We start from the raw sequence: 115343 nt of genomic DNA, 5'->3' as shown, positions 1-115343 counted from the left end.
CTCGTGCTTGTGGATATCGCTAGAAACGGCATCGAGTCAGTGGAGAAAAAGATGGGACGTCGCAATTGATAAATTTTCTGCATACCATGCCCGCCAAAGTCATCATCACCGATTTCGTCACGGAACCCCTCGACGAGGAACGCCGCATCCTGGGGGAACTCGCGGAGGTCATTGCGCTGGATGCCCTCTGTGAGGATGAGCTCATTGGTCGCATCGAGGATGCGGATGCCATCATGATGTATCACCAGTTCAATGTGACCTCTCGCATCATCGAGCGCCTCACGAACTGCAAGCTGATCATCCGCTGCGGTGTGGGCGTGGACAACGTGGATCATGCCTTCGCCCGCACGCGCGGCATCCCGGTGGCCAACATCCCGGACTACGGCACGGAGGACGTGGCGGACACCGCGATTGCCATGATGATGACGCTCACACGTGGCGTGCATTTGATGAACTCCCGGCTGCAGCGCAACGTCGGCCCCTGGCACTACTCACCCATGGTGCCCCTGCACCGCCTGCGTGGTCGCGTGTTTGGCATTGTGGGGCTGGGTCGTATTGGTACGTCGGCGGCGTTGCGTGCGAAGGCACTGGGCATGGATGTGTGGTTCTATGATCCCTATGCACCGGATGGCAAAGACAAGTCCCTGGGTGTGCGCCGTGCCGAGTCGATTGAGGAACTCTTCGCCAAGTCGTACGTGCTGTCCCTGCACTGCCCACTGACGCCGGAGACGCGGTTGCTGGTAAATGCGGAGACGCTGAAGCTTCTGCCGCAGGGATCCTATGTCATCAATTCGGCGCGTGGTGCAGTATCCGACCCCATGGCCATCCTGCGCGCCATTGAAAACGGTCACCTCGCCGGTGCCGCACTGGATGTGTTGGAGAAGGAACCGCCGTCCGACAGCGACCCATTGCTTCAAGCCTGGCGCGATCCGCATCATCCCGCCCATGACCGTTTGATTCTCAATCCGCATTCCGCCTTCTACACGGAAGAAGGCCTGCGCGACATGCGCGTGAAGGGAAGTGAGAATGTGCGACGCGTGTTGCTCGGACAGGCGGCGAGGAATGTGGTGAATTGAGAAAGTCCGGAGGGCGGCGTCCGTAGTGCGGAAGTGTCCGCGGTATGGAGCACTTATTCATCGAATACCCATTGCCTGCTTGCGTCTATTTCGTCATCCTGCCCTTCGAAAAACTCAGTTCCGAAACGCTTTCTAAGTATGAACACCCGCCGCACTTTCCTCACCACCTTTGCCACTGCTGCTGCCGGAGCCGTTTTGGGACGTGACTATGGTCCGAATGCCCAGCCCTCGCGGTACCCGGATCCGGATGTGCTTGCGCTGGACCCCTCCTTCGGAAAATACATCCAGGGGAATGCGCCGATTCAGCGCCTGCACACGGGTTGCCTGTGGGCGGAGGGACCCGCGTGGAGCACGCATGGAAACTACCTGATGTGGAGTGACATTCCCAACAACGTGCAGATGCGCTGGCTGAATGAAGACGGGCATGTCAGCACCTTCCGCAATCCCTCCAACTACAGCAACGGCAACACCTTTGACTACGAAGGCCGCCAGATCTCCTGCGAGCACGGTACGCGTCGCGTGGCCCGCTACGATCGCGATGGCAAGATTACGGTGCTGGCGGACAAGTTTGACGGCAAGCCCCTGAATGCTCCCAACGACGCCGTGGTGCATCCCGACGGCGGCATCTGGTTCACCGATCCCGGCTACGGCAGCATGGGAAACTACGAGGGCTACAAGGGAGAGCTGGAACTGAAGGAAGCGGTGTATCGCATCGATCCCGCAGGAAAGATCGAGAAGGTCACCGATGAAGTCGTGAAGCCGAATGGCCTCTGCTTCTCACCCGACTACAAGAAGCTCTACCTCGTGGACACCGGCTCGCCGAAGAACATCCTTGTGTACGACGTCGTGGATGGAAAGAAGCTGGCGAACCGGAAGGTGTTTGCGGTGATGAATCTCGATGTCGACAAAGAAACGTCGACGCTTCGAGAGGCTGCCATAAAAGCAAAAGAGGTGTATCGCGAAGCTTCCACGCAACTGTTTCCGGCCACTGGGCCCGGTCGTCGCGCCGTACCCTCACGAGACACATGGCCGCGGGAGCTCCTCGACAAGGAGCAAGGCATGAAGACCGCGGAACAAGACTATGAAAGGCGCTATGGGATGCTCAGTCCTCTGTCGGACTTTGTGACCAAGGGCAAGGGAGGCTCTGACGGCGTGCGTTGCGATGTCGATGGTAACGTTTGGGCCAGCACTGGCTGGGTTGGCGACAAGTATGACGGTGTCGTGATATTCTCCCCCGAAGGAAAGCCTATCGGTCAAATTCGACTCCCCGAAACCGGCAGCAATCTTTGCTTCGGCGGCCCCCGCCGGAATCGACTCTTTATCACCGCGAGCCAGTCCGTGTATTCCGTCTACGTGAATACCCAGGGCGCTCACATCTGCTGAGGCCACCTCACGCCTCCATCAACTTCAGCATCAGCCGCCGTATCACGTGGCGTTGCGGCAGGTTGCTTTCGCGCTCAAAAGCCTCGTCCAGATTTCGCAGTACCCGGGCGATGATGGCTTCCACCGGGGCAGGGTCGCGGACCACGTCTTCCATCGAAGGATTGGCGGCGGGGTGATGCTTGGCCACGTCCTCGGACAGCATGAAGCGACCGCGATTGAAGCAATCGACCAGCCATACCTTGCTCTCGTGGCGCACACGCGCGAGGAAGTGACCGGGGAAGTTGCAGCCCTCGATGCGCATGCCAAGGCGGCGGCCCACCAAGATGTAGATGCAGCTCAGGGAAATAGGATTGCCCTGCCCGTTGGCCAGCACCCAGAGGAGGTTGCTGTTGTGGGCGGCATAGTAGTCCTTCGTATTTCCGCGCAGGCGGGCGTCGTCCCCGCGACCACCGAAAAGGAAGTCTGCGAGCCGGTGGGGATCATAGGTCCCGCCCTCGCGCATGGCCCGCTCCGCGACCGCATCAAGCTGGTGGGGCAGCTCCTCGGCCTTTGTTTGCCAGCCGCTCAGGAAGGCAGAAAGCTGGCCGAGAGCCTCTTCCAGTTGGGCTTCCGGGGAGGAGAGCCACTTCCAGGACATCCAGGCAGATTCCAGCTCTTCGCGGCACACGGGGGCGAGGATTTCGCTGATGAGACGCTGCTGCTCGTCATCCAGAGGCTCGCCCAGAGCGAGGAAATGCTCCGGGAGTTCGTGGCGCAGCGCAGCCAGCTTCTGACGTACCGCGTCGCGGACGACAGGCGTATCATCATCCAGCAGCCGGAGCAGCGACCGGAGTTCCACAGGGGCGGACGGCATTCTTCTTATCTAGCAAACAGTGGCGGCTGCGACAATCCGAAAAAAATGCCCATCCCTCTCCTTTTCAGCCACATCAGGCATGCGTTGCACATTGTCGTATCCCGCGCCAAGATGCCGGTCCAATTTTGATTCATGATGGACCTCGCGCTTTTCAGGCTTCCCGACGGACGGGCATGGGTGGGGGAGGGACCGTTTGCGGAAGCGGCGGCACCTCCGGGCGGCACTGCGTTCTATGTGAATGACTTCACACTGTCCGACGCCAGGCCCTGGAAGATACCTGCACGGCTAACCCCGGTGAAATCCAGGGAAGATCTGTGGGCTGCCCTAGCCCAAAATGAAGCACTGAACGATGCGGCTGCGCCCAAGGTGCGCTGGCAGAAGCCAGCCACGGAGTGGTTCAAGATGGCCTTCCGCCGTATCCGCAAGGATGTGCTCGCGCACAAGCTCCGCAAACTCGTGCCGGTGCTCACCGAAGAAGGCGAATTGCAATCCGGCGACCCGCGTGTGCTGCTGTGCCGTGTGCTGGAGGCGCCGGACGGATTGTGGGGGTATGCGCGTGTGCAGGGAAACCAGGGTTTCCTCGGCGCCACGCCGGAACTCCTCATGCAGATCGAGGGCAGCACGCTACGCACCATGGCTCTCGCTGGAACGGCGAAGCCCAACCGCGAGGAGAGCTTCGCGGCGGACGTGAAGGAGATTGAGGAGCACGAACTCGTGGCAGGTTTCATTGAGGAAGCGCTCAAGGAGTTTGGACAGGTGAGCCGTGGCGCCCGCGAAGTAAGCCACCCCGCCGGTCTCACGCATTTCCGCACGGACATTTCCGTGCAGCTTCAGAACTCCGCGGATATCAACGACCTCATCGCAAGGCTCCATCCCACTCCAGCGGTGGGTTGCCTGCCGCGTGATGAGTCTGGCCGTGAGAAACTGGCGGAGTATCGCCGGCAGCTGAAGACGCCTGCATTCTTTGGCGCACCGTTTGGATTGAAGGTGGATGATGCCTTCCACTGCGTGGTGAGCATCCGTGGCCTCGCATGGAATGAGGCGACCATGTTCCTGCCCAGCGGCTGTGGCATCGTGGGTGGCAGTGCCTTTGATCACGAGTGGCGCGAGCTCCGGCTCAAACGGGAATCTGTGGCAAAACTTTTTGGCGTCTAGTCATGGCAGACTCCAACGGTTCTCCTGAGCACACCGCAGTGCAGCGGAATGTGGAATTGATTTCTGCGTTGCTCAATGAACTGGATGTCATGGGCGTGCGGGAGTTCTGCGTGGCAGCGGGTGCGCGCAATGCGCAACTGCTGCATCTGCTGCTCGCACGTCGTTCCGTGGTGTATCATTTCGTGGAGGAGCGCAGTGCGGCCTTCTTTGCGCTGGGTCGTGTGATGCATTCGCGGCGTCCTGTGGCGGTGGTCACGACATCGGGCACCGCAGTGGCAGAGCTCTTTCCTGCCATCATGGAGGCGCACTATCAGGCGCTGCCGCTCATCGCCATCACCGCCGATCGTCCTTCGCGTTATCGCGGCAGCGGTGCTCCACAGGCGGTGGAGCAGATGGGCTTCTTCGGAAACTACGTCGTGCGGGACGTGGAAATGGAATACCGGGATGCGGAGTATCACGCCACGGTCGGACGAGCCACCGGAGGCAGCGGTCCCCAGCATTTCAACATCTGCCTGGAGGAGGGCTTCGCCTGCTTTGAAGCGGAGCATCGCGACCTGCCGGCTCGGAAACCGACCCCGCATCCGGCTCTCGAGTGGGACAAGGTGGGCATCAGCAAATTCTGGAGTGCCAAGGGGCCCATGCTCGCGCTCGTGGGTGGATTGCATCCTGCGGATGTTCCTGCGGCACGGCAGTTCCTGCTGAAAGTGGGAGTGCCCGTGATGGCGGAGGCCACATCCAATCTGCTTGGGGATGACCAATTGAAGTCCCAGCTGTTGACCGGCGGGGAGTCTGTGATGCGCGCGTTCGATGCGAAGCGCGTAGTGCGTCTGGGAAGCGTGCCATCGTGGAGATGGTGGCGTGATCTCGATGCGCGCGAGGACATTCCTGTGCTCAATATTTCGCGCGCTCCTTTTCGTGGGCTCTCCAGGACAGAGGGGGTGGTGACCTGCTCATGGGATGTGCTGCGGCATCCGGACTTTCATGTGCCTATGGTCGCCTCTGCGATGCCGGTGAACACGGACGCGGAGCGACTCGAGCGGGCGCTGGAAGCGAACCCGCTCTCTGAGCCTGCATGGATGGGGCACCTTTCACGAGTCATGGGTGAAGGCAGCATGGTCATGCTGGGGAACAGCCTGCCCATCCGCGAGTGGAATCTCGCGTCAGAGCCTCCTCCAACGGGTGCGGCATTCTTCGCGAACCGTGGCGCCAATGGCATTGATGGCCTTGTCTCCACCTGGCTCGGACTCTCCGCGCAGTCACAGGAATCATGGCTCATTGTGGGAGATCTCAGTGCGGTCTATGACCTCGGCGCACCTTGGATCCTGCCGCAGTTGAAAGCCGGCAAGCGGCGGCTGGTAGTGATCAACAACGGCGGCGGGAAAATCTTCTCACGCGTGGCATGGCTGAAGGATGCGGATGAAGGCACGCGACGCGTGATGGAAAACCCGCACGGCCTGAGCTTCGAGCCCTGGGCCCGCATGTGGAGCATGGACTACAGGCTCATCACGGTGCCTGACCAGTTGCATGATGATGCGGACGAAGGCGCCGCCATTTGGGAGGTACGACCAGATATGTTGCAGACAGAAGCCTTCTGGAAGGCGTGGCAGGGGAGTTGACCGAGGGTGGTCCGCCCACTCCGTGTGCGGTCAGAGGGTGAAACAATCGCCTTCACCCACAAAATTCCCAGCGCGCACGAACCACGTTCCAGGCTCAAATCTCATCCGGAGACATGCAACACTCTGACCGCACACGGAGTGGGCGGACCACCATGTAGGAGCACCATTACTTCACCGCGCCGTGCCCGTTCTTCCCATTCTGCGCGAGCAGGGCCTGCACCAGCCCTTTTTGCGTGATCACACCCACGGTTTCACCAGAGCCATCCAACACTGCGGCGACAGGCTCGCCTCGTTTCCTCAGTGCCTGCAAGCAGCGGAGTGCGGAATCCGTCTCACGAATTTGCAGCAGCGGGCGCATGAACTGACGCACGAGCCGATCCCGTGAAGGCGAGGCTGGGAGAGCCGTCATGTCCAGCCAGCCTTTCAGCGTGCCGTCACTCGTCATCACCGCTCGCCACAGGAGGGGCGCTTCCTTGGAGAGGGCAACGACACTTGTCAGGGGCAAATCCGGAGGCAGGGCACTCAACTTCTTGAGATGCGTCATGACATTGCGTGCCTGCATGGGGTGAAATTCTGCGAGGCCGTGAAGCAGCTTGCAGGTTTGCTCTGGCAGTACACCCAGCCCGGCGACCGTCTTCGCCAGTGAGGAGAGTCCCACGCTCTCCACATGCGTGGGTGAGGTGAGTTGCTTCGGCGTGATGAGTCGCGCAAGCCAGAGCGTAGGTGTCGAGGCGCGATGGATGTAGCACAGCATCGGTGCGAAGCTGCGCAAGAGGCGGAAGGGATAACGGCGGAAGAGCACCTTCGGCACGAGCTCGAGTCCGATCAGAAACACCGGCAAACCAAGCAAGAGTGCAGCTGCCCAGCCCCAAGGTCCCAGGAGATGCACCAGACCCACCGCGACCATCGCGAAAGCACCGAGGCCCATGGCGCGATTCAGCACGGTCACGGTGTGCAGGATTTCATTGCGCTTTTCCAGCAGGCCCGCGAGGCGCGCAGCGAGTTTGTCCCCTTCATCCGCGGCGTGGCGGGCGCGGACGCGACTCACGGTGAGCAGGGCGCTCTCCATGCCGGACAGGATGAATGCCAGAATAAGGCAGAGTGGCAGGAGGACCCAGATCATGGCGACTCGGCCTCCTCTTCACCGGTGGTTTCGAGCACGTGCAGTTCCAGTTGCTGGATGCGTGCGCGAGCAGTGCGCTTCACCTTGATGTGCACGCCTGCCACCGTGATGTGCTCACCGGGCTTGGGTGGATAGCCAAACGCATTGAGCACCAACCCACCGATGGTATCCACACCCTCTGCATTGAACTCGAGTTCCAGCTCGCGCTCCAACTCATCCAGGCGGGTGGTGCCCGAAACGAGATAGCGATCCGGGCCGATGGATTGCAGACCTGCGGATGACGTGGGTGCAGGCGCGACCTTCGCGAGGATTTGCTCCACCACATTTGCCCTCGTGAGCAGGCCTTCGAAGCCGCCATATTCATCCACCACCACCACGGCGGTAGCGTCATCTTTCAGATGCTCGCGCATGGCCTCGAGCAAGGGCAGCGATTCGGGCACAAACTCGGGTACCTGAGTCAGGGTGCTCCAGTGCGGGCGCCCTGAGAGCTTCCACTGCTGCACGGGCACGACGTACGCAATGGCATCGCGTTTCGCATCAAAGACCGCGACGAATTGATGCCTCGTGGTCTCCAGCATATTCGAGGCCTCATCATCCTCGGCATCGTGCGGCATCAGGGGAAGGTCCACCCGCGGGGTCATGGCGTCCTTGGCCGCGAGCTGGTGCAGGCCCACCATGGACTTCAGCAGCGTGGCCTCATCGCCGGTGATGGCATCCTGCTCATGACGCATGTCGATGAGCGTGACGATTTCTTCCGCGTCAAGATTCTGCCGTGGCTTCATTTTCTTCGGCGTGAAGAAGCGGACAGCGGCCTCAGTCCAGATGCGGAGCGGCGCGCAGAGTGGCACCAGGATCCAGCGGATGCCGCGGAACCAGGGAAGTGTCCGCAGCAGAACCTTCTCCGGAGAGCGGATGGCCAGTGCATTGGGCAGCAACTCGGCGGCAAGGAGACTTGCTCCCAGCAAAATGGGAGCGCTGATCCATGGATTCCATCCAAGCTGCTGCAGCGGCTCTACGGCGAACCAGAGGCAGATGGTGGCGAGGACGAGGTTTGCCAGGCAGCCAAGCAGCAGCGCCTCCGGAAGCAAGGCAGTGGGATCTCGCAGAATTTCACGCAGGTGCTCCTTCTCCTTCGGCATCGTGGTGGGCAGCGCCGCCACACCCCGCTCCCGCAGGGCGAAGAGCGACATCTCCAGCGCCGAAAGAACGGCCGCCAGCGCCAGCAGTGCGACGTACGCCACCAGCATGGGAATCACCAACGGCCAGTTGATGCTGGGCTGCACGGGGGAGTCGTGCAGCACCACAAGGGCAAAGCCGATGGCGGAGATGGATAACATCAGTGGAGGGCGCGGGCGCCTGTCGCACAGCGTGTGCCACCCTGCGCCGTGATCGCCACGCGGCGGTGCACGGAGGGCAGGGAGGGCGGACCGGCGGAGCTCATCTCAATTCACTCGTGCTGGCACGATCGCTCCATTAATCCAGGGTGTGGATGAAGAGGCCGGAGCGCAGCTTCGGCTCGAACCACGTGCTCTTTGGCGGCATGATCTCACCCGCGTCCGCGATGGCCATGAGCTGGTCCACCGTGGTGGGGTACATGCTGAAGGCGACCTTGTGCGAGCCGCTGTCCACCAGCTTCTCCAGTTCCGCAGTGCCGCGAATGCCGCCGATGAAGTCGATCTTCTCACTGGTGCGCGGATCGTCGATGCCAAGCACCGGGGCGAGGAGGCGGCTCTGCAGGATGCTCACGTCGAGCGCTTCCACGGGAGAGGCGTTTTCCAGGGGCTTCCAATCAAGGGTGTGCCACACGCCACCGTAGTACATGCAGGCCTGGCCGGGGTGGTCAGGGATTTTCTTCCCATTAGGGTCCACGGAGAAGATGGCACCCACCACGTGCAGGAAGCCTTCCAGAGTGTGGCCGTTGAGATCCTTCACCGCACGGTTGTAGGGGAGAATCTTCAGCTCGCTGGCGGGGAAGAGCACGCTGAGGAACCAGTTGTAGTCCTCCTGGCCGGTGTGATCGGGATTCTTCTCGCGGCGCTCCTTGCCCACACGGGCGGCACTGGCGCTGCGGTGGTGACCATCCGCCACATAGGAGAGGGGCACCTTCTTGTCGAAGAGCCTCGTCAGCTCCTCGCAGGTTTCGATGGGCAGGCGCCACAGCAGGTGACGGATGCCATCCGGAGCGGTGATGTCATAGATGGGCTTGTCTTCCTTCTCGTGCTCCTTGGTAATCGCGGAGATCTGCGCTTGGTCGCGGTACGTCAGGAAGATGGGGCCGGTGTTCGCACTGAGGGTATCCACCAGCTTGGTGCGGTCATCCTCCTTCACCTTGCGGGTCTTCTCGTGCTTGCGGATGATGTCGTTCTCGTAGTCCTCGATGTGGCAGACGGCGACGAGACCGGTCTGGGCATGCTCACCCATCACCTGGCGGTAGAGATACATGCAGGGGCCAGCTTCACGGACGAGAACGCCATCCGTCTGGAGCTTCTTGAAGTTCTCCAGCGCCTTCAGGTAGACCTGTGGGTCGTAGTCGCCCACGCTGTCCGGAAGGTCGATTTCCGCGCGGTCCACGTGCAGCAGGTTGACCGGGTTGTTGGCGGCCAGGGCCTTGGATTCGGCGCGGTTCACCACGTCATAGGGCACGGCGGCGACATCGGCGGCTTTTTCAGGGGTGGGGACGAGACCTTGGAACGAACGGAGCTGCATGAGGAAGGGGGAGGGAAAGGGGTACTGAAACCTCTGATTCTGGCGAGAATTGAAGGGGCCGCAAGCCTAGGAGGCTAAGTGAAAGTAGAAGGCTTCTCCAGAAGCCTTTTCACGTCCAAGAGTCCCCACGGTGTTGCCATCCGCGCAGCGTAAGTGATTCACACACAGTGAATTCCTGTGACGCGCCAGAGACAGCCCCCGGAAAGTGTCTCACGCCGCCGAGGCTTCTGGAAAAGCCTTCTACTTTTGCTTCGGTGCCGGAGGCTGCTGCTTGGGGTAGCCCTCCAGAGTGACCACGGAAGCCTTGTCCGCTGTGGGGAAGTCGGCCGGGACCTTGGCAGTCTGCACGACCTTGCCCGTGATGGCCCACTCGGTGCCGCGCTGCAGGATGGTGTAGAACCCCCGGTTCAGCATGGAGTAGTCCGCATGGCCCAGCGGCGTGTGGAAGACTCTCCCTTTGCCATAAGTCAGGGTCATGAGCATGGGCTCCGCATCATTGGTCTGCTCAGAGACAGCCGTGGCCAGCACCTCCAGGTTCTCGGCAGGACCGCGCAGGCTGTTGTAGAGCTCGTCCTGGGTTTGCATCCATTGGGTGGGCAGTCCCTTCGTGATGGGGTGCTCGGTGTTCACATGGGTGACCACGAAGCCATGCTGTGGTCCATGCGACCCACCTTTGCCGGCGGAGGTGTCGCGCATGAGTTTACCGTCTTTCACGAGCAGACGGGGACCGGACTTTTCATCACGACCGCCCCAGCCACCCACGCCGATCATCTTGTTGTACTCCGGCCACTCGGGGAAGGAGTTGTTCGCCGCGTGCACACAGACAAAGCCACCGCCGCTGGAGACATACGCCTCGAAGTCCTTGCGCACTGCCTCCGGCCACAGCTCGCCGTTGTAGTTGCTCACCACCGCCGCATAGTCGGAAAATTTCGGCTTCCAGGCATTCCACGCTTCCTTCGGTGAACCTTTGGGTGGCGAGGTGCTCACATCAACCGTGAAAACACCGCTACTCTCCAGCGCATCCTTCAGCACCGGCGTGGTGATGTCCCACTTGTGATTGTTCTGCCCATCCACAATGAGCACCTTGTGCTTCTCCGCGGAGAAGGCGGTGGAAGCAATCGACAAACAAAAACCGAGAAGAAGAAAGCGGCAGGTCAGTGTCATGAGGGAAGTGGTAGCGGAATCGGTATGGTGATGGCAAGTGGAAACCGACAATACGGTTCAGGCAGTGTCCATCTCGCTTCGGACATATGAGTCAGGATAAGAAACCGTGAATGATTTTAGCGGCGAGATGGCGCAATGTATACCTGCCCATATCTCCAGTTCGCTTTGCGTCTTGGAGTGCGGTGGCAAGCGCTAAGGCGCGACACCGCTTTGAACGGAGGGATCCAGCCCTGATGTCCTTGATAACGTTGCTGGAATCCAGCTTCCGAACTTCAACCCAGCCGCAGCTTGTCATGCACCACCTGAGTGGCTACGGTCCGGTTTTGTCTCATATCCTCAAGACCGCGGCGAATGCTTGCAAGCGTGGCTATCTCCTCCAAGGACTGTGACATCTCCTGTTCTTGCGATGCTTCTCTCTCACCATCGTCAGAGGAGTACTCAGTTGGATCAGTCATGGCGTGAAGTGGTGAACAATCCAACCATACGTGCCGTCATACAAAATTTCACCGTCACACATCTCGAATCAACGGTCATGGCTCAAATCCCGCACGAGGCTTCCTCATGTTGCGTGGCGTGAATTGCGCGATCACAGCGAGCGGGACATGCTCATTGAATTCTACATGACAACTGACCAGGCAGCATGCTTGGTGGACTGCATGAGTGCCCGCAGCCGCGCCCTGAAAGGGCGCAGGAGCCCAGCCCAGTGTTAGGGAGCCTTGGCGACCGACACCTTGGGTATGATACAAAATATCATTCGACCCTGAAGGGGTCGCGGAGTCGTTGCAACAAACGGCGATGCTTTGCATATCTTGGCAACCTCTCCGAGAGACCCCTCAGGGGCGAGCTCCGTTTGTCATCGCGCTGTAGTAGACCAGTCTCATCCCCGCCTCTTCACCGAAAACTCCTCCCCACCAATAAACACCCGCTTCACCCCCAGCTTCCGATCCAGCACCAGCACATCGGCGAGCTTGCCCTTCTCCAGGCTGCCGACCTTCTTCGCCACGCCAGCCCGTTCTGCAGGCGTGAGCGAGGCCATGCGGATCACATCATGCACCGGTGCCTTGGTATCGCGCGCCATCACACGCACCATGTGATCCATCCCCATGATGGAACTGGCCAGCGGACCACCGGGCATACGTCCCACAAAACCATCGCTGATGAACATCGTACCATCTTCCGGCCCAATGCGGTATTCTCCGGGCGGCATGTCGAGCGCACGATTGGAGTCCGTGACCAGGCAGAGACGGTCCGCACCTTTCATCACATACGCGAAACGCAAAAGCGCCGGCGCGAGATGATGCCCATCCGCGATGACTTCCGTGCTCATCTCACGATGCATCAGCACGAACTCCTCCATGCTCGCCTGCATGGGCGTACCCAAGCGGGCACGTAGTGAAGCCACCGAACTCATGGCGCACCAGAAGTGATCCACATGACGCATGCCGCAGCGGAAGGCTCGCTCCATTTCGGTCCAGCTGGAATTCGAATGACCGCAGGTGACGAGGCAGCCGCTCTTCTTCGCAGTCTTGTAGAATGCCTCTGCACCCGGCAGCTCCGCTGCACAGGTGGCGATCTTGATAATCCCCCGTTGGAAGTACTCCGTGTATTCCTCCACCACCGGATTGCGTCTTCCCTTCGCAGAGTGCGCCCCCACCTTGTCCTCGGCAAAGTACGGACCATAGAAATGCACACCCGGCAGCCGTGCGCCATCCGCGATGCTCCACTCCTTCCGCACTGCGATGCAGGCATTCAGCATCGCATCGAGCTGTGCCGGTGAACCCGTGGTCGTGGTGGGGAAAATGGAAGTCGTTCCATGCCGCGTGTGCGCGCGATTGGCCACACGCACGGCTTCGGCAGTTCCATCCATGTAGTCTGCCCCATCGCCACCATGCACATGCATCTCCACGAAGCCGGGCGAAATGTATCCGCCACGTGCATCGATGACATGCGCTCCGCGCGGCACCCGTGTCCTCTTCGCAGGTCCTACCGCCGCGATGCGACCCTTCTCACAGATGACCACCGCATCTGGCACCAGCCGATCCGGCAGGACTGCGGTTCCATTTTGGAAAATCAGAGCAGGAGCATTGGTTTTCATGACCATGGAGCGATGGTGGAAAAGTTCTCCGAAAGGATGGGCATCCGATCGCGGTTGAAGTCCAAAGGCTGATCATGGCAGCATTCTTTCACGGTAACGTGAGAACGCCCCATGCCCCGGCCCTCCTGACTGCAAGAAGGTTCACCGATCACTCCACGCTCCTATGCGTCGCCGTCACTTCCACCGAATCGCGGCCGGTCTGACCGGAGCCACGTTGATGGGCAATATTCATGCTCAGCAGCAGCCACCAGCAGTGAAGGCCCGCAAGAAGGTCATCGTGGCCGGCGGCGGCATCGCAGGTCTATGCTGCGCCTATGAACTGATGGAGCGAGGTCATGAAGTGACGGTGCTGGAGGCATCGAGACGCATCGGCGGGCATGTGAAGACCATCCGCGATCCGCTGCCTGACGGGCTTTATGCCGACGTGGGCGCGGAGCATTTCACGAAGCCCGGCTACACCCAGTACTGGAAGTATGTGGAGAAGTTCAACCTCGACTATCTGCCCTGGAACCGGAGGCAGAACATGTACCGGAAGATCGATGGGTTATGGTACACCGAGGCGCAGCTTCAAGAGCCTGTGGTGTTGCGCACCTTTGGCTTCGCTCCCCGTGAAGTGGACTACATCATCGAGCATGGTTGGACGGAGCTCAGCAAGCTGTTCCTCGAACCATATCTCGCGAAGTTCAAAGATGAATACCAGCCCTTCGGCGTCGGTCTTGACGAACTGGACTATTCGCTCATCGGTGAACTTTTTGCCGAGGCAGGTGCATCAGCGGCTGCGATGCGCTTTGCTGGCGGAGGACGAGTCGCCACTCCCGAGAAGCCTCCCCTAAGCAGCGACACCTCCGCGTTGTTTCGTCTCTGGCAGTCCGCGATCGTGAAGCTGCGTGGTCTCCCCGGCTTCAAGCGGGAGGTCTTCCATCTCAAGGGAGGAAATCAGGTGCTGCCCGATACCTTTGCCGCGAAGCTTGGCGATCGCATCCGGCGCCATTGTCCGATCACTGCCATTGAGCACACGGTCAGTTCCGTCACGGTGCATTTCACCGAAAGAGACAAGCCTCAGCAGCTTCAGGCGGATGCGCTGGTCCTCTGCATTCCGCCCATTCTGCTCGCAGGCGTCAAGGTCACGCCGGACTGGCCGGAAGCGAAGGCGTTTGCCTTGCAGAAGACGGTGATGGGGATGCAGTCGCGCGTGTTGTTGCAGACGAAGACGGCCTTCTGGAAGGGAGATGTGCCCAGCATCAACCTCGAAACAGGCGACTCGCGCATGTCCCTGGTCTATGAAACGGCGGACGATGTGCCGGGCGAATCCTGCGTACTCATGGGGAGTGGCATGCCTTCACAGACTCCGGAAGAAACCATCGCGGCGTTCCGCAAATTCTATCCGGGTAAGAACAAGGACACCATCGAGCGATGCATTGTCCATGAGTGGTGGAAGGAGGAGCCCACGTGCTTCGGCTGCGAACGGCAGGCCTTCCCCCTGGGGCAGTTGGCAAAGTTATGGCCGCATCTCATCGAGCCGGTGGGGCCGATTCATTTTGCCGGTGCGGCCTATGACAATCTGCCCTGGGGCATGGATGCTGCCACCCGCTCCGCGAATCGCGTGGCAGAGCAGATCCATGCCGCGTAGCGTGAAGCAGGGGCTACTCGTCGCGGTAGATGACCACGCTCACCAGCCGCGCCCCTTCGACAAAGGTGGCCTCATGCACGAGGTCGCCGATGCAAAAGTTGCCAGTGACTTCGTCTTCATCCTTGTCCATCAGGTCAAATTCTCCCAGGAGGTGGGTCAGAGTGTCCGGATCCATGTTTGGAGTAAGGAGTTCTCCCGCAGGATGGATGACGACTTCAGCGTTGGCACTCGATTCGCCCACCGGATTGAACTCGTGCTCAGAAATCGAGAGGGTGATGAACTCAAGTCCACATTGGGTGAACTCCATCAACAGACCCAGATGCGGATAGGCAAAGTAGGTCGTGCTGTTGCTGATGTAGCGGATGTCCGGACAGGGACCAAGCGGCTCCAGTGCAGACACGGGTGCACCCAGGGGAATGCCATTTAGTGAACCCGTGGAGGTATCCCAGACTAGTTTCACAGGCTTGGGAGGAACGGGGAACTCGGCCGTCGGGTCCGGTTTCTTGCCGAAGAGTTTGGTCAGAAAGCTCATGATAGGTCGCTTGTTTTGCTTGGGAGGTTTTGCAAGACAGCCGGTGTCGAAGCCGCCGTGTCTTGCAGGATGGATGTCAGGACCTTTGTGAGTGTGACGGACAGAGCAGGCGACACCCGTCCCGCCACTCCCTCCGCGATCAGCCGCGCACTCATTCTCCGTCTCCGAAGTTCCTCTGCGTCTCCGTGTCTCTGCGTTGAATCCCACGTACACTGCCTCGCCCCCGTACGGAACGGCCACACCAACCCGCTCCCCAGGACAACTTGGTTACCCTCCATGACCATCCAAAAAACTCAAAACCCTCTGAACCTTTTCCCTTGGCGCGGACACGGAGAAGTGAGCGTAATGGAATGCCCCGGCGCCTGACCGCTCACCCTGCTGCCGACCGTGGACACCACCGACCAACCGCCCCTTCTGGAGCGCCTCTTTGCCGAGAGCGCGGGAGACCTTGCCCGCTACTTCACCCGGCGGCATGGCGTGAGTGCGATCGTGCAGGACCTGGTGCAGGAAACCTTCCTCCAGATGGCCCGCGGCCTGAAGGAGGGGCGGCAGCTCAAGTGTGCCCGGGGCTACCTCTTTGGCATCGCGCGACACCTGAGCCAGGCGGCCTGGGAGCGGAAGTCGCGCGAAGTCGTGGTGCCCTTTGATACCGTGGCAGCTGTCGCCGACGCGCGCACGCCAGTGACGGTGAAAGATGACCGCGTGGACGCTGCGCGTGAGACCATCGCTGCCCTGGCACCGCTGCAGCGCGAGGTGCTGGAGCTGCGCTTTTCCCAGGGCCTTTCCTACGCGGAAATCGCGGAGGCCCTGGGCATCCCGGTGGGCACCGTCCGCTCCCGCCTGCACAACGCCGTGGCCGCCGTGCGCGAGCGGCTGGAAACCAACCCTTGAACCTTTCCTTCCCTTTTCTCTTCAGCTTATGAATGCACAATCCCTCCATGCCTTGATCATCGACCGGCACTTCGGAGAACTCAGCCCGGAGGCCACCGAACTGCTGGCCGTACACCTCGCGCAGAATCCCGAAGCACAGGCCGAAGCGAATCGCATCCTGGGCGCTCTCGCCATCACCGAGCAGACCGTGCTGGAACATCCGGAACTCGTGCAGATGGGAGGTGGTGAGAAGAAGAACGCCCCTGCCTCTCCCATCGTGAAGAAGGGATGGTTCACCCCTGCGGTGCTGGCGAAAGCAGCAGCCATCGTGGTGCTGCTGGGGGCGAGTGGCGCCACCGGCTTCTTTGCAGGGCGGACACAGCCACTTTCTCCTCCAACGCCAACCGTCGCCTCGGTGAATGTGGTGCCGCAGACCCCGCGGTCGGACAGCCCGTGGGCCAGCTACCGCCTCGCACCTGATCCAGACAGCGGTGAACTGCGCGCAGTTCGGGTGAGGAACTAACAACGTAACTTTTCCATTCCATGAAAAAACTTTTCACGGCACTCAGTGCCCTGGTGGTGCTGGCCCTCGCGGGATGCCTCCCCGAGGAGCGCTTCTGGTGGTCGCCAGATGGCAGCCACGCCCTGATGCAACTTGAAGACGGGCTCTACCTGGCCGGGGCAGATGGCGCTGCGCCGGTGAAGCTTGATATCAAGCTCGGGAACGAGGGGGAACTTGCCAGCCGTGCGAGCTGGCTTCCAGACGGCAGCGGCTTTGTGGTGAATCGCGTTCTCGCCTTCTCGAAATGGGAGGATGCGAAGGTCGTGATCCCCCCCGGGGAAGCGGCCGAGGTGGAGCGGCTCGCCAGGGGTATCCCCTTGCTCATCACTGCTTGGAATGCGGCGCATGACCAGAAGACTGAGAACACTGGTGATGTGGACGATTGGTTGCCTGTGAAAAACAGGGTGCTGCTGGGCGCTGCCTTCTACCTCGCCTACACCACGCAACGAGAGACGCTCGAAGCTGAACTGCGCAAGACTCCCAAGGGTGAAGCGACGATCGAGCACCTGCGTGAAGAAGAGATGGTATTCCCCGTGCAGGAAATCTGTCTGGTGAAGATGAAGGACGGAAAGCTGGATGGTGAACCCCGTCCACTCGCCCGTAGCCTCCGTGCGCTTGTCTTCCCCAAGATCTCACCCACAGCGAAGGCCGTGGCGTTCCTGCATGCGATGGAGGAGGAGGATGCGGCAAAGCTGGAGGTGGCCATGCTGGACGGAAGCGCGAGGTTGGAGGCTGCGCACCAGATCAGTGCTGCCTTCGACTGGACCACGGATGGGCATTCGCTGGTGTATTCAGCTCCGGTGATGGGCAAGGACAGCAATCTCCAGCGCATCCACCGGCTGGAGGTCCTGAAAGCGGACGGCACGCTGAGGAAACGGAGCGAGGGAGACGTGGCCCACCCCGATGACCTGAAAGGCCCGGTGACCCTCGCCCTGACGCTGATGCCCACCTCTCCGCGTGTGATTGCCCTGCCGGATGGCCGGGTGCTCTTCGCCAGCCAGCCGGTGACCTTTCCGGCAAAAGGCGAGGGACTGGAAGTGGCGCTGCAGCTCTTCACCGTCACTGCGGATGGCAAGACCCTCACACCGGTGCCTACGGCTCCGGGGGACCTGCCTGCGAATCTTGGCTGGTTCACTGCCTCACCGGACGGAAAGAAGCTGGCCGTGGTGGAGAGCGATACGGATGCCGTGGCCGTGGTGGAAATCGATAGTGGCAAGACGGAGATCATCTCCCCAGTGCACGCCAGCTGGCAGTGCCGCACCATGCCGGCGTGGAAGTCCTCCACCGAGCTCACCTTTGCCGCCTTGAAAGACGGTGCGCCGAAGTGGATGCTCTGGAAACAAGGTGAAGGCGTGCGCTGCATCAGCGACTCCTGGCCTTCATCAGCCACCGCCAGATGGCTGGAGGAGAAGAAGAAAGAACAGCCTGCGGAGAAGTCTCCATGAACGCTGTCCGAAATATCCATCGGACAATTACCCTTCCTCCAACGAGCTCACAGTTAACCTGACTATTTATTCAACAATTGTATGGGTATAAAATCTGGGTAAGCTCACCACATTCCGTCACCCTGCCTGGCGCCCAACCCTCCTGCGTCCTTTGCGTTCTTTTGCGGCCATTCCCCGAAGCTCTCATCATGAATCTCGCCGCCATTCCCCCTGAAAATCAATCAACTGCCGAAAACGATAGTTCGTTTGGCCAATTTCTGAATTTTTTCAGACTCCCATGAGCTCCGGAAACAACCTCACCTCCGCGCCTCGCAGGGTTGCTCGCCTGCTGCTCCCCCTCGTCTCGTTGGCTGGCATGGCCTCGCACACGCGCGCGGAGGATGCTGCTTCAGTCGCCTTCTTTGAATCGAAGATCCGTCCCGTGTTGGTGGAGCACTGCTACGAATGCCACTCCACAGAAACTGGCAAATCCAAGGGTGGGCTGCTGCTGGATACGAAACACGGCATTCGCAGCGGAGGTGAGACCGGCCCTGCAGTCGTGCCGGGAGATCCCACGAAGAGTCTGCTGCTCACCGCAGTGAAGCATGCGGATCCCGACCTGGAGATGCCACCCAAAAAGCCGAAACTCAGCGACCGGGTCATCGCGGATTTGGAAGCCTGGATCAAGAGTGGTGCGAATGATCCCCGTGAGACGGCGGCGAGAACAGCTGCCCTGCCTCCCGTCTCTGTGGAGGAGGGGAGAAAATTCTGGAGCTACCAAAAGCCCGTCGTGGCGCCCTCGCCAAAAACAAAGGACACGGATTGGGCGACTCGGGACCTGGATCACTTCGTCCTGGCCAGGCTGGAGGCGGAAGGCATGACGCCTTCGCCAGATGCCGAGCCCGTAGTGCTGCTGCGTCGATTGCATTTCGACCTTGTCGGTCTCCCTCCAACTCCGGCGGAAACAGAGTTCTTCGTACAGAGATGGAACAAAGGTGGTGAGGAGCGAGAGAAACTGTTGGGCGAAACGGTGGACCGCTTGCTGGGCAGTCCACACTTCGGCGAACGATGGGGAAAGCACTGGCTGGACGTCGCTCGCTTCGCGGAGTCGAATGGGCGTGAATCGAACATCACCTTTCCACATGCCTGGCGATATCGCGACTATGTCATCCGTGCGATGAACGAAGGAAAGCCGTTCGATCGGTTCGTCACCGAGCAGATCGCAGGTGATCTGCTGCCAGCAAAGGATGATGCTGCGCGGGCACAACTGCTGGTGGCCACCGGCTTTCTTGCCTTTGGTGCGAAGGGGTTGAATGAAATGAGCAAGGCGCAGTTCGCCGCGGATCTCGCGGACGAACAGCTCGACACCGTGACCCGCGCCATCATGGCCAGTTCCGTGGCCTGCGCACGCTGCCATGATCACAAAACGGAGCCCTTCAGCATGGAGGACTACTACGCGCTCGCGGGTGTCTTCAAGAGCACGAAGACGCACTACGGCACGTGGATCGATTCCGAGAACAACAATGGCGGCACGCTCCTTCGTCTCCCGGAATTGCCCGGGCAGCTCGTGCCAAACAAACCCGGCACACCTCAAGAGGTGGCCAGGCTGAAGGCCGACCTCGCCCAACTCGCCAAAGAGGGCAAGGACCAGGAGGCTTATGTGATGAAGGCCAACCTCGAGGGCAAGGACCTCAGTGGTGAGTTCAACAAACTGCTGGGCAATGCCATTCGCATCTACTGGCAGAGCGGTGGTCTGGAGGGACGGCTGGCCACCATGGATGAAAAGGGACGCGCTCTTCCGCTGTGCATGGGCGTGGAGGATGCGGAGAAGATCCAGGATGCGGCCCTGCTGGAGCGTGGAGAGATCGCGCACCCGGGCAAAACCATCAGGCGTGGCTTCCCCAAAGTGATGGAGATGCGCGGTGTATCAGTTCCTGATGGCAAATCGAGCGGGCGGCTGGAGTTTGCCAGATGGCTCACCAGTCCGGAACATCCACTCACTTCCCGGGTGATGGTGAATCGTGTGTGGCGACACCTGCTGGGAGCGGGACTCGTGAAGACCACGGACAATTTTGGCTTCAGCGGTGAGCGCCCCAGTCACCAGGAGCTGTTGGATTCGCTGGCAGTGAAATTCACGGACGGTGGTTGGTCGGTGAAGGCGCTCATTCGTGAGATTGCGCTCTCCCGTACCTACCGTCAGGCGTCGACGTATCGTGACGATTGTTTCCACAAGGATCCGGAGAACCGCCTGCTGTGGCGTGCCGGCAAGAGGCGTCTGGATGCAGAAGTGATCCGCGACTCCATGCTGTCCGTGTCAGGCCTCCTGGATCCTTCACCGCGTGCAGGGTCGCTGGTGGCGGAACTCGATAACCACTCGGTGTCGCTCATCGGCTTCAACAAAAAGGTGCCTGAGGACCTCGATGGTTCTCGCCGACGCTCCGTATATCTTCCGGTGCTGCGTGATGCGTTGCCGGATGCCATGGAGTTGTTCGATGCCGCTGAGCCCAGCCTGGTGATCGGAGACCGCAGTGTGACGAATGTGCCGCTACAGGCGTTGTACCTGCTCAACGGCGCCTTCGTTCAGGAACAGGCCGCGGCTCTTGCTGCACGGGTCGCGAAGGCACAGAAGGCAACCGAGGCACGCATTCGCGAGGCATTTCTCCTCTGCTTCAACCGCGCGCCCGACCCGAAGGAGATGGAAATCGCGAAGCACTATTTCGAGACGGCGGGAACGTCGTCCGATGCTCCGGCTGAAGACGCCCTGCTCGCCAGCTACTGCCAGGCTCTGCTGGCCACCGCAGAATTCCGCAACGCCGACTAGTCAGCAAGTTCACTCCACCAATCGTACTGCCATGCAAACGACTGCTTCCGCTTTTCCGCACCGCTTGTTTTCGCGTCGCGAGGCCTTGATGACCGTCTCCTCGGGCATCGGCTATCTGGCATTCGCCGCGCTGGCACAGACGGCGGCAGCGAAAGGTGGGGATGCTCTTGTCTCGAAGGCGCCGCATTTCCCTGCGCGGGCGAAGCGCATCATCTTCCTCACCATGCGCGGCGGTCCCTCGCATGTGGATCTGTTCGACTACAAGCCTGACCTCATCAAGGGCAGTGGCAAATCCGCTACACTCGGGCGCGATTCTGCAGGAGCAAAACTTCTCGGACCCGCGCATCCCTTCACCCAGCATGGGAAGTCCGGCCTGTGGATCACAGACAGATATCCACATCTCGCGAAGCATGCAGATGATTTGTGCATCATCAACTCCATGCACACGGACCTGCCGAATCACGCGCAGGCCTTCGCGCAGATGCACACGGGAAGTTTCCAGTTCGTGCGGCCTTCGTTGGGGGCATGGACCTTGTATGGCCTTGGCAGTGAGAATGACAACCTGCCGGGCTTCATCACCTTGAATCCACCGGCGGACAACGGCGGCGCCTTGAACTATGGCAGCGCCTTCCTGCCCGCCATCTGCCAGGGTACACGCATCGGTGGCAGCCAGCTGCCGGACTTGTACGCCGCTTTCCTGAAGCGCGACGACACTCCGGGACCGCCGATGAAGAACATCGCGAACAGCAAACTTTCATCCTCCACCCAGCGGGCGCAGATCGATCTCATCCGCAGTCTGAACCAGCACAAGCTGGAGCGCGAGCAGTGGCAGCCGGAAATCGAAGGGGCGATTGAATCCTTCGAACTTGCCTTCCGCATGCAGTCTGAAGTGCCCGGGGTGCTGGAGATTCGAGATGAGCCGGAGAGTGTGCGCAAGCTCTACGGCATCGGTGAAGGAAAGGATCAGTTCGCCCGCCAGTGCCTGCTGGCCCGCCGCCTTGCAGAAGCAGGAGTGAGGTTCATCGAGATCGCGGCCCCGGCGAACTGGGACCACCATGCCCTGCTGAAAGACAATCTCGCAAAAGCGTGCGAGGCCACGGACAAGCCCATCGCGGCCCTGCTCACCGATTTGAAACAGCGTGGCATGCTGAAGGACACCCTGGTGGTGTGGGCCGGTGAGTTCGGTCGCACACCCTACGCTCAGGCGAATGATGGGCGCGATCACAACAACAAAGGCTACTCCATCTGGATGGCCGGCGGTGGTGTGAAAGGCGGCATGAACTACGGCGCCACGGATGAGATTGGCTACAAGGCATCGGTCAATCCCATGCACATCCATGACTGGCACGCGACCATGCTGCACCTGCTGGGGCTGGATCACACAAAACTGACCTTCAACTACGCCGGGCGGAATTTCCGGCTGACAAATGTGAGCGGTGAAGTGGCTCAAGGCCTTCTGGCCTAAGTGATTAGCAGGCGCTCTCCAAGGTGGGGCGACTTGGATAAACAAGAATCCATTTGACGGTTTGTTCATGAATGTGAACGTACGTTCACATTCATGAACTTGGATTCTGATGCCGGAACAGCCACTCCCCGTAAGGCGAGGGAGCGTGAGCGCAAGGTGGAGGACATGCTGGCCGCAGCGAGCCGGGTCTTTGCCCAGAAGGGATTTCATGGCGCCTCCATGGATGAGATCGCGAAGGCCGCGGAGTACGCGACGGGCGCCCTGTACCGCTATTTCCCGGGGAAAGAAGCCCTGTACGTGGAACTGGTGGAGCGCCGGATCGCGAGCGTGCTGCGGTTCGTTCAGGAGCGCATCAAGGAGGTGAAGGATCCGGTGGAAGTGCTTCGCCGAGTCATCTCCGGTCAGTTGGAGTCCGTGCGGCGCGACATGTCGCTCCTGCAGATTTATTTCGGCGAGCGCCTGGAGACAAGTTTGAGCGCCGACTATTGGAAGCGTCTTGAAGTGCAGCAGGAACGTCTGCTAAGCTTGCTGGCAGACTGTGTGAAAGCTGGACAGAAAAAGGGCATGTTCCAGTCAGGAAATCCCCGCCACTTCGCTGTGGCTCTACAGGGGATGCTTCACGGATTTTATCGCGACTGGATTGCCACACGCAAAAGCGGACGCGCACTCGAAGAAGAAAGCGAGTTCATCACCAATCTCTGCCTGAGGGCTGTCCTCAAATCTCCCAAGTCATGAAAGCGATCGCCTGCACTCTCCTGGCCGTCACCGGCGCCGCAGCACTGTCATCGTGTGGCAAAAGTGGTCCACAAGGTCCCGCGGCACCGCCTCCACCAGCCGTGGTGGTGGCCACGGTCATCAAGAAGGACGTGCCCATCTACGTGGACAATGTGGCGCAGACCGAAGCGTTTCAGACGGTGGAGATCCGCGCCCGGGTGCAGGGCTTCTTGACTCAAGCGCCCTTCCGGGAAGGTGGACTTGTGAAACAGGGGGCGCTGTTGTTTGAGATCGATCCCAAGCCCTACCAGGCCATCGTGGAGGAAGCGAAGGCCAATGTGAGCAAGACAGAGGCAACGCTCTCCCGTGCCAATGCGGATGTGGAGCGCCTGCGTCCTCTCGTGAAGCAGAGCGCCATTTCGCAGCAGGATCTGGACAATGCCATCTCCACTGCAAAAGTTGCTGAGGCGGACATGCTGGGTGCGAAAGCCTCGCTGAAAAAGGCGGAGTTGGATCTGGGGTACACGCAGATGAAGGCCCCCTTTGATGGCATCATCGGGGAGCGCCAGGTGGACGTGGGAAACTACGTGGGCAGCACCGGCGGCTCCACCCTGCTGGCCACGGTGTCCACCGTGGATCCCATGAGAGCGGTATTCCACGTTTCCGAGTCCAGTTTCCTCCGCTTTCAAAAGCGCTTCCTGGGTGATGACGAGGCAAGGGAGCGGCACAGTGAATCGATGCAGTTCCAGTTGCTCCTCGGGGACGGTTCCACGTATCCACAGATCGGGAGGTTTGATTTTGCGGATCGTGCCCTGGATGCCCGCGCTGGAACCCTGAAAGTGGTGGTGACCTTCCCAAACAAAGAGGGGCTCCTCCGGCCCGGACAGTTTGCCCGTGTGCGCGCAAAGCCGGAGGATCGTCCCGGCGCCATTCTTATTCCGCAGCGGGCGGTCTCCACAACGCAGAGCATCAAGTTTGTGTTTGTGGTGGGAGAGGGGAACAAGGTGGAACAGCGACCGGTGCAAATCACCGACCGTGTTGAAGATCTCTTCGTGGTGTCTGAAGGAGTCAAGGAAGGTGAGCGTGTGATCATTGAAGGCATTCAAAAGGCCCGCCCGGGAATGGTGGTGACTCCGATGACGCAGCCCTCGACGCCTGCCGCTCCGCCGCCAGCCGCAGCAAGTCCTGCCTCATCGGCACCGCAGGATAAAAAGGAGGCGGACGCTATGCCCGCCAAGTCGGAAACGCCCGCCGCGAAATAACCCGCACCCGCTCACGTCATGGCCCATTTCTTCATCCAGCGTCGTGTCTTTGCGATGGTGCTCTCCATCCTCATCGTGTTGGTGGGGTATCTTGGATTGCGTTCCCTTCCCATCGCACGTTATCCGAATATGACGCCGCCGACCATCCAGGTCACGGCGACGTATCCCGGCGCCAGCTCGAAGGTGGTGGAGGAAACAGTGACCACACCACTGGAGCAGGAAATCAATGGAGCGGAGGACATGATCTACATGTCCAGCAGCAGCACGAGTGATGGGCAATGCAGCATCAAGGTCACCTTCAAGGTGGGCAAGAACATCGATGACGCTGCGGTGGATGTGCAGAACCGCGTGGCACGTGCGCAACCCAAGCTGCCGGCGGACGTGACGAAGAATGGCATCACCGTGACGAAGCAGTCGCCGGACATGCTGCTTGTGTTTGCCCTGAGCTCTCCGGATGGGACCTACGATGACCTCTTCCTGAACAACTATGCCTTCCTGAACCTGCAATCCGAACTGGCACGTGTGCAGGGGGTGGGCGCGGTGCAGATCTTCACGCAGAAGGACTACTCCATGCGTGTGTGGCTCCAGCCGGACAAGCTGGCCAAGCTGGGCCTCACTGCGAATGACGTGTCGCGCGCGCTGCAAGAACAAAACGTGCAGGCTGCCGCGGGTCAAATCGGATCGCCTCCAGCCGCGAAGGGCGCGGAGTTCCAGTTTTCGGTAAACGTGAAGGGACGGCTCGTCGACCCGGAGGAGTTTGGCGACATTGTGATCCTGACGTTGCAGGATGGCACCGTGGTGCGCATCCGCGATGTGGCACGCACGGAGCTTGGGGGGAAGGACTACACCAGCTTTGGTCGCATCAATGGTTCGCCGGCTGCGCTCATCGGGATCTTCCAGCTTCCCACAGCGAATGCACTGGATACGGCCAATGCGGCGAAGGCGCGCATGGATCTGCTTGCTGAGTCCTTGCCGCCAGGAATGAAGGTCGCGGTGAGTTTTGACACCACCAAGTTCGTGACTGCATCGATTGAGGAGGTGCTCCACACACTGCTGGAGGCATTCGTGCTGGTGGTGGTGGTGGTGTTCGTCTTCCTGGGGAACTGGCGTGCGACCTTGATTCCGATGCTGGCGGTGCCTGTGTCGCTGATCGGCACATTCGCCATCTTTGGACCGCTGGGCTTTTCCATCAATACACTTACCCTCTTTGCGCTGGTGCTGGCCATTGGCCTGGTGGTGGATGATGCCATCGTGGTGGTGGAGGCGGTGGAGCACCACATTGAGAAGGGCTTGAGCCCGCTGCAGGCCACCCAGCGGGCGATGACAGAAGTATCCGGTCCAGTGATCGCCATCGCGCTGGTGCTCTGCTCGGTGTTCGTCCCCGTGTCCTTCATGGGCGGTATCACAGGGAAGCTGTATCAGCAGTTTGCCATCACACTTTCCGTGTCAGTACTGATCTCTGCTCTGGTAGCGCTCACATTGACGCCGGCTCTGTGCGTGATGCTCCTGCGGCATCGCAATCCGTCCAAAGGACCGGTGGGCAGGGCGCTGGCGGCGTTCAATCGCTTCTTCGATCGAGTGACGGGCACTTATGTGAGCATTTGCCGCAGGCTGATTCGCTTCGGCATCATTTCGGTGGTCTTGCTGGCAGCGATCTATCTTGGAGCCGTGGGGCTGTTGAAACGTCTGCCAACCTCCTTCCTGCCGGACGAAGACATGGGCTATATCTTCGTGGTCACCACGCTGCCGGATGGAGCCTCTCAAGAGCGCACCGATCGCGTGCTGCGCAAGGTGGAGGATATCCTGAAGCAGACGCCGGGCGTAAGCGATGTCATCACCATCGGTGGTCTGAACTTGCTCAGCGGTGCGCGCAGTTCCAACTCGGGAGCTTGCATCGTGTCCCTGAAAGATTGGAGTGAGCGCACCAAGCCTGAAGAGCAGGTGGCGCACATTGTGCCGTCGGTCTATGCCAAGGTGAGCCAGATTCCTGAGGCGATGATTATTCCTACCTCGCCCCCGCCCATCCAGGGCCTGGGGAATGCAGGTGGGGTGCAATTTGAATTGCAGGATCGCAGCGGTCGCACGCCGGAGGAACTGCAGCAGGTGGCAGATCAGTTCCTTGGTGCAGTATCGCAGAAGCCGGGCATCGCCCGAGCCTTCACCTTCTACAGCACGCGGGTACCGCAGCTCTCCGTGGATCTGGACCGTGACAAGATCAAAACGCTGGGCATCCCGCTCGACAGTGTGTTTGGGGCGCTGCAGTCCTACCTCGGTGGGCTTTATGTGAACGACCTCACGCTCTTCGGACGCAGCTTTCAAGTGAAGGTGCAGGCGGAGCCGAGCTACCGGATGAATCCGGAGGACATCAACAACATCTATGTGCGCAGTGCGGATGGCAGCATGGTGCCATTCAGCACCTTCGCCAAGGTGGAGTCCGCGACCGGCGCGGATCTGCTGCCCCACTACAACGTGTACCGCAATGCGGAGATCACTGCGTCTGCGGCGCCGGGATTCAGCTCGGGGCAGGTGATTTCCACCATGGAGCAAGTGGCCAAGGAACAACTGCCGGATGGATACGGCTACGAGTGGACCGGCACCGCGCTTCAGGAGAAACAAGCCGGTGGCCAGCAGACGACCATTCTCGCGCTGGCACTGCTCTTTGTCTTCCTGGTGCTGGCGGCGCAGTATGAGAGCTGGGCGGTGCCATTCGCCGTGTTGTTTGGCCTGCCCATCGGTGTCTTTGGTGCCTTCCTCGGCGCGTGGCTGCGGGGACTGACCAATGATGTCTATGTACAGATTGGCCTCGTGATGCTCATCGGCCTCGCGGCGAAGAATGCGATTCTCATCGTGGAGTTTGCCAAGGTGCGGCGTGAGAATGGGATGGACATTGAAGAAGCTGCACTGGAAGGCGCCAAGCTCCGTCTGCGACCCATCGTGATGACGTCACTGGCCTTCATTCTCGGCGTGGTACCTCTCGTGCTCTCCAGTGGCGCGGGTGCCGCCAGCCGCCAGAGCCTGGGGACGGCGGTCTGCTTTGGTATGACCACTGCCACGGTGGTGGGTGTGTTCTTCATCCCGTGGCTGTATGTCGTGGTGCAGCGACTGGCGGAGAAGATCAGCGGTCCTCCCAAGAAGGAACCCACTGGCATGGAGATTGAGGCGGCGACAGCGGCGAACGCGTGACAAGCCTACCGGGTATTTTCCTCCGCCAGCTTCCCCGTGAGTTCATGGCGATTCGCCCGGGTCTCACGTGCTGCGATGCCACTCAGCGCCAGCAGAGCGATGATGTTGGGCAAGGCCATGAAGGCATTGGCGATGTCCGCAAAATCCCACACGAGCTGATCCTTGTGCACGGATCCGACCAGCACCGCAAGGACCCAGAGGATGCGATAGGGAAACACTGCCCGTGTGCCAAACAGGTATTCGGCAGCCTTCTCCCCGTAGTAGTTCCATCCCAGAATGGTGGAGAAGACAAAGGTGAGGAGGCCAAAGGTCAGGATGGAAGGTCCGTAGACATTCAGGTCCGCAAAGGCAGCACGTGTGAGCTGCGTCTTGTCCAGGCCTTCCTGCCAGTGACCACTGCTGACAATCACCAATCCTGTCGCCAGGCACACGACCACCGTATCCCAGAAGGTGCCAGTGGATGAAACCAGGGCCTGGCGCACTGGATTGCGGGTTTGCGCGGCGGCGGCCACAATGGGGGCGCTGCCGAGCCCGGATTCATTTGAGAAGAGCCCACGTGCTATCCCGGCCCGCATCGCTTCCTTTAATCCTGCACCTACAAAACCACCGAGAGCAGCCTGGCCGGTAAAGGCAGATTTGAAGATGAGAATGATGGAGTCATCCAGCACGGCCCAGTTTTTGATCAGGATGGCCACGCATCCCAACACGTATCCTGCCGCCATGATGGGCACCAGAAATTCGCAGAAGCGGGCGATGGATTTGATGCCCCCCAGCACGACAAAGGCGGTGAGTGCGCTCATGGCAATGCCGGAAACCCAAGCTACGGTCTGGGGATTGGAATCCGGAAGCGTCTGCTGAATCTGGGAGACGACGGAGTTCGCCTGGGTCATGCAGCCGATACCAAACGCAGCGATGCAGGTGAAGATGGCGAAGAGAATGCCGAGCCATTTCATGCCGAGCGCCCTTTCGAGGACATACATGGGGCCGCCTGCCCAGGTGCCATTCGCGAGTTTTACGCGATATTTCACGGCAAGAAGAGCCTCCGTGTATTTGGTGGCAATGCCGAAGACACCGGTGAGCCACATCCACAAGACGGCTCCGGGACCTCCCATGGCAACGGCACCGGCGACTCCGATGATATTACCAGTGCCAATGGTGGCAGCGAGAGCAGTCACGAGCGCTCCGAAATTGCTGACATCACCCTCCGCGCCTTCTTCCTTGGTCACGGAGAGCCTGATGGCTCGCCCGATAAACCTCTGTATGAATCCAAGGCGGAACGTGAGGAAGAGATGAGTGCCAAAGAGCAGGATGATCAGGGGCCAGCCCCACAACAGACCTGCGAAGGAGGACACGCCATCGGCAAACGCCTGGGAAACAGCAAAGATGGGCGGAGTATTCATGATGGGGCTACTGCGAGTACGCCCCCAGCCTTAGCTGCGCGCCAGTTGCTTCGCAAGCTGTCCCAGCACGGTTACGGCGCGCTCCACGGTGGGAGTCATGGGGTAGCCGCAATTGAGCCGCAGGCAGTTGCTGAATCCGCCGTCCGGTGAGAACAATGGACCTGGTGCGATGCTGATGCCTGCTCGCAAGGCCTGCTTGAAGAGCACCAGCGAATCCACCTGTGGAGGGAGCTCGCACCACAAGACAAAGTTCCCCTGCGGACGGGAGAGGCCGATACCTTCGGGGAAACTGTGCACTACGGCTTCGCGCATGCGCTCCACCTGCTGGCGGTAGGTCTGTCGCAAAGTGCGCAGGTAGCGATCATAGCCCCCATTTCTCAGATACTCAGAGATGACCAATGAGGGAAGAGTCGCATTCGCCAGTGAGTACGCGATCTTCAGGCGCATCACTTTGGCGTGCCAGCGACCCGCCGAGACATAACCCACTCGATAGCCGGGTGCGAGGTTCTTCGAGAAGGAGCTGCACAGCACCACGAGGCCGTCCCGGTCAAAGGCCTTCAGGCAGCGCGGCCGGTCGCCGGTGTGATTGAGCTCACCGTAGATGTCATCCTCGATGACGGGGATATCCCGCTTGCCGACGATCTCCAGGAGACGTCGCTTGCGGTCCTCGGGCATCACGTAGCCCACGGGATTGTGGAAGTTGGGAATCAAAGCGCACGCGGCCACCTTGTTCCGGCGCAGGCAGGTTTCGAGCGCATCGAGATCCAGGCCGTTCTGACTGTCGACCGGAATGGGCAGGGCTTTGAGCTGCAGTTCGCGGAGAATGCAGGTGAGACCAAAGTAGGTGGGTGACTCCACCACCACGGTGTCGCCTGGTGAACATACGGCTCGTAGGGCGAGGGAGAGCGCTTCCGTGCATCCGTTGGTGATGATGAATTCCTCAGGCTGTAGCGCACAGCCCCAATCAAGCGAGCGGCGCGCAAGTTCACGGCGCAGGCATTCGCTGCCCGGTGGCATGTCATAGTTGGTGCTGCGAGCTCCGAGACTGCGTGCAATGGAACTCATGCTGCGCGCGAGCTTCTCACCCGGCAGCAACTCAGGATCCGGCAGCGCCATGCCCAGGGGAACGAGGTTGGGATTGTCATGCGCTGCGATGATGGAATCCAGCGGATCGAGACTGGAGAAATCGGTGACCTTCGGAGAGCTGGTGATGATCTTCGGTGCGCGGACGAGGTCTGCCTTGCTCGCTCGCACAAAGAAGCCTGACTTCGGTCGTGCCTCCACGAGACCACGTGTCTCCAGTGTGGCATAGGCGTGCATGGCGGTGGGTACGCTTACACGCTGCTGTCGCGCAAACTGGCGGACAGACGGCATGCGGTCGCCGGGGCGAAGGGAATTCGAGCCGATCATTCCCTCCAGGCGATCGGCCAAGGTGCGGTAAAGCGGCCCTGCTTCATGAGATACCGTGGAGTGCATGCCTATAAAATATCACCGCTCTGTGTGCTGCACAGATACAGTTTGCGTGAGTTTTATGTTATACAGATGAATCGCTGCTGAGGATGAAGCAATTGCAAAAGTGTGTGTAAGTTCGCTCTGGTAGTACAGTGCGAGGTGTGTCGTGATCTGTATAATGGGAAAAGTTATTGTTGTGAATCTGTTCAACACAGACGGCGGGTGCGAAGATTCTGTCATGAACACTTCCAGCCTATCCCTGCGTGCCTCCCGCCCGAACTTTCGGACCACGGTTGGAGGCATGCTTCATCGCATTGGCGAGGCGTTGGAGAAGCTATGGACATTGTCCGGGCGTGTGAGCCTGCCTGGAGCCGTAAGCACGACGGAGGCCGCACACCTGCCGCGCGGCATGGTGTTCACTCTAGAAAAATCGGATGGCGTTTCCCGATTGGAGCTGACACAAGGCAGGGTGTGGATCACTGGAACACCGGCGCGTGGAGATACCATCCTTGGCCCGGGTGAGGCGTATGAGTTTGGGAATTGCTGGCCCTATGTGATCGAAGCTCTGGAAGAGGCGGAGTTCATCGCCAGCAGTACGCTTACCAGGGGGACCGTGGTCACTTCTTGAGCAATATGGGTGGAGGTGGCGGCGTTTGCATCGGGCCATGATGAAGCGCCACGCCTTTCTCGCCGCCTGCTTTGCCATCCTTTCTTGTTCTGTATCCGCTGCCACTGCTGCCGAAGGTTCGGCAGTGAATGCGCCTCCCAAGGGGCTGCGTGTGGCCACGGCGGGGCACAGCTTTCATGTGTGGATGCCGGCGCTGCTCAAAGAAATGGCTGCGGGAGCCGGCATCACTGGGCATGAAATCGCCACGGTGCAGGGCATCGGGGGCTCCCGGGTCATCCAGCACTGGGACCTGGCTGGAGACAAGAACAAGGTGAAGCCCGTCCTTGAAGCTGGAAAAGCGGATGTGCTGACGCTTTCGCCCATATATCTCCCGGATCCTGGCATCGAGAATTTTGTGACCTTCGGCTTGCAGCACAATCCTGCGCTGCGCGTCACTATTCAGGAGTTCTGGGTGCCCTTTGACGATCCCGCTCTGTGGGCAACACGCGGGAAAGGTGTGACGATCGACCGGGACACGAAGACGATGGAGCAACTTCGTGCTGCCCATGCAACCTACTTCGAAGACATGGACAAGCTGGTGCGTGAACTGAACACGAAGGCAGGGAAGAGCGCTGTTTTTGTCGTGCCCGTAGGACAGGCCGTGCTGGCCTTGCGTGAAAAGGTCATCAAGGGAGAAGCGCCGGGCATCAGCAAGCAAAGCGAACTATTCACTGATCCGCTCGGGCATTGCCGCGCACACATCATGGTGCTGGCTGCGTATTGCCATTTTGCGGTCATCTACCAGCGCAGCCCGATTGGCCTGCCGGTACCTGCTTCACTGGCCAAGCTTCCTGAGGCGGAGAAGCTCAACCGCCTGCTTCAGGAGCTTGCCTGGCAGGCCGCCACACAGCATCCGCTGAGCGGGGTGAAGTCTGCGCCAGGAGAGACGCCTTCGCGTTCCTGACGGCGCCAATGTGACGCGAACTTAACAAAGTGCTGCGTTGTTGGACCTGTAGGCGCTGCCACAAGGCGCTATGCTGGGGGCTGTACACATGCTCGTGGCCCGGTGAAGAATGAATCTACAACGATGACCCTGGTGTTGCTGCCGGGAATGGATGGAACGGGGATTCTCTTTGCGCCTCTGCTCCGAACGTTGCCAGCATGGATTCGCCCTGTCGTTATTGAATATCCAGATGGAGGCGCGAACAGCTACGAAGAGCTGATTGAGCATGTGGAGCGAGAGGTTGCTTCGTTGGGTGAGTTTGCCATTCTCGGATGGTCGTTTGGTGGTCCACTGGCCCTGATGATTGCAACGCGGCGTCCATCGCAGGTCTCAGCCGTGGTGTTATGTGCCACCTTTGTGACGCCTCCGATTCCCCGGCTGGCCCGCATTCGTTCCGTGATAACACCTGCGCTGTACGGCCTGGTTCGTGCGATTCGGCGAATTCGGTATGTGATTCCGGGATTCGCGAGCAGTGAACTTCGGAGTGCCAAGGTGGTGTTGTGGAGGAAGGTCAGCCCCAAGGTGCTTGCCGCGCGTGCCCAGGCGGCCTTGAGTGTGGATGTCCGTGACTTGCTAAAGGCATGTCACGCACCTCTGATGTATCTGGCGTCGAGTCACGATGCCACCGTGCCTCGGCCCAACCGTGATGAGGTGGCAGCCATCGCGCCGCAGACACAAGTGTTCGAGGTGCAGGGGGCGCATCATTCGCTGTTTACAAAGCCAGTGGAGTCGGTGGCATGCCTGGTCGAATTCTTCAGCCAGTTGCCATGCCAGCCGCAGGCAGTGGAAGCTCACGTGCGGATACCTGCGTCATAGGGGCAGGGTCAGTGCGTGAAGTGGGAAGTTTCATCAACGGCTGTCCCATCTGTATGCGGGTTCCGCTCTCAATGCCTGGAGCAAGGGTGAAGCCGGACGGGGCGAAGACGATGATGGTGGAGCCGTGCTCGAACCAGCCCAGTTCTTCGCCCTTTTTCACGGCTTGATTGCATGCAAATTCATTCGGGCCGGGCCAGCGCAGATGTAGCAGCACATCCAGGAAATGGAGCCGGATGCTCGCTACCAGAATGGCAGCGACGGGTACCAGCGCGAACGGGGTTCCATCCGCAAGAGACATGCGGATGACTGCTCGTTCATTGCGGCAAAACAGGCGCTCGACGCGTTTGAGTGCGATGGGATTCACGTTCCAAGTATCGCCGCTGAGGTAGCTCACGTGGTCGATGCGACCATCCGAAGGAGCATGGAAGCGGTGATACATGGTCGAGGTCAGTCGCAGGGTCACATACGTACCGCCTTCGAACGGCATGGCGCGCTCGGCCTGACCGAAGAGGTCTTCAAGACGGTAGGGGAAGCCCTTGGCCTGGAAGACTTCGCCAGACTGCACCATGCCGGTGGCGCCGACAATGGCATCGCAAGGGCTGGTAATGACTTGCGGGTCGGAATCGACGACCCGGGAGCCGGGCTTCAAATCGCGAGTGAAGCACTCATGCAGGCTCTGAAAGGAGTTGGAGCGCGCTTCGCTGAGATCAAGATCGGTGAACATGCGCCACGTGGCGATGGACATCCGGCAGACGAGGGGATTTCTGATCTTGCTGAACCATCCCATGAGCCGGGTGATCTCGCGGCGTGGCAAGCGATTGGTGAGGAGGAAATTGAGGTCTTCCTGGAGTAGAAGGCTGTCCCGTAACTTTCGAATCTGTAACATGAAGTTCATTGCTGAGTGGGTGGGCCGCAATACGTGGATTGTTTCAACGAACCAAAGTGACCCCCATCGAACCGATTGCCCTTACCGTAACTACTGCGGCCGTGGTGGCCGCAGCCTGGCGACCAGTCTGCCAGAGGATTGAACTGTCGCTGGCCAAACACCGCTCGCTCACCGGACATTCGCGCATGGCGAAGCGTTTTGCGTCGCAGGTGCCTGGTTACTCGTATGACGGGGATCGGTTCTTTTCGTGCGATGGAGCGCCCGCGGATATTCAGTCTGCCAGACGCACAGGCTTTGCCGAACTGGCCGCAACCCTGAATGCGCGACACCAGAAATCCATCGCGCTGACGAAGCAGGCGAGGGAGAGAATCTCCGACCTGCAGTTCACGGGCGCTTATCGAGTGCCCTTTCAATTCAGCAGGTATGTGAGGGAGCACTTCTCCATCGGAGCGTTCCTGGATTCCGCGGAAGGCGTGAGTGTCACTGACCTCGATGGAGAGCGTCTCATCGACCTCACGGGTTCTTATGGAGTCAATGTCTTCGGCCATGACTTCTACAAGTCGTGCATGGCCGAAGGCAGCGCACGTGCCGCTGGCATGGGCATGGTCCTCGGCAGCTGCCATCCTTCGGTGGCATGGAACGCAGAAGAGCTGTGCCGCATCTCCGGTATGGATGAAGTTTCCTTCCACATGTCCGGGACGGAGGCGGTGATGCAGGCAGTGCGCCTGGCCCGGTATCACACACGTCGGAAAAAGATTGTGCGCTTCTGTGGCGCCTATCACGGCTGGTGGGATGATGTGCAGCCAGGTCCCGGCAATCCCATGCCGCCCGGAAGAGTCTACACCCTCCAGGAGATGTCTGGGGCCGCCCTGCAGGTGCTTCGCAAGAGGCGCGATGTCGCCTGCGTGCTGGTGAATCCTCTGCAGGGGCTGCACCCGAACAAGGCTGCACCTGGAGACGGCACGCTGGTGGACAGCAGCCGCAGCGCGCACTTTGACCGCGAAGCCTATACCAGATGGCTCCAGCAACTGCGGGAGGCCTGCACCGCGAACGGCATTGTGCTGATCTTTGACGAGGTCTTCCTCGGCTTCCGGCTCGCACTGGGCGGTGCGCAGGAGTATTTCGGAGTGAAGGCGGACATGGTGACGTACGGCAAGACGCTCGGTGGAGGATTCCCCGTGGGCGTGGTCTGTGGCAAACGTCATCTCATGAAGCGCTACCGCGATGACCGTCCGGGGGACATTTGCTTTGCTCGCGGCACCTTCAATTCGCATCCGCATGTCATGGCGGCGATGCAGGTGTTCCTCGAGCGTGTGCAAACGCCCTCTGTGCAAGCTTTGTATGCGGGTCTGGACGGGGTCTGGAACAGCCGCGCAGAACAGCTCAACCAGCGACTCCTTGAAGCAGGGCTTCCTGTCACTGTGTCGAATCTCTCGACAATCTGGACGGTGTCGTTCACCCGGGCTTCCCGCTACAACTGGATGTACCAGTTTTACTTGCGCGCGCATGGGCTGGCCTTGTCCTGGGTGGGAACCGGTCGACTTGTCTTCAGCCTCAACTTCACTGATGAAGAATTCGCGGAGGTGAGTGAACGCATCATCGCCGCAGCAAAAGCGATGCAAGCCGCCGGCTGGTGGTGGCAGGACGCCTCGCTTACCAACAAGTCGATCAAGCGAGGCGTGCTGCGGGAAATGCTGAGGCACCGGTTCCAATAGCTGACTTGGTGAGGCGCGAAAGCGGCCGGAGTTACTCTCCGGTGCGAACTCTCACCAATGCCGGGCACGGGTCCTCGGAGCGGGCATGATCCATCGGGTCAATGAGCTGACCGCGCATCAGATAGAGCGGGGCGCTGGCATAGATTCTGGCGTCGTGAAAGGGATCGGTCATGATTTTGACAGCCCAAGTCAAACCGGTCTGCACGTTGTAGATGAAAAACAGATGCACCGTGCGGAACAGGATGCCGCCCAAGCCGAGTGCCAGCCAGGCGATCCCGACATCATGAAGATAGCCGTTCAGATCTGTGGCCGGCATGATCAGGCCGCCAAGGGATGGGGCCAGCCAGAGGGCCAGCGGAATCAGTGCCCACAAGGACATCAGTACGATTTTGCGCTGGAGATTGTAGCCGATCTTGATCTCCTCCTTGTGTTCATGCGTGGCATGATTGACGTGGTCGTAGCCTTTTGGCTCAAAGAAGAAATGACCGGACTGTCGTGTGGTCATCGAAATGCCCCAGGCTAGCAAGCCTGCCAGCGCGGGCTCGATAAACAACATCACGTAGGACGTGATGAATACCAGTGCACTGATGAAATGCAGGGATTGGTTGATGCGGCTGTGGTGGTAGAAGCGATGGTCGTCCCAACGCTGGACTTCAAGGGCTTTAAAGAATTCTTTCACGATGAGTTCTTTTTTCGTCTTTGGCAGACCAAGTTTGTAGTTCAGGAGATCCTGGAAACACGCATGGGTGTCAGGAAGTCAGTCAACGCAAAATCCCGCGAGACATCGTCCACCTGTGTCGGCTTCCCGATGGTCCAAGAGTACCTGGATATGTCCGGTATTTACGACGGTAAATGATGTTAAGGGGATGCAGGCGATGCCCATGATAACATTCACAGGCTTGCTTGAACGTGACATTGTCGCCACTCAATCTGCGTCACGATTATGTTGAACTTCCACGCGTGACTCTTGAGCAAGAGTGCTTTTCTAAAGTGCAATGTCCTGGACCTTCTTCCGCGAATTCATCAAGAATTGTCAGCACACGGGCGCTGTCGCCCCGTCGTCGCCACAACTCGCCCGTCTCATGATGAAGGCTGCCGGTGTTTCGCAAGCCCGGAATGTGCTTGAACTTGGGCCCGGTACTGGTGCGTTCACCGAGGAAATCCAAAAGGCGCTTCCTGTGGGATCCCGCTACCTCGGACTTGAGATGAATGCAGCCTTTGTCGACACGCTGAAGAGCCGGTTTCCTGGAATGAACTTTGAGCAGGCGGCAGCGCAAGAATTCGACTACAGTCCGTATCTCGTTGACGGAGGTTTCGACACCATCGTTTCGGGTCTGCCTTGGGCAGCGCTGAGCGAGCGGGTGCAGGCTGAGCTTCTTGAGAGCATTTACCGCGTTCTGAAACCAGACGGTGTGTTCGCCACTTTCGTCTATACCGGAATCCACTGGGGCCCACGCGGGCAAAAATTTCGCCGCCTGCTGACGTCTCGCAGCAGAAAGGTGGAAACGACGCCGACCGTCTGGACCAATCTACCGCCTGCATTTATCTATGTGGCGCAGCCGGGTGAGGCAGGAACGCGTCTTGGGTGAGGTGGTGGTGTGCGTGAGGCAGGGGGGACGCGTTTCCAAGTGCACATATGAGATTGCGAAGTATCGCGCCAGCGGGGTGATGAATTTTGCTTCAACTAGACTCATTAGCAGCGTGCCTAATATAGAGTGTAGGGATTGCTTATTCTCCATGCATGAGTTGATCGATTAAGAATGCGGCTGCTGAGAGCGGCGCTTCTTTCTCATGAAATCCCTACCTAATCCCGGATGGTGCCTCCCATCCCGTCTTGGAGCCATCTTGTTGACGACCATGACATGGTTGCAGCTGGATCAATTGGCTGACGGGCAGAACATCACGGACAGCTTTAACTACACGGTCAATACGCCAATCGGTAACTATTCCGGCTGGACCGTTCCGGTGGGTGAGGCTGTTGTCACCACCCAGTACGTCAAGTCGGCTACGCGAGCGTTGCGGATGGTTGGAGGTCAGGGAACGGAAGTCCGGCGTGACCTTGGCGGGGCAGGCAGTGCAAATGTGCTTTATGTAGATTTCTGGATCCGTCCTGTGGTGTACGAAAACTGGTTTGAGACGGCGATCGTACTGGACGGGTCGGTCATTGGCTTCATCAAGGACGGGCCTGAGGGGAAGATCTACGTAAGCGACGGAGCCGGGAGCGGAGGTGGGGAAAACTGGGTGGATACTGGGCATCGCTTCTGGATGAATCGCGATGGTGTGACCGCCAGCGAATGGATGCGCATCAGCATCCGGCAGGATGCGGTGAACAACACCTGGGACATCTATGTGAATGGCAAGATGTTCGTGGCGAACCTTGCCTTCAAGGATCGGGGTGTGCTGCCCGGAGCCCTGGTGCTGTTTGGAGGAAACCTCCCTGCGGATGTGTATGTGGATGACCTGAAGATCTGGACATCAAATCCCGTGTTCACGGATGCTGATCTAGACGGGATGGAGGATGCCTTTGAAACCGCCAATTCGATGGACACGGGATTGGACGATCGGGCTTTGGCGAGCAGCGCTGACCCCAACATCTCCCGTATCCAGTATTACCTCAACGAAACGCACAATTGGTTCACCGGGCAATGGGCTCAGGAGACGACCGACACGGACGGAGATGGCATGCCGGATTCATGGGAACTGCTCTTTGGCCTGGACCCGAACAATGATGCTGATGGATCGGCAGACCGGGATGGTGACCGTGTTTCCAATCTGCGTGAGTATCAGCAAGGCACCTCTCCGGCAGGCAGTTACGCGCTCAAAGACCTGGGAGGCATCATGGCTGCGGAGGGAGCGTTTGGACACTATTTTCAACCTGTAGATATCAACAATCTGGGCGAGGTTATTGGGTCCTATCCCACGGCGAGCAACATTTATAGATATGTGAAATGGAGTCCCTCCAACGGCGTCTCCGAGGTGTTTACAAACACTGAAACCGTGCAACCGCGTGGACTCCTGGCCATTAACGACCATTCGCACGTTCTGGGCTACTACAAGCCCTTGACCCCGGGCAGTGCTCCGATGTTCTGGTGGGATGGAAGCACGCTGAACGCTGTGGATTTGCCGCAAACGTTCAGTCAAACCACAACGATTGCTTCGCTCGGCACAGTGAACATTCTGGCAAACGATTGGGTCAACAGCTGGGTATGGTATGATGACTCCCCACCTCCGGTCTTTGATGGGGTGCACAACGAGTATGTGCATTCATTTAGCCTGTTCAACAATTCGTACCAGGCCAGCATGGACGAAACCTTCGTGGTGGACCTGAAGCGCACCGACTGGCTGGCCTACACCTCTGCGGTGATAGGATTCACAAATGGAGGTGTCTTATGGGGCACCTATACTTCAGACGGAGGATATATTGAAGCTCCCGAGCCCTTTGTGGATTTTGACACGCTGTTTGATGCAGCGCGGTCATCATCCAGCGGTTTGTTCTCGTATCAGACCCCCTTGCACGGAACGACGGAGGCATACACACAATTTGCTGAGAATGACTGGAGCGGGCTTGATATACTTCAGCCAGTGCATGTCAACCGACGGGGCATGGCGCTCGGATACGTTCGAAGCTTTATGGATGGCAACGAAACCTCCAGTGGAGTCTATATAGATACCGAGGGCCCTGGCCATATTGTTGTCTCTCAGCCGTTTGAGAGTGGTTATGTGCCGCTAAAACTCAATAATTTTGGACATGCGTTTCTACAAGATACCAGCACTGGTGAGCGAGGGATCTACCGGGACGGACAATGGTTCCCTTTGCAAAACACATTCCCACCAGGAGTAAATTTTACGGCAATTGCTCTGGACGATTGGGATAAAGTAGTTGGAAATGCATCCTCAAACTTCGGTCCCGCGTTGTGGACGGAAGAAGGCATCGTGCGATTGGCCGATGCGGCCCCTAGTGGAGGAGGCTGGAATCTCCCGCAAGGAAGCATTACGGCGATGAATGACCGGGGTGTCATGGTGGGAGTAGCTACATTCACCGGTCAACCCGTGAAGCGCTGTTTCATCCTGTGGCGCAATGACGACCAGGATGGCGATGGCATTCCGGATGACTGGGAGCGCCAGATATTTGAAGATGATGCCAATGATGCACTCGTCACGATCTCCGACGTGCGTGGGGATGATGACGCCGACGGAGACGGGTTGAGCAATCTGGAGGAGTTCTGGAACAACAGCGACCCGGTGACGAACGCGGATACGTTGGCCTCGGAGGTGGGACTGACGGTATTCAACCGGTTGGAGTAGAAAACGGTTATCTTTATTCGGTGGATTGTTATGCGTGCAACGGCATCACAGATTTTTTGCGTCCGCTCCTGGCGGGAAGGCTTGGTAAAGCATGGTCGAACCAGCCGGTTTCGCTCCGGTTTTGGGGTGGTGGCGCTATTCCTCGGCACAGCCCCGGTGCAGGCGGCGGAACCGCTGCTGCTGGTGACGCCGTCCATGCAGGGCGAGAGTTATCTGGTCGCACCGGGCGGTGAAGTCCGGCATACTTGGCCTTCCAAGTTCATACCGTCAGGACCAGGACGCATCGATAAGACCGGAGCACTGCTGAGAGTGGAGCGGGACGAGCGCATTCCCCGTTCATTCATGGCGCCGGGAGCCACCGGAGGAAGGATCACCAAGATTGGCTGGGACGGAGGTGAGCAGTGGAGCTTTTCCGTATCTACGCCGAAGAATCTCGTGCATCACGACGCGCTTCAGCTTCCCAATGGAAATATCCTCGCGCTGGTCTGGGAGCGTCATGAGCCGGATGTTGCGCAGGGGAAAGGCCGCGACGCGAACAAGGTTGGCAAGGCTGGATTGTGGAGTGAGTGCCTCTGGGAGCTGCAGCCCCAGGGCAAGAGCGGCGCGCAGATTGTGTGGGAGTGGAAGGCGTGGAATCATGCGCGCAGATTTCCTGAAGCGCCGTTGCCAAAGTCGCTCAGACATTTTGAACCCGGGGAGCGCATCAATATCAATGACGGCAGGACACCTGCGCCTGCGTGGGCGGGTGTCTCCCGCATGGAGTACCATGCCAGGCGGGACCAGATTCTTCTCGTGGCCAGCGGCATGGGGGGCGTATGGGTCCTGGATCACAGCACGACGAAAGCTGAAGCTGCCACGGATGATGGTGGCAAAGGTGGCAAGGGTGGAAGGCTGCTCTACCAGTGGGATGGCTCCACGCCCGAACTGAAAGCGAAGGGACGCAAGACCTTCGTGGTGGATGCGGAATGGGTCCGTGATGATGAAGGCAAGGGCAAGCCACCAGTGCTGGAAGTACTCCGAGGTGTGCAAGGAGATGACGACCGAATTGCCTATGCCGTGGAACGCTGGGAACTTCCGTGGAGTGATGCCACGGGATACACCATGGTAGATTCCGGAGAGTATGCGCCGCCATTATTGAAGCAAGCCACCGCCGTGCCTGCGCGTGACAGCAGTGATCTCCTTGAGCGCCCCACTGCCCTCACCCACTCTCCACATGGCGCCAGTGCGCTGACCTTTGGCTATGCCGGCCTCACCCGGTGGCCTGCAGTAGCAGCAGCAGACGGAAGTCCCACGGTGAAAGCCCGTGAGCACCGCAATGAGGCGGGCAAAACGACGCTGAGGATGTCCATCCCCACCCACAATGCACTGGTGTGCTGCGGCGGCGAATCGCCGTCCACTACAAAGAGCGACGGCAAGAAGGCGGTCGCACCGCTCAAAACACTGACCAGTGCTCCGGTGCTGAAGAGCCGGCTGGTGCTGGAGACAGCTTTCACACCTCCTCACGAATCGCCCAAGGCAAAGGCCGATCAAAGCCCGCAGGCCGCCCCTGGCTCCACCACCGCCACAGCCACGACCGTTTCCGCACCCTGACCGTAATTCCCGTCTACTCCCATGAATATGTCGCGCTCCCACACCAGTTCATATTCCCTGTTCTGCTGTATCCGTGCTCTCCTGGTTCTGGCAGTTGCGCTATTGTCAGGAGGGGCGAAGGCTGACTCCTGCTGCAACTCGCGCAAGGTCATCGTGCATGTGCAAGTTTCCCCCCTTGCATCGATAGACCTGCATCTGGGCGAATACACCTATTCGTTTGGCCCTGGCGAATGGAGGCGGGAGGTACAGCTACCCGAGTCCTCAGGAGGCAGATGGGAGGCCTCCATGGATTTCCACGTTGTGGAGACGGCCGAAGAGCCAATGCCCCATACCCAGGCGTTGGTTCTATTTGAAACCTGCGGCGGTTTCTTCGCCCTCTCGGCTTTCAGTTGGATTGAGGAGGTTCCTGCACATTGCTGGTGGGAGGATGACGGTTTTGGAAACATGGTCGAATGGTGCTCGGGCGGTGAACCTGCGATCTACGTGGGAAGTCAGACCGTTGGCGGCGACTACTTCGATGAGCTTCCCTGCGGCAAGGCCTGCGCATCGTCCCCAGACTATGATTCTCCCGTCGGGGGCGGGGGCTCGGACTTTCCCATCATGCCTGTCGTATTGCAGCAGAGCTACAGTCTCGGCAAAGGGATAATTGGCTCAGGTGGCAACGAAGTAACTCTCGGCACGTTGCTTTTTGAGAAAGATCTGAGTGCGAATACCTTTCCGGACATCGGAGATCTTGAGTACGTCGTGAATCCTGCTGCCGGATCCGGGGGGGCGGTGGAGCAGGTGAAGGTGCCGCCCTCGACGGGCCCGGTGGTGCAATACAAAACAGACAACCTGCTGGTGGACATCACGGACACTGTCGGAGACGACGGTATTCGCATTCGCTTCTATGATGCAAATGTGGTGAGCGCCAGTAAGAACCCCACAACGGGGCGGTATACATTCACCGGTGATCCGATCGCGGAGCATGTGCTGACCCAGGTGCAATCAGGCACGGACATGGGTGTGCAAATCAGCTCCACCGTAGAAGGCAAAACGACGGTGCACCAGGGATTCGCGGTGCTAAACGGCGATGGCAGCGGTTCCCGCACCGAGGTGAATGGCAACATCAAAAAAGAGATCATGGATATTCGCACCGGTGGTGCCACGCCTGCGCGTACCATTCATATTACGGAATCCAGGCTTCTCCCCAACAGCCAGACGGTGGTGATGTCAGCGCATGAGGAACACTACGAGCTACGGACATGGGGGGAAGCGCTGATCCAACGAGTGGTGGACCCTGCTGGTGCCAATCTCGTCACCGAATACACCTATGACAACGAAGGGAACCTTATCCTTGAGGAACGGCCTGATGGTTCGTGGGCGGTCTACAATCAGTTTGAAGCCATCCAGTCTACCTACACGCCGTGGTTGGATGGTCCGACGGATCCTTCGCTGGCTGACTCCTCGAATTCCCGCTGGGTAACTTCGCAAGTGCAGACCCAGTATGATAGTATGGGCATCCTCATTTCCACGACCCGCACGAATACTGAGTCCATTCTCGGGGCCATGGTTTCCAAGGCAGTCTCCATTGAGACTGAAGGAATGGACCCGGTAGGCAGCGGCAGCGTCATCCTGCTCGAAACGAAACGCTATCACGGAAGCGAGAGTACGCCGAGGCTGGTGGAAACGTCAGTGTACGACAAGAAGTGGGATGCGGGATCCAGGCGTTATGTTCGTGGCGATCTACGCCGGACCATCGGGGCGGACGGTGTGGTGCGCACGTATGAAAAGGTGTCCAGCACGGTGAACAAAGTCACCATGGGTACCATTGCCAATCCGGAAGGCATTGCTGGAAAGACGACCCAAGTGGAGACAGAGACGGGTGATTTCGGCGCGGTGCGTCAGACGACACGCGTCTATACCGGAAGCAGCACTTATGTGGATATCAGCGAGCGCGAGATCAGCTACACCGCGCCCACGGGGTTCCCACAGGTTGAAACCATCGATGGGCAGACGATCAGTACCGTGACGCGGCCCAATGCCACCACTTTGGTGACCACAGATGCCGAAGGCGTGTCCACCACGCAGGTGGCTGATGGCAATGGTGAGCTGGCTTCGACGACACGTAACGGGGTGACTACGACCTACGGATGGGCTTCACAAAATGGCCTGCTCAAGCGCGCCACCACCCGAACGGCGGGCACGCTGACGCTGACCTCTTATGAGGTGACTGACCCCGCTGGTCGTGTGGTGGAGCGATGCGATGAAAATGGCGTAGAGCGACTCTATAGTTACACCCTGGGAGGACGGGTGACCACGGAGTACGGACCAGGCCCGGTGAATGAACGAAGGGAAACCATAACCACACAATATCTTGATGGTCAGGTCAAGAGTTTGACCGGCAACGCTGTGGTTGACGAACACTACACCTACGCGGTCGATGGAACCTCAAATCCCCTGCTGGCCAGAACCAGGGTGCAAACCACCTACATTGGAGATGGTTACAACCTCACCTCCGGGAATGAGTCGCCCCGCTGGCGCAAAAGCCATACGGATGGAGTGGGTCGAACCGTGTGCGAGCAGAAGCCGGGCCCTGACAGTACGGTGCTCACGACCACACACCATTACAATAGTGCCGGACAGCTTGTCCGTGTGGAGAATACCGGATCTGCGGATCTAGTCCATGGCTATGATATCGAGACCGGGACACAGAACCTGACCGGTTATGACCTGGATGATTCTGGCACGCTGGAGCTGGCCTCCAATGAGCCGGTCACCAAGGCCTCGCACTTTTATGAGCTGGACAATGGGGACTGGTGGCAGGTGCAGGAATCGCTGACCTTGACCAACGCTCAGAGTGGCACCGAAGGGAGGCTGACCAGGACAAGGCGGAAGTTGGGGGATGGGCTTGCCGGCCCCTCGGAGACCACGCAGGCGGATGGCACGGTGTTGACCACTTCCATCAGCATCAACAGCACTACACGCACACGGACAGTTACCACCACTTCGTCCCGCAGTGATCTGGATGGAGTACAGACTCTTATGAATGGGCTGCTCATGAGTGTCACACAAGCGGGACATCCGGGAGAGTGGACATATACCTACGATGACATGGAGCGGCTGACCAGCTTCACAGAGCCAGGGCAGAGCGCGACCATCACGACCCACATCACTGGCAGCAATCTCCCCGCATCATCGAGTGGGCCGCAGGGCAGCTTCACTTACTCCTACTATGCGCCAACCTCACCATGGGCGGGTGAGTTGGAATCGATTATGGATGGTGAGGGCGCGGTGACCACGCGGGTGTACAGTCAGCGAGGCGAACTGGCAGCGACGTGGGGCACAGGCACCTATCCGGTGAGGTATGAATACAACGCCTTCGGGGACAAGGTGAAGATGCACACCTACCAGACTGACCCGGCGAGCAACACACCGGTGACGGCGGGCAATATCACAGAGTGGGTCTATGAAGCATCCACAGGCCTGCTGCTGGAGCAGAAGGATGCGGCCAATGAGGCAGTGACCTATGAGCACGAGGTCACGGCCAATGGCAGCCTGATGCGCCGCATATGGGCGCGCGGAGAAGAGACGGAGTTCGTTCGCGACAAAGTGGGACGTCTCATCTCCGTGTTGTATGACGATGCGAACACGCCGGATGTGCAGCATGTGTATCTGCGAGACGGCTCGCTGGCGCAAAGCACGGATGGTGCAGGTGTGCATGACTTCACTTATGATGGCCCGGCACGACAACAGGTGACGGAAGTGATCTCAGGCACGGGATTGCTGAGCGGCTACACCGTGGAGCACCGGGTTGGGCACCGCACGCAGACCGGGTATGCTGAAGTGCGCAAAGGAACCGAAGTGGTGATGAACGCAACGCGCACCCATGCCAGCGGTAGCGGAATGCTACAGGGCATCAATGGTCCGGCTGGATCAGCCTGGACGTATGCCTACCGCAGCGTGAGCCCGCAGATCAGCGAGGTGGGATTCACTGCCACGGGCGGCACAGCACAGGTGGCTGTGCGGGAGTATGACACCCTGGGAAGGGTGAGTTCCATCCGCTACCAGCGGGGCACGGCAGGGTCCACGTGGTCCACGTACGGCGTCATGGGGTGGAACTACACGTACCATGCCAATTCACCGCAGCGGAGGGAGGCCGTGCTCCCCTATCGCCCTTCGGGAGGCTCTGCTTTGGCAGCAAGTCCACCCGGCTGGGCCTATGACTACAACCTGCGAGGAGAGGTCACAGGGGTGGCGCGCAGTGATGCAGACGGACTGGCTGTCGACGGGCAGGACTGGGGTTATGACTATGACGCCGTCGGCAACCGACTGAGCAGCACCCAAGATGCGAAAGCACGCAACTACACGGCCAATGCGCTCAACCAGTATGCGAACATCACTCACTCTGGTCAGGTGGAGATCAGCGGCCTTACAGCATCCGGTGTCACGCGCGTGGCAGTGAATGGCCAGCCCTCTTCCGGACGTCCACCCGGCAACGGCGAACCGGATGGCTTCTCCCAGTGGCTCACGGTGCCCAACACCGCCAATGGAGTGTGGCATTCGGTGCAGGTGAAGGCCACCCGCCCCGGCGAGCCGCCGGAGACTCCGCTGGACATGCTCAAGCAGGGACGCATCTGGGTCCCCCAAGCGCAGACCTCCCCGCAGTACGACGAGGATGGCAATCTTCTCTTCGATGGAAGGTGGCGCTATACATGGGACGGCGAGAACCGCCTGCTGGCTATGGAGACAGACGGCATGGTCGCGCTGCTGCCGAACGCCCCCCCTCGCATGCGGGTGGAGTTTGCGTATGATGGCCAAAGCCGCCGCGTAGCCAAGGTGGTGAAGCGCTGGCAGTCAGGTCCTGAACAATGGGTGACCATCGCCTCATGGAAGTATCTTTACGAGGGGTGGAATGTCCTGGTCGAACTGGATGAACTGCGAGGTGGCGCTGTGGAGCGCTCTTACGTATGGGGCTCGGACCTGAGCGGGAACATGCGGGGAGCAGGAGGTGTAGGCGGTCTGCTCGGAGTCTATGATGGTCGCAGTGCCAAGGTCTATAACGTGATGACTGAGGTCAACGGCAACGTGATGGGGTTGGTAGATGCTGCAAGTGGACAATGGGTCGCGCGATACGACTACGATGCCTTCGGAAATCGCATCACCGCAGTCGGTACGCAGGCTGGGCTGTGCCCGTACGGGTTCAGCACGAAGTACACCGATGTGGAAACAGGATTGTGCTACTACGGGTACCGATACTACTCGCCAGATTTTGGCAGGTGGCTCAACAGGGATCCGATTGCAGAGCACGCATGGTTCCAGTATAGCGAATACGCTTCAGCCCTTGGCTTGTCCAGTTCGGATACGAGTGCTTTGAGATCTTCGTCAAAGGGTCCGGAGGCGGGCGTGAATGAACTTGGGGGACTCAACGCATTTGTCGGCAACAACCCAATTGCCACCTATGACGTCTTGGGACTGCACACAGGCTTGCTGCACGGCTATGATATCGAGATTTACACCGAAAGACGCAACTATGGCATGTTCAGCGGCATCATCGGAATCTTCAGCAACTCTGCCTATTCATACCACGACCTCACATTGTCTGGAGACATTAACTCATGTGATGATGCAGATCTCTATGTACGCGTTCAGAACGATCCCTATAGTGTCACGGGAATGCTGGCAACAAATGGACCCATTGCCTATGCAGGCGCTGACATAACTGGGCCTTCCCGCGCATTCCTAAATGGCTCGCCCTCTATGTCATGGATGGTGAAAGCAAGTCCAAGCATGCAAGGGGTTTGGTTGTGGCACAAGCTGACGCTTCCCAGTTCCCTATTGGTGATTCCCATCATCGAAGCCAAGATATCTGTCAAACGCGGCAGATGGTTGGTTGGTGGATACGCTGATGTTGAAATTGTTGAATGGGGCACGGGGCTCAGCTGGAGCAGAAGAATCACTATTAGATAGAACACTTCTATGAAAAGGAAGCTTAAGTATGCATTACTGGCGGGGGCACTTCTGCTTCTGGTGGTCATCGCGATGTGGCCCTACATCCACTACAAGTTAATCGCAATGCGACTCGCTTCGGCCATCAATGAGAACAAAGGCGGACTTGCCCACGCGAGCACTGTGGACCTGGCAATTGGTCCATACGATCCCCCGAGAACGGTACTCGACGTGTTGTGGGAATTTGCGACCTCGGAAGGAAAGCTTCCAAATGAGCGGACAGTGGCCTCCAGCGTTCTCCTTCTGATGGCCTCCAATCAATGGTCCCTCCAAACTGGGTCCACTTATTCTGGAGACGATTGGGAAAAAGCGTTCCAGGATCTGCTGCAGCGCCACAGCGCTAGTGAGGCAAATTCCAGCCCGGCCGCACGCGAATTACTGACGGAGCTGAAAAAAATGAAAGAAAAGGACGGCGAGGCAAAGGGAGACAATCCGTAGGATGGTTAATACCAATTGTCTGTCCCCGTGGCAAAAAATGCGCTGGAAGATGGCCAAAAACACCTGCCTTCGCTCCTTCGAGAGGAGTTGTACAAGAGGTTCCCTCTGGATTCCTGCAGGCACTCGGGATTCTGTTCCTTCAGCGATAGGAACGAGGAGAATCTGAGCCAGGAACTTTCCATTCGGGAGAATGGGAAGTTCGTTCTCTGGAAGAATGCTTTCGGCGGCCCTCTGCCGGATGACAACTTAGTCTATGTCCGGATGAGGAGTCGGGCACCCTTGAACCCGCATTTCCTGATCGATCAGGCTCATTGTCGGCCTGCAAGTTTGTGAACAAATTGCATCAAGCCGGATAGCCCCGGAGATTGAGTTTGTTCCTGCGATCCCGATTCTCAAGGACAGGCTCTTGATGAGTGAGCCATCGTATCGCATGCCTTACAGCCGCAGTTTTGTGGACATGGGCTACAAACGCTCTTTTGCTTCCATTTTCCACCTTGGAAACAAACTCAAGGAGAATGAGCACTACTTCATTGAGTTCTTGTGCCTAGGCTACCGTGTCCCACTTGAACATGATTTCTTTGACTTCGGGACGAAGTTCGCTGTTTCGCACGCCCTGGAGGAATCTCTGAAGCGCATGCTGTGAGAGCCTGAGCATTCTGCTCGACTTGGTTGCTGCGTAGAACTTGCAGCGACGTGAGTCTGTGTCATCATGGCGACCTGCGGAAAATGACGGACGAGGTAGAACAATTGGTGGAGCTTTTGCCATGTGGGAATCTCATGAAGTTGTAATTCGTTGATTTTGAGTTGTCCCCGTAGTTCAACGGATAGAACGAGGGTTTCCATCTTCGATGTTTGAGGATGTGTAACAAGGTCAGAATCAACGGTTTCGGATCTCATCAAACATCCTGAAACGCCCTTGGCAGGTGCAACTTTTGGTGCAACTTTTTCGCCGTCATGGCCACCGTTCGACGCGTTCCGAAGTCACCTTACTGGATTGCCAAGTATCGTGATGGAGATGTTATCAAGTTCCGCACGACCAAGCAGAAGTCGCGTTCCAAAGCCCTTGAAATGGCCTTGGGATGGGAGCGCCTGGCCAAGCTCGCCAATGAGGGTGAATTGACGAAGGCTCGTAGCCTGGACTTCGTGAATGAGCTGCTGGAGAGGGTGGGGCAGGGACCGGTACAAAAACAGTCCACGAAGGAATTTGCGAAGGAGTGGATTGAGCGAGGGCTGAAGACTGCCACCACTCGAAAGAGGTACGACGCTGTCATCAATGGGTTCTTGAAGTTCTTGGGTGAGAAGCGAGCCAAGGCATCCATCGGCAGCATCACCGCTGAGGAGATTGAGCGGTTCCGGGACTTGGAAGCTGAGCGGAAGAGCGCGAGCACAGCCGATTTCAGCCACAAGGTGATTCGTGCGATGATGGAGAAGGCCAAGCGTACGAATCAACGCTCGGACAACCCTGCAGATGCTATCAACAAGCTGGGTGTGGAACAGCAGAGGAGGAAGGCGTTCACGGTAGAGCAGCTCTCCCAGCTCTATTCTGCAGCGAGCACCGAGTGGAAGGGGATGATTCTGCTGGGTGCCTACGCTGGCATTCGACTAAATGATGCTGCCAACCTGCGGTGGGAGCAGTTCGACCTATCCAAGCAAACCGTCACGTTTTTGCCTTCCAAGACGGCGCTGCGTAAACGAGAAGCCGTGGAGCTGGCGTTGCACCCTGTGATCGTGAACTACCTCAAGGCTCTTCCGAAGCCTGCGAAGATCAAGGCGGCTATTTTTGAGTCCTTGGCTGGGCGTGCCTCGGGAAGCGCCGGCGGCTTGAGCAACCAGTTCGCAGCACTCCTTTCGACGACTGGGCTCCGGCCCGAAATGAAACCCGATGAAGGCGCCAAGGACCCGTCTTCGCGTAAAAGGTCGTTCAACGAACTGGGCTTCCACAGCACCCGGCATTTCTTCATCACCAGGATGGCCAATGCGGATGTTCCTCTCGACGTGAGAAAGGCGCTGTCGGGACATTCCACAGATTCTGCCCACGCTCGGTACGTCAGCCTGGAACTCGATACCCAGAAGCGAGCCATTGCGAAGCTGCCCATGGTAGAGTTGGCTGGCCTGTCTCCATCATGATCGAATGGCGGGATCCCCCGAATCATCCGGACGGGGAGCCACCATCGTCGCTAAGTAGGCTGACGGAATTACGAGCTCGCGTGGACACAGGATTGCCAACATTTTACTTGGCCAGTTTCGGCAAGGTCTTCCAGGGGTAGTTCGCAGTTTCGAGCTCCCCACCTTGTTTCCACACTTTGTACCTCACTGGCATGCATTTGGCACAGGGGCGGTAGCCTGCGGCGATTGCTGCAGCTTCGTCCGCAAAGAATACACGATGTTGGGCGTAGCCTTTTGGAAGAGCCAAGCGAGCAGACCAACAGTCGAGCTGTCCGTAAATTCGCTCGCACGAGTAGCCTCCAAGATCACCTGGCACGGTGCTCTCATAGATGCTGCCATCGGGGGCTGTGAGGCGATAGATTTTCATTCATGCTCCTATTCCCGTCATGAATTTCTCGTCAAGCTCCTACTTGATGGAATTAGAAAGCTTCCACGCGCTACAAACACTGTATGATGAGAACGGGCTCAAGTAGACTTTTGAAGTCATGTCCGACGGAGCAGATTTGCCAATCATTGAGGGTAGGGGTTCACGCAATCGACCCGTGGCTAAACACAAAAGTCAAGTTCCCGACGGGGGACGCAGGGCGCGGAAATTCCGCAACTTCATCGACCCGAACGTCCGCGAGCTTCGGAAGCGCTTGGGGCTTACGCAGGAGCAGTTGGCAGCGCGCCTTCAACTCGCCGGGCTGAGCCACCTCGACCGGGTGGCCGTAGCAAAGGTGGAGTCACAAATCCGATCGGTCTATGACTTCGAGCTCATCCTCCTGGCGGATGTGCTTCAAATCGAGCACGGCGACCTTCTCTCTGTACGTCGGACAGCAGTGAAAGCGGCCCTTCGAAAGTTGGTGGGAACAAAGATTGAAGCTGCTTGTGCCAGCACAGCTATGCTCGATAGCATTCACTTTCCAGGCCCGAGGGAACTGCCAGATCCATCGGTTACCTGGGCGCTCTGGGAAGAGCCCAATGATTTCTAGCCCAATCAATTCTTGTGGACGATTGCGCCAAAGCTTTTGTACTGTAGATCTACCAAATCTACAGATGCCTGATATTCCTCCGCTCGAAACAAATGGTGCCTTCTATCCGGCGTTTACTGGTCCTAAGGACTATCCACCAGAGCAGAAGAGTTGCATCGAAGAAACGGTCGGCAAGCTCATCTCCACTGCTACTACCTCAGACCAGCCCGGCATGCTTCTTGGGAAGATTCAGAGCGGCAAGACCAAAACCTTTATGGGCATCATCGCCTTGGCCTTTGACAATGGCTTTGACGTCTGTGTCGTGCTCACAAAAGGCACGAAAGCGTTGGCTAAACAGACATTTGAGCGGCTGGATCAAGAGTTTGCTGAGTTCGTCTCAGACAACCTTCTTCTCGTGTATGACATCATGTCGTTGCCAAAGCTGTCCCGCTGGGAGCAAGGAAGGAAACTCGTCTTCGTGGTCAAAAAGCAGTCAGACAACCTTGACCGATTGCACGCCGCCCTTGTAACGGACTACCCAGAACTGGGTAGAAAGCGGGTTCTTATCGTCGATGATGAAGCTGACTTCGCGAGCATCGGCTACAGCCGTAGTAGCAGGGATGGCATGCAGTTGCGGAAAATCGCGAAGCAAATTAACGATCTGCGAACCGCTCTCTCTCAGCCGTCCTTTCTCCAAGTCACCGCAACTCCGTACTCCCTCTATCTTCAACCTGATGAGATCCAGATTCGCACGGAGGTTTTCAAACCCGTGCGTCCTGCCTTCACTAAGCTCGTTCCAGTGCATCCTGCTTACGTCGGTGGCGATGTTTATTTCCCCGAGGAAGATAGCGAGGATTCCCGGCCAGCCGACTTCATCCATGTAGAGGTTTCTGAGAAGGAGATGACGGTATTGAAAAAGAAGGATCGACGTGTCTTTGACCCGCGTACGGATGCTCTCACTTCCAAAGCCATCACCAGCTTTCGTCGCGCCATCGTCACTTTCATAACGGGTGCCGCTATCCGCCAGATCCAATCTCGCCATGCCGGAGTGAGGCCAGCGAACTACAGTTTCCTAGTACACACGGAAGCGGCCAAAGGCTCGCATGCATGGCAGGAGGAACTGGTCGAGGAGTTGATGTCTCAGTTAGTCGCTGCAGCTGGGGTTGAAGCTCCAGAACTGCTTGAATTGATTGATGCAGCTTGCGACGATCTAGGCCAGTCGATTCTTCTCGCGGGGCACCATCTTCCCGCGAAGGAGGCAGTTCGTGCTGAAGTGTTGACCGCGTTGCGGGACGAGTACCTCCTCATCACCAAAGTGAACTCTGATGAGCAGGTAATGGACTTGCTGGATCGCTCTGGCCAGCTTCGTCTTCGCGCGCCCATGAATATTTTCATCGGCGGACAGATTCTCGACCGCGGGATCACGATCGCCAATCTCATTGGCTTCTTCTACGGCAGAAACCCCAAGCGCTTCCAGCAGGACACAGTTCTACAGCATTCCCGGATGTATGGTTTCAGGCCGCGTGAGGATGTGGCAGTGACACGCTTCTACACCGCTGCCACCACCTACGATGCGATGCGACGCATGCAGGAAAGTGACAATGCGTTGCGCCGTGCTCTAGAGGCCCCGGGTGATCAGTCTGTCATCTTCATTCAGAAGGCTTCCGATGGCACAGTGGTTCCCTGTAGCCCCAATAAAATACTTCTCTCCAACGTAGCAACTGTCAGACCACACAAGCGTCTCTTGCCGGTCGGATTCCAGAGCGGTTACAAAACCCGTATTTCGGCAGTGATCCTGCGCATCGATTCCATACTCGCGGGGCATTGGCAGGCATCCAGTCCTGAGGCGCCGTTCACCGTGCCGCTCGCTGTTGCTCTGGAGGTTGTCGAGCTCGCATATTCCGCTTTGGAATTTGAGGAGCCAGGCTACTCCTCGAACAAAGATGAACTCATTGGCGCGCTCGCCTATCTCAGCCAGAACAGCCAGGAGCCCTCGGAACGGGGGCTGGTTTGGGTTATTTGGCGCGGTGAACGCGAGGTGGTTCGTATACGTCCCAGCGGCCGGTTCACCAATGCCCCTGACTCACAACACCGCGAGGGCAAGATTGCTCGGGAAGTCGCGACGCACATTCCTGCACTGTTGATGCTTCGGCAGCAAGGCCGCGAGGAACAAGGTCAAGGCTGGCGGGGCACACCATTCTATTGGCCAGTCGTCCTCACTCCTGGCGATACCAAGACGGCCATCTTCGCGAATGAGGTTCGTCCCGACGCCCTGGAGGGCGACGAGGGAGCCGAAGATTGAGCCACTTAGATCCACGACGCAGACACCATCGCCATGCCTCGACACCTTCCTGTCGCATCGAACACTGAACGCAGCCAAAAGCTCCTACAAAAGCTTGTAGCAAGACCGCTCTTTGGGAAATCTGTGCTTGGCCAGCCCGTGAAGTGGGTCTCGCCTATCGTGGAAGACCAGCTTGCGGAGTACAATGATGCAGATTTCCTAGGCAGGCTGGCAATCACAACGAGCCGGACTGCGCTGAAGGAATTCTGGCCGAGGGGAGGGCCGCACTGGGACGGACTCGGGATTGCGGATGATGGCACCGCAATCCTTGTGGAAGCTAAGGCTTACATAGAAGAAATGGATTCCGATTCCTGCAAGGCGTCGCCGGCGTCCCTGGCGAAAATCCAGTCAGCCTTGGGTGCCACCGCCCTGCACATGGGAGCCAAACCCAAGGGAGACCTGACCCGGTCTTTCTATCAGATGACCAACCGGCTTGCCCACTTGTACTTTCTACATCACCTCAATAGGATTCCAGCCGAGCTCTGGCTGGTCTGTTTCTGCAATCATCCTGATGCGTCAATCCGCACCACCAAGGAGGAGTGGTTAGGCGCCATCCGGCTCCTAAACTCTCATCTCGGGCTGCGTAGTGGGGCCAAATTGATGAATCGCGTGCGCCATGTCTTCGTCGACTCCGGAACGCTGGAGTTGGTGTGATGCGGTGTTCGCATCTTTTTCTTAATCGCCCCCCAATTTCAGACCGTGAAATTCAAACCCTGTAGATCCAAGGCAGACATTTCTGGGAACTCTCTGGTTATCGTCGCAGTGGACTTGGGATTCTCGAAGTCGGAGCAACTAGAGTCACGGGGCAGTTCGAACCAAGGCTCCCGAGGACAATCATGCGGCTTTGCAACCAATGCAGCGGACTACGAGCATCGGCGTCCAAAGACAAAATTAAAAGCAAAGATATGGGCGGAAAACCTCACCTTTGCCGAGGCTTGCGAGGCCACAGCGAAGGTGTTGACGTCAGCACCCGCAAGCCCCTCCGTGCTCATTCTCGAAGCACCCCTGTCCTCGCACTTTTGCGATGAAGGAAACCCACATATGCGGGACAAGCGCGAGGAACATAGCCCGTGGTACAGAAGTGCCGGAGCCGTTACCACCCTGGCAGCTATCTTTTTCTTGGAACGGTTGTCTCGGTATCGGGACAGCACCGGCTTGACTGTCCATCTGGTCGAGGGCTTTGCCACCCGGCGCGAGGGTGAAAGCGGAAATCACAAGGAAGTCGCACGGCGGCTGGTTGCTGCGTATGACAGCACATCATCGCTGATGCAGTGGAAGGGCCAGCTAATGTATCCTTTGGTTCCCTTCATGGTTTCAGCTCCGCACCGTGCACCAGGGGTGTTGGCCCTCGGGCTACAGGAGAGGGAGGGTACCGAAATTCTACAGTGAGAATTAAACGCCTCAATTTTGCACGATTGCGCTTTGAATTTCGTCTCTTCCCTGTCATTTCAACTTTGCCATGCCAACCGCCACTCCCGTCACCGATTTCGAGCACAAGGATGCCACGCGCAAGTTGCTGCCTCCTGCCGGCACGCCTCCAGGCGAGAGGGTGAAGGCTGAGCCGAAGGTGAAATATGCGTATGATCCCCACCGGACTCCAGAACTGCGTTTCAACGAGCGCATCGTGCGCTGCCGGGAGTTGCTTGAGAAGGCCACGCGGACCTCATTGACCAGGGACGAGGCGGCGGAACTGGGGGCGTATTTGGAGAGCGATCAGCCGTGGCTGGAGTGGGCCGGGAAGCGGGAACTGCCGGATTTCGCTGTGGAGCCCGTGGCGTTGCACATCCATGAACGGGTCTCTGCGCAGGCGATTTTGCGCACGGTGCGGCGAGAGGATGCCCAGCGGGACTTCTTTGCTGAGCCGAAGCTCTCTGCCAAGGAGGCGCGAGCTTGGTACCAGCATGAGGTGACTTGGACGAACCGGCTCATTCTTGGCGACAGTCTTCAGGTGATGACTTCGCTTGCTCGGCGCGAGGGTCTTGCGGGGAAGGTGCAGATGGTCTACTTCGATCCTCCGTATGGCATCAAATTTTCTTCAAATTGGCAGAACGAGGTGGGCAAGCGGGATGTGAAGGACAAGGACGAGGATCTCAGTCGTGAGCCTGAGATGATCAAAGCTTATCGGGATACGTGGGCCCTCGGTGTCCACTCCTACCTCGCCTATTTGAAGCAACGTCTGTTAGTCGCGCGAGAACTCCTCACCGAGTCAGGCTCCATTTTCGTACAGATCTCGGACGAAAATCTGCACCGCGTCAGATTGGTGATGGACGAGGTATTCGGGCCGGAGAATTTTTGCGGGCAAATCGTATTCAGCAAAACCGGACTACAGGCTACCAAACTACTGCCTTCGGTGGCGGACTTCATTATTTGGTATGCGCGAGACAAAGCTCGCGTTCGCTATCGCCAACTTACTCAGCCAAAAACGCCAGGTGAGGAGGGCGCGACTGGCTACACAATGCTCTACGACGCGGCGACCGGGTTCTGGCGGACGATGTGGAAAGCCGAACGGGACGACCTTTCGCGAATTCCCAAAGAACTCCACGTGTTTGACAGCACACCGCTTGTTTCCGATGGCGGCTCGGAAGACAGTAGCAAACCTTTTCCGGCATTCGGAACAGATTGGCGAATCGCGGCAAACAACCATTGGAAAACCGGCCACGACGGACTGGCGCGACTGCTGGCAGCTGACCGCATTGTCCAAGTCGGGAAGCGCATCGAGTATCGGATGATGCTTGCCGATTTCGGCCAGACTCCGCGCGCCAATATCTGGCTCGGATTGGGTGAGCGCGGATTCACTGGCGACAAAGTTTATGTCGTCCAGACCGCTGCCGAAGCAATATCGCGTTGCCTTTTGATGACCACCGACCCTGGTGACCTTGTACTCGATCCGACATGCGGAAGTGGCACGACCGCATTCGTTGCTGAACAATGGGGTAGGCGGTGGATCACAATCGACAGCTCGCGCGTGGCCGCTGCCATTGCCCGTCAGCGCCTGCTCACAGCCTGTTTTGACACTTTCAATACGAAGGATCCGACCGGAGGAGTAGATCCAAACCAACCCTTGAATCCTAAGCACGGATTCCACTACAGGACGATTCCCCATGTAAAACTAAAGTCGATTGCGCAGAATAAGGGACTGGATCCCATTTTTGCTCGGCACGAGCCGATTCTCGGCAATGCACTCGTGATTCTAAATGCCGCTCTCGGAGGCGTCACAGATAAGCTCCGGGAACAACTGTTGGAGAAGCTCATTGTCAAGGTGCGCACCAAAGGCGAAAAACACACGGACGCCGATGTTCGCCGCTGGCTGCTTCCGGAGACTGACCCTAAGCTCATCCGGCAGCGAAAAGGCGGCCCCACTGCAAACCAAGTGACACAACTGCGGGCATCCATTCCCCCGGGCACCGTATGGCAAGAATGGGAAGTGCCGTTCGATACAGATCCCGATTGGCCTACCGCATTACAAGAAGCCCTTGTTGCGTACCGGAAAGCATGGCGGGCCAAGATGGATGAGGTGAACGGCTGCATCTCGGCCAACGCGGAGCAGGAAGAGCTGGTAGACCAGCCGGAAATTATACAAGGCGTGGTACGAGTGAGCGGCCCTTTCACGGTGGAGAGCGTTCGGCCGCCCGAAAACAGTCCCGAGGTTCCATTCGTAGAGAGCCCTATTGGCGGAGCGCCGGAGGAGCTAGCTACCTTTGAAAGCCCGAAGGAGGACGCGGATGCCTATCATCCGGAAGGAACGGCGACCTTGGCCGCCGCCAATGCCTCCAGCCACATCGACCGAATGCTTGCCCTTCTGCGAGAGGACGGCATCACCTTCTTGGGAAACAAGCACGTGAAGCTGGCACGACTGGACCGCGTTGAGAATACATTCATTCATGCTGAAGGTGAGTTTGCCCAAGAGGATGGCAGGGAACACCGGGTAGCTGTTGTCGTCGGGCCGGAGATGGGGAACGTGCCCAGCTACTTGGTGGAGCAGGCCATGCGTACCGCCTACAAGCGTGGATATGATGACCTCGTGGTGGCCGGCTTTGGCTTCGACGCCATGGCGCAGGAGTGCATCCAGGATAATAACGAGGATCCGAATGCAGAGATGCGTATCCACATGGCGCTCATACGACCGGATGTGCAGATGGGCGATCTCTTGAAAAAGACCCAAGTTACGGCACAGATCTTTACCGTCTTTGGGCAGCCCCGTACGAGGATATCGTCCAATGGTGACGAATTTACCGTGCACATGGAAGGAGTTGACATTTACGACCCTGTGAAGAACAGCATTGAGGCCACGGATGCGAGGAAGGTCGCCGCATGGTTCTTGGACACAGACTACGACGGCAAGGTTTTCTGTATTTGTCAGGCGTTTTTTCCTGATCGGTTGGCATGGGAGAAGTTGAGTCGGGCTTTGAAAGGCAGCATCGACGAAGATGTGTTGGCTCGCCTTTCCGGGACGGAAAGCCTTCCTTTTGTTGCCGGAGCCCGCTGCACTATTGCGGTGAAAGTCATCGATCCCCGAGGCAATGAAGTGATGCGTGTGCATCGGGTGAAAGCGAACTAACTTTATCTGAAATGACAACTTGGTATGGCGAAGAAACGATCTACAAAAGCTGCACCCTCCGTTCCATACAGAATTGAGAAGGCGACAAGTCTTCTGAATGGTTTCGAAAGGGCCATCGACATCCTGGAAGGTTGGGGAGGGAAAGAAAACGTCTACTGCTGGTTTCGCGGTGTGAAGAGCAACAAGCTCAAGCTTCAGCCCGGCGCCTATTGGCGAACAGGGTATTCGGAGCTAGGACCAATGCTGGATCTGTGCCAGCAGGGAATCCGGTTCACGCCTGTTTCTGGCATGAACTCGTGGAGCACATACTACCTTGCTCAGCACCACGGTATCCCGACCCGGCTTCTTGACTGGACCGAGAGCTTCATCGCGGCTGTGTTCTTTGCAATTGATGGAGCAAGTTCCACTGACACCCCTTGCGTATGGCTACTTCAACCTACAATTCTCAACGGCACTCTTTTTGGGTATGCGGGGCTTGTGAGTCCTGAGCACAATGAGAGTCTGAACATCTGGCTGCCAAAAGAAGTAGGAGACCATAAAGTCGTTCCTTCTCGCCATCATGATGGAGACGCAGAGTATGACAACTATTGGCCAGTCGCCATCTACCCACGCCAAGACAACAATCGGATTCAGGTTCAGAAAGGATACTTCACCGTTCACGGATCAAAACTCGAGGCGATCGAAGATGTTCTTGTTGCCAAGCACGGTTGCCCAGAAGAGGTGATCGCCCGAGTCGACTTTGATGGAGTCGACTTGAAGGTAATGAGAACCCAGATGGAATTGCTCGGAACTCGCAGGAGTTCCATCTACCCAGATGTGGACAACTTTGTCCGAGAGTTAAAAGAAATGTACCAATGGGTATGAGGCGAAACCTCACTATCTGAAACCCAACATGGCTCGCCCGCTCACAAAATCCTCCGACACTTCCCAATCCGAGCTTCCCATCCAGGCTCCAGTGGAGGAGCCGATCATCAATGGTCCCTATGACGAACCGAAGTTCTGGTGGGCGTACGATAAGAGCGGCAAGGCCATCAAGACAGCGGGCCGCCGTAAGGCGAGCTATTTCTGGACCACCCAGCGGGTGATGAGCGGTCAAACGCAGATGTCCTTGGAGGGTATAGAGTCTGACTACGGGAGTGAGGAACTCGGGCTGGTGAATGATTTGCGTGCCGACCTCGCGCGGTGGCGAGCCTCCAACTACGAGAATGCCACGGCCACGACGAAGAAACTCCTGACGCACTGGAGGAATCCGGAACGCAAGCGACGATTCTTCTTCTGCCAGATCGAAGCCGTGGAGACAGTGATCTATCTAACCGAAATCGTAGGCAGCGGTCGCAATCCACGTTGGACGGCGGCGGTGTCGCGGGAGCGATACGAAGCCCTGTGCTCGGTGACGGATGAAACCTTGGAGAGTACTGCGAAGGGACTGTTTGTAGCAAGGCTGGTGGACCCACCGCAGCAAACACAATGGAAGCCGCTGAAGCGCTATGGATGCAAGATGGCCACTGGTTCCGGCAAGACAGTGGTCATGGCCATGCTGACTGCATGGGCTCTTTGCAACCGCGGGGCAGTGCCGGGGGATACCCGCTTTCCGCGTGCGGTTCTTGCTGTGTGTCCCAATCTGACTGTGAAGGAACGTCTCCAAGTCCTCCGACCCGATGCCGGCGAAGAGAGTTACTTTGAGATGTTTGACATCGTGCCAAGCCAGATGCGCTCTCTGATGCTTCAAGGAAAGGTTCTGGTGACGAACTGGCACGGCTTTGCACCTGAATCTCCGCATGCTGAGGCGGGGAAGAACTTTACCGTCGTAAACAAGGGCGAAGAAGGTGCGGATGCGTTCTCCCGTCGGGTACTCAAGGAACTTCACGGTCTTGGTGAAGTGATGGTACTCAATGATGAAGCCCACCATGCCTATCGACCTGCGCCCGCGCGATTTGCCGCCAAGAGCAAGCGGAAAAAACGGGACGAGGGAGGATTTGGAGAGGTTTCCGATGCAGATGCGGAGGAGGCGACCGTTTGGGTCGAGGGGCTGGACAAGATTAACCAAGCGGTCGGTGTGGGTTTTTGTGTGGACCTTTCCGCCACGCCCTTTTACCTCGCTGGTAGTGGTTGGATTGAGGGTTCACCTTTTCCGTGGCTCGTGAGCGACTTTGGCTTGGTGGATGCCATCGAGAGCGGCATCACCAAGATTCCCCGCCTTCCAGTAAGCGATCAGACCGGCCAGCCAGACCCGAAGTTTTTCCGCCTTTGGGATGAGATCAAACGCCGTCTTCAGCCTGCCGATTATCTCAAGGGAGGAAAGCCAAAGCCCGAATCTGTCTGGCGGTATGCAGATGCGGCGTTGAAAACACTTGGTTCGCAGTGGCAGGAAAGGTTCAAACAACATGCAGAGTCACGCCCAGGCCAGACGTTTATCCCGCCCGTGATGATCGTGGTTTGTGACAACACGGACATCGCCCAGCTTTTCTTTGAGAGGATCTCCGGTGAAACCCAGGAAGAGGTCAAGGATATTGCAGACGAGGAAGAAGATGATTCCGAAGAGTTCGGCGAAGGTTCAAAGGCAAAGGGAAAGATTCGTAAGGTACGGCAATTCAGCCCGGGTGGCTTGCCATTTCCCGAACTGGCAAATAGTGAGCAACGAACTTATACACTGCGCATCGACTCCAAGTTGCTGGCCGATGCCGAAGCCGGGGAAGGTAGTACAAAGGAAAAGGAAGCGGAGAAGCTTCGGCAGATTGTTGCACATGTGGGCGTACCGGGTACGTCTGGCGAACACATTCGTTGCGTCGTGAGCGTACAGATGCTCACCGAGGGATGGGATGCGAACAATGTCACACAGATCCTTGGCTTGCGAGCTTTTGGTAGCCAGTTGCTCTGCGAACAAGTAGTGGGACGGGGACTACGACGGCTGAGCTATGACGTCGATCCCGAAACCGGCATGTTCCGGCCGGAGTACGCCGACGTGTACGGCATTCCGTTCTCGGTGATTCCTTACAAGGGACGCCCTACTAAAAACCCGGCGCCTGACGACAAGCCGGTCACCCAGGTGCGTGCCCTGCCGGAACGCGCGGGATTTGAGATGCGTTTTCCAAATGTCGAAGGCTACGTCTTGGAGCTGCGTAAGAATCTAATCCGCTGCGACTGGAACAAGGTGCAGCCTCTGAGCATCCAACCAATGGAAGTACCGTTGCAGCTTTTTGTCCAGCCCCAGGTCGGGGTGCGCGATGGAGGCGTTGGCACATCATCATTTGCACTGAAGGAGCAGAACCGGGAGGAGTTCTATGCGAACCATCACCTCCAAACGATCCTCTTCGAACTGGCCCGGCAGATCGTCATTCGCCTGACTGACACCCAAACAGCGAAAGGAGGAAAAATGCGCATGATGGCGAGGCACCAGCTTTTCCCCCAAGTGCTGGAGATCGTGAGCGAATTTGCTGAGCGCCGGGTCAACTGGAAGGGGGCTGATAGACGTGAACTCGGCATCCAGATCTACGCGGACCAAGTGGTGAGTCGCCTGACTGACGCGATTGAGTCCGATACGGATTCGGGGGAGCCGCCGTTGCTTCCCGTCATCAACCGGTTTCAACCGCATGGCACCACGGCGGACGTTCGCTTCAATACCATCCGTGCGTGTCACCCTGTCCAAAAGAGTCATATCGATCAGGTGGTGCTCGACACTCTGACATGGGAGCGCTCTGCGGCCTTCACTCTAGAAGCATGCGACTCGGTCCGCTACTATGCCCGTAACGATCATCTCGGGTTCACGATCCCGTACGAGTTCCTCGGTGTTTCGCACGTCTACTCACCCGATTTCCTAGTAAGGCTTTCGAATGACGTCTGTCTTGTCCTTGAAATCAAAGGAATGATGAACCAGCAAGACGAAGCTAAAGTCCAGGCGGCGCATCGCTGGGTAAGTGCAGTCAACCATTGGGGCCAGATGGGACGCTGGGATTTCCACGTGTGCAAAGATCCGGCCATGCTGGACACGGAACTGAGATATCTCGCATCCAAGTAGCAACTACGCCGCGCCACGTCTTACGATGAAAATCCTCTCTGAAGTCGTCCAGAAACTGAATTATGAACGGCTCGGTGCGTATGAAAGGTACAAGGACGATATCCTGGAGCACTATGGGATCGAGCAGAGGGTTTTAGCGGGGGGGTACGCCTATCGACAGATTCTGGAGCTGGTTCAAAATGGCGCAGATGCCATCCTCGACGCTCACGAAGATAACACTTTGCTGGGTGACGGCAGAATTCAGGTAGTCCTTGATTCGAAGCATCTCTATGTCGCTAATACAGGTGCTCCCCTGACTGACGAAGGGTTGAAGGCACTCCTGAGGTCCCATTCGTCCCCAAAGCGAGGCAACCAGATTGGGCGATTTGGTCTTGGTTTCAAGTCGCTGTTGAAACTGGGCGGAAAGATCGATTTCTTTACACGGTCTCGTGGTGCCATTCGATTCGAACCCGAAAGGTGTCGGGATGAACTTCATAGCCGGTTCGGTGTTTCACATTGTCCAGGTCTCCGACTGGCGTGGCCGCTAGAGGATGCGGAACGTGCTAAAGACTCAACGTTGGCTCAATTTGACTGGGCTGAAACCATAGTCCGGGTAAACGTTCCGGCGCCTGATCTTCGGGATCGCCTACGGACTGAGATTTCTGAGTTTCCGACTGAGTTTCTTCTCTTTTTCCCGGTGTCTCTTCAGCTTTCCCTAGATGCGGGCACAGGCTCTGTAAAAGAACTTCGGGTATTCGCGCCGTCTGAAAATGAACGCGTACTTTCGGTGGATGGGAACAATAGCCGGTGGCATCTCGCTTCTCGACAGGTACAGACCACGGAGCCACGTGCGAGAGACGATGCCACGCACATTCACTCGCGGGACTCCGTCCCATTGGCTTGGGCAATGCCCATCGACGCGGCGAGAGAGGAGGCCGGTCGATTCTGGGCATTCTTCCCGACGCATACGCTGACATACCTGCCGGGAATTCTGAATGCCCCGTGGAAAGTAAACGACGACCGGAATGCCATCGTTGGTGGTGCGTGGAACACTTTGTTAATGCAGGAGGCTGCCAAGCTGATTGTTGCAACGCTGCCAAGTCTTTATCTGGAATCGGATCCTGGATGCGTCATCGATGCATTTCCGAGACGAATGGAACGAAAGGACGAGGAGGCTGCTCCCCTTGTGGAAGCGGTCTGGAAGGAGTTTGAGACGGCGGCGGTAGTTCCCGATGCAGCTGGCAATTTACGCCCTGCTAGCGAGCTATGGAGGGCACCCAAGGAAGATGTAGGCCTGACGACAATGTGGCAGGGACTGGCGAGCGCAAGGGCACTAGAGTGCCATGTGCATCCCTCTTGCTCGCAGCGGCAGCGCAGCGGTCGACTGCAAGTGCTCTCGGAACGGCTGAGGGCGAACTCCTCCTCCGACGACGAGCATTTTCCGAACCTGCTGCGGCAGGAGCCCTGGCGCTGGTTCTCGTTCCTTACCTCGCACGAACTTTCGCATTGCCTTCGAGTTCTCAAGCTTGCCGAGGCGTTTCAAAATGAGTGCGGTCCCACGGAGTGGGAACAGGTCCTTCCCAATCTTGCCATTGTGCCCATTGAAGATGGCGCCTGGATTACTTCTCCGAAGGCTGTATTTGCGCCTCCCGGCGTAATTTTACCCCACGGATTGTATCCCGTGTCGCAGGCAGTCGCCAGTGAACAGGATGCAAGGCGGATTCTCTCGGGAGTGATGAAGGTAAGGCCGCTCGATGGGGCAGCCTGGCACGATATACTGAGTACTCTTCGCAGGGATATTCCAGATTGGAACGCAGATCTCGAAACGGACAGGTGGAGGGTGTTTTGGAAGAACCTGAGGGCGTGTCCTTTCGAGATTGGATCGAGCTTTGTGGCTGGAAATCGTACTGCAATTCGAGTTCTCAGGCGGGACGAAACTTGGCAGCCCGGCAATGAGGTCCTGAAGCCCGGAATGCTTGTCGACCCGGATGTTGACACGTCAAATAGCGGGGTCTTGGTTGATGAGATCGAACACGAACGAGACGAAAAGTGGTTGGAGATGCTGGGCGTCGTGGAGCTCCCTGAAGGTACAATTGAGCTTGAGGATCACGATAGCCTTCGACCTTGGATGTCCTACTGGCGCGAATTCTATCGTACGAATGTCAGCGAAAGTGCCAGATGGGGCTACTTGCAACCATTCCGATTGAGACTTCCGCGCGGATGGGCGCTCCTCATCAGCTTGGAGGGCGAGCCCAACGCCAAGTTTAGTGCGCATCTTCTGAAGCGGTTCAACCAAGGTGAATTTGCAAAGAAAATCTCGTTCGGCCACGCGACCGTCTCAACATATGATCGAATTGAGGTGCCTCACCCATTGATATGGATTTTGCACCGCTACGGCACGGTCCAACTTGGTTCCAGAACCGTACGCCTTCATGCTTTGGTCGAGCGGAGGCATGAACCTGTAGTTGCAATGCTGCAACAGTGGCAAGATGTGGAATCCGCACTGGAATACCTGCTCTCGGCAGTTCCGGAGGTCGAAATTTGCAGTGAAGAGATCTGTTGCCTGTGGCTGGGAATGATCGAGGAACTGACTACCAAAGCCTCTCTCGAGCAAGATTCACTAGGGGAACTCTGGAGAGGAGCGGCTAGGGATGGGGTTGTGCCAGATCGTCTGTGGGTTGATGAGCAAGAAGTTCTGCTTGAGGAAATCTGTGTTACTGGCTCGCCTGATTTGGCATCCCGTGCGCGAAGCGACGGCTACATTGTGGTGACATTGGATAACGCCACCATGAGGCTTTGGCTCGATGAAGGTGCAAGGGATCTTGCGGAGATGATGCGCCCCGAGTGGCACCATGAAACCGGACCTGCAAGCCCACTGGTTGCCGCAATGCCTGAGCTTGGAGAGGTGTTGCGAGAAGACGCGAAACATCATGCCCTTTGTCTTCCGGTTGCGGGGTTAAAGATGCGGATTTCGGCAGAATCACATGTGACTCCGTGTCTCTTGTGGGAAAGCATGCTGATTTTGGATCACCAACAACTTTCCGAACTCTCCAGGTCCGCGAGACTGGAACACGTATTGCGAGAAGTGGCTGCTGCTGGATGGCTCCAAAGTGATTCCGCCGAAGCACTGCGTCTCCTTGGGGACGGAAAGGTGGACGAACTCAGAGCGGGAGTGGCATCAGGTTCGACGCTGGAAGAGCGGCTATTTCTAGCGGTCGGGAAACGTGACGAACCTCTCAGGCAGGCTTTGGGCGAGTTGTCCCATGTCGATTGGATACAGCAATGTCGCGGACTCTCTCTGGCAGCTCTCGTGCTCGCCCAACTAGGCCCGGCAACGTTAGGCGCATTGAAAAAAACCTTTGCTGAGGAAGGACTGAATCCACCAGGACGATGGACACCTGCCCAAGCGCGGGCCTTTGCCCTTAGCATCGGGTTTCCTGAAGAATTCGGAACATCCCCAGACGTCAGACGCGACCCAGAGGAGTTCGTCAATGGCCCGATCCATTTGCCTCCCTTGCATGACTTCCAAGAGGATGTCTTTCATGGAATTCGAGAATTGATCAAACTTGGGAACAAGCGCCGGCGGGCAGTTGTCAGCCTTCCTACCGGGGGCGGCAAGACACGAGTCACCGTTCAAGCTGCAGTCGTTCTCGTCCTGAAACCAAAATCTCTTAGACGAACAGTGTTGTGGATTGCTCAAACCGATGAGCTCTGCGAACAGGCAGTGCAAGCTTTCCGCCAAGTGTGGGTCAACTTGGGGGAGGACAATACCGAGCTTCGAATCGTGCGCCTTTGGGGAGGGAATCCAGATCCTGCCATAGATGACAGCGGTAATCCTGTTGTGATAGTTGCATCTATTCAGACGCTAAACAACCGCATCAGATCCAGTGCCTTGGCTTGGCTTCAGTGCCCAGGATTAGTTGTGGTTGATGAGTGCCATCATGCAATTGCGCCGAGCTACACAAACCTGCTGCGTTGGTTGGACGCTGAGGCCCCTCGAGCTGGGGCGCCTCAAAAGGACGAGCCTCCCATTCTAGGTTTGAGCGCCACCCCTTTCCGAATGGATGACGAGGAGAGCCGCAGGCTTGCGCAACGTTTTGACAATCGGTGGCAACCCGTGAAGCAGGAAAATCTCCATGCACGGCTTCGCGGGCAGGGCGTTCTTTCGGAGATAGTCAGCGAAGCATTGGAGTCAGGCACAGGCTTGTTGCCAGACGAGATTGAGAGACTCGCTCAGATTCCTCAACCGTGGGAAGGCATTGTTTTTGAGAATCTGTTAGAAGCGATCAACCAGCGACTTGCTGGCAACAGTGATCGAAACGAACGGTTGGTGGAGCGAATCAGAGCTGCGAACGAGCGTTGCATATTGCTCTTTGCCAATTCAGTTTCACACGCGGAAGAGATGTCGGCACGCCTAAACCTGCAGGGCATCCCCTCGGCGGCGGTGAGCGGTGGCACACAGACAATTGCTCGGCGCTATTTCTTGAAGCGTTTTCAGCAAGGCAAGATTCGTGTTCTCTGCAACCACAGCGTTTTGAGTACCGGATTCGATGCGCCTAAAACAGATATGGTGTTGATCTCACGAGCGGTATTCAGTCCTGTGCGGTACATGCAGATCGTGGGACGTGGCCTGCGTGGAGAAAAGAACGGAGGCACGAAGCTCTGCCGAATTGTTACGGTGTTGGACAATCTCGGGAGATTCCAAGACCGACATCCTTACCACTTTTGCGCGAGATACTTTGAGGATTAGCTATCAAACCCACAAAAGTTCTCCAAGTGCATTCGTAAGATCTGACGGTTCTAAAACTCAAAAATTGTATGCCAACTCATCTCTCAGCACGCCTGGCCTGGCACATGGACGGCTGGAACGGTCGCATTTGCCGGAAGCCGTCAAGTAACCGGTATTGTGTTGGTCCACACTCGTATCCCGGCGAAAAGATCAAGGACAAGCGTGACCTAGCGTGGGAAGAGTCCGTGGCGGGGAAATGCTGTTCCAAGGTCAACGGCATCCCCCCGTGCATCTACAGCATTAACGCTTTTGGTCCGGAACCACTTACTGCCTACGACGAGCCTCCGGCATTCTTTCCGAGCGGCAAACGCACAGAATGGCATCTGCCTCCCGCATCCGTGTGCATTTGGCCATATGATGCAATGTACAATGACGAGGTGAAGGAAAGCGGATACGTGAGCAACGACAAGCGGCTGGAGCTGGCCAAGGCTTACTTCGAAGAGGTGGTTCCGGATGAAAGTTTGGTGTTCCATTACGCGAACTACAGCAACCCGCTGAGCAGTGAGGATGAGAAGCGGTACATCGTGGTCGGTGTCGCGAGAATCAAGAGACTGGGCGACATCGAATTCTACGAGGGAACGGACGAAGCCACCAAAGAGAAGTTTGCCGGCGGGTTTGTCTGGCAGCGCAATGTCGTCACTCACTACCCGGATCAAGGGTTGCGAATTCCCTACCATCGCTATCTCGACAAGCCGGAAGTGTTGGAGAAGATCACGTTGGTCCCTGACAACGCGCGTTGCTTCAAGTATGCCTCACGCCACGTCAGTGATGACGATGCTTTGACTCTGATCGAACGATTCGTTGAGATCGCAGCCTATTTACGAGACATCGGCGACGACACGGAAGACTGGACATTGCGCCTAGCCTGGCTGAACAGCTTGCTGGCGGAACTGTGGAAAGGGCGCGGATTGTATCCGGGGTTGGCTCGCGTGATGGACCTCCTTGGCATGGGGGAGGGTGTGACAGTCTTCCGCGCCGCTGCTGCCGAGGGGAAGGACAAGGAATTTTGCACCGCCTTGTTCGCCTGGCTGGACGGGAAGGCCCACGAGATTCCTGGACTCAAAATGAGCGACCCTGACGCCACCCGGATTCGACGCCAGTGGAAACTGAAGTCACAGGGCGAGCGGAAGATGTTATCCGCTATCCTCCCAAGGTTCGATCTGCCCAAGGATCAGATGGAGCGGATCCTATCCGACGAGCGAGCGGACCATTGCCTGAGCGGCGACCTTCAGGAGATCTGCGATAATCCCTATTTGCTGGTCGAGCAGTTCATTGGCGAAGATCCGGATGATATTATTTCCTTTTCGCGTATCGATCATGGAGCCTTTCCTTCTCCCGACCTCGGTGGCAGCTTCCTCTACGACCTTGACGATTGGCGACGACTTCGGGCCATGTGCGTGGAACGCCTTCGATACGAAACCAAGCACACGTTCCTGAGCTGTGGACAGTTATTACAGGACGTGAATCACCGACTGGAGCTTCTTCCAGATTGGAAGCGGGTGGCGTTCAAGGACACCTACCTCGATGTGGACCGTGAACGTCTGGAGGAAGCCATCGTATTCCGGAAGGAGGGACCGTGCGAGTATGCCTATCTCCGCCGGGTGTATGAGGCGGAGAGGGAGATTGAGAGCCGTATTCGCAAGTTGGCCGGTTATGCGGACATCGCGTTCAAGGCGCCTGTCACGCAGAAGTACTGGAAGGAACTGCTGTTTGAAGCCGGAAGTAAGCTGGTTGAGAAGGACCGAGGCGAGTATGAAAAGGCCGTGGCTGCACAAGCCGTTGTCTGCGATCAGGTCTTCCGCCGTCCCGTCGCTGTGGTTTGTGGAGCAGCTGGCACAGGCAAAACCAGCATCATCCGTCGCATACTCCAGGCGGTTGAAAAGGCTCACGGCGCGGATGCCACGTTCCTGCTGCTGGCCCCCACGGGCAAGGCCGCAGACCGCATCCGGGACAAGACTGGCAAAGGTGCCAGCACTATCCATTCCTTTCTTGCCAGACGTGGCTGGCTGAATCCCAACTTGACTCTGCGGACCAGCGGTGGGCAACGTGAGGATAAGGTGACAACCTATGTCATCGACGAGGCTTCCATGCTCGATTTGGAGCTGACTGCGGCCCTTTTCCGTGCGATCAATTGGAACACGGTGCAGCGGATGATTATCGTGGGGGATCCCAACCAGTTACCTCCTATCGGACGAGGTAAGGTTTTTGCCGACGTCATCGACTGGCTCAGAGAGAATCATCCACAGAGTGTGGGAGAGCTGACGGTCAATCTCCGCCAGATGGAAAATCGCATGACAGGACGAGGCACGGGCATTCTTGATCTGGCTTCGGTCTTTGTGAGGAGGCCTGATAAATCAGTCAAGGATGAAGAGGAAAGCCTCCGGGCGGAGGAGATGTTCCAGCGGTTGCAGGATCTGCCTTTTGATGGGGCACTCGACAAGGATCTGAGGGCGATCTATTGGAAGGACGCGAATGACCTGATGGAAAAGCTGGTTGCGCGAATCATTGCCGACATGGAAGAGGATACTGGGACGAAGGTGGATCCTGAAGCTCAGCACAAAATCTGGATTGAAGCCGCCAAGTCGGAAGAGGGACCGTTGCGACCTGAATATCATCAAGTGCTCTCGCCTTACATACATGAGGATTTCGGCACGGAGGCAGTCAATTTGCGGCTGCAGAAGGAAGCAAGAGGAGGCAGGCTGGAGCGTGTGGGCTCAATGGCAGGCATCACGCTTTTCGACAAAGTGATGCAGGTACGAAATCGAGGTGCTTCTGAACCCCTGCATGCGTGGGACTTCAACAAGCGGGCGAATGTTGCCTGTGAAATCTTCAATGGGGAACTTGGCTATGTGAAGCCGCATGGATTCGACGGCTCGAAATGGAAATGGAGCGGCTTTCGTATGAAACGCTTCAGCGTCTGCTTTGCGCGGAAAGAGCATCTGGCGGTGGGATACGGCAAGGAGCTGGGGAAGACCCTGAAGAACGGCAAGGAACGTTGGATCAAAGAAGAGCCGCCCGAGGAGAACTTGGAACTGGCCTATGCTATTTCTGTTCACAAGTCGCAGGGCAGTGAATTTGACAGAGTATATTTCATTCTGCCGAAGCAAAAGACGGCGCTGCTATCCCCAGAGTTGTTCTACACGGGGCTGACGCGTGCGAGCAGGCATTGCACGCTGCTCATCGAGGAAGACATTGCACCACTTCTTAAGATTCGCCGGCCGGAGAGCTCGCATCTTGTGGGCATCAACTGCTCGCTCTTCGAATTCAGCCCGGCTCCTAAAGGCTTTGAGCTGTTGCGGCGTGAGGGATACTTGGAAGATCGGAAGATTCACAAGACTCTTGCAGCCGTTATGGTACGTTCGAAGTCCGAGGTGATCATCGCCAACATGTTGTGCGATCGGGAAGTGGCTTTCGAATATGAGAAGCCGCTGTATGCACCGGATGGTTCATTTTATCTGCCGGATTTCACGATCAACTGGCGCGGTGAACGCTTCTTCTGGGAACATCTGGGGATGCTGCATCGCGAGGAATACAAGCGGAAGTGGCAGACTAAGAAGGAGTGGTATGACAGGCATTTCCCAGGCCGGCTGGTGACGACCTTGGAGGGCGGAAATCTATCCTTGGAAGCAAAGGCGCTCATTGACGAACGCTTTTTGTAGCATTAATCCGAAAGCCCAGACTCAGTATCCCAATCAATCTTGGAATCAGAATTCCTTGTTTGGATTTCGATAGAGGTGGGCCTAAGTGGGATCCATCGCGAAGGTTGCTCAGGCTGTTTCTACGCGGCGGGCGATCTACAGTCGCCAAATCAGGGAGTTGGAGTCGTTCTTCGGCACTCAGGCATTGAGCGCTAGCATGGCCGCGCTGTGCCCCTGCAGGTGCGCATATGGGCGTCACTGCCCCTCGTGAATCCCTATCCGTGTGTATTCGCTTCTGCATCAGCCGCGAACCGCGGGAACTGATAGCTAAAAAAAGCCCCTCCTTTTCAGAGGAGCTTTCTAATGGCACCGTCAGTTGAGCCCGACCCCAACATGGACATCCAGCAGTCCATGGAGAGCTTCCGTCCTTTTCGGTAACTCTGCGAGACTGCCGTCTTTCAGAGACTCCGTGAACGAATTGAACAAGCTCCACACATTCCGCTCTTCAAATACCGCATGACGCGGTTTCCGCCACTCATGCAGCACGGAAGGAATCAGACGGTTGCTGCACACGCCGACATCAGTAGCCCGGATGACAAGGTCGTGGGCTTGAATGTCGTCGAGGTCAGCTTTCTTGTATGCTGCGATGCGTTTGTCCTGGTAGTGCCACTTTTCCATCAATTGACCAATGGCTCTTCCCGTGATGAAAGGTAGGTCACGAACAATGTGGCGGGTGTGTTTCCGGGCGAATTTAACCTCTCCCGAAAACGACAAATTATCACAAATGAAACAACTGGCGCCGGCAACAAGACCTGCAGGAAAGGTCTTGTCGTGGCTGTTCCTGAGGCCGAGAACCCAGGTGTAGTCGTCGGAGGATTGCTTCCCTTGCACCTCCATCAGACCAAAGTACCTGCTTCCATTGTGGCTGAGGCTGTGAGCGACAGCGCCAATGGTGAGGTTGGTCTTGGCGAGGGTGTCCTGGACTTCGCTGATGAGGTCGAGGTGGGGAATTGGCTGCCAGGTCTCGGTAGGTTTCGGGGTTTTGACCCGTTTGACTTCATCGAGGCTGGCTTCACGACCACCACAATGCAGGACGAGATTGCATTTGGGACGTTTGAGGGGTGTTTCTTGTTGGTACATGGGGGTATGGGGTTTGATGGTTGGGATTGGGGCATGAAAAAACCCATGGCCTTGAGGCGCATGGGTTGGGCGATTGCTTGTGCCGATTCTAGCGATTTATCATTGTTGCGTCCTTTCTTCTTTGGTGCGGAATGCCCCAAATTTGAAGTGCGCCAAAAACATTGTATTGAAGAAGTTGGGACGCACAGTAATGGGAAGACCAAAAAAGCATGAGCAATTATTACTGTGTGAACTGTGGAACCAAGTCCTCGTCTGTTTCGAGCCTGACCAGTGGCGTCTGTCAGAGGCACCCAAGCGGTCCCCATCGTGGGAAGCATCAACCGTACGAGGGATCGGAGAAGTCACAGTTCGTTTGTAAGTATTGTGGAACCAAGGCGACCTCAATTAGCAGTCTTACCGCAAACACGTGTCAGCGTCATCCAGATGGAGCGTACAAAGGGCGACATGTCCCAGCGCTTTAGGGCGCGGCTCAGTTGGTTGGAGGGGATGCTCTATAAGGACCAACCCGTCGGACTTTCGTGAAGAAGGGCTGAACCCTGTGAGGGATCCAGCCCTTCTCTTTTTGGTGCCGTGGAAGTGAGAATCAAATGCGCATCGTCTGAAGCCCGCGAAGATGCTGACGAAGGGTGCGCAGTTCCTTGTCGTTGGCCTTTTGTGTCATCAGCATCCCGCGAAGCTTGGTGCTCACATCACGCAGCTTCTTGTAGGTCTGGTGATGTTGGGCGCCGATTTCATCCACTTCCTCAATGGCGAGTTGAAGCTGGCCGAGGAGCGTATTGGCGGGTGGTGAAGGAGTATCAGAGGGTTCAGTAGGCATGGATTGGGGTTTCCTTTCTTGAATTGTTGGTGGTGGAGAAGGTATCGGCGTTTCCTTGGGAGGTGGTGCCGGAGCCTTGTTGTCTTGAGGGTTTGATTCATTGGGTCTCACCGGCATGATGATCATCTGTCTCCCGCCGAGGTAGAACCTGAGCGGGGACAGTTCATCAATGATACCAATGGTAGTGAGACCGAACTGCAGGGCCTTGAGGAGAAGCCGGCGGTCCACAAAGATGGTCACCGGTTTTCCTTCGGCTTTGCAGTGGGGCAGGGGAACGCGAGTCCAGGGAGCTTCCGCAGTACTTTTGAAGGCCAGCCTGCATTCCTTCTCATGGTACTCAATGCCAAGCGAGTGGTACTGCTCATCGTGGTTTGGCATCCGTTCGATGAGCTGAATCACCGCATCGAGTTTGTCGGGTTCCAAGGTCAAGGTGGTTCTGGCATCTCTGGGGTTCGGAATCACCTGCCGCCAGTTGGGATAGTTGCCATCGATGAGCCGGGTGATGAACCGCCATCTTCTGCTACTAATCTGGAGGAGTTGGTTTTTGCCGTCCGAGCTGTCAGTGAGCTTCATCTGCCATGCTCCGTCTAGGTTGAAGTCTTTCCACCCTAGGAATTTGTGTTTGGGGATGATGAGCGACTTCTGGAAGGGCAGGTTGAAGGAATTGCAGCTGAACAAATGCCTGCCATCCGTACCAACGAGATAGTGAGCTTCTGGCTGGCTGACATCGATGCAGGCACCATTGAGGACATATCTGGTCTCGTCAGTACTGGAACAGGCCATTGCTTCATGGAGAGCCAGACGGAAGGATTCACTCACCGGGACAGGGTTTGCCTGAATCCTTGGGATGGCAGGGAACTCCTGAACCGGGAATGACGGCGCCCTGGTTTCTCCGAGTTGGTCATCGAGGTTGAAGCGCAGAATGACGTCTTCCTTGGTGCCGGGCTCAAGATGGATGCTGTCTCCTTTGTTGCTCGATTTGGTGAGCTTAGCTAGATCTTCGAAGGGAACCAGTAAGGCGAATGGTTCACCTTTGGCTGGCTGTTCCAAGCGTACTGTCACGAACCGGTCGAGGTCGGTAGCAGTGAGACAGATCCAGCCATCAGATGTTCTTTCTACCTTGATGGTTCTGAGGACTGGTAGGGTGGATTTGTTGAGGATGATTTTGCCCAGTCCAGCGAGAGCGGGTTTGAGCTCCGAGACGGGCAGGGTAATGGGTTCGGGGTTCATGGGTGATTCTTTGGTTGGGGATGAAAACGAAAACCCGCATACCGGTGAAGGCATGCGGGCTCTGATTCGGGATTCGGCCTGTGCAAAGTTCTGCACAAGCGCTGGGTCAATAGTATCGTTCGTCATACGGTCCACGCCTTCCATCACGCATCCGGCGCATCAGCAGCAGGGATTTGCCGAGATAGACCAATCCACTGATGAGACCGATGAAGATGAGTGCCGACAGCGGAAACAGGATGACGCTGGCCGTAGTGGCTGCAATCAGTGCGGCCCAGGTGACGAACTGACCCAAGGTAAGAGTCACCAAAGGCATCACCAGAATCGACGGGATGAGTAGGCACGCGAACACCTTGGCATTGAACCGCAGCCATTCCCGCAGGTAACCTTTGGGAGAGAGCCAGTGTTCCGTGGAGAGAGTCGTGTAGCGAAATACCTCTGCAGACCTTTCCACGCCGTTCAGCTCAGGCAATTCAGGGTCTACCTTCGGTGCCTCCAGCTTTTCGGGGTTCCAGTGTTGAGAGAGGTAGATTCGCAAACGTCGGACCCAGTTCTTAGGCTTCTGCCGGCGTTCAGGTGGGAGCACTTCCAGTCGCTGGTCGTGCTCTTCCTCCTCGTCTTCAGGCCAGCGGTGATTAGGGTTGGTGGTCATGTTGGCGGCGTACTTTGGCTCCGAGAGCGGTTCCGATGACAAGCAGCAGCACACAGCCGACGCCCAGGACACCGATGATGGCGGACAAGGAATCGTTGGTTTTGCGCTGCTGGGTGAGTTCCTGTTCGACCTGGACTAGCCTTTTCTGTGTTGGGTCTTCTTTCTTGTCGAACCAGCCTCCATGAGCAGGAGGGATAGTGGCCGCGAGTAGGAACACGATGATGATCTTGAGTAGGATGTGTTTCATGTGGTTAGAGGGGGAAAATGAAAAAGCCAGCCACCTCCGGGTAGGGAGATGACTGGCTCTGGGGTTTTGTTTGGGGGTGGGCTTTTAGCGGGGGTTTTGACCTGTGGGGGATTTAAGACCAGCGCCGGCATTCATTGAAGAACTCGCAACTCATGCAGCCAAAGCCTGGGGAGGGCACAAAGTCCCTTCTCTCCAGTCCTGCTACATAGGCTTCCATGAGGTGAAACAGCCGGGTTTGCTGGCTATCACTCATGGGTGGCAGTTCAATGATGCTCAGCTTGGGGTTCTTGAGCTTCACCAGTGAATGCAGTTCGATACCGAGTTCACGCTGGCCATTGGCTTCGCGATAGAGCACGGCATAGGTGCATGTCTGGACTTCGTGGGTGTGCGCCGCCTGTTCTTCCTTTGGTGTGGTGCCGGAGGTCTTGTAATCGACTACCCGGCGTTGTTGCACCAAGTCCAGCACCCCGACCAGCCTTGGTAAACCATGGTTGACGAGGTCCACTTCAATAGGCACTTCCACGGCCTCAGGTTTGATGGCAAGGAAGAGCCCGTACTGACGCATGTAGGTTTCCAGGAGCCGCCAGCCTGTTAACTTTTCGGCTTCCTCTTCACCTTCCCAGTTTGCGGGTTCTTCTTTGGATTGCTCCTCCCATGCCTTTGAGAACTCATCGTGGAGCTCTTTCAGGGACAGGAGGCGGTTCTCCTTCCATCTTGTCTTGTTCCAGGCTTTGAGGGTTTCGTGCACGGCGTTCCCAAGAAACAAAGCTGCTGTCTTTGCCTTCTTGATTTGAGCCACGTATCTGAAATAGAACTTCAGCCGGCATTGCAGAAAGGTCCCCAGCCGTGAGGAGGAGACGATTTTCTGCAGACCGGCGATGATGTCCTTCTCGCTTGGTGGTTTGGCTTCTGGCTTCTCAATGGACTGGATCTTCTCTCTTGGGGGTATGGCAGCAAGGAGTGTGTTCATGAGGGTTGCTGTTGGTTGCGGGGTTGAGACCAGCGGGATCGGCCTGAGGGTTTTCCTGCCTTGGCCAGCAATTCCTCAATTAGTTGTGAAGCCTGCATCTTATTGAGCTGCTTCACTCCGAGCTGATAGAGTTGCTGGGACAGGTCCTCGACTTCCTGCTTGTCGATTTGATTCTCGTTAACAATGCGGAGAATGAACCCGCGCTGTCCGTCGGTGCAGTTCCAGGAGTCAGTGTTTCCATTGCTGGAGTGGGAATGACCATTGGAACCCTTGTCTTGGCCTTGGCTGTTCCCGTTGCGGTGAGAGCAGTTGCCGTTCTGGTTCTGATGATGAGGACGGCCTTGTGGGCTGTTCTGTCCCTGCCTAATGGCGTCGATGCCAAAGAACTCATCGGGGACAAAACCGACCTGCTTGATTTCCTTGTCTACGGACTGCTGCAGGAGCTGGTAGAGCTTTGCGCATTCCGCTTGGACTTGGGAGAGGTCAGTCAGTTCCACCTCGACAGACACGCTGAAGAAGTGGGAGCTGAACACTGGAAGGCCGAGCTTTTTGCTGTAGTTGGCACTGAGTTTGACTGCCATGAGGCTGGGTATTCGGGCTGAGATGTAGGCACAAAAAACCGGCGCCCTTTCGGGAACCGGTCTTCGTGATGCCTGGGGTGGTGGTGAACTCCCTACGCGACTTTGGATGGCTGCGAGGGATACGTCGGTGGTTCTTCTGCCACTCGGAGGGTCTCAGCTTGCTTCCAGCCGTCTGTGTCTCTGAGAGCCTGGCACAACAGATGATCCGTGAGTTTAGTCATGGGCATCCTGCGTGCTTTAGCTTCATGATACAGAGCGGAAACAACGAACCGCGAGATGACAGGAGAGTAATGGCGATTTCTGGCCATTGCTTGTCTCCTTTGAATTTGAGGAACCGCCTTTGCTTTGGCGTTCGGGCTTGGATTCCTCTCAGGGTATTATACCAGCAACTGACGGACTATTTCACTCTGACACCTTCCCACCGTTCTGGGTCCTCTCTGCTGAAGAGTTCCCAACGCATTTTGGTGCCAGTGGCGGTCTGCTTCGAGAACTCCACCCGCATTTGTCCCAGCATGGTTTCCGCTTTGCCATTTCCGATGTCCTTGGTGGGATACGGCTTGGAACGAGAACCACCTAATTCAAGGAACTGGTATGATTCCGATGAGATGAGGATGCGCCTCATGAATCGTCCCTCGTAGAACAGCTCCCACTCACCTAGGTACCATTGACCAGGTGCGGGGATGTTCAGGAGAGCGAGTTCGTGACGTGTGGCTGTGGGCGATCAGCCGACTGCTGCTGCCGATGTGCTCTTGACCTTGGGAATCACGAGTGGGGGGCTGATTCAGTTGGAACGCGCATTCTGCTGGGATTGAGGTTGAGGCATGGCATACGCAAAAATCTCTTCGCTGGGGATTTTGGTGATAGTGGGGCTCTCAACAGGAGTTTGTACTTTTTCCTCCGCAGCCTTTACTTGCTCCTGGAGGTCCTTGAATGGCACAGCGGAGTTTCTCGCGGCCTGGCCATGCAAATAGAGAGCTTCCACCCTTCCAATGTCCTCAAAACACGCCATGGTGTACTTGAGGTTGATGGCAAGTTCCTCAGGTCCGGCTCCAAATGGCCATGGCAGAAAGGTGCGACCTGAAATCCCCCGGTCCCACACATACTCAAACAGGTCCGTTGAGTTGCGAATCGGGGTTTCGGTGAATGCACTCAGCCGCTGTGCATGCTGGTAGAGTTCAGTCATTAGATTCAACGTGACGCCATGATGCCTCATGGCATGCGCGAGGAATGCTTCAGGTTTTCCAGCGATGGTTCGAGTGAAGGTGACTCCGGCGATGTGTTCCAGCCTTGGCTTTTCAGCCATGTAACGATTCGCCAATTCACCGGTGTCGTTCAGGAGAAGCCGAGCCCTGAACTCGGTGAGCAAGGCCAGGCAATAACACCGAGTGGCATAGTTGAGTGCCGCCAGTTTCGGGCTCTTTTCCATGGCTTCATCGCTGGCCAACCTTCCATAGACAGCGGCGACATATTGGGCTTTGTCCCTGGCATCCTTCGCTTCACTTTGATCTTGGTTGTTGTCGAAGGCGCCGAGTTTCTGCACCGCCACAGTCAAGTTCGCGTCAATTCCCGCCCGGACCAAGGCGTGGGTCTCTTGCAGTATGGATTTGATGTGGTCCAGCCTTTTTTGAATGGCTTGGAGTCTCCAGACCATCATGCCGCCTGTCAGCGAAGCGATGCCTAGCGAGGCCATGGAGAGGGTGTGAATGGAGCCCAGGGCGATATTGGTTGTGAGTTGGGCATTCTCAATAGCGGCAACGGTGCTCAGAATCCTTGTTTGATTCTCTCCCACCGCCTGAAGGCCGGCGACTACGGAGCTCCCCTTTTCTCCGTTCCACAAGACTAAGTCACCCACCCGAGACAGATATGCCCCAGGTTCGCTGAGCAATTTCTCAAGCAGGGGAATGCCTTTTTCTTGCGCCAATCTCAGCATGGAGATGGTGAGGCTTGTGGCTACAGGTGTCAAAAGCGTGGCGATGGGGACGGGCATGGCGATGGAGGACGGGGTGAGGCGGTGTTGCGGGAAGATGAAGATCACAGGGCGCTCAGTGCCTCGTAGGCGAGAACTCCGCCCAACTGACCTGAACATGGTGGGGTAGTGCATCAGGGTCGACACTCAAGACATTTGAGTCTGCTGAGGTCTCAATGATGACTGGTGGATTTTCAGTGAGTTGTACGCGTTTCCCTGAATCTGGACCGCTGAGGCACTGGAGGCAGGCAACACCCCGGGGAAGGGACTTCGAATGTCGTTTACCCTGGAGCCGTAGGAGTTCCTCAATGGGTAGCCACTGAGCGCTTTTCTGGTCCCAAGTCAGGTCCGTCAGAGCAGAGGTGCCAGCATGGAGGTGTTCCTGAAGTGTGGTGCTGGTGAGTGGACCATACTGCTGGCCGTCTTTCTGGACATAGTATTCCATAGCTGTTCCTCCGATAGTTCAGTCGAGTAAATGAAAGCTGAGTGGGGGTCAAGCCAAATATTCCGTAGCCAGAATGAGAACACGCCAATTCTCTGCAGGTGGCATCAAGTTGGATGAGAAATAGGTTGCCTTTCTGCGCAAGAAGCGCGGGAAGACAACCTATGCCTCATTCTCGAGAAAGGTCGGACTGCCTGCGTCAGCCATGCTTCGCCTGGAGCAGTGTCAGCAGGTCATCACCTTGGGTCGGCTTCAGATGGTGGTGGACAAACTGAAGTGCTCTCTTGATGGCATCTTTGGCTGAGAAGGAAGGCGTGTAGTGATTCCACCTCGGTGCGGACCCTGAGGTTGCGTGCAGCTGGGCACCGTCTGCCATTCCTCCATGCTCTCAACCATCACCGGACTCAAAGACGACCTCGCTAAACTCGCCGGCGTACTCAACCAGTTCAAAAGCGAAACCGTACAGGTGAAGCTACTGGAGCAATTCTTCGCGATAGGACCGGCTCCAGGCTCGGAACTCAATCCTGTTGCCACCACGAAGACCCGTAGGGGAAGGCCGCCGAATGCACAAAATCAATCAATCTCGACGCCAGCCAAGAAGAGAGGCAAGCGTTCAGCGATGGGTGCAACCGGTGCGCTAAACGCTTTGCTTTCCAAGGGTTACCTCAAGAACCGGCGGACCATTGCCGACATCACTGAGGCGTGCCAGTCGAAGCTGGGAGTCACCATCAAGATCACCAATATGTCTGGACCTCTCGGTAGATTCGTTCAGGAGGGGAGATTGCAGCGCGCCAAGAACAAGAGCGACAAGTTCGAGTATTGGGTGAAGTGACTTTGCTTGCAGCAAGTTGCTAGCCAACTTTTGTACACTCGATGAGTTAATCAAATCCGTGGGAGTGCGATGCAAATCAGTGCTCAGCATGCGGCGAGCTCAGTAATTTGGGTTTGGCGCTTTTGCCCCCACCGTGCGAGAGGTTCCTCCGCCTGATGCCAGAAATGCTCTTTTCCTGCTGTGAAGAGTGGGCCTCCTGATATACTAAAGGACTGCGCAAATGACACCGTCCCTCAAAGACCTGCTCCCCCCTGACCAGCAACCGCTTACGGCCCAGCTTCATGAACCGGTGCTGGAAGCAATCGATCGGCTCCGGGCACACGAATACAACCAACTCCCTGTCGTGGACGATCAGGGACGTTGCCGTGGAGAGGTAGTGACCCACGAGACGATCCTGCATGCGGTGCAGGCATTTGACGTCAAGCCTTCTGAACTCCGGGTTAAAGACGCAATAAAGCAGGTCAAGACGTATGATGCTGAAGACGATCTGCTCACCACGCTTGATGTAATTCAACGGAACGATTTTGCGTTGATCGTAGGTGAGGATGATAGGTTGATTGGCATTGTCACGACGGCCGATACGACGGCTTACTTCCACAAGTACGCGGGCGATCTGATGATGATCGAAGGAGTTGAGGAAAGTGTAAAAGAAGCTATTGAAATTCTCTACGGTGGGCTGCAAAGCCAGGAGCTCACAGAGGCGATCGAAACCGTAACAGACCGCGCCGCGGAGACTCGCAAGAAGCTTCCGGGAGCGATTAGGGCCTATCTAAATAAGGTTGGACTTAGCTCGCCTCCTAACACAGATGACAAGGATGCATTAGCCGCCGCCGAGGCGAGTCTTAAACTGCAGAAAGCGGGCAAAGCCTTCGATCGCCTAAGTTTTGACGAGTTCACCGAGATCCTGCTCCGTCACTCAAAGGCTCCAAGAGTGGGCGATACCACAGGAGTTGAGAGTCTCCGCAAACTTTTGAACACTGTGCGTGACGCTCGGAATAAGCTTGCTCATTTCAGAGGAGACGTAACCGCCAAAGAACGAGCCGACATCAAACTCGCGGCAGGATGGCTGGAAAGGCACCAGCCAGTAAAGCCCGCCACCTTAGAACAAACGTCATCTTCAGTTCCGGCTGTGGAGAAAGAACCCGCGGAGCAACCCAAGTCGTCGGCAGAGTTTGATATCGTCATTGCAAATCCTCCATATGAGAACAAAGGCGAGGAAGATTCAGCGCCTCAAGGCAAGTATGCAGCTTTGTCCGTGCATCTTGCTGAGCTTCCGCTCACGGTGCAGACTTGCATAATGCCCTTTGAAGAGATCGAGAGACTATTGAACGAAAAGCTTCCGGGTTCTGCCTATCAATATCGCGCGTGGTGGGCCAACGATCCGTCAAAGCCTCAAGCAGCAGCGTGGCTCGCGCAAGGCTGGAAGGCCCAGTCTCTCAGCATGTCGGAAAAGCGCCTGATGTTTGTTCGAACGGACGACCGCCAACAGGCCTACATTGCGTTCTTTAGCCGCGTAAACGCGAAGCTTGTCGACGCGGAGGGGTTCCCACATCGCAACCTCAGTCCGCAAGGTCAAAACTGGCATACACTTGCGTCAATGGAGACAGACGGCATCGTGACAGCCAACATTGTGGGAGCCTTTGTTAGGCAGGGACGGTTTCGCATCGAGCTCTACCTGGATGGGTCGACAGCACAGAGTGTCAAGAATTGCTTCGACCGCCTGCAGGAGAACCGGGCTGATATCGAGCAGCAGTTCGGAGAACCGTTGTCGTGGGAGCGCTTGGAAGAGCGTCGAGCGTCACGGGTTGCCATCTATCGGGAAGCAAGCATTCTTACCGACAGCGATAATGAGGATGCGATTCAGTGGGCTGCGAAGAGGGCCGTTGATCTGTATCGGGTTTTTGGGAGTGAGTTTGCTCGGCTCCACGAGGAAAATCTTCGGGTCTTCGAAGAGAAAATGCTTCACAAGGGACCGGAGACTGATCTGCTGCAGTCATGAAGCGCTACGTTCTATCACGAAGAGCGCCGAGACATCGAGAGTAAGTTACTCGCAATCTCGACTAGACATAGTTGTGCGACAAAAAGGGAGAACAACAAGAGAAATGTCTGGAACCACGGGCGGCCTCTCTGGTATAATCGTTATTGACAATGTGTAATAAGGAATATCCGCCATCAGTGAGCGAGTAAATGCGCTTCATTGATGGAAGCCGCTGAGGCCGCCGATGTGCTGAAGCCCGGAGTTCATGAGCCAATGTCCGCATCATCAAAATTATGTAAGTAGAATAGACAACGTGAGAGGTAATAAAGAGAACTCCTTCATCGTACCCGAAGGAGATTACAGGATAAGATTGGTCGACGCAAAAATTGAGTTCGACAGACAAGGTAAGGAGCGACTGAGATTTGTGGGGGACGTACTCTCCATGAAAGACCGGTTCAGGAACTTTCAAATCGGCAAGAACTACCCCGAAGGCTCAAACGAGATGCTTTCGGAACTCCACACCATCTTGGGCAGTGATGTCGTGGAGGTAGTTAATGAAGATGGGGAAGTTCTGCGGGAGGGCTTGCACCTTCTGATAGACAGGGAATGCGATGTGAGAGTCGTTCATGTTCCAAGTCGCAAGCACGAACAGCCATACTGTAAAGTTGTACTCGTGACCAAACCGGGCATTCTCGTCCAGATGCCAGGGAACGAAGCAGCGTAGTAGAACAAAGGGGAATCCGAAACCAATCGCCCAGATGTGGTGGCTCAAAGCCGGTACATCTGGGCGATTCATTTTTAGGGGCTGACAGTTCGCTTGCAGTATGGAGCAACAAGAGCGATTTATTCTCTGGGTAGGGTAAAGCTCCGTACGCTTCAGGTTTTGGACATCCGAAGGGGGCTGACTTCGAGACACTCAATTAGTAAGCGTCCCGGAATCAACATCCTTATGTGCCGCGAGATGTTCCTGGTATCGGAAGTACCCAAAGCCATGATACTCCGTGACACAAGAGACCATGCCGTTCTTGGGACAATGAGTGAGAGTCTTCACTCGCACATCGGCAAACCTCCCTTTGAACCGATTCAAGAAAGCAAACCGCCTCCTGATGGACTTGCTGGATGTGGGGAAGAGCCGGTCGAAATAGTTCCCCAAGTCCCGAACGAGTTGAGTGAGTTCGTCGTAGCGGTATTGTTTGTAGAACTTTCGCCGGCCATGAAAGGCTGTTTGAATGGCGAAATGAACGCGGACTACCTGATAGGGGATGCCATTTCCAGTTTGCACGCGATTGGTTGTGATGCCGTCGAACTGCATGGTATATCTGCCTTCCGGGAGATACTTGGGATTTGAGTGCAAGACGACGGACTGAGTGATTCCATTTTCGGAGTCGATTTCCATGAATGATGACTGGCGTATGATGGCGCCAATTGTTGATATGCTTGTTTGAAACTTGTAACTTGAGGCTCCTTGACCGCTAGAACGCACAGGGGAATTTTCTGGTGCGTCTTTGCGGCTCGGGAGTATGAGGACAGCGGACAAGGGTAAAAGTTGATCAGAAGGGCTAAGAACGCTGTTTCTTGGCCTTTGCTCTTTTACGCTTGGACGCCTTGCGCAGTTCCTTCTGAAGTTTGCCGATGTAGGACTTTGTTCCGGGTCGTAGGTTGCCCATGCGAATGACTCGGGGGAAACCATAGATGGATGCCCCGTATGATTCGAGGAATTCCTTCAATTGCTGATTCAGTTCGATGGCGCCTTTCCGGTCAGTGTCGACCTGATTGTGCCAGGCAGTGTCGTAGGCTTGTTTGATGTCGATGGCTTCAGTTTGATACTTGAGCACACGATCCAAGCCGCGTTGATGGTCAATGAGACGAACATCAATGGAAGGGGGCATTTCGATTCCTGGTTGATTCGTGAGGAAGTCCACAAGGGCAGGCTTCAATTCGGGACTGATTCGATCCGCAGTGATGACGACGTGAGAATGGGGAACCACACGAACAGGAACGAAGCTGTGCAGAGCCAATTCATGAACCACACAGGCACCATCGATCCAGCCACTTTTGAGAAGATGACGGACTGCTGCTTCATTGGCCTCCCAGTAGTCCTGCATCACTGGGTAGTTTGTTGAACCCAGAGAGTGATGACCATTGAAGGAGCATGTGAGGTGGAAAAAGTTGGTCTCACTAAATGCCGGAGCATACATGAGACTTGATTCCATCCCAGTCACGTAGGCGCACTTACTGCAGAAGGCCCATTGATGACAGGGCACTTTCTTCCCATTGAGTATGTTTCCACAGTAGACAATCTTTTCGGACTTGGTGTAGTTGGAGACAATGAGTGGGTAGATGTTTTCAAAGTAGTTCCCCTTGTCGAAACCATCCTGATACTGAGTGCGCTTGGTGTTGGCTACCCTCAGGAACCGATTCTGCTTATCCGACAGTAGTGTTCCATTTGCTTCCAATTCATCCCAGGAGAACCAGTTGAGTTGGTCCATGCGCTTATAGGTATTCGGGGTCTTCTTCTCGCCTTTCGGCGCTCCACCAACCCCGGCCACCTTGTGAATTGTCTGTGGGCCAGTGGGAGCTTGGATGATTACAGGGGAGACAGCACGAGGACCGTCAAGGATTAGACTGTAATCACGAGAAGCTGAAACAGGGGAGGGAATGAATAAATGGGGAGATGAAGGAGAGATTAGTATATCATCATCTTTTAGAGGCGCAGTTCCGGAATCTGACCGGTTGCTGCTCTCTGCTGATATTTCCTGAGCCTGCTTGGGGCCTTCGATTTCCTCTGCGAACCTTGCGGAAGCATCCAGAATGGGGGTGCTTTCGGAAACTTCGACGGAGGGGGACTGAGATGCTGACTTGCTTGACGTGGGCTGAGAGCCGCCCTGGCTATGTTGGTCTTTTTCTTTCATTGCTTTCTAGGGCATCCTCGGCCCAACCGGGAGAGATTTCCCGGCTGGGGCGAAGATGCGATCTGGAGCCTATCATAGGTTATGCAGAATGCAAGTGGAAAGTATGCATAAGATAAGTGCGATATATATGTATGCAACCAGGGGGGGCTGCACCTCTATTGCCCCTCAATCACCGAGAATCATCCCAGCGTGTGATGAGATATTCAGTGCGAGTCTGGCATCTTTCGGTTTTCCGACGGTGCTTTAATCTCGGCTCCCACTCACTGAGAGCCGAGATCGTCTCGCATGCCGACTAAGGACTAGGCGGCCAGTCTTTTGATGTTGTCTGCAATCATCTTAAGTTCAATTTTGAAGAGTTCTCCTTCCATTGTTTCAAGGTCTTCTGGGGAGGGGGTGCTGAGATATTCTTGAAGCTTTGTAGCCACTTTGACTGCGGTCTTCAGTGGCACTGGACGCTTCTTTGGAACCTTAGTCGGATCCTTTGGCTTCTTTGGCTCAAGTTCAGTGCGTACTTTCGCAAGGTCTTCTGCAGTCGGGTTTCCATTTGTGCGTTCGTGTGCGATTTCCAGGACCTTCACACGGTTGTCTTCACTCGCGCGCAAAAGTTCCCGTGCAGTTCTTTCGTTTTTCGGAAGCAGCTTGCTGTCAACCCTGGTTTCCAAGACAAGGAGCAGATCGGCGCATCTGATGAGCTGAGATGCTCTTTGGCGAGTGTAGTTCCACCGTTCTTTCAGGTACTGCTCAAACGTCGGCTGGGTATAGAGACTCTGGTCTCGTATCACAGCCAACGCCCTTCCTACCTCGAGGAATGTGTCTAAGCCTTTCGTGATGATCGTTTCTTGCTCGGCGAGAACTTGCTTTTGTTCCTCAGTGAGCAGAACAACGGCGGTTTCGGGTGCATTGCGTTTGGCCAGGGCAGTGCTACGTTGTTTTGGTTTAGTTGGCTGAGCGTCCATACTCGCGGACTGAATCGGGGCCACTTCTGCTACAACAGAAGTGGTCCGCTCTACATCTTGTTGGTCCATAGGGGGTGCATTGTTAGTGTTCATGTTGTTTTCTGATGATTAGGCTAGGCGCGTCACGTGGGCCTGAGGGCACGTTCGCCAAGAAGGCGAAAATGGGTTGTGTGAGTTAGCCGTCTGCGGGTGAATCCTCAGGCGCTTGGTCTGTTTCCAGGCTCTTCAGGTAAGCAATCAGTGACTCGACGACGATGAGGCGAATCCCCCGTGTCGCGTTCTTCTTCTTCAGCACGACGCTCCTGACAGGTGGTCTAAAACCGTTGGCGACGCTGGGAAGAATCAGAGCGTTGAGTGCCGAGCGTGAAAGTCCCGTTTCGGGGTCTGGGGTTCCTGACCTTGGGAGTCGGATGGTGGTAGGTCGATTTGGTTTCACAGTAGTGCGAGGTGGTTAGGTCCATAGCATGCGGCAAAGCGATTCCGATGACACCCGCCTACGACGTCCAAATTTGCTCTCTGGGTAAATGGACGTAGTTTCGTGTTGACAATGCTTGCGGCGTCGGCGGGTCGCACGTATATCCCGAGGCTTCCAGTGATAGATGAGTCCAACAATTAGCGCTTCACAACTACGATCCCTCGCTGTAGGTGGCGAGGTGAAGGGAGTGCGAATTTCCGGGATAGATTTGCCCCAGATCTGGAACCTTCAGGAGTTTGTTCCAGTGGAGGGTGAGTACCTTATTCTAAGAAGCACCGCAGCCGATTCCACAGGCTTTACCAGCGGAGCAGTCAGGCGCAGCCTTGTGGTGCTGAGGCCGCCAGTGCGGATGGGGCTTATCCCTGCCGTAGCGCTTCATGTATCTCTTTCGCAAGATTGGTCCGCCTATCCAGTCGCATGTGAAATTACTGACCGCTATCGCTGCTACTTGGTTAGAATCGGGGACGCCGACTGGGTAGAAGCGCTCTTACGAATTTCTGAGGGGTTTGTTGAGCCATTTTTGAAGCTTCTGGCACCTGACCTTGATTGTGTAAAAGCGGACATGCAGAGTATGAACGCTAGCGGAACGGGGGCCTCGGCCAGCGCGGTCGATAGAACCTTGTTTGAGCGCAAGATCCATTCTCTGATTCGGGGATACGCTGACATCAACAAAGCACCAGCCTTGACATTTCCATCGCACAAGATGGCGCTAACTTGGTACGGTGCAATGATGTCTCAGAATGAAGGCTGGAAGTCGGCGTCGATAGAGGAGAGGGGACATCTATTCGAGCGTTATATTCGAGCTAACGCGCCTACTGACCGGTCTTCCGACTGCCTAGGGGAATTGTTCGGTAATCGGACAGCGAGGATTGGATTTGGGAGCATCCCCGCAAAGCAATGGACTAAACCTCGCGTTAAAGAATGGCTGACCCAAGGTGCATCTTTGGGAGAAAGTGTACCTGGCTCTGTGATTGTGGAAATTGCCCGAACGTTGGGTGATAGTAGCCCCGGGGGGCCCCGGAAGTTGTCTTTTGCGTACCAAGGAGCGCCAATGTTTGAATTTGGAGACAGTAAGCCGAAGGAAGATCAGCTTGAGAAATCTGGATTGTGGTGGTGGAATGATCCCGAAAATCGATTTGGTTCCAGTGCGTGGCAGCTGTTCGAAGACAATTGGGAGCGAAGCGCGTACTTTTACGAATTTCGTGCTCGGGTGACTGGAAGGATCGTTTATGAGCCCTTCAAGGTACCGTGGGCATGGCTGGGTGCTAAGGAACGAGCCGCATTGTACTACCTGTGGCCCATGCGGTTGGATCGTGTGTACTCTTTTGTGCTCAAGAAATCACCAATGGCGACCGTCGATCTGCGAGAGCCATTGGAGCAAATTTTGACTCATATTCGCGGGGAACACCTTGTCTTCCATCGGAGGGATAGCTTGAGTTTGCTTGCGGGAGAGCCGGAAAAGGGTGAGCGCTATGATTGGAATCTCATCGAGGCAATTGACCGGGAGATCTTTCTTAATCAGACTCTGGGCGACAATTATCGGAGGGTGAAGTCGCGTCACCTCGAGAGGTACAAAAAGCTGTGTCAAGATTGCGGAATAGATCCGCTGGTGGATTAGGTCGTCACCAAGGTTTCCGTAGTGTTGGTGTGAGAGCCTCCACCCTTAAGACTGTAAAATCCGGCAAACCCTCAACCGCCTTCTTCAGTGCTTTAGGAGAGGCTACAGACTGAAAAGAAATGGACAGTTAGTGCTCGCTTCGTAGTCTACCGCGGTGCCAATAGGCATCCCGACGCCCTATTTGGGAGGTGTTGCATGTGTCTTCCCCTTATGAACTTCGAACTTGGATTATCAAAAGACTGGGCCAGCATGTTGGGCAGGGTGGCCCTCCAATTTACACGACAAGAACTTGTGAAGGATGTGCTGACTCAACGCCGCACCGAAGTCCTACCCTTTTTTCTTAGCTATTGTAGGGAGCGCTTCGGTCCCTCTGCAATTGAGGATTCGATTACAGTAATCCGATGCAAAATGAGGTCTGACGACGATGAGAAGCATGGAACAGTCCTATTGTCTGTTGTTGAGGCACCCGGCGAAGCTCCATGCCTAGCCGGAACTTTTTTTACGCTAGACCTATCGAATCAGGTTCTTCGTCTTTCAGTTGAAAGCCCGTGGTAGCCTTGCGAGGCATAGAACAGCCGGGCCAGCTTGTTCGTGTCATCTACGATTCGTTGCAGTGTTTCGCGTTCTGTCATCGTGTCTTTCGTTTGAGGGTGGGGCTTTCAGGTCTGTGGTTGTCTCCGCACTTGAGGCATTGAGCGATTTAGCCGGGGGCTTTACTCAGGTGGTAGCAGAGTGCCTACCTTGACGTGAATTCGGTGCTGGGTTTCCAGGTCCAAGTGAGTGTACCGGGAAAAAGTTATTCAGGGGGTGGTTGGAGGCAACTTTGACGACGATACGCCCCCGTACGGGAGTGTTTAAGGTGAATGAAAGAGTGTTGCTTTGGTCGTAGAATTCGCCATCTTCAGCCGCTCATGCCACTTTCTCAAACCTCCCGAAACACCAACGCACTTACGACCCAGCAGGTGCAACTTTTGGTGCAACTTTGGGGTTTTAGGGGCGATTTGATTGATGTAAAGTTCTCATAATTAACAAGTCCCCGTAGTTCAACGGATAGAACGAGGGTTTCCTAAACCCTAAATTCAGGTTCGATTCCTGACGGGGACGCCAGGCTTTTGCCGGTCTGACCTGGATGCAGGGTGGGAGACTTGCGAATCGGTGGGCTTCGGTTAAGTCGCACGCGAATGCCTGACACTTCTACGCGCCTCACGAATTTTTCCGAATCGGTCATCCGAGGCATGACCCGAATGGCCAACCAGCATGGGGCCATCAATCTCTCACAAGGGTTCCCTGACTTTGGTCCACCGGAAGAATTGTTGGTGGCGCTTGAGCGGGCAACGAGAGGGGATTTCCACCAGTACTCGGTTACCTGGGGGGCGCCGAGATTCCGAGCGGCCCTGGCAGCGAAGATTTCGCGATTTTCCGGGCTGGCTCTGGATCCGGATGAGCATCTGGTGGTGACCTGTGGCAGCACGGAGGCGATGATGGTGGCCATGATGACTGCCTGCAATCCGGGGGACAAGGTCATCGTGTTCTCCCCGTTCTACGAGAACTATGCGGCCGACGCGATTCTCTCCGGGGCGCAGCCCATCTTTGTACCACTGATGCCACCAGACTTTGGCATTTCCATGGAAGAGCTTGTGAAGGCGTTTCAGCAGAAGCCCAAGGCCATCATCGTGTGCAATCCCTCCAATCCCACGGGCAAGGTATTCACACGGGAGGAGTTGCTGCAGATTCTTCGGCTGGCTGAGGAGCATGATGCCTTTGTGATCACGGACGAACCGTATGAGCACATCGTGTATGCTGGCCATGAGCACGTGCATTTCGCCGCGCTCCCGGGGGCTTTTGAGAGGACGATCACCTGCAATTCACTCTCCAAAACGTACTCCATCACCGGCTGGCGCCTGGGATATGTACAGGCCAGCGCGCCGGTGATCCGGCAGGCAAGGAAGGTGCATGATTTTCTCACCGTGGGCGCCGCAGCGCCACTGCAGGAGGCGGCCATCGCAGGACTCGAACTTCCCGACAGCTACTATGAAGGACTGAGAGATCTCTACAGCCTGAAGCGTGAGGTGTTCTTGAAACTCCTTCGCGACACAGGACTGACTTACACGGAGCCTCAGGGGGCCTACTATGTGATGCTGGATGTGTCTGAGCTGGGCTTTGCAGATGACACCAGTGCAGCCGGGTGGATGGTGACAGAGGCCGGTGTGGCTGGCGTGCCGGGTTCCAGCTTTTTCCGCGAGCCGACGAAGCAGATGGTTCGCTTTCACTTTGCGAAGAGCGAGGCGACACTGCGTGAAGCGGGGGCGCGATTGGTGGATGGGATTTCGCGAAGATTGCGCGGGTAACAGCAGGTGTTGCAATCGCACGAAATTTTTAGCACATCACAAGATTCTTTTTGCTTCGAGTTGTAGAAATTGGCGGCACAAAAATATCACTTCGGGTAAAAAAACATCCGGAAGAAAAAGAAACTAATTGGAAGCGGCTCTCAGGTGTTTATGCGGGCATGAACATCTTGTCCTCCTACGAAATCGATCGATGCGACTACGTTTGCGCGAATGGCTTCAGCTTTACAGCAGTTCGAGTGGACGAAACTGACGTGCCGGATCAGGCTGCCGCAAAAGAAATGGTAGCCAACCTCGGCCGCCAGTTTGGCAATGTTTTCATCATGGGGGTGCGGCGTGCTACACGGGGATGGAGCTTCTACTATCCGGAGAAGACGGTCCCGTTTCCCCGCGAAGTGCAGGCGACCAATTGGGACAAGCTTCCCTGGACGCGCCAGCAGCTCTCTGCCTGACGTCGCGTAGGCGACGGTTGTGAACTGCTGATGTGCATTGGAGACTGCGAAGACTGCGGAATGTCTTCTCAAATCATGATTCCGTCACCAAGATGTGGTGACAGGCTAAAAGTCCACGCTTGCTGCGTACATGTGGAGCCGTCCACCTGTGCGCATGCAGCAACCCACAAACACCACTGAGCTTGAAGATCTCCTGAGTCTGCCGACCAGCGGAGTGCGCGAGGCGCTTCGGGCATTGGAAGGCGATGTGGCGATCCTCGGCGCTGGCGGTAAGATGGGGCCGACGCTTGCGCGCATGGTGCGGCGGGGGCTGGATGAGCTGGGCCAGCACGAGAGGAAGGTCTTCGCTGTTTCACGCTTCTCGGATGCAAAGTCCCGTGCTGAACTCGAAGGTCATGGGGTCATTGTGATCCCATGTGACTTGCTGGAGCGCGCTGCGGTCCAGTCCCTGCCGGAGGTGCCGAACGTGATTTTCATGGCGGGGCAGAAGTTTGGCACGACGGAGGCCCCGGAGCTCACGTGGGTGATGAATACTCTCGTGCCGGCGAATGTGGCGGAGCGCTATGCCAGGTCACGCATCGTGGTCTTTTCCACGGGATGTGTGTATCCACTCGTGCCATTGAGTGGCCCGGGCTCGCGAGAGGAGGATGCCCTGAATCCTCCCGGTGAATATGCTGCCACCTGTGTGGGGCGTGAGCGGGTGTTCACGCACTACGCAAAGCAGCATGGCACACGGGTGCTCTTCTTCCGGCTCTGCTATGCGAATGACCTGAGGTACGGCGTCCTTCTGGATGTGGCGCGGAAAGTGGCATCAGGGCAACCGGTGGATGTGAGCATGGGCGCCGTGCATGTCATCTGGCAGGGCGATGCGAATGCGCGGGCAATCCAAAGTCTGGCTTACACCTCGAATCCACCGCTGGCACTCAATGCCACGGGGCTGGAGCGTGTGTCTGTAAGGTGGCTGGCCGGGCGTTTTGGTGAATTACTGGGAAAGGAGCCCATCATCTCGCGAACTGAAGGAGAGCGAGCATGGCTTTGGGATGCCTCACGTTCTTACGAGTGGTTCGGACCGCCAGAGGTGAGCCTCGAAGAGATGATGCAAGCAACGGCGCAATGGCTTCGACAGGGAGGCGCTACCATCAACAAGCCTACGCACTTCGAAGCCACGGACGGAAAATTCTGATCGGACCATGAACATACGAACCTACCAGCCCGATGATTTGGAACAGATGCGACGCATCACCATTGAGGGATTCGATGGCACCGCGATCGACCAGAACGTGGAGCGCAACTTTGGTCCGCTCGCTGGACATGACTGGCGCTGGCGCAAGGCCCGACAGGTGGATGAGGATTGCGAGGTGAATCCAGCTGGCGTGTTCGTCATGGAGGAGGACGGGAAAGTGCTGGGATACATCACCACTCGCATTGACCCCGGTGTAGGGAAGGGGCGCATTCCCAATCTGGCGGTGGACAGCACTGCTCAGGGCCGGGGCATTGGGCGCAAACTCATTGACCATGCGGTTGCATACTGCCGTGGTGAAGGCCTGGCCTATGTGATGATTGAGACCATGGCGAACAATGTTGTGGGACAGCATCTCTATCCCTCATGCGGATTCGTGGAAGTGGGGCGGCAGATCCACTATGCGCTGAAGGTATGAATCTGGGGATTCGTGCCATGCTGGACGAGGGGGTCGCCATTCCTGCGCACCCGCTTGCTTTGAACTCCGCGAGGAAGCTCGATGAGCGGCGTCAGCGTGCGCTTTCGCGTTACTACATCGCGGCTGGTGTGGGTGGCCTCGCGGTGGGAGTGCATACCACGCAGTTTGCCATTCGCGATCCGCGTGTGGGGTTGTATGAGCCGGTGCTTTCCCTCGCGGCGGAGGAGATGAATCGAGCTGTTCATCCATTGGTGCGTGTTGCGGGAGTGTGTGGTGAAACGCGACAGGCCGTCGCGGAAACGCAGACGTGCGAGAAGCTCGGCTATCACGTGGTGTTGTTGAGCCTCGCTGCCCTGCGGGATGCGGATGAGGATGCTCTGATCTCCCATTGCCGTGCGGTGGCGGAGGTCATGCCGGTGGTGGGTTTCTATCTGCAGCCGAGCGTTGGGGGGCGGGCGCTGGGATTCTCCTTCTGGCGCAGGTTTGCCGAAATCGAGGGCGTGGTGGCGATCAAGATTGCGCCGTTCAACCGGTATCAGACGCTCGATGTGATTCGCGCCGTCATGGAGGTGGGGCGTGACGACATTGCCCTGTACACGGGAAATGACGACAATATCATCGCCGACTTTCTCACGCCTTATTCCTTCGGAGGTGCGGCCCGCAGGATTGTCGGCGGGTTGCTGGGGCACTGGTCAGTGTGGACCCGGCAGGCGGTGGAATATCACAGAAACAGCCGGAATGCGGAGCCAACCCCGGATTTGCTGCGACTTGGCGTGGAAGTCACCGATTGCAATGCTGCATTCTTTGATGCAGCAAATCACTATCACGGATGCATTGCAGGTCTTCATGAGGTTCTACGTCGACAGGGATTGCTGGAGGGCCTCTGGTGCCTCGATGAAAGTGAAGGCCTGAGCTCCGGTCAGAAGGATGAGATTGACCGGGTATACGCCGCCTATCCACATCTCAGCGATGACGCGTTTGTCGCAGAACATCGGGATGCCTGGCTGAGGGCTTGACGCTGCAGAGCGCCGGCAATCAAGGTTATGCGTGCAATTGTATTGACGTTTTAGTGGCCTTCTGCGCTGACTAGGGGTGAACGCTTCCTATCCCTTATGGAACCCTACCTTGGAGAAGTTGTGGGCACGGCATTGCTCATCCTTTTTGGCGACGGAGTTGTCGCCAATGTGTTGTTAAACAAATCGAAAGGCCAGAATGGAGGCTGGATTGTCATCACTGCGGGCTGGGGGCTCGCGGTGATGATCGCAGCCTACTCCGTCGGTACAGTGAGTAGTGCACACCTCAATCCGGCGGTGTCCATTGGATTGGCTGCCATCGGCAAGTTTGATCCAGGATTGGTCCCTGGGTACATTGCCGCCCAAATGCTGGGAGCCATGATTGGCGCCACACTCGTGTGGCTGGCGTATCTGCCGCATTGGTCGGTAACCTCCGATCAAGGCGCGAAGCTGGGCATCTTCTGTACAGCACCCGGTATCAGGCATACGCCTGGAAACCTCATCTGCGAGATCATTGGAACGGCCGCGCTGGTCTTTGGCGCACTGGCGATTCCCTCGGAAAGCAATTTCACCGTGGAGGGCTGGTCCACGGGGTTCGGACCGCTTCTGATAGGGCTGCTGGTGTTTGCCATTGGCTTGTCGCTGGGCGGTCCCACGGGATATGCCATCAATCCTGCGCGGGATCTTGGTCCCCGCATCATGCACGCGCTGCTGCCCATTCCGGGTAAAGGAGGTTCCGACTGGAGCTACGCATGGATCCCTGTGGTGGGGCCCATCATCGGCGGGCTGATTGGTGCTGGAGTGCATCACCTGCTCTTCGCTCAGAAAGTCATCGAAAAAACCACGCTTCCCTGACCATGTCCTACGTCCTCTCTCTTGATGCCGGCACCACGAGTGTGCGTGCCATTGTTTTTGACCACGACGGCCAGATCAAGTCCGTGGCACAAAAGGAAATACGCCAGATCTATCCGAAACCCGGATGGGTGGAGCATGACCCGCAGGAGATCTGGTTCTCCCAGATCTCCGTGGCGGTGGAGGCATTGGGTAGGGCGCGAATCCGTCCGAGTGACGTCGCAGCGGTGGGCATCACCAACCAACGGGAAACCACGGTGGTGTGGGATCGCCACACGGGGGATGCCATCTGCAATGCCATTGTATGGCAGGACAGGCGCACGGCAGGCATGTGCGATGAAATTCGCGCTGCCGGCCACGAAAAGATGATCCAGCAACGTACTGGCCTGCTCATTGATGCCTACTTCTCCGCGACGAAGGTCGCGTGGATGCTGGAAAATGTTCCCGGCGCACGAAAGAAGGCAGAGGCGGGAGACCTGCTTTTTGGCACGGTGGACACGTGGCTCGTGTGGAAGCTCACCAGTGGCAAGAATGCGCACGTGACGGATCCGAGCAACGCCTCCCGCACGATGCTCTACAACATCCAGACGGGTGAATGGGACAAGAAGCTGTGCAAGCTCTTCAATGTCCCGCTGAGCATGCTGCCGGAGGTGCGCTCCTCCAGCGAAGTGTACGGAGAGATCAGCACCTCGCTCGGTCTGCAAGGCGTGCCGGTGGCGGGCATCGCAGGTGACCAGCAGGCTGCTCTCTTCGGCCAGATGTGTGTGAAGACTGGCCTGAGCAAAAATACATATGGCACCGGTTGCTTCCTGCTGCAGAACATTGGCACGACGCCGGTCGCCTCGAAGCAAAGGCTGCTCACTACGGTGGCGTGGCAACTGGGGAAGAAGCGGGAGTTTGCCCTGGAGGGGAGTGTCTTCATCGGTGGCGCCGTGGTGCAGTGGCTGCGCGATGGATTGCAACTGGTGAGGTCCGCGCAAGAGGTGGATATGCTTGCGGCCTCCGTGCAGGACAGTGGCGGGGTGTTCCTGGTGCCGGCGTTCGCCGGGCTCGGTGCACCACATTGGGATGCGTATGCACGTGGCACCATTGTGGGCCTGACCCGAGACACGAGCGCGGCCCATATCGCCCGTGCGGCGCTGGAGGGTGTCGCGTTCCAGATTGCCGACCTCATGGATGCCATTGTCGCGGACACGGGGAAGAAGCTGCCGGAGCTACGCGTGGATGGGGGCGCCTCAAAGAGTGAGCCGCTCATGCAGTTCCAAGCAGACCTGCTCGGCGTGCCTGTGGTGCGTCCAGTGGTCACGGAGACGACTGCACTGGGTGCAGCCTACCTCGCTGGGCTGGCTGTTGGGTTCTGGAAGGACACGGGTGAGATTTCCCATCAATGGCAAATCGACAAGACCTTCGAACCGAAGATGCCCAGGGCCAGGGTACAGGAACTGAGGGAACGATGGAATGAAGCTCTGAAACGTGCCCAAGGTTGGGAGCGCCAGGATTCCAAGCCGGCCAAGAAGAAGCCCGCCAGGAAATCCGCGAAGAAGAAATAGCAGACAATGGCAATCAGGGCGGGGCAACTCATGCTTGCCCGAAATCATGGCGGATTCGCACGAGGCGGAAGCCCTCGGGTAGCGTCATGATCGTGTCCCACCATTCTCCACCATCGAAGTGATAGCGCACCTGCAGGGCCCGAACGCTGCCTGTTCGCAGGAGTTCCTGCGCGGATGCCAGCGTGAGGTGCGACTGCTCCGGCACATGGCTCTGCGCGGCATGCTTTGGTATGATCTCCGTGACCGTCGTGCAATGGCTGTAGTCTTCAAACAACTGTGCGAGTGTCTCGTTGTTGAGCATGCCGCCATGCAATTCGGGCAGGGGAGGGAGGGGCGCGTTGGGATTCGCTGCGGTTTCGGACCTTGAGCTGCTATCGGCTGGAGTCTCGGACATGCGGATATCTGGAGAGTGTTTGTACGACGGAGCGGAGAGGTCGCATGCTCATCCCACCGGTGGGATTGGCTTCTTTGCCAGCATGAGGACGGCTTTGCGCGGAGCGGGGCAGACATCAAAACAAATACCGCATCCGGTGCATGCCTCAGCGAGCACCGTGGGCATGCCCCGCTGTGATACCATGGCGCCCGGTACGGGGCACCGTTCAACGCACACAGAGCAGAAGGAGGTAAGCGCGATGCAGAAGCGACCCTGCACTACTGCGACACGCTGGATGTCCGGCGTCGGTGGTGTAGTTGTTTGCGGAGCTGATGCCACCGGTTCGCGTGAGGGAATTCCCTGCCGCAATGCGGTCGGTTTGGCGTTGCGACTTTGCCAGGGGCGCAGGACGCTGGAAAACCACTCACGTCTGGAGCATCGTTCCTTCATGCCGTGAATGGTTGTGACATCACTCGTCCGCTCCTTCTTTGGTCTCTTCCTTTGAAGCCCATGAAGACAATGCTGTGAAGATTCCAATCGGAAGGCCTGGCTGGGTGGGCACATGACATTGCACGCACTGTTGCCTCTCTGGATGACTCGTGCGCAATCCTGCCAATCCCGTTGGTCCGTGGCAGCTCATGCAGTCCGAGCGCATCTGCGTGGGATGTGGCACCGTCGGCGGTGCGCCAGGCCAGGCTCGTGTGCCTTTACCATGGGACGCGATGCCATGGAACGTGTTCCCCTCTCCGAATTCAGCCAGCAAGGTCGTCTCGGACGGCTGCAGTTGTGGGCCGTTTCCCGGCACGTGGCACTGGGTGCAGCTCGAGAAGTGCGCATGGCTGACTTTTGAAGCGGTCTTGTCCTTCACGACCAGCCCCGGGCCATGACAGGCCAGACACGAGGCGGATGACTCCTGGGTGATGGGGTGAGGCACGACGGGAGGAGCGCCATCGTAAGCACGCCGCAGTTCGCGCTGGTGGAGTGCCTGGGCGCGCTGTTCATCAGTCGCCGGTTGGAGCGGACCTGGAGGTGGTGGCGGCTGGATGAGCTTCGCCAGATCATTGCGCCACTGCGCGTTGCTGCCTTCACGGAGCCAGTCTTGCTTCGCATAAGACACCGCAATCGGTACGCTGCCGGGCGGCACTTCGGTGAGGTCCCGCGCATCCGTCACGAGTTGCAGCGGAACGGTCAGGTTCAATTGCGATCGTGTTTGCAGCAGCCCCATGAAGAACCCGCTCACTGCAGTGGTCATCAACACCACGCCACCCACCTTCAGCCATTTGGCGCGGCGTTCCCGTTCGGCTGGCGTGAGTGGGTTCATGTTCCCTTTTGATCAAAAGGTTCCTGCGCCGGCGGCGAGCCCTGCTTTCACCACAGCAGCTGCGCATTTCTTGTAGTCCGGTTCCTTGGAGATCGGACACGTCACATCCAAAGTCAGAAGATTGCAGAGCAGGCGCTCATCAAAGAAAGGAATGAACAGATTGCCGCGCGGAGGTTGGCTGCGTCCATTTACCCAGACGGGCAGCCGCAGTTCTCCCCGCCGTGTCTTGACCACCACGCTGTCGCCATTGCTGATGTTGCGTTCCTCCGCGTCTGCGGCGTGCATTTCCACATAAGCAAAGGGAACGGCGCCGTGCAGTTGAGGGATGCGCATCGTCATGGTGCCGGTATGCCAGTGCTCCAGGACCCGGCCTGTACACAGCCAGAAGGGAAATGCCGCATCGGGCGCCTCTGCCGGTGGGGTGTAGGGGGCAAACCACACCTGCGCGCGATCGTCCTTGGTAGTGGAATGGTAAAACTGGATCCCTGCACCCTTCTTCACGTAGGGATCATCGAACTCGGCAAAGCGGAATCTCGTTTCGCGCCACGACCCATCGGGCTGCTGCACCACCGGCCAGCGCAGTCCGCGCGCCTTCACATATTCATCGTAGGGAGCGAGGTCCTTGTGTTTCAGCCGGGAGAAGGCGCGGTATTCTTCAAAGAGCGCCTTGTCGACATTGAGGTCGTGGTAGTGGGGCCACTCCCACGCAGGAACGTCTTTCCCCGCCTCGTCCTTGAAGGTGAAGAGAAATTTTCCTTCCTTGTCCTTCATACCGGCATGCCCGAGCTCGAACAGCTTGCGTGCGACCGCAATATTCTGCCAGGCGTCGTCGCGGGCTTCTCCCGGCGGATTCACCATCTTGAACCACTGTTGCGTGCGTCTCTCGGAATTGCCGTAGATGCCGTTCTTCTCGACCCACATGGCCGAGGGCAACACGAGATCTGCCAGTTCGGTGGTCGCGGTGGGATACACATCCGAGACGATGAGGAATTTGTCCTCCAGGTCCTTCTTCGCCTGGAAGAGCTTGTGAAGGTTGGGGAGTGACTGTCCGGGATTCGTCACCTGGACCCACACGGTGCTGATGTCACCACCCTTGTCCGTGGGTGTGCAAAATTTTTCCCACAGGAGCACGGTGTGGTATCCCATCTTCGGCTTGATGCGTCCGGCCGGAACGTTCCAGAGGTTCTCCGCGTCCGCGCGATGCTCGGCATTCTCCACGAGGCGTCCGCCCGGAAGGAAGTGGCACATGGTGCCGACCTCACGCGCTGTGCCACAGGCGCTCGGTTGACCGGTCAAGGAGGTGGGGGCGTCCCCAGGCTTGCCGAAGTGGCCGCTTAGCAGGTGGATGGAATGGCAGAGACGGTTGATGTCCGTCGCGCGGTTGTGCTGGTTGAATCCCATGCACCACGTGCTGGTGATGCGGAGGTCGCGATTGCCGAAGAGATCGGCCAGCATCTGGATCTTCTCCGCGGGCACACCCGAGAGTTGGGCCACATGTTCAGGGGTGAAGGGGGCGAGTGTGGCCTTGTAGTCCTCGAAGGTCATGGACTCGCCGTGGAGGGCTGCAGCGGTCTTGTCCTGACGGAAGGCACAGTGGCGCTCCACGAACTCCTTGTCATAGGTGCCATTCTTCAGCAGGAGATGAGCGATGCCATTGGCAATGGCAAGGTCGCCATTCGGCTTGAACTCCCAATAGTGATCCGCAAACTCCGAACTGCGGGTGCGTCGCGTGCCGAGGTCGATGATGGTGACTTTTTCCCCGCGGGCACGGCGGTCGATGACCCTGCTGAAGAGCACGGGATGCATTTCGGCCATGTTATTGCCCCAGAGGATCAGCACATCACACTTGTCCAGATCGTCGTAGGCCCCGGCCGGCTCATCCACACCATAGACGCTCAGGAATCCCGTCACGGCGCTGGCCATGCAAAGACGGGCGTTTGGCTCGATGTGGTTGTTGGAAAGCCCGGCCTTCATGAGCTTGTTTGCCGCGTAGCCCTCGGGGATGGTCCATTGTCCCGAGCCATAGATGGCGAACTTCTCCGGCGAGGTCATGATGCGCTGAGCCACCACTTCGATGGCCTCCTCCCAAGAGATAGGTTCCAGCTTTCCACCTTTGCGCAGCATGGGCCGGGTAAGCCGATCCTTGCCATAGAGAGCGAGTCCCACGTGGTAGCCCTTCACGCATAGCAGGCCTTTATTCACCTCAGCGAGTTGGTCTCCCTCGATGGCTACCACCCGTCCTTCCTTCACTCCCACCCGCACGTGGCAGCCTGTACCGCAGAATCGACAGGGGGCTTTGTCCCATTTGATGGCTCCCGTCTCCGAGGGAAGTGAAGCCGCGACTGCGCTGGCACCTGCACGTGCCGCGGCGACGGCGCCAGCTCCGGCCAGCGCAGAGAGCTTCAAGATCTCCCGACGATCGAGATGCGCATTCATGAAGAATTCGGATTTGGGGGCTAGGTTCAGGTGTGTCCAACTTCCGCTGACAACGGAGAATCAATCTCAAAACTGACGGATGTGACATCGACAAATGTCACCCCGGGCTGCAAGCCTATCCAGTCATGCACTTCCCGGCTGTGGGTCTGATCGCGTCCGTCGACCGCCACCGGCAACCAGCGCTGTTGGCGAGCGCCCATCATGATTTCAGGCCGCGCTGCCAGAGCAGTCACTGCCTCCTGGGCAAGCCGGCAATCTTCGGCAAGGGTGATGACGAGTCCGCTGATGGGCATGATAAACCGATGCTCAACGTGATGATTGTTCCTGACGCCTCCAAACTCCCAAGCACATGCATGTGCCGATGGAGCTGGCCGAGTTGATTTTCATTCGCGCTCCATTTCCTACATGGTTTTGCTTACACAAATTGATGCAGTCATGTTATTATCTGAAATTATCAACCTGTGAGCAAGGATAATGATGATTTGGGCATCCAAAAATCTCGCTCGCTTCCCGTTTATTCTATTCGCAGGAGTCGCATTGCTTCTTGGCGGAGGATTTCTGGTGCATCATGTCCTGGGTTCTGAAGAAAAACTTGTGTCTGCACCTCGAGCCCAGGAGGGTTCTTCTTCGATGAGATCTGAGCCCGCCGTGCTTCATCCCGTGCTCATCCGGGAGCCGGACGGTACACCAGCCGTGAACAGCGGCATGGTCGATGCGCAGGGAAAGGCGGTGGAGATTGCATGTGTCACTTGTCACGCGACATCAACACCCAATCCTCAGATCAACAGGGGTGATCAGCTCCTGAAGTTTCACCAGGGGCTGCACTACGCTCATGGCGGGCTCTCATGTTTGAGCTGCCACAATGCGTCCGACTACAGCTCGCTTCACCTGGCGGACAACCGCCGGATCGAGTTCAAGGATGTGATGCAGTTGTGTGGCCAGTGTCATGGCCACCAGCTTGAGAGCTACAAGCATGGCGCCCATGGAGGCATGAATGGACATTGGGATCTGACCCGCGGTCCCCGGACGCGCAACACCTGTACGAATTGTCACGATCCTCATGCGCCGAAGTTCCCGCTGGTGCAGCCGATTTTCCCACCCAGAGATCGGATCTCTGTGCCTCTGCCGGAGCATCCGGTGCAGAAGACCCATGAACTCCTCCCGAAGAATCCATGAGCAGCAGCAGTACTAGTGGATGTGGCAAAGAAGACTGTGGCTGCGTGTCCCGGCGCACGGTGATGAAGGGGGTGGGCGCGACCCTCGGTGCGGCAGCCTTTGCACGGGCCATTGCTCCCCTGACAGAATGGGTGGATACACTTTCGGTCGATGAGTTCCTGCAACGCCATTACAAAGAGCTCTCTTTGGTCGACCTGAAAGTCGTATTGCGGCGACTCGAAAAGGAGACAAAGGAGCAGTACGGTGCCGATGTCACCATTTCAGACACGAAGCCGCAGGAGGGCGTGAAGTTTGGATACGCACTGAATCTGAGTGTCTGCAACGGCTGCCGGAAATGCGCTGAGGCATGTCATCTGGAGAATAATCACGATCGGCCCTCCAATCAGTCGTACATCCGCGTCTTTGAAATGCAGAAGGGCAGCATGGACATGGAGCAGGGGAATGCCCATTACGACAAGCCGGTGCCGCAGCCGGATAAATTCTACATGCCGGTGCAGTGCCAGCAGTGTGAGCACCCGCCCTGTGTGGATGTCTGCCCGGTCGAGGCCACATGGAAGGAGCCGGATGGGATTGTCGTCGTCGATTACAACTGGTGTATTGGCTGCCGTTATTGTGAGGCGGCTTGTCCCTACCATGCGCGCCGGTTCAACTGGACCAAGCCGGTGATCCCCAAGGAGGAGATCAATCCGAACCAGGGATATCTCAGCAACCGCATCCGGCCACAGGGCACGATGGAGAAGTGTACTTTCTGCCTGCATCGCACGCGCAATGGACGTCTGCCCGCCTGCCTGGAGGCGTGCCCGACTGGCGCGCGTGTGTTTGGAAACCTCCTCGATCCCCAGTCCGAGATCCGCTGGGTGCTGGAGCACAAGCGTGTCTTCATCCTGAAAGAGGATCTCGGCCTGAAGCCACAGTTCTTCTACTTCTTTGACAGTTGATTTTGCATCCGCCGCCTTTCGCACACTTGCATCATGAGCGCTGCTCCCGAGGCCAGCCCGAGTCCCAGTCGTCCCGCATTCTGGCGGAACTTTGGTCGTTTTCTTGGCAATGCCGCGCTGGAATCACTGGATGGGGGCAAGCTGTTTTACATATGGATGTTCTGCCTGACTGCCATCTTTCTGGTGGGAGCCAATGCGTGGGCGGTGCAGGTGCGTGACGGCATGGCCTTGAGCAATATGAGTGACCATGTCTCATGGGGACTCTACATTGCGAACTTCACTTTCCTTGTCGGTCTCGCTGCCGGCGGTGTGATGATGGTGATACCCGCCTATCTCTACCATGATGAGGAGATGCATGATATCGTCATCATTGGAGAGTTGCTGGCCATCGCTGCGATTATCATGAGCCTCATGTTTGTGATCTGCGATCTGGGCCGCCCAGATCGCTTCTGGCACTTGCTCCCGCCTTTTGGCCGCCTGCATTTTCCCGTCTCCATGCTGAGCTGGGATGTGATTGTTCTGAATGGTTACCTTTTCATCAATGCCTACATCTGCGCCTACCTCCTGTACATGCGCTATCTGGGGCAGACCCCGGATCCGCGGTGGTATGTGCCCTTTGTCTTTCTTTCCATCGTGTGGGCCATCTCGATCCACACGGTCACGGCATTCCTCTATTGCGGTCTCGGTGGACGTCCGTTCTGGAACACAGCACTCCTCGCGCCCCGGTTTCTGGCCTCGGCATTCGTCTCGGGTCCTGCGTTTATTGTGCTGGCGATCCAGGTGATTCGTCAGGCTGTGGGGCGCCATTTTGGCGACGGTCCGATCCGCACGTTGGTAAACATCATGCGCATCACCATTCTGGTGAACCTGCTCATGGTCGTGTCAGAGGTGTTCACAGAGTTCTACACAGGCGGTGCTCACACCTCAGCGGCGCGATATTTGTACTTTGGACTGCATGGTCATGATGAACTGGTGTGGTGGATCTGGAGTTCGATAACATTGGTTGCGGTCGCTGCGGTGCTGATGCTCTTGCCCAGTGTCTTCACCAAGCACTGGATCTTGAACACCGCCTGTATCCTGGCATTCATCGGCATCTGGATTGAGAAGGGCATGGGTCTGATCATTCCCGGCTTCGTGCCGTCCACGCTTCATGAGATCGTGGAGTACCGGCCCAGCGCCATCGAGTGGAAGATCACCGCTGGCATCTGGGCGCTTGGCCTGATCATCTACACCTTGTTCATCAAAATCGCGGCCGGCATCGTTTTGAACAGGACCAAGTTGCACGCCATCCCGGACGAGCCCCCGGCATCGGAATCTTCACCCGCACCCCTCCCGACTCTATGAACCGCCCTGACTTGCTGAAATCGGCTGTCTCTCAAACCAAGCCCTGGGATATCATCATCATTGGCGGAGGCGCCACGGGAGTTGGAGTGGCGGTGGATGCCGCGACGCGCGGCTACAGTACGCTGCTGCTGGAGCAGCATGACTATGGAAAGGGAACGTCCAGCCGCAGCACGAAGCTGGTCCACGGTGGTGTGCGTTATCTGGAGCAGGGGAATGTGTCCCTGGTGATGGAGGCATTGAAAGAGCGAGGCATCATGCGGCAGAATGCTCCGCACCTGGTGAGTGAGCTGCCTTTCATTGTGCCCAGCTACTCCTGGTGGGAGGGGCCATTCTACGGCATAGGCCTGAAGCTCTACCAGATGCTGTCCGGGAAGTATGGTTTCGGACCGTCAAAGATTGTGTCGCGCGAGGAGACGCTGAAGATGCTTCCCAACGTGAACACAGAGGGGCTGAGTCGTGGGGTGATATACTATGACGGCCAGTTTGATGATTCACGGCTGCTCATCAACATGGTGACGACGGCCATCGAACAGGGGGGTACGCTGCTGAACTATGCGAAAGTGACGGGGCTGAACAAGGGAACGGACGGCACGGTGGAGAGTGTCACCTGGCAGGATATGGAAAGCGGGAAGGCATGCACCTCCAGCGCGAATGTGATCATCAATGCCACGGGTCCCTTCACCGATGGTGTGCGAAAGATGGCAGAGCCGGACACGGAGCCCATGATCTCACCCAGTCAGGGTGCACACATCGTGCTGGATCGTTCCTTCCTTCCGGGCGATACCGCCATCATGGTGCCTCATACCAGCGATGGACGTGTGATGTTTGCCATTCCGTGGCATGGGCACACGCTGGTTGGTACCACGGATACGGCGATAGAAGCAAGCAGTATGGAACCGGTGCCCATGGATCAGGAGATTGAGTTCATGCTGGGCACGGCGGCACTGTACCTGGAGAAGAAGCCGACGCGTGCGGATATCCTCAGTGCGTTCGCCGGCATTCGACCGCTGGTGAAAGCAGGTGGCGGGAAGAATACGGCGGCACTTTCCCGCGACCACACGATCCATATTGACCAGAGTGGGTTGCTCACCATCACGGGCGGGAAATGGACCACGTATCGAAACATGGCCCAGGATTGTGTGAACCATGCGGCCACGCTGGGGGATCTGCCGGAGCGGGACTGCGTGACGAAGACGCTGAACATCCACGGTTACCATCCGCATTCGGAGAAGTTCGGCGCGAAGTCGGTGTATGGCTCCGATGCGCCGCTGATCGATGAACTGGCTGCGGGAGATCCATCGCTGGGAGCCGTGCTGGATGACGCCCTGCCATATATCGCGGCGGAAGTCGTTTGGGCGGCAAGGCACGAGTTTGCCCGCACGGTGGAAGATGTGCTTTCGCGCAGGACGCGTGCACTCTTCCTGAATGCGAAGGCGGCAGTGCGTATGGCGCCGAAGGTGGCAGAATTGCTGGCGAAGGAACTGGGCAATGATGAAGTGTGGCAGTCTGCCCAAGTAGAGTCGTTTACCGCTGTGGCCCGCGGATACATGGTGCGCTAGGCGGCGAAGTCGGTTCCTATCGGCTAGACAGAAACCAAGCGCGAGAGTGAAAGGTCATGCGTGCAGCGACGTTGCAGTCGCATGCCTCAATACACACAAATCTGCCGCGCTGCCGCCGTGCTCCTGCTCCTGAGCACGGGATTGCTGGCCGTGGGTGTCACCTGTCTGGCGCTGGTGGCAGTTTTCGGGCTGGCGTTTCTGCAGCAGGTATATGCGGAATTGGGGCAGGTGGTGCCCCTTTCTCCCCCGGTGGTGGGATGGGGTGCAGCAGCGGTCGTGGCGCCGTCCTTGGTGCTGGTGGTTTTCTATTTCATTGTCCTCACTCGAGTGCCGAGCGTGGCGGTGGCCACTGCCGGGTGGATCGCTTCTTCGGCGTTTTATCTTGGACTGACCTTGCTGTTCGTCACGATTTTGAGCGGCCGTGTTGAGACGGGAAGCGCATTATTTTCCCTGCCGATTTGGATGCTCACGGCGTTTGCCGCAGGGGCCTCTGCTTATCTTGCCGTGGCTTGCCGCCGACCTGTCGCTCCCCAGCCACCGCCGATGCCAGCGGCTCACTAGGATTCGGGTGACTCCGAGAGGAAAGCAGTTCGCTCTAGCACGTGCTGGTCCTGATGGTGCTGGAAAGGTCCCATCGGTCGCTGGCGTAATGGTGGACCGTTTTCCATGAAATCTGTCCTTCCTGCATTTGCTGCCTTGGTTTTGTTGTTCCACCCCTTGAGTGCCGCGGAGCCTGCAGCCAAACCAGCGACACTCCCTGCACCTGAAGTCAAAACGGTGCTCAAGATCACACCGGGTAAGGTCATCATCCCCTTCGACCGCATGCAGCGCCCGTGGGGCGAACTCATCAGCTTGGACTTCGCCACGCGCACCGGGAAATTTCGCCGTGAGAGCAATGATGAAGTCGTGAGCTTCACGGTGATGCCGTACGCGGAGCTGCTGCATCATGCTACCAATGGTGATTTGCAGGATTTCCGCGTGGGCGAGCGGGCCATCTTCCGCCTGCATGAGAATGAAAAGGGTGAGTGGGTCTGGCTCACGTACATCCAGGATGAGATGAACATGATGAATGGTCACAAGGAGTACTTCTATGTGGACACCATCGATGCAGCGAAGAAGCAGGTGACCTGCACGTGGGCGAACTTTGACAAGAGCTTCATCCGTGAGAAGGGCGTGGTCATCACCACCGATGCGGACACACGCTACTGGAAAGCAGGCCTGCCCGCCGCATTCACGGACATCAAGGTGGGTGAGAAGCTGCGCACCAAGACGCATGGGGTGGGGAAGGGGAAAGTACGCGTGGCGTGGGAGGTCTTCCTCGATGACGAGAGCCTCGCAAAGTTCCAGTCCGAGCAGAAGGCCGTGCACGCGGATCGCATGAAGAAGGAAGGCGCTCCCGGCTATGTGGATGAAGTCAATGGTGCGACACTGAAGCTCACGCTTTTCAACGAAGGGAGCGATGTAGCGAAGCAACTCAAGGTGGGCAAGACGGTCAAAGTCGCGCCTGCCGGTGTGGACCGGAAGCCCTCCGGCGAGGCGGTCGAGGGCAGGGTGACCGAACTGAAAGCGAATGGCAGACAACAGGCGGTGACCCTGCAAACAGCTGCGGGCAAGGTTCCGGGTGGGTTTCAGTCCAAGGGGCTTTTTCGTCTCTGGCTGAACGAGTAATGTGCCGTCCTGTTGGGCGACGGTTTGCCAGGTGTACAATTGTTTTAATTCCTACTTGCCCTATGTAGATTGGAAGGTACGATAGTCGGCACCACCACCATGAAGCTCACGAAGAAAGGCGAATACGCACTCCGCACCCTCATCCAGCTCGGCATTGCCGAACGTCTCGGGCGTGATGTGGTGTCCGTGTCGGACCTTTCCGACAGTGAGAACCTGCCGTACAAGTTCATTGAGAACATCCTGCAGGAACTGCGCCGCCACGGGTATGTGGAGAGCAAACGCGGCAAGGAAGGTGGCGCCAGGCTGGCCCGGCCCATGAAGGAAATCACCATCGGCGAAGTGGTCCGCCTCATCGATGGGCGCCTTGCTCCGATTGGCTGCGCCAGTGAAACGGACTACTCCCGCTGCACGTGCCCGGATGAGACGCACTGCGGTCTGCGCATGATGATGATTGACGTGCGCAATGCCATTGCCCGCATCCTGGACAAGTACACACTCGCGGACGTGGTCTCCGTGACACTGCGCAAGATGGAACGGGATGGCGTGGCAATGCCCTATGCTGTTCCCGAAAAAAATCTCCGCAAAAAAACCAATGCACGCGTGACCAAGCCGAAACGCGTTAAGCACGCGGATCCCCTCGATGGATTCCTCTCTCTCCTCACCAGTTCCCAGCCCCAACTATGATCAGCCCCATGAGCATTCTCAACGAAACAGAAGTCGCCGCCGAACCGTGGCTTGAAATCGTCCGCCGCAAGGTCGGAAACCTCCGCTTTGGCTCCGTCCAGATCGTCGTGCATGAGGGTCGTGTCACCCAGGTGGAAAGCACCGAAAAGACCCGCCTGAGCGACGCCGGATCCACGAATGGTTCGTCTTCCTCCTACGCCGCCGTGAAGCGCAAAATCTAAGGTCGCAGCAACGCTCTTTTATTTTTGCTCCAATTCCTACTTGCCAGATGTAAATTAGATATGTATACACTGGAACAGCGCGGTGAAAACCGCTGTAGCAACCAGGAGACTGACCGGAGCACCGGAGGTTTCGACAAAGGCACCTGTGGCATGGCTCTCTGAGCCACCACACGGATCCTTCTGCCGTCCTCTGTTCCTCCCCTCAGTCTCTTTTTTTGTTTCCAGATCCTTTTGGGCCGCCGGCCACCTCCACCCCCGAGGACCGCAGATTCCCACCGACAACAACCACGCAAACACACACCTCATCAGCAATGCATCTCAAGAAACACATTGGCCGACGTAACCTCCTGCTCCTCGCAGCAGCAGTGTCTGCTGCAGGCGCGCTTCACGCCGGCGAACCTGTCATCGCCTCCTCCGGCAAGTCCGCCAAGGACGTGATCACCACGGAGAAGAAGGACGAGTCCATCTATGACAAGATCTGGGGACTCGCCACCATCTACAAGAACAAGGACAATCCCGTACTCCAGGAGTTCAAGCTCCGTGGTCGCTACCAGGGCCAGTATCACTGGGTGGATTCCGACCAGGGCGATGACGACGGTTGGGAAGATCGTCGCTCGCGCTTCGGCTTCGATGCGAAGCTCTTCAACCAGTTCGAAGTCCGCTTGGATGCGCAGAGCTCCGATGAGTTCGACCCGTTCTACAACGGCCTCGTGGACGCCTACGTGAAGTGGAAGCCTTCGGACAGCTTTGCGCTCACCGTGGGCCGCCAGAAGCCGCAGATCGCGTACTACGACTTCCTCCAGTCCACGAACAACCAGCCGACCTTTGAGCGTTCACAGATCTTCAACCAGCTCCGCGTGGATCGCGTGGTGGGTGCGGTCTTCGAGGGCAAAGTGGACAAGTTCACCTGGCAGGCGGGCATCTACTCGAACGACATCGACGAGGAGTTCGGCCAGTTCGACGGCGGCATCGCTTACGGCGCTGGTGTGGGCTACAATCTGAAGGACGCGCTCGGCACGGACAAGGCGGACCTCCGCTTTGACTGGCTGCACAGCGAGGCTGATGACGAGGGTGCCACCATCCTTGATCGCTACGAAGATCTCTTCACCACCACCTTCTGGGTGAAGGAAGGCCGCTGGAGCCTGGTGACGGAATTCTTCCTCGCCACCGGTGGTGATCCCGGCTGGGATGATGCCTTCGGCTTCTACATCCAGCCCACATTCGACATCATCAAGGACAAGCTTCAGGCCGTGGGCCGCTACAGCTTCTCCGTGGGCGATGGCAACAACAGCGTGCAGGCGCAGAGCCGCTATGAGCGCGCAGCTCCGGAACTCACCGGCAGCGGTCGTGGCGAGAACTACAACGCCTTCTACGGCGGCCTCCAGTACTTCATCTACGGAGACAAGCTCAAGGTCCTGGCCGGCGCGGAATACGCCACGGTCGATGGCGGCGGCAACGGCGGTGACTACGACGGCTGGACCGTGCTGACCGGCGTGCGCTTCTCCTTCTAAAGCCAATCGCGTCCAGCAACCAACGCACAAAAAATTCCCCACCCTTTCAGAACCATACCCAAACCATCCATCATCATGAAAAGCAGAACCTTCCTGAAATCCCTCCTCGCGTTCGCCGGCGCCAGCGTCCTCGGCTCCGAGGCTGCCTCCGCCCAGAACCTGCTCAATGTTTCCTATGACCCCACGCGTGAATTCTACGTGGAGTACAACGCCGCCTTCATCAAGCATTGGAAGGAAAAGTCCGGCAAGGAAATCACCATCGACCAGTCGCATGGTGGCTCCGGCAAGCAGGCTCGCTCCGTCATCGACGGTCTCGAAGCGGATGTGGTGACCCTCGCGCTCGCCAATGACGTGACCGCCATCTCCGAGAAGGCCGGCCTTCTTCCCGCCGACTGGCAGACCAAGCTGCCGAAGGACTCGGCGCCGTACACCTCCACGATCGTGTTCCTAGTGCGCAAGGGCAATCCCAAGGGCATCAAGGACTGGGATGACCTCACCAAGGAAGGCGTGGCCGTGATCACTCCGAACCCGAAGACCTCCGGTGGCGCCCAGTGGAACTTCCTCGCCGCTTTCGAATACGCCAAGCGCAAGCTCGGCAGCGAAGACAAAGCAAAAGAATTCGTGGCCAAGCTCTACAAAAACGTGCCAGTGCTTGACTCGGGTGCCCGTGGTTCCACCACCACCTTCGTGCAGCGCGGTCTGGGTGATGTCTTCATTTCCTGGGAGAATGAAGCCTTCCTCGCCCAGAAGGAATTCGGCAAGGATACTTTTGAAATTGTGGTGCCTTCCCTGAGCATCCTCGCGCAGCCCACTGTGGCTCTCGTGGAAAAGAACGCCGCGAAGAAGGGCACTACCGAAGTGGCCAAGGCCTACCTTGACTACCTCTACTCGGATGAGGGTCAGGACCTCGCCGGAAAGCACTTCTACCGCCCCACCAGCGAGAAGGCCGCCGCCAAGTACGCCAGTGTGTTCCCGAAGATTGAGCTCTTCACCATCGATCAGGCGTTCGGTGGCTGGGCCAAGGCAGCCAAGACGCACTTCGCGGAAGGCGGCACCTTCGACCAGATCTACAAGCCCCAGAACTAAGCGTTCCCTTTCAGTACTCAGTAGCCGCAGGGCCATGGTTGAGTGAAGCGAAAACGGGGCTGCCGCGGGTGCGGCAGCCCCAACTTCCCCCAAGAAATACTCCCACACGCAGACCCATGTCATTTCATCCCAACATTGTCGAAGCCGTCGGCGGCACGCCGCTCATCAAGCTGAACCGCATTGCCGCTGGTCTGCCCGGCACCATCGCGCTGAAGGCCGAGTTCAAGAATCCGCTGGGCAGCGTGAAGGATCGCATCGGCCGCGCCATGATTGAAGCCGCGGAAGAGTCCGGCCGATTGAAGCCCGGCACCACTATTATCGAACCCACCTCGGGAAACACCGGAATCGCGCTCGCGTTTGTCGCAGCTTCCCGTGGATACCGTCTGATTCTCACCATGCCGGAGAGCATGAGCCTGGAGCGCCGCACACTGCTGGCGTTGCTGGGCGCGGAACTTGTGCTGACTCCTGCCGCACAAGGCATGAAGGGTGCGATTGCGAAGGCGAATGAACTGCACGCCAGTATTCCGAACTCCTGGATTCCCCAGCAATTTGAAAACCCCGCCAATCCCGAGATTCACCGCAAGACCACCGCGGAAGAAATCTGGGCGGACTCGTATGGTGCCATCGATGTCTTCGTCTCCGCAGTCGGCACCGGCGGCACCATCACGGGGGTGAGCGAAGTCATCAAGGAGCGTAAGCCCTCGCTCAAGGCCATCGCCGTGGAGCCTTCCGCCTCGCCTGTCATTTCACAGACTCTGAAAGGTGAACCGCTCACCCCTGGGCCGCACAAGATTCAAGGCACTGGTGCCGGATTTGTTCCTGGAAATCTCAACACCTCCATCATTGATGAAGTGCTCACGGTGTCGAATGAGGACGCCATCGCCACGGCCCAGCGTCTGGCTTTGGAAGAAGGCCTGCTGGTCGGCATCTCCACCGGAGCGAATGTCTGGGCCGCACTGCAAGTCGCGGCCCGCGCAGACAGTGAGGGCAAGCTGATCGTCACCGTGGGCTGCAGCACCGGCGAACGCTACCTCTCGACCGCCCTTGCCGATGAAGCCCGACTGAAAACTGCCGCCTAAGAACGAATCATGAACTCCGCCCTTCAGCTCTTGCCCGAAGACGCCCGCCTCGAACGCAGCTCCGCGCGCCGCCGTAATGCGCCGGAATCCATCTTCATCCCGAAGATTGTGTGCCCTCCCCGTGATGGGAAGGCCACATGGAAGTTTGGCGTCTTCGGCGGGATGCATGGAGATGAGGAAGCCGGCATCCTGGCTTCCCATGAGCTGGCGGATTGGGCGCTGACACTTCCGGAAGAATTGCAGGACTTTGAACTGCACTTCTATCCGGTGTGCAATCCCACCGGTCGAGCGGTGGGCACGCGCCACTCCATGGGTGGTTATGATCTCAATCGCGAGTTCTGGGTGGGCTCCTCGCAACCGGAGGTGGCCTACCTGGAAGGCGAGATCCGTCGTGAAGTGTATGATGGCCTCATCTCGCTTCACACGGATGACGAGTCTGCCGGCATCTACGGCTTCGCCAGTGGTGCCTTGCTCAGCCAGCAGATCCTCGAGCCTGCGCTTGAGGCAGCGGACAAGATCATTCCGCGCAATCCTTCGCCTTACATCGATGGATTCGCTGCTGAGCGCGGCATCATCACCGAGGGCTACTTCGGTGTGCTGAGTGCTCCTCCAGAGCAGCGTCCGCATGCGCTGGAGATCGTCTTCGAAACTCCCGACTACGTCCGCATGGAGCTGCAGGTGCAGGCCACCGTCGCAGCCGTGAAATCCATCCTCAGTGAATACCGCCGCCTGCAGGCCTACGCACCGAATCTCTAGTCTTTGCCAATTCGCCAATGTCCCGACATCGCCGCCATGTGCTCCCCGGATTCAAGCTCACCCTTGGGTTCACGCTCCTGTATCTCATCCTGATTGTCCTCATTCCCCTCTCTGCGCTTATCTGGAAGAGCAGCACGGGTGGATGGGAGGCTTTCTGGAAAACGGCTACCGATGTGCGGGTGCTCGGTTCCTTGAAGCTCAGCTTCGGCACCGCATTGGCGGCAACGCTGGTGAATGGATTCTTTGGCGTGCTCACGGCATGGGTCCTGGAGCGGTATCGCTTCCCGGGGAAACGCCTGCTCGATGCGATGGTCGATTTGCCGTTCGCTCTGCCCACCGCGGTAGCAGGCATTGCCTTGGTGACCCTCTATTCGGTCAATGGACTGATCGGAAAGCCGCTGAGTGAATTTGATATCAAGGTGGCCTTCACACCCACGGGCATCACGCTGGCTCTCATCTTTGTGGGCTTCCCCTTTGTGGTGCGCACGGTGCAGCCGGTGATTGCCGACCTTTCGCTGGAACCGGAAGAGGCGGCTGCCTGTCTTGGAGCCACGCGCTGGCAGACACTTACTCGCGTGATCCTGCCGGCCATCTTGCCTTCTACACTGGCAGGCATGGCGCTCTCCTTTGGCCGCGCTGTGGGGGAATATGGTTCCGTGGTCTTCATTTCCGGAAATCTTCCCTTCAAGACGGAGATCGCACCGCTGCTCATCGTGACCCGCCTGGAGCAGTACGACTATGCCGGTGCCACCACGATTGGCCTGCTCATGCTCTTCGCATCCTTCCTCATCCTGGTGATTTCCAATCGATTCATCAATTGGCACGAACGCCGGACCGCGCAGTAAGCGGCATCCATACCTCCTCTGAAAACTGAACGCCTGTTCCTGAAAACTCAAATTCATGGGTGCTATCGCTGACCTTCCTGTTCGTTCTGCAAGACGCCGCGCGCCTTCGCCGGTGCTGCGCGCCACGGCTGAGCCGTGGTTCCTCCGTTGGACCATCATTCTGCTCGTGGTGGCCTTCATGGGCGCCATGTTCCTGCTGCCGTTGTGGGTGGTGTTTCAGGAGGCCTTCCGCAAAGGATGGGCCGCTTATCTCAAGGCATTCGATGATCGCGCAGCGATGCATGCGATTTGGCTTACTTTGAAAGTGGCCGCCATCGCGGTGCCACTGAATACCATCTTTGGCATTGCCGCAGCGTGGTGCGTTGCGCACTTCCGCTTCAAGGGGAAGCGGTTCCTTGGCACGCTCATTGAGCTTCCCCTCTGGGTGTCACCGGTGATCTCAGGGTTGATCTTCATCCTGCTCTTTGGTGCACAAGGCCTCTTCGGTCCCTCTCTGAGAGAGCACGGATTCAAAATCATCTTTGCCCTGCCTGGCATCGTGCTGAGCACCATCTTCGTGACCTTCCCCTTTGTCGCCCGCGTGCTGACGCCGCAGATGGAATCCCAGGGACACAAGGAAGAAGAAGCTGCCATGACCCTCGGCGCCAATGGCTGGCAGATGTTCTGGCGTGTCACCCTACCGAAGATCAAGTGGGGCCTGCTGTACGGCATCATCCTCTGCAATGCCCGTAGCATGGGTGAGTTCGGCGCGGTGTCGGTGGTTTCCGGCCACATCCGCAACCAGACGAACACACTGCCTCTTCACGTCGAGGTGCTTTACAACGAGTACCAGATGGTCCCTGCCTTCGCCTGTGCCTCCCTTCTCGCGCTGCTGGCGCTTGTCACACTCCTCTTGAAAACCTTCACGAACCGCAAAGCCACCGCCACCACATGAGCATTCAAGTCAATCACATCCGCAAAACCTTTGGACGCTACAATGCGCTGAAGGACGTCTCGCTCGAGGTGGAGACCGGTGAGTTGGTGGCCCTGCTCGGTCCCAGCGGTTCCGGCAAGACCACGCTCCTGCGCATCATCGCCGGTCTTGAATTTGCCGACGAGGGCTCGGGAGGCATCCGCTTCCAGGGGGACGATGTCACCTGGCGTACGGCTTACGAGCGCCGTGCCGGGTTTGTGTTCCAGCACTATGCACTCTTCAATCACATGACGGTGGAGCAGAACATCGCGTTTGGTTTGAAGGTGATGAAGCGTCGCGAACGCCCCTCGCGTGCTGAGATCAAGGAAACCGTGCAGGAACTGCTGGAGCGCATCCAGATGCCTGAGCTTGGCCGTCGCTACCCTGCCCAGCTTTCTGGTGGTCAGCGCCAGCGCGTAGCTCTGGCTCGTGCGCTTGCGGTGAACCCTCGCGTGCTCCTTCTGGACGAGCCTTTCGGAGCTCTCGACGCCAAAGTGCGCAAGGAACTGCGCCGCTGGCTGCGCAAGTTCCACGATGAAACGAAGCTCACCAGCCTTTTCGTGACGCACGATCAGGATGAGGCGTTCGAACTCGCGGATCGCGTGGTAGTCCTGAACGAAGGAGAGATTCAGCAAATCGGCACACCCAATAGCCTGCGCGACAAGCCAGCGAATGAGTTCGTGGCAGACTTCATTGAGATATAGCGGCCAACCAAGTAGAAGGCTTCTCCAGAAGCCTTTTCAGTGATGTCAAGATGGGCAGGGCAATGCCAGCGTCTTACTCTCAGGCAGTGCGCTTCGTGGATGCGCGATGTGACGCCATGCAAGGCTTCTGGAGAAGCCTTTTACTTTTGGGCTGCCTGCGTGTTTTTCTCCTCCGGTGCTCGGCAGCGTAGCGAGCGCAGGCAGAAGAGACTGCCCTTGTAGATGAGGCCAACGAACGCGGGACCCAAAAACATGAACAAAAAATAGGCGGAGATCTTGGGCCACACTGGCGCGGGGGGAGGCATGTTCTTGATGTATTCCTCCGTGGTCATGGGTGGGTCTGGCGGACTGGACTGCTCCGGCATGAAGACATGCCATGCCGTGTCATGATCCAGTACCCCGTGGACCATTGCAAAGCTAATCACCATCACGCTTGCGGCCAGAATACCAGAAAGGACCACCGTCCACTCTGCGGAAACGAGATCCTTCCGCCATGTGACGGCGAGGGGGATGCCCGCGAGCACGAGTACTGCATACGCCCACAGGAGCATGCCGTCTCCATGCATAACATTTCGCCAGGTTAGGTATGCCACTGATGCAAGGGCGGCGATACCGGTAAGCAGGCAGAGGCTGGCAGTTAGATGCCGGAGTTTCATCACGCTATACATCAATCCTGGTACTCGAGATCAGCCTTTCAAGGTCAGTATGGAGCTGACTCGCTTCACGCTGTTCCCCGATTCTCCCGACGTCCCGCCACTTCCCGCATGAGGTCGAGCTGAATCTGCTGAATCTCCAGCAGCTTCGCGGAGTGCTGGTGCAGGAGGAAGTCCATCTTCTCGTGCAGGTGGCGGATCTCCAGCTCCGCTTTCAGGTTCACCTTGTAGTCATTTTCCGCGCGCAAACGGTCGCGGGCTTCCTGGCGGTTCTGACTCATCATGATCACAGGCGCCTGGAAGGCGGCAATGCAGGACAGGATGAGATTCAGCAGGATAAAGGGATAAGGATCGAAAGGACGTGCGGCGAGCACAAAGACATTTACGGAAATCCACAAGAGCAGGAATCCACCAAAGGTGAGAATGAAGGCCCAGCTCCCGCCAAAGGTCGCGATGCCATCTGCCATGCGTTGGCCAAAAGTCGCTCTGGCTGTCTCGGTGTCTGCGGGATGCTGGCTCAGCAACTCATGCTGATGCAGGCTCTTGAGCACGCTTTCATCCAGATGCGTGAGTTCACCCAATTGGCTTTCCAGCAGCGCTCGGACGTGATCCAGGCGCGCATCATTGAGCACCGAGGTGGAGACGAGAGAGTCGGGAGTAAGATCGGGATGCCTGACCTGCAGCTCGTGCGCAATCTGGGGGCGCATGGCACCCAAAGGAACGAGCTGGTGCAGCGGCAGGGACTTTCCCGTGATGGCACAAACTCCAGTCTTGTGGTTGTGCGAACTCATGCGAGGCAATGTGCGCGGCTGAGCAGAGCCACGCAAGCTGCGAATCTCACGGCGTGGATGACCGGGCCTTTGGCTTTCCTTCCGGACCATAGATTACCTCGGCAGCCAGTTTCTCCAGCCACTCCGTGCGCTTCTTTTCAGGAACCTCGACCACGTGGGTGACGGGTTCTATCTTCGGATAGCCGCCCACTTCCTCCTGGCTGTCGATGACGCGTGCAGTCCCTCCGAAGGCCTGCTCCACGATACGCCGGTCAATGGCATCCCGCTCTGCCGGTCGCGCCCCTGCGAAG

The 115343-nt window shown here is 57.4% G+C and carries 92 protein-coding genes, 1 tRNA gene and 1 pseudogene (2 of these 94 only partly in view); 63 read left to right on the top strand and 31 right to left on the bottom strand.

From position 1 onward, the window contains the following. The 3 genes from DES53_RS33855 to DES53_RS33710 all read left to right on the top strand — a co-directional run. Nucleotides 1-69, top strand: partial view of a hypothetical protein gene (locus DES53_RS33855; protein WP_281270147.1) — the 3' portion only. 57 nt of this gene lie to the left of the window's left edge; the window shows 69 of its 126 coding nt (coding positions 58-126); its start codon lies beyond the left edge, outside the window; its stop codon occupies nucleotides 67-69. A 17-nt stretch (nucleotides 70-86) separates the two neighbouring features. Beyond that, nucleotides 87-1076 (top strand): C-terminal binding protein, encoded by a 990-nt coding sequence (locus tag DES53_RS11400; RefSeq protein ID WP_113958384.1) that lies wholly within the window; start codon nucleotides 87-89, stop codon nucleotides 1074-1076. Nucleotides 1077-1214: 138 nt separating this feature from the next. Further along, the gene (locus tag DES53_RS33710; RefSeq protein ID WP_245958144.1) at nucleotides 1215-2459 is read left to right on the top strand and encodes an SMP-30/gluconolactonase/LRE family protein; all 1245 of its coding nucleotides are present in this window, start codon (nucleotides 1215-1217) and stop codon (nucleotides 2457-2459) included. 7 nt (nucleotides 2460-2466) lie between these two features. Here DES53_RS33710 and DES53_RS11385 read toward each other — a convergent pair whose 3' ends face one another. After that, nucleotides 2467-3312: a transglutaminase-like domain-containing protein gene (locus tag DES53_RS11385; RefSeq protein ID WP_113958383.1), complete on the bottom strand. Its 846-nt coding sequence runs from the start codon at nucleotides 3310-3312 to the stop codon at nucleotides 2467-2469. Between the two features lie 132 nt (nucleotides 3313-3444). On the opposite strand from DES53_RS11385, the gene DES53_RS11380 reads away from it, so the two are divergent. Together DES53_RS11380 and menD are read left to right on the top strand one after the other, a co-directional pair. Beyond that, entirely contained in the window at nucleotides 3445-4467 is a 1023-nt protein-coding gene (locus DES53_RS11380) for a chorismate-binding protein (RefSeq protein WP_113958382.1), read from the top strand. 2 nt (nucleotides 4468-4469) lie between these two features. Then, entirely contained in the window at nucleotides 4470-6083 is a 1614-nt protein-coding gene (gene menD / locus DES53_RS11375; RefSeq protein WP_113958381.1) for a 2-succinyl-5-enolpyruvyl-6-hydroxy-3-cyclohexene-1-carboxylic-acid synthase, read from the top strand. A gap of 166 nt (nucleotides 6084-6249) precedes the next feature. On the opposite strand, the gene DES53_RS11370 is transcribed toward menD, so the two are convergent. The 6 genes from DES53_RS11370 to DES53_RS11345 form a co-directional block, all read right to left on the bottom strand. Beyond that, entirely contained in the window at nucleotides 6250-7206 is a 957-nt protein-coding gene (locus DES53_RS11370; protein WP_113958380.1) for a CNNM domain-containing protein, read from the bottom strand. Then, on the bottom strand, nucleotides 7203-8543 hold the full coding sequence (locus DES53_RS11365; RefSeq protein WP_113958379.1) for a CNNM domain-containing protein: 1341 nt from the start codon (nucleotides 8541-8543) through the stop codon (nucleotides 7203-7205). Before DES53_RS11365 ends, DES53_RS11370 begins: the two co-directional genes overlap by 4 nt. Before the next feature lie 136 nt (nucleotides 8544-8679). Next, complete coding sequence (locus DES53_RS11360) at nucleotides 8680-9912, bottom strand: DUF1015 domain-containing protein (RefSeq protein WP_113958378.1); 1233 nt, start codon at nucleotides 9910-9912, stop codon at nucleotides 8680-8682. A gap of 240 nt (nucleotides 9913-10152) precedes the next feature. Beyond that, on the bottom strand, nucleotides 10153-11076 hold the full coding sequence (locus tag DES53_RS11355; RefSeq protein ID WP_113958377.1) for a ThuA domain-containing protein: 924 nt from the start codon (nucleotides 11074-11076) through the stop codon (nucleotides 10153-10155). Between the two features lie 272 nt (nucleotides 11077-11348). Next, on the bottom strand, nucleotides 11349-11531 hold the full coding sequence (locus DES53_RS32935; protein WP_113958376.1) for a hypothetical protein: 183 nt from the start codon (nucleotides 11529-11531) through the stop codon (nucleotides 11349-11351). Between the two features lie 422 nt (nucleotides 11532-11953). After that, a complete protein-coding gene (locus DES53_RS11345; protein WP_113958599.1) occupies nucleotides 11954-13171 on the bottom strand; it encodes an N-acetylglucosamine-6-phosphate deacetylase in 1218 nt (405 codons plus the stop codon). 163 nt (nucleotides 13172-13334) lie between these two features. On the opposite strand from DES53_RS11345, the gene DES53_RS11340 reads away from it, so the two are divergent. Then, on the top strand, nucleotides 13335-14801 hold the full coding sequence (locus tag DES53_RS11340) for a flavin monoamine oxidase family protein (RefSeq protein WP_113958375.1): 1467 nt from the start codon (nucleotides 13335-13337) through the stop codon (nucleotides 14799-14801). A 13-nt stretch (nucleotides 14802-14814) separates the two neighbouring features. On the opposite strand, the gene DES53_RS11335 is transcribed toward DES53_RS11340, so the two are convergent. Further along, entirely contained in the window at nucleotides 14815-15333 is a 519-nt protein-coding gene (locus tag DES53_RS11335; protein ID WP_113958374.1) for a hypothetical protein, read from the bottom strand. A gap of 387 nt (nucleotides 15334-15720) precedes the next feature. Between DES53_RS11335 and DES53_RS11325 the strand changes: the two genes are divergently transcribed. The 8 genes from DES53_RS11325 to DES53_RS11290 all read left to right on the top strand — a co-directional run bounded on the left by DES53_RS11325 (nucleotide 15721) and on the right by DES53_RS11290 (nucleotide 27634). Beyond that, a complete protein-coding gene (locus DES53_RS11325) occupies nucleotides 15721-16224 on the top strand; it encodes an RNA polymerase sigma factor (RefSeq protein ID WP_170157028.1) in 504 nt (167 codons plus the stop codon). Between the two features lie 28 nt (nucleotides 16225-16252). Beyond that, the gene (locus DES53_RS11320; protein WP_113958371.1) at nucleotides 16253-16726 is read left to right on the top strand and encodes an anti-sigma factor; all 474 of its coding nucleotides are present in this window, start codon (nucleotides 16253-16255) and stop codon (nucleotides 16724-16726) included. Between the two features lie 20 nt (nucleotides 16727-16746). Beyond that, nucleotides 16747-18210, top strand: coding sequence for a TolB-like translocation protein (locus DES53_RS11315; RefSeq protein WP_113958370.1), 1464 nt, complete (start codon nucleotides 16747-16749; stop codon nucleotides 18208-18210). A 277-nt stretch (nucleotides 18211-18487) separates the two neighbouring features. After that, a complete protein-coding gene (locus tag DES53_RS11310; RefSeq protein ID WP_113958369.1) occupies nucleotides 18488-21010 on the top strand; it encodes a PSD1 and planctomycete cytochrome C domain-containing protein in 2523 nt (840 codons plus the stop codon). 31 nt (nucleotides 21011-21041) lie between these two features. Beyond that, complete coding sequence (locus DES53_RS11305) at nucleotides 21042-22475, top strand: DUF1501 domain-containing protein (protein WP_113958368.1); 1434 nt, start codon at nucleotides 21042-21044, stop codon at nucleotides 22473-22475. A 93-nt stretch (nucleotides 22476-22568) separates the two neighbouring features. Next, nucleotides 22569-23210: a TetR/AcrR family transcriptional regulator gene (locus tag DES53_RS11300; protein ID WP_113958367.1), complete on the top strand. Its 642-nt coding sequence runs from the start codon at nucleotides 22569-22571 to the stop codon at nucleotides 23208-23210. Continuing rightward, nucleotides 23207-24451: an efflux RND transporter periplasmic adaptor subunit gene (locus DES53_RS11295; RefSeq protein WP_113958366.1), complete on the top strand. Its 1245-nt coding sequence runs from the start codon at nucleotides 23207-23209 to the stop codon at nucleotides 24449-24451. The genes DES53_RS11300 and DES53_RS11295 overlap by 4 nt, the downstream gene beginning before the upstream one ends. A gap of 18 nt (nucleotides 24452-24469) precedes the next feature. Further along, the gene (locus DES53_RS11290; protein WP_113958365.1) at nucleotides 24470-27634 is read left to right on the top strand and encodes an efflux RND transporter permease subunit; all 3165 of its coding nucleotides are present in this window, start codon (nucleotides 24470-24472) and stop codon (nucleotides 27632-27634) included. A 5-nt stretch (nucleotides 27635-27639) separates the two neighbouring features. On the opposite strand, the gene DES53_RS11285 is transcribed toward DES53_RS11290, so the two are convergent. Together DES53_RS11285 and DES53_RS11280 are read right to left on the bottom strand one after the other, a co-directional pair. After that, nucleotides 27640-29034 carry an alanine/glycine:cation symporter family protein gene (locus DES53_RS11285; protein ID WP_113958364.1) on the bottom strand — a complete coding sequence of 465 codons (1395 nt, stop codon included), beginning with the start codon at nucleotides 29032-29034 and terminating at the stop codon, nucleotides 27640-27642. 30 nt (nucleotides 29035-29064) lie between these two features. Then, complete coding sequence (locus DES53_RS11280; RefSeq protein ID WP_245958143.1) at nucleotides 29065-30465, bottom strand: aminotransferase-like domain-containing protein; 1401 nt, start codon at nucleotides 30463-30465, stop codon at nucleotides 29065-29067. Nucleotides 30466-30724: 259 nt separating this feature from the next. Between DES53_RS11280 and DES53_RS11275 the strand changes: the two genes are divergently transcribed. From DES53_RS11275 to DES53_RS11265, 3 genes are all read left to right on the top strand, one after another. After that, a complete protein-coding gene (locus DES53_RS11275; RefSeq protein ID WP_170157027.1) occupies nucleotides 30725-31114 on the top strand; it encodes a DUF2917 domain-containing protein in 390 nt (129 codons plus the stop codon). A 37-nt stretch (nucleotides 31115-31151) separates the two neighbouring features. Continuing rightward, on the top strand, nucleotides 31152-32057 hold the full coding sequence (locus tag DES53_RS11270) for a hypothetical protein (RefSeq protein WP_113958361.1): 906 nt from the start codon (nucleotides 31152-31154) through the stop codon (nucleotides 32055-32057). 123 nt (nucleotides 32058-32180) lie between these two features. Further along, nucleotides 32181-32912, top strand: a complete 732-nt coding sequence (locus DES53_RS11265) for an alpha/beta fold hydrolase (protein ID WP_113958360.1) — start codon at nucleotides 32181-32183, stop codon at nucleotides 32910-32912. Here the strand turns inward: DES53_RS11265 and asd are convergent. Beyond that, the gene (gene asd / locus DES53_RS11260; RefSeq protein ID WP_113958598.1) at nucleotides 32851-33798 is read right to left on the bottom strand and encodes an archaetidylserine decarboxylase; all 948 of its coding nucleotides are present in this window, start codon (nucleotides 33796-33798) and stop codon (nucleotides 32851-32853) included. The genes DES53_RS11265 and asd overlap by 62 nt on opposite strands. A 56-nt stretch (nucleotides 33799-33854) precedes the next feature. Between asd and DES53_RS11255 the strand changes: the two genes are divergently transcribed. Then, nucleotides 33855-35513, top strand: coding sequence for an aminotransferase class III-fold pyridoxal phosphate-dependent enzyme (locus DES53_RS11255; RefSeq protein ID WP_113958359.1), 1659 nt, complete (start codon nucleotides 33855-33857; stop codon nucleotides 35511-35513). Between the two features lie 31 nt (nucleotides 35514-35544). Here the strand turns inward: DES53_RS11255 and DES53_RS11250 are convergent, their stop codons facing one another. Continuing rightward, a complete protein-coding gene (locus tag DES53_RS11250) occupies nucleotides 35545-36192 on the bottom strand; it encodes a hypothetical protein (protein ID WP_113958358.1) in 648 nt (215 codons plus the stop codon). A gap of 403 nt (nucleotides 36193-36595) precedes the next feature. Here DES53_RS11250 and DES53_RS11245 point away from each other — a divergent pair, with 403 nt between their 5' ends. From DES53_RS11245 to DES53_RS11215, 7 genes are all read left to right on the top strand, one after another. Beyond that, nucleotides 36596-37102: a class I SAM-dependent methyltransferase gene (locus tag DES53_RS11245; protein WP_170157026.1), complete on the top strand. Its 507-nt coding sequence runs from the start codon at nucleotides 36596-36598 to the stop codon at nucleotides 37100-37102. Nucleotides 37103-37304: 202 nt separating this feature from the next. After that, on the top strand, nucleotides 37305-39818 hold the full coding sequence (locus tag DES53_RS11240; RefSeq protein WP_147263349.1) for a thrombospondin type 3 repeat-containing protein: 2514 nt from the start codon (nucleotides 37305-37307) through the stop codon (nucleotides 39816-39818). Nucleotides 39819-39947: 129 nt separating this feature from the next. Further along, entirely contained in the window at nucleotides 39948-41408 is a 1461-nt protein-coding gene (locus DES53_RS11235) for a hypothetical protein (protein ID WP_147263348.1), read from the top strand. A gap of 285 nt (nucleotides 41409-41693) precedes the next feature. Then, the gene (locus tag DES53_RS11230; RefSeq protein WP_211325521.1) at nucleotides 41694-47357 is read left to right on the top strand and encodes an RHS repeat-associated core domain-containing protein; all 5664 of its coding nucleotides are present in this window, start codon (nucleotides 41694-41696) and stop codon (nucleotides 47355-47357) included. Between the two features lie 9 nt (nucleotides 47358-47366). Further along, nucleotides 47367-47834: a hypothetical protein gene (locus DES53_RS11225; protein WP_113958353.1), complete on the top strand. Its 468-nt coding sequence runs from the start codon at nucleotides 47367-47369 to the stop codon at nucleotides 47832-47834. Nucleotides 47835-48264: 430 nt separating this feature from the next. Further along, entirely contained in the window at nucleotides 48265-48477 is a 213-nt protein-coding gene (locus tag DES53_RS11220) for a hypothetical protein (RefSeq protein ID WP_113958352.1), read from the top strand. Nucleotides 48478-48788: 311 nt separating this feature from the next. Further along, a complete protein-coding gene (locus DES53_RS11215; protein WP_113958351.1) occupies nucleotides 48789-49961 on the top strand; it encodes a tyrosine-type recombinase/integrase in 1173 nt (390 codons plus the stop codon). Nucleotides 49962-50064: 103 nt separating this feature from the next. Here DES53_RS11215 and DES53_RS11210 read toward each other — a convergent pair whose 3' ends face one another. Continuing rightward, entirely contained in the window at nucleotides 50065-50367 is a 303-nt protein-coding gene (locus DES53_RS11210) for an Ada metal-binding domain-containing protein (protein ID WP_113958350.1), read from the bottom strand. Between the two features lie 118 nt (nucleotides 50368-50485). On the opposite strand from DES53_RS11210, the gene DES53_RS11205 reads away from it, so the two are divergent. From DES53_RS11205 to DES53_RS11165, 9 genes are all read left to right on the top strand, one after another. Beyond that, on the top strand, nucleotides 50486-50974 hold the full coding sequence (locus DES53_RS11205) for a helix-turn-helix domain-containing protein (RefSeq protein WP_113958349.1): 489 nt from the start codon (nucleotides 50486-50488) through the stop codon (nucleotides 50972-50974). A gap of 64 nt (nucleotides 50975-51038) precedes the next feature. After that, on the top strand, nucleotides 51039-53255 hold the full coding sequence (locus DES53_RS11200; RefSeq protein WP_170157024.1) for a Z1 domain-containing protein: 2217 nt from the start codon (nucleotides 51039-51041) through the stop codon (nucleotides 53253-53255). Between the two features lie 33 nt (nucleotides 53256-53288). Further along, a complete protein-coding gene (locus tag DES53_RS11195; RefSeq protein ID WP_113958347.1) occupies nucleotides 53289-53948 on the top strand; it encodes a hypothetical protein in 660 nt (219 codons plus the stop codon). A 45-nt stretch (nucleotides 53949-53993) separates the two neighbouring features. Next, entirely contained in the window at nucleotides 53994-54683 is a 690-nt protein-coding gene (locus tag DES53_RS33475) for a hypothetical protein (protein ID WP_211325520.1), read from the top strand. Between the two features lie 70 nt (nucleotides 54684-54753). Beyond that, nucleotides 54754-57852, top strand: a complete 3099-nt coding sequence (locus tag DES53_RS11185; RefSeq protein ID WP_113958345.1) for a site-specific DNA-methyltransferase — start codon at nucleotides 54754-54756, stop codon at nucleotides 57850-57852. A 24-nt stretch (nucleotides 57853-57876) separates the two neighbouring features. Then, nucleotides 57877-58716 (top strand): FRG domain-containing protein, encoded by an 840-nt coding sequence (locus tag DES53_RS11180; protein WP_113958344.1) that lies wholly within the window; start codon nucleotides 57877-57879, stop codon nucleotides 58714-58716. 28 nt (nucleotides 58717-58744) lie between these two features. Continuing rightward, nucleotides 58745-61867 carry a BPTD_3080 family restriction endonuclease gene (locus DES53_RS11175; protein WP_113958343.1) on the top strand — a complete coding sequence of 1041 codons (3123 nt, stop codon included), beginning with the start codon at nucleotides 58745-58747 and terminating at the stop codon, nucleotides 61865-61867. Nucleotides 61868-61892: 25 nt separating this feature from the next. Further along, nucleotides 61893-66596 (top strand): DEAD/DEAH box helicase, encoded by a 4704-nt coding sequence (locus DES53_RS11170; protein WP_113958342.1) that lies wholly within the window; start codon nucleotides 61893-61895, stop codon nucleotides 66594-66596. Between the two features lie 377 nt (nucleotides 66597-66973). Continuing rightward, nucleotides 66974-70294 (top strand): ATP-dependent DNA helicase, encoded by a 3321-nt coding sequence (locus tag DES53_RS11165; RefSeq protein ID WP_211325519.1) that lies wholly within the window; start codon nucleotides 66974-66976, stop codon nucleotides 70292-70294. 351 nt (nucleotides 70295-70645) lie between these two features. On the opposite strand, the gene DES53_RS11160 is transcribed toward DES53_RS11165, so the two are convergent. Beyond that, entirely contained in the window at nucleotides 70646-71413 is a 768-nt protein-coding gene (locus DES53_RS11160) for a DUF932 domain-containing protein (RefSeq protein WP_113958340.1), read from the bottom strand. 33 nt (nucleotides 71414-71446) lie between these two features. Here DES53_RS11160 and DES53_RS32510 point away from each other — a divergent pair, with 33 nt between their 5' ends. Then, nucleotides 71447-71626: a hypothetical protein gene (locus tag DES53_RS32510; protein WP_147263347.1), complete on the top strand. Its 180-nt coding sequence runs from the start codon at nucleotides 71447-71449 to the stop codon at nucleotides 71624-71626. Nucleotides 71627-71996: 370 nt separating this feature from the next. Here DES53_RS32510 and DES53_RS11150 read toward each other — a convergent pair whose 3' ends face one another. The 7 genes from DES53_RS11150 to DES53_RS34050 form a co-directional block, all read right to left on the bottom strand. Then, nucleotides 71997-73460: a DNA polymerase III subunit beta family protein gene (locus DES53_RS11150; protein WP_170157021.1), complete on the bottom strand. Its 1464-nt coding sequence runs from the start codon at nucleotides 73458-73460 to the stop codon at nucleotides 71997-71999. 106 nt (nucleotides 73461-73566) lie between these two features. Next, nucleotides 73567-74109 carry a hypothetical protein gene (locus DES53_RS11145; RefSeq protein WP_245958142.1) on the bottom strand — a complete coding sequence of 181 codons (543 nt, stop codon included), beginning with the start codon at nucleotides 74107-74109 and terminating at the stop codon, nucleotides 73567-73569. After that, nucleotides 74093-74356: a hypothetical protein gene (locus DES53_RS11140; protein ID WP_113958337.1), complete on the bottom strand. Its 264-nt coding sequence runs from the start codon at nucleotides 74354-74356 to the stop codon at nucleotides 74093-74095. The genes DES53_RS11145 and DES53_RS11140 overlap by 17 nt, the downstream gene beginning before the upstream one ends. Nucleotides 74357-74468: 112 nt before the next feature. Further along, a complete protein-coding gene (locus tag DES53_RS11135; protein ID WP_113958336.1) occupies nucleotides 74469-75326 on the bottom strand; it encodes a RecB family exonuclease in 858 nt (285 codons plus the stop codon). Further along, a complete protein-coding gene (locus tag DES53_RS11130) occupies nucleotides 75323-75907 on the bottom strand; it encodes a hypothetical protein (RefSeq protein WP_113958335.1) in 585 nt (194 codons plus the stop codon). Before DES53_RS11130 ends, DES53_RS11135 begins: the two co-directional genes overlap by 4 nt. Before the next feature lie 781 nt (nucleotides 75908-76688). Then, entirely contained in the window at nucleotides 76689-77894 is a 1206-nt protein-coding gene (locus DES53_RS11115; protein ID WP_113958332.1) for a hypothetical protein, read from the bottom strand. 55 nt (nucleotides 77895-77949) lie between these two features. Next, complete coding sequence (locus tag DES53_RS34050; RefSeq protein ID WP_113958331.1) at nucleotides 77950-78318, bottom strand: DUF4339 domain-containing protein; 369 nt, start codon at nucleotides 78316-78318, stop codon at nucleotides 77950-77952. Nucleotides 78319-78697: 379 nt separating this feature from the next. On the opposite strand from DES53_RS34050, the gene DES53_RS11105 reads away from it, so the two are divergent. From DES53_RS11105 to DES53_RS32505, 4 genes are all read left to right on the top strand, one after another. After that, nucleotides 78698-79147, top strand: a complete 450-nt coding sequence (locus tag DES53_RS11105) for a hypothetical protein (RefSeq protein ID WP_113958330.1) — start codon at nucleotides 78698-78700, stop codon at nucleotides 79145-79147. Between the two features lie 220 nt (nucleotides 79148-79367). Continuing rightward, a complete protein-coding gene (locus tag DES53_RS11100; RefSeq protein ID WP_113958329.1) occupies nucleotides 79368-81146 on the top strand; it encodes a DUF4268 domain-containing protein in 1779 nt (592 codons plus the stop codon). A gap of 244 nt (nucleotides 81147-81390) precedes the next feature. Further along, nucleotides 81391-81849, top strand: a complete 459-nt coding sequence (locus tag DES53_RS11095) for a hypothetical protein (RefSeq protein WP_147263345.1) — start codon at nucleotides 81391-81393, stop codon at nucleotides 81847-81849. Between the two features lie 267 nt (nucleotides 81850-82116). After that, on the top strand, nucleotides 82117-82473 hold the full coding sequence (locus tag DES53_RS32505) for a hypothetical protein (protein WP_147263344.1): 357 nt from the start codon (nucleotides 82117-82119) through the stop codon (nucleotides 82471-82473). Between the two features lie 211 nt (nucleotides 82474-82684). Here DES53_RS32505 and DES53_RS11085 read toward each other — a convergent pair whose 3' ends face one another. Together DES53_RS11085 and DES53_RS11080 are read right to left on the bottom strand one after the other, a co-directional pair. Then, nucleotides 82685-84037 carry a hypothetical protein gene (locus tag DES53_RS11085; RefSeq protein WP_147263343.1) on the bottom strand — a complete coding sequence of 451 codons (1353 nt, stop codon included), beginning with the start codon at nucleotides 84035-84037 and terminating at the stop codon, nucleotides 82685-82687. Between the two features lie 299 nt (nucleotides 84038-84336). Then, complete coding sequence (locus DES53_RS11080) at nucleotides 84337-85086, bottom strand: hypothetical protein (protein WP_147263342.1); 750 nt, start codon at nucleotides 85084-85086, stop codon at nucleotides 84337-84339. 506 nt (nucleotides 85087-85592) lie between these two features. On the opposite strand from DES53_RS11080, the gene DES53_RS11070 reads away from it, so the two are divergent. The 9 genes from DES53_RS11070 (at nucleotide 85593) to glpK (ending at nucleotide 94956) form a co-directional block, all read left to right on the top strand. Continuing rightward, the gene (locus DES53_RS11070) at nucleotides 85593-87086 is read left to right on the top strand and encodes a hypothetical protein (protein ID WP_113958323.1); all 1494 of its coding nucleotides are present in this window, start codon (nucleotides 85593-85595) and stop codon (nucleotides 87084-87086) included. A 1032-nt stretch (nucleotides 87087-88118) separates the two neighbouring features. After that, nucleotides 88119-88193: transfer RNA gene (locus DES53_RS11065), tRNA-Arg, on the top strand. Nucleotides 88194-88267: 74 nt separating this feature from the next. Further along, nucleotides 88268-89434 (top strand): pyridoxal phosphate-dependent aminotransferase, encoded by a 1167-nt coding sequence (locus DES53_RS11060; protein WP_113958322.1) that lies wholly within the window; start codon nucleotides 88268-88270, stop codon nucleotides 89432-89434. Nucleotides 89435-89592: 158 nt separating this feature from the next. Next, nucleotides 89593-89883 carry a hypothetical protein gene (locus tag DES53_RS11055; protein WP_113958321.1) on the top strand — a complete coding sequence of 97 codons (291 nt, stop codon included), beginning with the start codon at nucleotides 89593-89595 and terminating at the stop codon, nucleotides 89881-89883. Between the two features lie 154 nt (nucleotides 89884-90037). Then, complete coding sequence (locus DES53_RS11050; protein ID WP_113958596.1) at nucleotides 90038-91066, top strand: NAD-dependent epimerase/dehydratase family protein; 1029 nt, start codon at nucleotides 90038-90040, stop codon at nucleotides 91064-91066. 7 nt (nucleotides 91067-91073) lie between these two features. After that, nucleotides 91074-91541, top strand: a complete 468-nt coding sequence (locus tag DES53_RS11045) for a GNAT family N-acetyltransferase (protein WP_113958320.1) — start codon at nucleotides 91074-91076, stop codon at nucleotides 91539-91541. Next, on the top strand, nucleotides 91538-92557 hold the full coding sequence (locus DES53_RS11040) for a dihydrodipicolinate synthase family protein (RefSeq protein ID WP_113958319.1): 1020 nt from the start codon (nucleotides 91538-91540) through the stop codon (nucleotides 92555-92557). Before DES53_RS11045 ends, DES53_RS11040 begins: the two co-directional genes overlap by 4 nt. Nucleotides 92558-92653: 96 nt before the next feature. Then, a complete protein-coding gene (locus tag DES53_RS11035) occupies nucleotides 92654-93409 on the top strand; it encodes an MIP/aquaporin family protein (protein WP_113958318.1) in 756 nt (251 codons plus the stop codon). Between the two features lie 2 nt (nucleotides 93410-93411). After that, the gene (gene glpK, locus DES53_RS11030; RefSeq protein ID WP_113958317.1) at nucleotides 93412-94956 is read left to right on the top strand and encodes a glycerol kinase GlpK; all 1545 of its coding nucleotides are present in this window, start codon (nucleotides 93412-93414) and stop codon (nucleotides 94954-94956) included. 28 nt (nucleotides 94957-94984) lie between these two features. On the opposite strand, the gene DES53_RS11025 is transcribed toward glpK, so the two are convergent. The 5 genes from DES53_RS11025 to DES53_RS11005 all read right to left on the bottom strand — a co-directional run bounded on the left by DES53_RS11025 (nucleotide 94985) and on the right by DES53_RS11005 (nucleotide 99379). Beyond that, nucleotides 94985-95350: a hypothetical protein gene (locus DES53_RS11025; RefSeq protein ID WP_147263341.1), complete on the bottom strand. Its 366-nt coding sequence runs from the start codon at nucleotides 95348-95350 to the stop codon at nucleotides 94985-94987. Between the two features lie 48 nt (nucleotides 95351-95398). Then, nucleotides 95399-95515 (bottom strand): 4Fe-4S binding protein, encoded by a 117-nt coding sequence (locus DES53_RS34045; protein ID WP_425468384.1) that lies wholly within the window; start codon nucleotides 95513-95515, stop codon nucleotides 95399-95401. A gap of 283 nt (nucleotides 95516-95798) precedes the next feature. Further along, on the bottom strand, nucleotides 95799-96650 hold the full coding sequence (locus DES53_RS11015) for a nitrate reductase cytochrome c-type subunit (protein ID WP_113958314.1): 852 nt from the start codon (nucleotides 96648-96650) through the stop codon (nucleotides 95799-95801). Between the two features lie 12 nt (nucleotides 96651-96662). After that, nucleotides 96663-99086: a molybdopterin-dependent oxidoreductase gene (locus tag DES53_RS11010; RefSeq protein ID WP_113958313.1), complete on the bottom strand. Its 2424-nt coding sequence runs from the start codon at nucleotides 99084-99086 to the stop codon at nucleotides 96663-96665. A 26-nt stretch (nucleotides 99087-99112) separates the two neighbouring features. Continuing rightward, complete coding sequence (locus DES53_RS11005) at nucleotides 99113-99379, bottom strand: hypothetical protein (protein ID WP_113958312.1); 267 nt, start codon at nucleotides 99377-99379, stop codon at nucleotides 99113-99115. 337 nt (nucleotides 99380-99716) lie between these two features. On the opposite strand from DES53_RS11005, the gene DES53_RS11000 reads away from it, so the two are divergent. The 15 genes and pseudogenes from DES53_RS11000 to DES53_RS10930 all read left to right on the top strand — a co-directional run. Next, nucleotides 99717-100262, top strand: a complete 546-nt coding sequence (locus DES53_RS11000; protein WP_147263340.1) for a hypothetical protein — start codon at nucleotides 99717-99719, stop codon at nucleotides 100260-100262. Further along, on the top strand, nucleotides 100259-101200 hold the full coding sequence (locus DES53_RS10995; RefSeq protein WP_113958310.1) for a 4Fe-4S dicluster domain-containing protein: 942 nt from the start codon (nucleotides 100259-100261) through the stop codon (nucleotides 101198-101200). Before DES53_RS11000 ends, DES53_RS10995 begins: the two co-directional genes overlap by 4 nt. 33 nt (nucleotides 101201-101233) lie before the next feature. After that, nucleotides 101234-102544 carry a sulfate reduction electron transfer complex DsrMKJOP subunit DsrP gene (dsrP, locus tag DES53_RS10990; protein ID WP_113958309.1) on the top strand — a complete coding sequence of 437 codons (1311 nt, stop codon included), beginning with the start codon at nucleotides 101234-101236 and terminating at the stop codon, nucleotides 102542-102544. After that, nucleotides 102541-104103 carry a glycerol-3-phosphate dehydrogenase/oxidase gene (locus DES53_RS10985; protein WP_113958308.1) on the top strand — a complete coding sequence of 521 codons (1563 nt, stop codon included), beginning with the start codon at nucleotides 102541-102543 and terminating at the stop codon, nucleotides 104101-104103. Before dsrP ends, DES53_RS10985 begins: the two co-directional genes overlap by 4 nt. Nucleotides 104104-104184: 81 nt before the next feature. Continuing rightward, a complete protein-coding gene (locus DES53_RS10980) occupies nucleotides 104185-104664 on the top strand; it encodes a hypothetical protein (protein ID WP_113958307.1) in 480 nt (159 codons plus the stop codon). Between the two features lie 105 nt (nucleotides 104665-104769). After that, nucleotides 104770-105771, top strand: a complete 1002-nt coding sequence (locus DES53_RS10975; protein WP_113958306.1) for a hypothetical protein — start codon at nucleotides 104770-104772, stop codon at nucleotides 105769-105771. Nucleotides 105772-105870: 99 nt separating this feature from the next. After that, nucleotides 105871-106455: an RrF2 family transcriptional regulator gene (locus tag DES53_RS10970; protein WP_113958595.1), complete on the top strand. Its 585-nt coding sequence runs from the start codon at nucleotides 105871-105873 to the stop codon at nucleotides 106453-106455. An 8-nt stretch (nucleotides 106456-106463) separates the two neighbouring features. After that, a complete protein-coding gene (locus DES53_RS10965) occupies nucleotides 106464-106676 on the top strand; it encodes a YezD family protein (RefSeq protein WP_113958594.1) in 213 nt (70 codons plus the stop codon). Between the two features lie 311 nt (nucleotides 106677-106987). Further along, nucleotides 106988-108187: a porin gene (locus DES53_RS10960; protein ID WP_113958305.1), complete on the top strand. Its 1200-nt coding sequence runs from the start codon at nucleotides 106988-106990 to the stop codon at nucleotides 108185-108187. A gap of 75 nt (nucleotides 108188-108262) precedes the next feature. Next, nucleotides 108263-109273, top strand: coding sequence for a sulfate ABC transporter substrate-binding protein (locus DES53_RS10955; RefSeq protein ID WP_113958304.1), 1011 nt, complete (start codon nucleotides 108263-108265; stop codon nucleotides 109271-109273). 116 nt (nucleotides 109274-109389) lie between these two features. Then, nucleotides 109390-110352: a cysteine synthase A gene (gene cysK, locus DES53_RS10950; RefSeq protein WP_113958303.1), complete on the top strand. Its 963-nt coding sequence runs from the start codon at nucleotides 109390-109392 to the stop codon at nucleotides 110350-110352. 9 nt (nucleotides 110353-110361) lie between these two features. Further along, complete coding sequence (locus tag DES53_RS10945; RefSeq protein WP_113958302.1) at nucleotides 110362-111108, top strand: M14 family metallopeptidase; 747 nt, start codon at nucleotides 110362-110364, stop codon at nucleotides 111106-111108. Nucleotides 111109-111125: 17 nt separating this feature from the next. Further along, on the top strand, nucleotides 111126-111953 hold the full coding sequence (gene cysT / locus DES53_RS10940; protein ID WP_113958301.1) for a sulfate ABC transporter permease subunit CysT: 828 nt from the start codon (nucleotides 111126-111128) through the stop codon (nucleotides 111951-111953). A gap of 55 nt (nucleotides 111954-112008) precedes the next feature. Then, complete coding sequence (gene cysW / locus DES53_RS10935) at nucleotides 112009-112887, top strand: sulfate ABC transporter permease subunit CysW (RefSeq protein WP_113958300.1); 879 nt, start codon at nucleotides 112009-112011, stop codon at nucleotides 112885-112887. Then, nucleotides 112884-113600, top strand: a pseudogene (locus tag DES53_RS10930) (sulfate/molybdate ABC transporter ATP-binding protein); the annotation flags it as partial. The gene cysW and the pseudogene DES53_RS10930, both read left to right, overlap by 4 nt. 149 nt (nucleotides 113601-113749) lie before the next feature. Here DES53_RS10930 and DES53_RS10925 read toward each other — a convergent pair. The 3 genes from DES53_RS10925 to DES53_RS10915 all read right to left on the bottom strand — a co-directional run. Beyond that, nucleotides 113750-114160 (bottom strand): hypothetical protein, encoded by a 411-nt coding sequence (locus DES53_RS10925; RefSeq protein ID WP_147263339.1) that lies wholly within the window; start codon nucleotides 114158-114160, stop codon nucleotides 113750-113752. A 170-nt stretch (nucleotides 114161-114330) separates the two neighbouring features. Continuing rightward, nucleotides 114331-115053 (bottom strand): DUF1003 domain-containing protein, encoded by a 723-nt coding sequence (locus DES53_RS10920; RefSeq protein WP_245958140.1) that lies wholly within the window; start codon nucleotides 115051-115053, stop codon nucleotides 114331-114333. Between the two features lie 46 nt (nucleotides 115054-115099). Further along, on the bottom strand, nucleotides 115100-115343 hold the end of the coding sequence (locus DES53_RS10915) for a right-handed parallel beta-helix repeat-containing protein (protein ID WP_170157018.1). Its footprint extends 1004 nt past the window's final position; only the last 244 of its 1248 coding nucleotides appear in the window; the start codon falls outside the window, past its right edge; the stop codon is at nucleotides 115100-115102.

It is taken from the genome of Roseimicrobium gellanilyticum (assembly GCF_003315205.1).
In the GTDB taxonomy this organism is placed as follows: domain Bacteria; phylum Verrucomicrobiota; class Verrucomicrobiia; order Verrucomicrobiales; family Verrucomicrobiaceae; genus Roseimicrobium; species Roseimicrobium gellanilyticum.
This window is presented reverse-complemented; position numbering and strand designations above follow the sequence as displayed.

Bases quoted from the DNA above. Each gene is read 5' to 3' on its own strand.
- DES53_RS11400 (WP_113958384.1), top strand. From the start codon at position 87: ATGCCCGCCAAAGTCATCATCACCGATTTCGTCACGGAACCCCTCGAC.
- DES53_RS33710 (WP_245958144.1), top strand. From the start codon at position 1,215: ATGAACACCCGCCGCACTTTCCTCACCACCTTTGCCACTGCTGCTGCC.
- DES53_RS11385 (WP_113958383.1), bottom strand. From the start codon at position 3,312: ATGCCGTCCGCCCCTGTGGAACTCCGGTCGCTGCTCCGGCTGCTGGAT.
- DES53_RS11380 (WP_113958382.1), top strand. From the start codon at position 3,445: ATGATGGACCTCGCGCTTTTCAGGCTTCCCGACGGACGGGCATGGGTG.
- menD (WP_113958381.1), top strand. From the start codon at position 4,470: ATGGCAGACTCCAACGGTTCTCCTGAGCACACCGCAGTGCAGCGGAAT.
- DES53_RS11370 (WP_113958380.1), bottom strand. From the start codon at position 7,206: ATGATCTGGGTCCTCCTGCCACTCTGCCTTATTCTGGCATTCATCCTG.
- DES53_RS11365 (WP_113958379.1), bottom strand. From the start codon at position 8,543: ATGTTATCCATCTCCGCCATCGGCTTTGCCCTTGTGGTGCTGCACGAC.
- DES53_RS11360 (WP_113958378.1), bottom strand. From the start codon at position 9,912: ATGCAGCTCCGTTCGTTCCAAGGTCTCGTCCCCACCCCTGAAAAAGCC.
- DES53_RS11355 (WP_113958377.1), bottom strand. From the start codon at position 11,076: ATGACACTGACCTGCCGCTTTCTTCTTCTCGGTTTTTGTTTGTCGATT.
- DES53_RS32935 (WP_113958376.1), bottom strand. From the start codon at position 11,531: ATGACTGATCCAACTGAGTACTCCTCTGACGATGGTGAGAGAGAAGCA.
- DES53_RS11345 (WP_113958599.1), bottom strand. From the start codon at position 13,171: ATGAAAACCAATGCTCCTGCTCTGATTTTCCAAAATGGAACCGCAGTC.
- DES53_RS11340 (WP_113958375.1), top strand. From the start codon at position 13,335: ATGCGTCGCCGTCACTTCCACCGAATCGCGGCCGGTCTGACCGGAGCC.
- DES53_RS11335 (WP_113958374.1), bottom strand. From the start codon at position 15,333: ATGAGCTTTCTGACCAAACTCTTCGGCAAGAAACCGGACCCGACGGCC.
- DES53_RS11320 (WP_113958371.1), top strand. From the start codon at position 16,253: ATGAATGCACAATCCCTCCATGCCTTGATCATCGACCGGCACTTCGGA.
- DES53_RS11315 (WP_113958370.1), top strand. From the start codon at position 16,747: ATGAAAAAACTTTTCACGGCACTCAGTGCCCTGGTGGTGCTGGCCCTC.
- DES53_RS11310 (WP_113958369.1), top strand. From the start codon at position 18,488: ATGAGCTCCGGAAACAACCTCACCTCCGCGCCTCGCAGGGTTGCTCGC.
- DES53_RS11305 (WP_113958368.1), top strand. From the start codon at position 21,042: ATGCAAACGACTGCTTCCGCTTTTCCGCACCGCTTGTTTTCGCGTCGC.
- DES53_RS11300 (WP_113958367.1), top strand. From the start codon at position 22,569: ATGAACTTGGATTCTGATGCCGGAACAGCCACTCCCCGTAAGGCGAGG.
- DES53_RS11295 (WP_113958366.1), top strand. From the start codon at position 23,207: ATGAAAGCGATCGCCTGCACTCTCCTGGCCGTCACCGGCGCCGCAGCA.
- DES53_RS11290 (WP_113958365.1), top strand. From the start codon at position 24,470: ATGGCCCATTTCTTCATCCAGCGTCGTGTCTTTGCGATGGTGCTCTCC.
- DES53_RS11285 (WP_113958364.1), bottom strand. From the start codon at position 29,034: ATGAATACTCCGCCCATCTTTGCTGTTTCCCAGGCGTTTGCCGATGGC.
- DES53_RS11275 (WP_170157027.1), top strand. From the start codon at position 30,725: ATGAACACTTCCAGCCTATCCCTGCGTGCCTCCCGCCCGAACTTTCGG.
- DES53_RS11270 (WP_113958361.1), top strand. From the start codon at position 31,152: ATGATGAAGCGCCACGCCTTTCTCGCCGCCTGCTTTGCCATCCTTTCT.
- DES53_RS11265 (WP_113958360.1), top strand. From the start codon at position 32,181: ATGACCCTGGTGTTGCTGCCGGGAATGGATGGAACGGGGATTCTCTTT.
- asd (WP_113958598.1), bottom strand. From the start codon at position 33,798: ATGTTACAGATTCGAAAGTTACGGGACAGCCTTCTACTCCAGGAAGAC.
- DES53_RS11245 (WP_170157026.1), top strand. From the start codon at position 36,596: ATGATGAAGGCTGCCGGTGTTTCGCAAGCCCGGAATGTGCTTGAACTT.
- DES53_RS11240 (WP_147263349.1), top strand. From the start codon at position 37,305: ATGAAATCCCTACCTAATCCCGGATGGTGCCTCCCATCCCGTCTTGGA.
- DES53_RS11230 (WP_211325521.1), top strand. From the start codon at position 41,694: ATGGATTTCCACGTTGTGGAGACGGCCGAAGAGCCAATGCCCCATACC.
- DES53_RS11225 (WP_113958353.1), top strand. From the start codon at position 47,367: ATGAAAAGGAAGCTTAAGTATGCATTACTGGCGGGGGCACTTCTGCTT.
- DES53_RS11220 (WP_113958352.1), top strand. From the start codon at position 48,265: ATGCCTTACAGCCGCAGTTTTGTGGACATGGGCTACAAACGCTCTTTT.
- DES53_RS11215 (WP_113958351.1), top strand. From the start codon at position 48,789: ATGGCCACCGTTCGACGCGTTCCGAAGTCACCTTACTGGATTGCCAAG.
- DES53_RS11210 (WP_113958350.1), bottom strand. From the start codon at position 50,367: ATGAAAATCTATCGCCTCACAGCCCCCGATGGCAGCATCTATGAGAGC.
- DES53_RS11205 (WP_113958349.1), top strand. From the start codon at position 50,486: ATGTCCGACGGAGCAGATTTGCCAATCATTGAGGGTAGGGGTTCACGC.
- DES53_RS11200 (WP_170157024.1), top strand. From the start codon at position 51,039: ATGCCTGATATTCCTCCGCTCGAAACAAATGGTGCCTTCTATCCGGCG.
- DES53_RS11195 (WP_113958347.1), top strand. From the start codon at position 53,289: ATGCCTCGACACCTTCCTGTCGCATCGAACACTGAACGCAGCCAAAAG.
- DES53_RS11185 (WP_113958345.1), top strand. From the start codon at position 54,754: ATGCCAACCGCCACTCCCGTCACCGATTTCGAGCACAAGGATGCCACG.
- DES53_RS11180 (WP_113958344.1), top strand. From the start codon at position 57,877: ATGGCGAAGAAACGATCTACAAAAGCTGCACCCTCCGTTCCATACAGA.
- DES53_RS11175 (WP_113958343.1), top strand. From the start codon at position 58,745: ATGGCTCGCCCGCTCACAAAATCCTCCGACACTTCCCAATCCGAGCTT.
- DES53_RS11170 (WP_113958342.1), top strand. From the start codon at position 61,893: ATGAAAATCCTCTCTGAAGTCGTCCAGAAACTGAATTATGAACGGCTC.
- DES53_RS11160 (WP_113958340.1), bottom strand. From the start codon at position 71,413: ATGTACCAACAAGAAACACCCCTCAAACGTCCCAAATGCAATCTCGTC.
- DES53_RS32510 (WP_147263347.1), top strand. From the start codon at position 71,447: ATGAAAAAACCCATGGCCTTGAGGCGCATGGGTTGGGCGATTGCTTGT.
- DES53_RS11150 (WP_170157021.1), bottom strand. From the start codon at position 73,460: ATGAACCCCGAACCCATTACCCTGCCCGTCTCGGAGCTCAAACCCGCT.
- DES53_RS11145 (WP_245958142.1), bottom strand. From the start codon at position 74,109: ATGACCACCAACCCTAATCACCGCTGGCCTGAAGACGAGGAGGAAGAG.
- DES53_RS11140 (WP_113958337.1), bottom strand. From the start codon at position 74,356: ATGAAACACATCCTACTCAAGATCATCATCGTGTTCCTACTCGCGGCC.
- DES53_RS11135 (WP_113958336.1), bottom strand. From the start codon at position 75,326: ATGAACACACTCCTTGCTGCCATACCCCCAAGAGAGAAGATCCAGTCC.
- DES53_RS11130 (WP_113958335.1), bottom strand. From the start codon at position 75,907: ATGGCAGTCAAACTCAGTGCCAACTACAGCAAAAAGCTCGGCCTTCCA.
- DES53_RS11115 (WP_113958332.1), bottom strand. From the start codon at position 77,894: ATGCCCGTCCCCATCGCCACGCTTTTGACACCTGTAGCCACAAGCCTC.
- DES53_RS34050 (WP_113958331.1), bottom strand. From the start codon at position 78,318: ATGGAATACTATGTCCAGAAAGACGGCCAGCAGTATGGTCCACTCACC.
- DES53_RS11105 (WP_113958330.1), top strand. From the start codon at position 78,698: ATGCTCTCAACCATCACCGGACTCAAAGACGACCTCGCTAAACTCGCC.
- DES53_RS11100 (WP_113958329.1), top strand. From the start codon at position 79,368: ATGACACCGTCCCTCAAAGACCTGCTCCCCCCTGACCAGCAACCGCTT.
- DES53_RS11095 (WP_147263345.1), top strand. From the start codon at position 81,391: ATGAGCCAATGTCCGCATCATCAAAATTATGTAAGTAGAATAGACAAC.
- DES53_RS32505 (WP_147263344.1), top strand. From the start codon at position 82,117: ATGATACTCCGTGACACAAGAGACCATGCCGTTCTTGGGACAATGAGT.
- DES53_RS11085 (WP_147263343.1), bottom strand. From the start codon at position 84,037: ATGAAAGAAAAAGACCAACATAGCCAGGGCGGCTCTCAGCCCACGTCA.
- DES53_RS11080 (WP_147263342.1), bottom strand. From the start codon at position 85,086: ATGAACACTAACAATGCACCCCCTATGGACCAACAAGATGTAGAGCGG.
- DES53_RS11070 (WP_113958323.1), top strand. From the start codon at position 85,593: ATGAGTCCAACAATTAGCGCTTCACAACTACGATCCCTCGCTGTAGGT.
- DES53_RS11060 (WP_113958322.1), top strand. From the start codon at position 88,268: ATGCCTGACACTTCTACGCGCCTCACGAATTTTTCCGAATCGGTCATC.
- DES53_RS11055 (WP_113958321.1), top strand. From the start codon at position 89,593: ATGAACATCTTGTCCTCCTACGAAATCGATCGATGCGACTACGTTTGC.
- DES53_RS11050 (WP_113958596.1), top strand. From the start codon at position 90,038: ATGCAGCAACCCACAAACACCACTGAGCTTGAAGATCTCCTGAGTCTG.
- DES53_RS11045 (WP_113958320.1), top strand. From the start codon at position 91,074: ATGAACATACGAACCTACCAGCCCGATGATTTGGAACAGATGCGACGC.
- DES53_RS11040 (WP_113958319.1), top strand. From the start codon at position 91,538: ATGAATCTGGGGATTCGTGCCATGCTGGACGAGGGGGTCGCCATTCCT.
- DES53_RS11035 (WP_113958318.1), top strand. From the start codon at position 92,654: ATGGAACCCTACCTTGGAGAAGTTGTGGGCACGGCATTGCTCATCCTT.
- glpK (WP_113958317.1), top strand. From the start codon at position 93,412: ATGTCCTACGTCCTCTCTCTTGATGCCGGCACCACGAGTGTGCGTGCC.
- DES53_RS11025 (WP_147263341.1), bottom strand. From the start codon at position 95,350: ATGTCCGAGACTCCAGCCGATAGCAGCTCAAGGTCCGAAACCGCAGCG.
- DES53_RS34045 (WP_425468384.1), bottom strand. From the start codon at position 95,515: ATGCCCACGGTGCTCGCTGAGGCATGCACCGGATGCGGTATTTGTTTT.
- DES53_RS11015 (WP_113958314.1), bottom strand. From the start codon at position 96,650: ATGAACCCACTCACGCCAGCCGAACGGGAACGCCGCGCCAAATGGCTG.
- DES53_RS11010 (WP_113958313.1), bottom strand. From the start codon at position 99,086: ATGAATGCGCATCTCGATCGTCGGGAGATCTTGAAGCTCTCTGCGCTG.
- DES53_RS11005 (WP_113958312.1), bottom strand. From the start codon at position 99,379: ATGCCCATCAGCGGACTCGTCATCACCCTTGCCGAAGATTGCCGGCTT.
- DES53_RS11000 (WP_147263340.1), top strand. From the start codon at position 99,717: ATGAGATCTGAGCCCGCCGTGCTTCATCCCGTGCTCATCCGGGAGCCG.
- DES53_RS10995 (WP_113958310.1), top strand. From the start codon at position 100,259: ATGAGCAGCAGCAGTACTAGTGGATGTGGCAAAGAAGACTGTGGCTGC.
- dsrP (WP_113958309.1), top strand. From the start codon at position 101,234: ATGAGCGCTGCTCCCGAGGCCAGCCCGAGTCCCAGTCGTCCCGCATTC.
- DES53_RS10985 (WP_113958308.1), top strand. From the start codon at position 102,541: ATGAACCGCCCTGACTTGCTGAAATCGGCTGTCTCTCAAACCAAGCCC.
- DES53_RS10980 (WP_113958307.1), top strand. From the start codon at position 104,185: ATGCCTCAATACACACAAATCTGCCGCGCTGCCGCCGTGCTCCTGCTC.
- DES53_RS10975 (WP_113958306.1), top strand. From the start codon at position 104,770: ATGAAATCTGTCCTTCCTGCATTTGCTGCCTTGGTTTTGTTGTTCCAC.
- DES53_RS10970 (WP_113958595.1), top strand. From the start codon at position 105,871: ATGAAGCTCACGAAGAAAGGCGAATACGCACTCCGCACCCTCATCCAG.
- DES53_RS10965 (WP_113958594.1), top strand. From the start codon at position 106,464: ATGAGCATTCTCAACGAAACAGAAGTCGCCGCCGAACCGTGGCTTGAA.
- DES53_RS10960 (WP_113958305.1), top strand. From the start codon at position 106,988: ATGCATCTCAAGAAACACATTGGCCGACGTAACCTCCTGCTCCTCGCA.
- DES53_RS10955 (WP_113958304.1), top strand. From the start codon at position 108,263: ATGAAAAGCAGAACCTTCCTGAAATCCCTCCTCGCGTTCGCCGGCGCC.
- cysK (WP_113958303.1), top strand. From the start codon at position 109,390: ATGTCATTTCATCCCAACATTGTCGAAGCCGTCGGCGGCACGCCGCTC.
- DES53_RS10945 (WP_113958302.1), top strand. From the start codon at position 110,362: ATGAACTCCGCCCTTCAGCTCTTGCCCGAAGACGCCCGCCTCGAACGC.
- cysT (WP_113958301.1), top strand. From the start codon at position 111,126: ATGTCCCGACATCGCCGCCATGTGCTCCCCGGATTCAAGCTCACCCTT.
- cysW (WP_113958300.1), top strand. From the start codon at position 112,009: ATGGGTGCTATCGCTGACCTTCCTGTTCGTTCTGCAAGACGCCGCGCG.
- DES53_RS10925 (WP_147263339.1), bottom strand. From the start codon at position 114,160: ATGCTCCTGTGGGCGTATGCAGTACTCGTGCTCGCGGGCATCCCCCTC.
- DES53_RS10920 (WP_245958140.1), bottom strand. From the start codon at position 115,053: ATGAGTTCGCACAACCACAAGACTGGAGTTTGTGCCATCACGGGAAAG.